105 protein-coding genes (2 of these 105 cut by a window edge) are annotated in these 112,647 nt (G+C 69.8%); 46 read left to right on the top strand and 59 right to left on the bottom strand.

Annotated elements, in window-relative coordinates; translation table 11 throughout:
- A protein-coding gene (gene uvrB, locus ASF53_RS15320; protein WP_056199943.1) for an excinuclease ABC subunit UvrB crosses the window boundary here: on the bottom strand, positions 1-586 show its beginning. It extends 2,177 nt beyond the left edge of the window; only the first 586 of its 2,763 coding nucleotides appear in the window; the start codon lies at positions 584-586; the stop codon falls past the left edge of the window.
- A gap of 122 nt (positions 587-708) precedes the next feature.
- Here uvrB and ASF53_RS15315 point away from each other — a divergent pair, with 122 nt between their 5' ends.
- The 9 genes from ASF53_RS15315 to ASF53_RS15275 all read left to right on the top strand — a co-directional run bounded on the left by ASF53_RS15315 (position 709) and on the right by ASF53_RS15275 (position 9,862).
- Positions 709-957 carry a type II toxin-antitoxin system Phd/YefM family antitoxin gene (locus tag ASF53_RS15315; RefSeq protein ID WP_056200206.1) on the top strand — a complete coding sequence of 83 codons (249 nt, stop codon included), beginning with the start codon at positions 709-711 and terminating at the stop codon, positions 955-957.
- A gap of 178 nt (positions 958-1,135) precedes the next feature.
- Positions 1,136-1,801, top strand: a complete 666-nt coding sequence (locus tag ASF53_RS15310) for a hypothetical protein (RefSeq protein ID WP_056199940.1) — start codon at positions 1,136-1,138, stop codon at positions 1,799-1,801.
- Positions 1,788-2,207, top strand: coding sequence for a transcriptional regulator (locus ASF53_RS15305; protein ID WP_056199937.1), 420 nt, complete (start codon positions 1,788-1,790; stop codon positions 2,205-2,207). The genes ASF53_RS15310 and ASF53_RS15305 overlap by 14 nt, the downstream gene beginning before the upstream one ends.
- Positions 2,208-2,288: 81 nt before the next feature.
- On the top strand, positions 2,289-2,999 hold the full coding sequence (locus ASF53_RS15300; protein WP_056199934.1) for a di-trans,poly-cis-decaprenylcistransferase: 711 nt from the start codon (positions 2,289-2,291) through the stop codon (positions 2,997-2,999).
- Positions 3,000-3,087: 88 nt separating this feature from the next.
- Positions 3,088-4,614: a magnesium-protoporphyrin IX monomethyl ester anaerobic oxidative cyclase gene (bchE, locus tag ASF53_RS15295; protein ID WP_056200203.1), complete on the top strand. Its 1,527-nt coding sequence runs from the start codon at positions 3,088-3,090 to the stop codon at positions 4,612-4,614.
- Between the two features lie 71 nt (positions 4,615-4,685).
- Positions 4,686-5,216, top strand: a complete 531-nt coding sequence (locus ASF53_RS15290; RefSeq protein WP_200943244.1) for an ankyrin repeat domain-containing protein — start codon at positions 4,686-4,688, stop codon at positions 5,214-5,216.
- Between the two features lie 86 nt (positions 5,217-5,302).
- Entirely contained in the window at positions 5,303-6,808 is a 1,506-nt protein-coding gene (gene glpK / locus ASF53_RS15285) for a glycerol kinase GlpK (protein ID WP_056199929.1), read from the top strand.
- Positions 6,808-7,971 (top strand): alpha/beta fold hydrolase, encoded by a 1,164-nt coding sequence (locus tag ASF53_RS15280; protein WP_056199926.1) that lies wholly within the window; start codon positions 6,808-6,810, stop codon positions 7,969-7,971. The genes glpK and ASF53_RS15280 overlap by 1 nt, the downstream gene beginning before the upstream one ends.
- A 205-nt stretch (positions 7,972-8,176) precedes the next feature.
- On the top strand, positions 8,177-9,862 hold the full coding sequence (locus ASF53_RS15275) for a methyl-accepting chemotaxis protein (RefSeq protein WP_056200200.1): 1,686 nt from the start codon (positions 8,177-8,179) through the stop codon (positions 9,860-9,862).
- Positions 9,863-9,929: 67 nt separating this feature from the next.
- Here ASF53_RS15275 and ASF53_RS15270 read toward each other — a convergent pair whose 3' ends face one another.
- From ASF53_RS15270 to ASF53_RS15255, 4 genes are all read right to left on the bottom strand, one after another.
- Positions 9,930-10,691 carry a glycerophosphodiester phosphodiesterase family protein gene (locus tag ASF53_RS15270; protein WP_056199923.1) on the bottom strand — a complete coding sequence of 254 codons (762 nt, stop codon included), beginning with the start codon at positions 10,689-10,691 and terminating at the stop codon, positions 9,930-9,932.
- Complete coding sequence (locus ASF53_RS15265; protein WP_056199920.1) at positions 10,688-11,161, bottom strand: RidA family protein; 474 nt, start codon at positions 11,159-11,161, stop codon at positions 10,688-10,690. The genes ASF53_RS15270 and ASF53_RS15265 overlap by 4 nt, the downstream gene beginning before the upstream one ends.
- 352 nt (positions 11,162-11,513) lie before the next feature.
- Positions 11,514-13,670, bottom strand: a complete 2,157-nt coding sequence (locus ASF53_RS15260) for a peptidase domain-containing ABC transporter (protein ID WP_056199918.1) — start codon at positions 13,668-13,670, stop codon at positions 11,514-11,516.
- On the bottom strand, positions 13,667-14,956 hold the full coding sequence (locus ASF53_RS15255; protein ID WP_056199915.1) for an HlyD family secretion protein: 1,290 nt from the start codon (positions 14,954-14,956) through the stop codon (positions 13,667-13,669). Before ASF53_RS15255 ends, ASF53_RS15260 begins: the two co-directional genes overlap by 4 nt.
- A gap of 477 nt (positions 14,957-15,433) precedes the next feature.
- Between ASF53_RS15255 and ASF53_RS15250 the strand changes: the two genes are divergently transcribed.
- The 4 genes from ASF53_RS15250 (at position 15,434) to argF (ending at position 19,244) form a co-directional block, all read left to right on the top strand.
- Entirely contained in the window at positions 15,434-15,646 is a 213-nt protein-coding gene (locus ASF53_RS15250; protein ID WP_056199912.1) for a hypothetical protein, read from the top strand.
- Positions 15,647-15,955: 309 nt separating this feature from the next.
- Positions 15,956-16,861 (top strand): helix-turn-helix domain-containing protein, encoded by a 906-nt coding sequence (locus ASF53_RS15245; RefSeq protein ID WP_056199909.1) that lies wholly within the window; start codon positions 15,956-15,958, stop codon positions 16,859-16,861.
- Positions 16,862-17,074: 213 nt separating this feature from the next.
- Positions 17,075-18,265, top strand: coding sequence for an aspartate aminotransferase family protein (locus ASF53_RS15240; RefSeq protein WP_056199906.1), 1,191 nt, complete (start codon positions 17,075-17,077; stop codon positions 18,263-18,265).
- Between the two features lie 28 nt (positions 18,266-18,293).
- The gene (argF, locus tag ASF53_RS15235; protein ID WP_056199904.1) at positions 18,294-19,244 is read left to right on the top strand and encodes an ornithine carbamoyltransferase; all 951 of its coding nucleotides are present in this window, start codon (positions 18,294-18,296) and stop codon (positions 19,242-19,244) included.
- Positions 19,245-19,298: 54 nt separating this feature from the next.
- Here the strand turns inward: argF and ASF53_RS15230 are convergent, their stop codons facing one another.
- The 3 genes from ASF53_RS15230 to ASF53_RS15220 form a co-directional block, all read right to left on the bottom strand.
- Positions 19,299-19,532: a hypothetical protein gene (locus ASF53_RS15230; RefSeq protein WP_056199902.1), complete on the bottom strand. Its 234-nt coding sequence runs from the start codon at positions 19,530-19,532 to the stop codon at positions 19,299-19,301.
- Positions 19,533-19,678: 146 nt separating this feature from the next.
- Positions 19,679-20,146, bottom strand: coding sequence for an SRPBCC family protein (locus ASF53_RS15225; protein WP_056199900.1), 468 nt, complete (start codon positions 20,144-20,146; stop codon positions 19,679-19,681).
- An 18-nt stretch (positions 20,147-20,164) separates the two neighbouring features.
- Entirely contained in the window at positions 20,165-20,587 is a 423-nt protein-coding gene (locus ASF53_RS15220; RefSeq protein WP_056199898.1) for a VOC family protein, read from the bottom strand.
- Between the two features lie 285 nt (positions 20,588-20,872).
- Between ASF53_RS15220 and ASF53_RS15215 the strand changes: the two genes are divergently transcribed.
- The 4 genes from ASF53_RS15215 (at position 20,873) to ASF53_RS15200 (ending at position 26,472) form a co-directional block, all read left to right on the top strand.
- Positions 20,873-21,679, top strand: coding sequence for an SDR family NAD(P)-dependent oxidoreductase (locus ASF53_RS15215; protein WP_056199896.1), 807 nt, complete (start codon positions 20,873-20,875; stop codon positions 21,677-21,679).
- Positions 21,680-21,682: 3 nt separating this feature from the next.
- Entirely contained in the window at positions 21,683-23,065 is a 1,383-nt protein-coding gene (locus ASF53_RS15210; RefSeq protein ID WP_056199894.1) for a dihydrolipoyl dehydrogenase, read from the top strand.
- Positions 23,066-23,288: 223 nt separating this feature from the next.
- Positions 23,289-25,916 carry a histidine kinase dimerization/phosphoacceptor domain -containing protein gene (locus ASF53_RS15205; RefSeq protein WP_056199890.1) on the top strand — a complete coding sequence of 876 codons (2,628 nt, stop codon included), beginning with the start codon at positions 23,289-23,291 and terminating at the stop codon, positions 25,914-25,916.
- Between the two features lie 7 nt (positions 25,917-25,923).
- A complete protein-coding gene (locus tag ASF53_RS15200; protein WP_056199887.1) occupies positions 25,924-26,472 on the top strand; it encodes a biliverdin-producing heme oxygenase in 549 nt (182 codons plus the stop codon).
- Between the two features lie 67 nt (positions 26,473-26,539).
- Here ASF53_RS15200 and ASF53_RS15195 read toward each other — a convergent pair whose 3' ends face one another.
- Both ASF53_RS15195 and ASF53_RS15190 read right to left on the bottom strand, forming a co-directional pair.
- The gene (locus ASF53_RS15195) at positions 26,540-27,703 is read right to left on the bottom strand and encodes a lysylphosphatidylglycerol synthase domain-containing protein (RefSeq protein WP_056199884.1); all 1,164 of its coding nucleotides are present in this window, start codon (positions 27,701-27,703) and stop codon (positions 26,540-26,542) included.
- Positions 27,696-28,142, bottom strand: a complete 447-nt coding sequence (locus ASF53_RS15190) for a (2Fe-2S) ferredoxin domain-containing protein (RefSeq protein ID WP_056200197.1) — start codon at positions 28,140-28,142, stop codon at positions 27,696-27,698. Before ASF53_RS15190 ends, ASF53_RS15195 begins: the two co-directional genes overlap by 8 nt.
- Positions 28,143-28,396: 254 nt before the next feature.
- Here ASF53_RS15190 and ASF53_RS15185 point away from each other — a divergent pair, with 254 nt between their 5' ends.
- From ASF53_RS15185 to ASF53_RS26760, 5 genes are all read left to right on the top strand, one after another.
- On the top strand, positions 28,397-29,743 hold the full coding sequence (locus tag ASF53_RS15185; protein ID WP_056199880.1) for a KpsE/RkpR family capsule polysaccharide export protein: 1,347 nt from the start codon (positions 28,397-28,399) through the stop codon (positions 29,741-29,743).
- Between the two features lie 97 nt (positions 29,744-29,840).
- Positions 29,841-30,125 carry a hypothetical protein gene (locus tag ASF53_RS15180; RefSeq protein ID WP_056199878.1) on the top strand — a complete coding sequence of 95 codons (285 nt, stop codon included), beginning with the start codon at positions 29,841-29,843 and terminating at the stop codon, positions 30,123-30,125.
- Between the two features lie 406 nt (positions 30,126-30,531).
- Entirely contained in the window at positions 30,532-31,440 is a 909-nt protein-coding gene (locus tag ASF53_RS15175; protein ID WP_056200194.1) for a helix-turn-helix domain-containing protein, read from the top strand.
- Positions 31,441-31,750: 310 nt separating this feature from the next.
- Complete coding sequence (locus ASF53_RS26765) at positions 31,751-32,140, top strand: hypothetical protein (protein ID WP_286134459.1); 390 nt, start codon at positions 31,751-31,753, stop codon at positions 32,138-32,140.
- Between the two features lie 9 nt (positions 32,141-32,149).
- Complete coding sequence (locus ASF53_RS26760; protein WP_286134471.1) at positions 32,150-32,731, top strand: phosphatase PAP2 family protein; 582 nt, start codon at positions 32,150-32,152, stop codon at positions 32,729-32,731.
- 32 nt (positions 32,732-32,763) lie between these two features.
- Here ASF53_RS26760 and flbD read toward each other — a convergent pair whose 3' ends face one another.
- The 8 genes from flbD to ASF53_RS15130 form a co-directional block, all read right to left on the bottom strand.
- Complete coding sequence (gene flbD, locus ASF53_RS15165) at positions 32,764-34,137, bottom strand: sigma-54-dependent transcriptional regulator FlbD (RefSeq protein WP_056199875.1); 1,374 nt, start codon at positions 34,135-34,137, stop codon at positions 32,764-32,766.
- 153 nt (positions 34,138-34,290) lie between these two features.
- Entirely contained in the window at positions 34,291-34,638 is a 348-nt protein-coding gene (gene fliN / locus ASF53_RS15160; RefSeq protein WP_056199872.1) for a flagellar motor switch protein FliN, read from the bottom strand.
- Between the two features lie 5 nt (positions 34,639-34,643).
- Positions 34,644-35,270, bottom strand: coding sequence for a FliH/SctL family protein (locus ASF53_RS15155; protein WP_056199869.1), 627 nt, complete (start codon positions 35,268-35,270; stop codon positions 34,644-34,646).
- Complete coding sequence (gene fliG / locus ASF53_RS15150) at positions 35,267-36,322, bottom strand: flagellar motor switch protein FliG (RefSeq protein WP_012255236.1); 1,056 nt, start codon at positions 36,320-36,322, stop codon at positions 35,267-35,269. The genes ASF53_RS15155 and fliG overlap by 4 nt, the downstream gene beginning before the upstream one ends.
- Positions 36,323-36,365: 43 nt before the next feature.
- Positions 36,366-37,988, bottom strand: coding sequence for a flagellar basal-body MS-ring/collar protein FliF (gene fliF / locus ASF53_RS15145; RefSeq protein WP_056199866.1), 1,623 nt, complete (start codon positions 37,986-37,988; stop codon positions 36,366-36,368).
- Positions 37,989-38,248: 260 nt separating this feature from the next.
- Positions 38,249-38,524 carry a CtrA inhibitor SciP gene (gene sciP, locus ASF53_RS15140; RefSeq protein ID WP_009865968.1) on the bottom strand — a complete coding sequence of 92 codons (276 nt, stop codon included), beginning with the start codon at positions 38,522-38,524 and terminating at the stop codon, positions 38,249-38,251.
- Between the two features lie 141 nt (positions 38,525-38,665).
- Positions 38,666-39,346 (bottom strand): flagellar hook assembly protein FlgD, encoded by a 681-nt coding sequence (locus ASF53_RS15135; RefSeq protein ID WP_056199864.1) that lies wholly within the window; start codon positions 39,344-39,346, stop codon positions 38,666-38,668.
- A 9-nt stretch (positions 39,347-39,355) separates the two neighbouring features.
- Entirely contained in the window at positions 39,356-40,729 is a 1,374-nt protein-coding gene (locus tag ASF53_RS15130) for a flagellar hook-length control protein FliK (RefSeq protein WP_056200191.1), read from the bottom strand.
- 334 nt (positions 40,730-41,063) lie between these two features.
- Here ASF53_RS15130 and mnmA point away from each other — a divergent pair, with 334 nt between their 5' ends.
- The 4 genes from mnmA (at position 41,064) to ASF53_RS15110 (ending at position 45,624) form a co-directional block, all read left to right on the top strand.
- Positions 41,064-42,221, top strand: coding sequence for a tRNA 2-thiouridine(34) synthase MnmA (gene mnmA / locus ASF53_RS15125; protein WP_056199859.1), 1,158 nt, complete (start codon positions 41,064-41,066; stop codon positions 42,219-42,221).
- Between the two features lie 201 nt (positions 42,222-42,422).
- Positions 42,423-43,079, top strand: coding sequence for a class I SAM-dependent methyltransferase (locus tag ASF53_RS15120; protein WP_056199856.1), 657 nt, complete (start codon positions 42,423-42,425; stop codon positions 43,077-43,079).
- Between the two features lie 38 nt (positions 43,080-43,117).
- Positions 43,118-43,966, top strand: coding sequence for a TVP38/TMEM64 family protein (locus ASF53_RS15115; RefSeq protein WP_056199853.1), 849 nt, complete (start codon positions 43,118-43,120; stop codon positions 43,964-43,966).
- 173 nt (positions 43,967-44,139) lie between these two features.
- On the top strand, positions 44,140-45,624 hold the full coding sequence (locus ASF53_RS15110) for a sensor histidine kinase (protein ID WP_056199850.1): 1,485 nt from the start codon (positions 44,140-44,142) through the stop codon (positions 45,622-45,624).
- A 39-nt stretch (positions 45,625-45,663) separates the two neighbouring features.
- Here the strand turns inward: ASF53_RS15110 and ASF53_RS15105 are convergent, their stop codons facing one another.
- A complete protein-coding gene (locus ASF53_RS15105) occupies positions 45,664-47,241 on the bottom strand; it encodes a DHA2 family efflux MFS transporter permease subunit (protein ID WP_056199847.1) in 1,578 nt (525 codons plus the stop codon).
- 123 nt (positions 47,242-47,364) lie between these two features.
- The gene (locus tag ASF53_RS15100; protein WP_056199844.1) at positions 47,365-48,570 is read right to left on the bottom strand and encodes an HlyD family secretion protein; all 1,206 of its coding nucleotides are present in this window, start codon (positions 48,568-48,570) and stop codon (positions 47,365-47,367) included.
- A 140-nt stretch (positions 48,571-48,710) separates the two neighbouring features.
- Between ASF53_RS15100 and ASF53_RS15095 the strand changes: the two genes are divergently transcribed.
- Positions 48,711-49,373: a TetR/AcrR family transcriptional regulator gene (locus ASF53_RS15095; protein WP_056199842.1), complete on the top strand. Its 663-nt coding sequence runs from the start codon at positions 48,711-48,713 to the stop codon at positions 49,371-49,373.
- Positions 49,374-49,377: 4 nt separating this feature from the next.
- On the opposite strand, the gene ASF53_RS15090 is transcribed toward ASF53_RS15095, so the two are convergent.
- A complete protein-coding gene (locus ASF53_RS15090; RefSeq protein WP_056199838.1) occupies positions 49,378-51,141 on the bottom strand; it encodes an acyl-CoA dehydrogenase in 1,764 nt (587 codons plus the stop codon).
- Between the two features lie 109 nt (positions 51,142-51,250).
- On the opposite strand from ASF53_RS15090, the gene ASF53_RS15085 reads away from it, so the two are divergent.
- Positions 51,251-52,246 (top strand): L-threonylcarbamoyladenylate synthase, encoded by a 996-nt coding sequence (locus tag ASF53_RS15085; RefSeq protein ID WP_056199835.1) that lies wholly within the window; start codon positions 51,251-51,253, stop codon positions 52,244-52,246.
- 159 nt (positions 52,247-52,405) lie between these two features.
- Here the strand turns inward: ASF53_RS15085 and ASF53_RS15080 are convergent, their stop codons facing one another.
- From ASF53_RS15080 to kaiC, 4 genes are read right to left on the bottom strand one after another with little or no spacing between them, the layout of a single operon-like run.
- Positions 52,406-54,169 carry an ATP-binding protein gene (locus tag ASF53_RS15080; protein WP_056199832.1) on the bottom strand — a complete coding sequence of 588 codons (1,764 nt, stop codon included), beginning with the start codon at positions 54,167-54,169 and terminating at the stop codon, positions 52,406-52,408.
- Positions 54,159-54,494: a circadian clock KaiB family protein gene (locus tag ASF53_RS15075; RefSeq protein ID WP_056199828.1), complete on the bottom strand. Its 336-nt coding sequence runs from the start codon at positions 54,492-54,494 to the stop codon at positions 54,159-54,161. Before ASF53_RS15075 ends, ASF53_RS15080 begins: the two co-directional genes overlap by 11 nt.
- Positions 54,491-54,868 (bottom strand): circadian clock KaiB family protein, encoded by a 378-nt coding sequence (locus tag ASF53_RS15070; RefSeq protein WP_056199825.1) that lies wholly within the window; start codon positions 54,866-54,868, stop codon positions 54,491-54,493. The genes ASF53_RS15075 and ASF53_RS15070 overlap by 4 nt, the downstream gene beginning before the upstream one ends.
- Positions 54,865-56,592 carry a circadian clock protein KaiC gene (gene kaiC / locus ASF53_RS15065; protein WP_056199823.1) on the bottom strand — a complete coding sequence of 576 codons (1,728 nt, stop codon included), beginning with the start codon at positions 56,590-56,592 and terminating at the stop codon, positions 54,865-54,867. The genes ASF53_RS15070 and kaiC overlap by 4 nt, the downstream gene beginning before the upstream one ends.
- A 416-nt stretch (positions 56,593-57,008) precedes the next feature.
- Here kaiC and ASF53_RS15055 point away from each other — a divergent pair, with 416 nt between their 5' ends.
- On the top strand, positions 57,009-57,395 hold the full coding sequence (locus ASF53_RS15055; protein ID WP_056199817.1) for a response regulator: 387 nt from the start codon (positions 57,009-57,011) through the stop codon (positions 57,393-57,395).
- A 22-nt stretch (positions 57,396-57,417) separates the two neighbouring features.
- On the opposite strand, the gene ASF53_RS15050 is transcribed toward ASF53_RS15055, so the two are convergent.
- Genes ASF53_RS15050 through ASF53_RS15040 form a run of 3 tightly spaced genes read right to left on the bottom strand, consistent with a single transcriptional unit; the run spans position 57,418 to position 59,795 of the window.
- The gene (locus tag ASF53_RS15050) at positions 57,418-58,764 is read right to left on the bottom strand and encodes a sensor histidine kinase (RefSeq protein WP_056199813.1); all 1,347 of its coding nucleotides are present in this window, start codon (positions 58,762-58,764) and stop codon (positions 57,418-57,420) included.
- Positions 58,761-59,426, bottom strand: a complete 666-nt coding sequence (locus ASF53_RS15045; protein WP_056199809.1) for a response regulator transcription factor — start codon at positions 59,424-59,426, stop codon at positions 58,761-58,763. The genes ASF53_RS15050 and ASF53_RS15045 overlap by 4 nt, the downstream gene beginning before the upstream one ends.
- A 36-nt stretch (positions 59,427-59,462) precedes the next feature.
- Positions 59,463-59,795, bottom strand: coding sequence for a PepSY domain-containing protein (locus tag ASF53_RS15040; protein ID WP_056199807.1), 333 nt, complete (start codon positions 59,793-59,795; stop codon positions 59,463-59,465).
- Positions 59,796-59,952: 157 nt separating this feature from the next.
- On the opposite strand from ASF53_RS15040, the gene ASF53_RS15035 reads away from it, so the two are divergent.
- Positions 59,953-60,573, top strand: coding sequence for a thermonuclease family protein (locus ASF53_RS15035; RefSeq protein ID WP_056199804.1), 621 nt, complete (start codon positions 59,953-59,955; stop codon positions 60,571-60,573).
- Between the two features lie 15 nt (positions 60,574-60,588).
- On the opposite strand, the gene ASF53_RS15030 is transcribed toward ASF53_RS15035, so the two are convergent.
- The 6 genes from ASF53_RS15030 to ASF53_RS15005 all read right to left on the bottom strand — a co-directional run bounded on the left by ASF53_RS15030 (position 60,589) and on the right by ASF53_RS15005 (position 66,008).
- Complete coding sequence (locus ASF53_RS15030; protein WP_056199801.1) at positions 60,589-60,882, bottom strand: hypothetical protein; 294 nt, start codon at positions 60,880-60,882, stop codon at positions 60,589-60,591.
- Between the two features lie 4 nt (positions 60,883-60,886).
- Positions 60,887-61,234: a DUF3325 domain-containing protein gene (locus ASF53_RS15025; RefSeq protein WP_056199799.1), complete on the bottom strand. Its 348-nt coding sequence runs from the start codon at positions 61,232-61,234 to the stop codon at positions 60,887-60,889.
- Positions 61,231-62,823, bottom strand: coding sequence for a PepSY-associated TM helix domain-containing protein (locus ASF53_RS15020; protein WP_056199795.1), 1,593 nt, complete (start codon positions 62,821-62,823; stop codon positions 61,231-61,233). The genes ASF53_RS15025 and ASF53_RS15020 overlap by 4 nt, the downstream gene beginning before the upstream one ends.
- On the bottom strand, positions 62,820-63,122 hold the full coding sequence (locus ASF53_RS15015) for a hypothetical protein (RefSeq protein ID WP_056199792.1): 303 nt from the start codon (positions 63,120-63,122) through the stop codon (positions 62,820-62,822). The genes ASF53_RS15020 and ASF53_RS15015 overlap by 4 nt, the downstream gene beginning before the upstream one ends.
- Positions 63,123-63,132: 10 nt before the next feature.
- The gene (locus tag ASF53_RS15010; protein ID WP_056199789.1) at positions 63,133-65,487 is read right to left on the bottom strand and encodes a TonB-dependent siderophore receptor; all 2,355 of its coding nucleotides are present in this window, start codon (positions 65,485-65,487) and stop codon (positions 63,133-63,135) included.
- Positions 65,488-65,729: 242 nt separating this feature from the next.
- Entirely contained in the window at positions 65,730-66,008 is a 279-nt protein-coding gene (locus ASF53_RS15005; RefSeq protein WP_056199786.1) for a hypothetical protein, read from the bottom strand.
- Positions 66,009-66,655: 647 nt separating this feature from the next.
- On the opposite strand from ASF53_RS15005, the gene ASF53_RS15000 reads away from it, so the two are divergent.
- The 5 genes from ASF53_RS15000 to ASF53_RS14980 all read left to right on the top strand — a co-directional run bounded on the left by ASF53_RS15000 (position 66,656) and on the right by ASF53_RS14980 (position 77,323).
- A complete protein-coding gene (locus ASF53_RS15000; protein WP_056199783.1) occupies positions 66,656-66,847 on the top strand; it encodes a hypothetical protein in 192 nt (63 codons plus the stop codon).
- 457 nt (positions 66,848-67,304) lie between these two features.
- Positions 67,305-72,029, top strand: coding sequence for a malectin domain-containing carbohydrate-binding protein (locus tag ASF53_RS14995; RefSeq protein WP_056200188.1), 4,725 nt, complete (start codon positions 67,305-67,307; stop codon positions 72,027-72,029).
- 76 nt (positions 72,030-72,105) lie between these two features.
- Positions 72,106-73,629: a phosphomannomutase/phosphoglucomutase gene (locus ASF53_RS14990; protein ID WP_056199781.1), complete on the top strand. Its 1,524-nt coding sequence runs from the start codon at positions 72,106-72,108 to the stop codon at positions 73,627-73,629.
- Positions 73,630-74,053: 424 nt separating this feature from the next.
- Positions 74,054-75,520 carry a calcium-binding protein gene (locus ASF53_RS14985; RefSeq protein ID WP_056199778.1) on the top strand — a complete coding sequence of 489 codons (1,467 nt, stop codon included), beginning with the start codon at positions 74,054-74,056 and terminating at the stop codon, positions 75,518-75,520.
- A 375-nt stretch (positions 75,521-75,895) separates the two neighbouring features.
- Positions 75,896-77,323 (top strand): calcium-binding protein, encoded by a 1,428-nt coding sequence (locus ASF53_RS14980; protein WP_056199774.1) that lies wholly within the window; start codon positions 75,896-75,898, stop codon positions 77,321-77,323.
- A 269-nt stretch (positions 77,324-77,592) separates the two neighbouring features.
- Here the strand turns inward: ASF53_RS14980 and ASF53_RS14975 are convergent, their stop codons facing one another.
- The 5 genes from ASF53_RS14975 to ASF53_RS14955 all read right to left on the bottom strand — a co-directional run bounded on the left by ASF53_RS14975 (position 77,593) and on the right by ASF53_RS14955 (position 84,642).
- Entirely contained in the window at positions 77,593-79,797 is a 2,205-nt protein-coding gene (locus ASF53_RS14975; RefSeq protein WP_056199771.1) for a GumC family protein, read from the bottom strand.
- Between the two features lie 70 nt (positions 79,798-79,867).
- On the bottom strand, positions 79,868-81,403 hold the full coding sequence (locus ASF53_RS14970; RefSeq protein ID WP_056199768.1) for an exopolysaccharide biosynthesis polyprenyl glycosylphosphotransferase: 1,536 nt from the start codon (positions 81,401-81,403) through the stop codon (positions 79,868-79,870).
- A 63-nt stretch (positions 81,404-81,466) separates the two neighbouring features.
- The gene (locus ASF53_RS14965; RefSeq protein ID WP_056199764.1) at positions 81,467-82,468 is read right to left on the bottom strand and encodes an NAD-dependent epimerase/dehydratase family protein; all 1,002 of its coding nucleotides are present in this window, start codon (positions 82,466-82,468) and stop codon (positions 81,467-81,469) included.
- Between the two features lie 381 nt (positions 82,469-82,849).
- Positions 82,850-83,629 carry a WecB/TagA/CpsF family glycosyltransferase gene (locus ASF53_RS14960; protein ID WP_056199762.1) on the bottom strand — a complete coding sequence of 260 codons (780 nt, stop codon included), beginning with the start codon at positions 83,627-83,629 and terminating at the stop codon, positions 82,850-82,852.
- Positions 83,626-84,642: a UDP-glucuronic acid decarboxylase family protein gene (locus ASF53_RS14955; protein WP_056199758.1), complete on the bottom strand. Its 1,017-nt coding sequence runs from the start codon at positions 84,640-84,642 to the stop codon at positions 83,626-83,628. Before ASF53_RS14955 ends, ASF53_RS14960 begins: the two co-directional genes overlap by 4 nt.
- A 458-nt stretch (positions 84,643-85,100) precedes the next feature.
- Here ASF53_RS14955 and ASF53_RS14950 point away from each other — a divergent pair, with 458 nt between their 5' ends.
- From ASF53_RS14950 to ASF53_RS14940, 3 genes are all read left to right on the top strand, one after another.
- Positions 85,101-86,459 (top strand): polysaccharide biosynthesis/export family protein, encoded by a 1,359-nt coding sequence (locus ASF53_RS14950; protein WP_056199754.1) that lies wholly within the window; start codon positions 85,101-85,103, stop codon positions 86,457-86,459.
- Positions 86,460-86,526: 67 nt separating this feature from the next.
- Entirely contained in the window at positions 86,527-87,936 is a 1,410-nt protein-coding gene (locus ASF53_RS14945; RefSeq protein ID WP_056199751.1) for a mannose-1-phosphate guanylyltransferase/mannose-6-phosphate isomerase, read from the top strand.
- A gap of 9 nt (positions 87,937-87,945) precedes the next feature.
- Positions 87,946-88,329 (top strand): hypothetical protein, encoded by a 384-nt coding sequence (locus tag ASF53_RS14940; RefSeq protein WP_056199748.1) that lies wholly within the window; start codon positions 87,946-87,948, stop codon positions 88,327-88,329.
- A 186-nt stretch (positions 88,330-88,515) separates the two neighbouring features.
- Here the strand turns inward: ASF53_RS14940 and ASF53_RS14935 are convergent, their stop codons facing one another.
- From ASF53_RS14935 to ASF53_RS14870, 14 genes are all read right to left on the bottom strand, one after another.
- Positions 88,516-89,193 (bottom strand): response regulator transcription factor, encoded by a 678-nt coding sequence (locus ASF53_RS14935; RefSeq protein WP_056199746.1) that lies wholly within the window; start codon positions 89,191-89,193, stop codon positions 88,516-88,518.
- A complete protein-coding gene (locus ASF53_RS14930; protein WP_056199743.1) occupies positions 89,190-89,792 on the bottom strand; it encodes a hypothetical protein in 603 nt (200 codons plus the stop codon). The genes ASF53_RS14935 and ASF53_RS14930 overlap by 4 nt, the downstream gene beginning before the upstream one ends.
- A complete protein-coding gene (locus ASF53_RS14925) occupies positions 89,789-90,733 on the bottom strand; it encodes a YncE family protein (RefSeq protein ID WP_056199740.1) in 945 nt (314 codons plus the stop codon). Before ASF53_RS14925 ends, ASF53_RS14930 begins: the two co-directional genes overlap by 4 nt.
- A 24-nt stretch (positions 90,734-90,757) precedes the next feature.
- Positions 90,758-91,288: an SRPBCC family protein gene (locus ASF53_RS14920; RefSeq protein ID WP_056199736.1), complete on the bottom strand. Its 531-nt coding sequence runs from the start codon at positions 91,286-91,288 to the stop codon at positions 90,758-90,760.
- Complete coding sequence (locus ASF53_RS14915; RefSeq protein ID WP_056199733.1) at positions 91,288-92,283, bottom strand: vWA domain-containing protein; 996 nt, start codon at positions 92,281-92,283, stop codon at positions 91,288-91,290. Before ASF53_RS14915 ends, ASF53_RS14920 begins: the two co-directional genes overlap by 1 nt.
- Positions 92,280-92,906 carry a hypothetical protein gene (locus ASF53_RS14910; protein WP_056200185.1) on the bottom strand — a complete coding sequence of 209 codons (627 nt, stop codon included), beginning with the start codon at positions 92,904-92,906 and terminating at the stop codon, positions 92,280-92,282. The genes ASF53_RS14915 and ASF53_RS14910 overlap by 4 nt, the downstream gene beginning before the upstream one ends.
- Complete coding sequence (locus ASF53_RS14905; RefSeq protein WP_056200183.1) at positions 92,906-93,970, bottom strand: vWA domain-containing protein; 1,065 nt, start codon at positions 93,968-93,970, stop codon at positions 92,906-92,908. Before ASF53_RS14905 ends, ASF53_RS14910 begins: the two co-directional genes overlap by 1 nt.
- Before the next feature lie 5 nt (positions 93,971-93,975).
- Positions 93,976-94,899 carry a hypothetical protein gene (locus ASF53_RS14900; RefSeq protein WP_056199731.1) on the bottom strand — a complete coding sequence of 308 codons (924 nt, stop codon included), beginning with the start codon at positions 94,897-94,899 and terminating at the stop codon, positions 93,976-93,978.
- Positions 94,900-94,904: 5 nt separating this feature from the next.
- Positions 94,905-95,774 (bottom strand): DUF58 domain-containing protein, encoded by an 870-nt coding sequence (locus ASF53_RS14895; protein WP_056199729.1) that lies wholly within the window; start codon positions 95,772-95,774, stop codon positions 94,905-94,907.
- Complete coding sequence (locus ASF53_RS14890) at positions 95,771-96,802, bottom strand: AAA family ATPase (RefSeq protein WP_056199727.1); 1,032 nt, start codon at positions 96,800-96,802, stop codon at positions 95,771-95,773. Before ASF53_RS14890 ends, ASF53_RS14895 begins: the two co-directional genes overlap by 4 nt.
- A 204-nt stretch (positions 96,803-97,006) precedes the next feature.
- The gene (locus tag ASF53_RS14885) at positions 97,007-97,297 is read right to left on the bottom strand and encodes a methanol dehydrogenase [cytochrome c] subunit (RefSeq protein ID WP_056199724.1); all 291 of its coding nucleotides are present in this window, start codon (positions 97,295-97,297) and stop codon (positions 97,007-97,009) included.
- A 132-nt stretch (positions 97,298-97,429) separates the two neighbouring features.
- On the bottom strand, positions 97,430-98,023 hold the full coding sequence (moxG, locus tag ASF53_RS14880) for a cytochrome c(L), periplasmic (protein WP_056199721.1): 594 nt from the start codon (positions 98,021-98,023) through the stop codon (positions 97,430-97,432).
- Between the two features lie 44 nt (positions 98,024-98,067).
- Positions 98,068-98,970: a methanol oxidation system protein MoxJ gene (moxJ, locus tag ASF53_RS14875; RefSeq protein WP_056199718.1), complete on the bottom strand. Its 903-nt coding sequence runs from the start codon at positions 98,968-98,970 to the stop codon at positions 98,068-98,070.
- A 220-nt stretch (positions 98,971-99,190) separates the two neighbouring features.
- Entirely contained in the window at positions 99,191-101,071 is a 1,881-nt protein-coding gene (locus ASF53_RS14870; RefSeq protein WP_056199715.1) for a methanol/ethanol family PQQ-dependent dehydrogenase, read from the bottom strand.
- A gap of 369 nt (positions 101,072-101,440) precedes the next feature.
- Between ASF53_RS14870 and ASF53_RS14865 the strand changes: the two genes are divergently transcribed.
- Together ASF53_RS14865 and ASF53_RS14860 are read left to right on the top strand one after the other, a co-directional pair.
- Positions 101,441-102,346 carry a S1 family peptidase gene (locus tag ASF53_RS14865; protein WP_056199712.1) on the top strand — a complete coding sequence of 302 codons (906 nt, stop codon included), beginning with the start codon at positions 101,441-101,443 and terminating at the stop codon, positions 102,344-102,346.
- A 150-nt stretch (positions 102,347-102,496) separates the two neighbouring features.
- Entirely contained in the window at positions 102,497-102,694 is a 198-nt protein-coding gene (locus ASF53_RS14860) for a hypothetical protein (protein WP_056199709.1), read from the top strand.
- A gap of 29 nt (positions 102,695-102,723) precedes the next feature.
- On the opposite strand, the gene ASF53_RS14855 is transcribed toward ASF53_RS14860, so the two are convergent.
- Positions 102,724-103,458 carry a DUF4336 domain-containing protein gene (locus tag ASF53_RS14855; RefSeq protein ID WP_056199707.1) on the bottom strand — a complete coding sequence of 245 codons (735 nt, stop codon included), beginning with the start codon at positions 103,456-103,458 and terminating at the stop codon, positions 102,724-102,726.
- Positions 103,459-103,774: 316 nt separating this feature from the next.
- On the opposite strand from ASF53_RS14855, the gene ASF53_RS14850 reads away from it, so the two are divergent.
- Genes ASF53_RS14850 through ASF53_RS26315 form a run of 3 tightly spaced genes read left to right on the top strand, consistent with a single transcriptional unit; the run spans position 103,775 to position 105,368 of the window.
- Positions 103,775-104,674, top strand: a complete 900-nt coding sequence (locus tag ASF53_RS14850; RefSeq protein ID WP_056199706.1) for an MBL fold metallo-hydrolase — start codon at positions 103,775-103,777, stop codon at positions 104,672-104,674.
- A gap of 11 nt (positions 104,675-104,685) precedes the next feature.
- Positions 104,686-105,213: a DUF2243 domain-containing protein gene (locus ASF53_RS14845; protein WP_056199704.1), complete on the top strand. Its 528-nt coding sequence runs from the start codon at positions 104,686-104,688 to the stop codon at positions 105,211-105,213.
- Entirely contained in the window at positions 105,210-105,368 is a 159-nt protein-coding gene (locus ASF53_RS26315) for a hypothetical protein (protein WP_200943242.1), read from the top strand. Before ASF53_RS14845 ends, ASF53_RS26315 begins: the two co-directional genes overlap by 4 nt.
- Before the next feature lie 45 nt (positions 105,369-105,413).
- Here ASF53_RS26315 and ASF53_RS25065 read toward each other — a convergent pair whose 3' ends face one another.
- Complete coding sequence (locus ASF53_RS25065) at positions 105,414-106,220, bottom strand: glycosyltransferase family 2 protein (RefSeq protein WP_082482736.1); 807 nt, start codon at positions 106,218-106,220, stop codon at positions 105,414-105,416.
- Between the two features lie 543 nt (positions 106,221-106,763).
- Between ASF53_RS25065 and glmU the strand changes: the two genes are divergently transcribed.
- On the top strand, positions 106,764-108,149 hold the full coding sequence (glmU, locus tag ASF53_RS14840) for a bifunctional UDP-N-acetylglucosamine diphosphorylase/glucosamine-1-phosphate N-acetyltransferase GlmU (RefSeq protein WP_056199701.1): 1,386 nt from the start codon (positions 106,764-106,766) through the stop codon (positions 108,147-108,149).
- A gap of 172 nt (positions 108,150-108,321) precedes the next feature.
- Positions 108,322-110,148: a glutamine--fructose-6-phosphate transaminase (isomerizing) gene (gene glmS / locus ASF53_RS14835; RefSeq protein ID WP_056199698.1), complete on the top strand. Its 1,827-nt coding sequence runs from the start codon at positions 108,322-108,324 to the stop codon at positions 110,146-110,148.
- 49 nt (positions 110,149-110,197) lie between these two features.
- On the opposite strand, the gene ASF53_RS14830 is transcribed toward glmS, so the two are convergent.
- Positions 110,198-110,632, bottom strand: a complete 435-nt coding sequence (locus tag ASF53_RS14830; RefSeq protein WP_056199695.1) for a GlcG/HbpS family heme-binding protein — start codon at positions 110,630-110,632, stop codon at positions 110,198-110,200.
- Between the two features lie 181 nt (positions 110,633-110,813).
- Between ASF53_RS14830 and ASF53_RS14825 the strand changes: the two genes are divergently transcribed.
- A complete protein-coding gene (locus ASF53_RS14825) occupies positions 110,814-111,659 on the top strand; it encodes a DUF502 domain-containing protein (RefSeq protein ID WP_056199692.1) in 846 nt (281 codons plus the stop codon).
- Between the two features lie 22 nt (positions 111,660-111,681).
- On the opposite strand, the gene ASF53_RS14820 is transcribed toward ASF53_RS14825, so the two are convergent.
- The 3 genes from ASF53_RS14820 to recG all read right to left on the bottom strand — a co-directional run.
- Positions 111,682-112,008: a hypothetical protein gene (locus ASF53_RS14820; protein WP_056199689.1), complete on the bottom strand. Its 327-nt coding sequence runs from the start codon at positions 112,006-112,008 to the stop codon at positions 111,682-111,684.
- Positions 112,009-112,063: 55 nt separating this feature from the next.
- Positions 112,064-112,294, bottom strand: coding sequence for a hypothetical protein (locus ASF53_RS25780; protein WP_156635557.1), 231 nt, complete (start codon positions 112,292-112,294; stop codon positions 112,064-112,066).
- Between the two features lie 69 nt (positions 112,295-112,363).
- On the bottom strand, positions 112,364-112,647 hold the 3' end of the coding sequence (gene recG, locus ASF53_RS14815) for an ATP-dependent DNA helicase RecG (protein ID WP_056199686.1). It continues 1,900 nt past the right edge of the window; only the last 284 of its 2,184 coding nucleotides appear in the window; its start codon lies beyond the right edge, outside the window; its stop codon occupies positions 112,364-112,366.

Raw genomic sequence — 112,647 nt, 5'->3', positions numbered from 1 at the left:
CGGCCGGCGTGAACTCGGATTTCAGCGTGAACTTGACGCCACCCTCCGACTTGGCCGGGCGCTCGGGCCGGTGCGGCACCCAGGCCTCGCCGTTCTTGAACAGCGGGTTGCCCTCGACGAGCAGCCGCTCCAGCGCCTCGACCGTGGCCGAGACGCCCTCGGTGGCAAGCGAGGGTGCCTCCGCTTCGGGCGCAGTTTCCGGTGCCGGGCCGTCATCGGGCGGGACGAGGCCGAGCGCCTGGGCCAGCCGCGGATCGACATCGGCCGCGTCGCCGATGGCGAAGCCCGCCTGCGGCGCCTCGGCGAAGCCGTCCTGCGCGATCTTCTTGTAGGCCTTCGCCTCACCCTTCTGCCCGCGTCCCTTCCGGGGCGGCTCCGGCACGGGCTCAGGCGCCTTCAGACGGTTGCGGTTGAGGGCCGGGTTGAGCAGCGCGGCGAGATGCTCGTCGAGAGGCATCAGCTCGGGCCGGTCGGCCTTCGCCGTCGTCTTCGAGGTCGCCTTGGCCGATGCTTTGGCCGAAGACTTGGCAGTCCCCTTGGCGGGTGCTTGGGCCGGGCTCACGCGCGGGTTCTTGGGTGCGGGCATGGCGACAATATGGGCCTGTCGGGCGGTCTCCGGAAGAGTCCGAACGGCCCGAGATTGTCCCGGCTTGCCGCCGTTTCGGGCCCGGACTCGCTTTGGTGCGTTCTCATCATGGGGAGACCGTCCTGAAAACGGTCAGCCTCCGCGAGGCCGAGGCGGATCTGCCGCGGCTGATCGCGGCGGCGTCTCGCGGTGAGCCGTTCGTCATTGCCGAAAATGGCCGGCCCCTGGTGCGGGTCGTGCCCGCGGACGCCAAGCCGCCGCGAACCCGGCGCCTCGGTTGTCTCGTCGGACAGATCTCGGTGCCGGACGATTTCGGTACGATGTTTCAGGACGAGATCATCCGCTTGTTCGAGGGTGACGCGGGCGCGTGAGGCTTCTCCTCGACACCCGTCTCCTGTTCTGACCGCCGCCGCCGCCGCGGTTTCGGTTCATCGCCCCGCGGGCCGTCCCCTTCCTCGTCTTGCGCAGCCGACCGAATGCCGCTTGACGGCTCTGCGCCTGCGTGTACTTTGCAATGCAAAGCACGCTTCGACGCGGGAAACGGACCCCATGCGTGAGACCCACGGCGACCTCGACAGGGCGCTCGCCGACATCGTCGCGATCCGGATGCAGATCGCGCGGGACACGGCGTTCCGCGGCCTCGGCTCCGCCACGCTCGCCGCCACCGGCGCGCTCGCCCTCGTCGTCGCGGGGGCCCAAGCCCTGCTGCTGGACGACCCGACCGCGCGGCCGGTCGTCTTCTTCGGCCTCTGGGTCGCCGCCGCCGTCACCGCCTGCCTCCTGATCGGCTTCGAGGCGGTGCGCCGCTCGCGCCGGGTCCATTCGGGGCTGGCCGACGCCATGGTGTTCAGCGCCATCGAAGGGTTTTTGCCCGCGGGTGGGGCGGGCCTCTGCCTCGGGCTCGTCTTCGCCCGCTTCGCGCCGGACCAGCTCTGGATGCTGCCGGGCCTGTGGCAGGTTCTGGTCGGGCTCGGCCTGTTCGCCTCCGCCCGCATCCTGCCCCGCACCGTGCCGCTGGCGGGCGCGTGGTACCTGCTGGCCGGGCTCACCGTGCTGGCCCTCGCCAGCGAGACGCGCCACCTCTCGCCCTGGCTGATGGGCGTGCCCTTCGCGGTGGGGCAGGGGCTCGTCGCCATCATCATTCACCGCCATTCGGGCCAAGGTGACGGATCGATTGACGGATCTGCCGACGGAGACGCCGATGCCGACCTCTGATCGCAGCGACGCCCGCTTCTCCTATGAGGGGCTCGACCGGATCATCCACGAGCGGGCGCGGCTCTCGGTGCTGACCTCCCTGGTCTCGCATCCCCGCGGCCTCGCCTTCCCCGACCTCAAGCGCCTGTGCGGGCTCACGGACGGCAATCTCAGCCGCCACCTCGCCGTGCTGCAGGAGGCCGACCTCGTCAGCCTGGAGAAGGGCTACGACCAGAACCGGCCGCAGACCCTCTGCCGCCTGACGCCCTCCGGGCGCACCCGCTTCCTCGATTATCTCGGGGTGCTGGAGCAGGTGGTGCGCGACGCCGCGCAAGCTGCCGGCCGGTCGCAAAGCTCCGCCAGCCGATCCCAGGCCGACGACCGGCCCGCCGGCCACGACCGTTCCGGCCTCGCCGAACCGGTCTGACGACCGGCCCCGAAGTTCCCTCAAAAAACCGCCGAACGCCGCATCCCCCACGTGTCTCGCACTTCGCCCGGAGACTTTACGATGCAAAGCCCTCTCGATCGCAGATTAGGTCTTCACGCGGCGATCATCATGGATGGCAACGGCCGCTGGGCCAGTGCCCGCGGCCTGCCCCGGGGGGCGGGCCACCGGGCGGGCGTCAAGACGATCCAGCGGGTGGCGGAGGCCGCCCCCGCTCTCGGCATCGGCACGCTGACGCTCTACGCCTTCTCCAGCGACAACTGGCGCCGCCCGGCCGAGGAGGTCGGCGGGCTGATGCGCCTGTTGCGGGCCTATCTGCGCGGCGAGACCGATCGGCTCGCCCGCAGCGGCACCCGCCTCACGGTGATCGGCCGCCGCGACCGCCTGCCGCCCGGCATCCCGGAGGCGATCGACCGGGCCGAGGCGGCGACCGCGTCGGGCGACCGGCTGCACCTGCGCATCGCCGTCGATTACTCCTCGCGCGACGCGATCCTCGCCGCCGCCGCCCGGCTCGGGCCGGAGGGCCTCAGCCGCGACGGCCTGAGCGAGGCCCTGGGGGCGGACGGGGATGTCGATCTCCTGATCCGCACGGGGGGCGAGAAGCGGCTCTCCGACTTCCTCCTCTGGGAGGCGGCCTACGCGGAGCTGCACTTCACCGACCGGATGTGGCCCGATTTCGGCGCCCCCGACCTCGCCGCGGCAGTGGCCGATTTCACCGCCCGCGATCGGCGGTTCGGCGGGTTGAACCCGCCCGCGGTGCCGCAAGCCGCCTGACCCACCCCACCACGGCCCGGCCGCCCAGGCGGTCTTGACGCAGGATTCGTCCGGTTCTGCGAATCCTCGCTCATGTCCGGGGCACATGATGAAGATCCTGCTCGTCAACGTGCCCCATCCGGCGATTGGCAGCCGAATCCCCGACGACCATCTGCCGCCGCTGGGGCTTCTCGCCATCGGCGGCCCGTTGATCGATGACGGGCATGCCGTCTCCCTCATCGACGCCGAGTTCGGACCCGTGCCGCTGCCGGACCTCGTCCGGGAGATCGTCGCGCAGGCGCCCGAGGCGGTCCTGTTCGGTCATTCCGGCTCGACTTCGGGGCACCCGGTCATCGCGGAGGTGTCGTCGAGGGTGGCCGCGGCTATGCTTGGCGTGACGATCATCTATGGCGGTGTCTTCCCGACCTATCACGGGCGCGAGATTCTCGAGGCCGAGTCCCACGTCGCCGCGATCGTGCGCGGGGAGGGCGAGGAGACCGCCCGGCGGCTCATGGCGGCGCTCGCGGCGGGCCGTCCGCTCGGCGACGTGCCCGGCCTGACCTACCGCGACGGCGACGCGATCTGGGAAACGCCGCCGGCCCCGCTGATCCGCGATCTCGACGCCTACCGGATCGGCTGGGAGCTGATCGACCATGCCCGCTACAGCTACTGGGGCGGCCTGCGCGCGGTCGTCGTCCAGTTCTCCCGCGGCTGCCCGCATCCCTGCACCTATTGCGGCCAGCGCGGCTTCTGGACCCGCTGGCGCCACCGCGATCCCGTCCGCTTCGCCGCCGAACTCGCCCGGCTCCACCGGGAACACGGCGTGCGCGTCGTCAACTTCGCCGACGAGAATCCCACCGTCTCGAAGAAGGTCTGGCGCACCTTCCTGGAGGCGCTGATTGCCGAGAACGTCGATCTCATCCTGGTCGGCTCGACGCGGGCGGACGACATCGTGCGCGATGCCGACATCCTGCCGCTCTACAAGCGGGCGGGGTGGGAGCGCTTCCTGCTCGGCCTCGAGAGCACCGATACGGCCACCCTCGACCTGATCCGCAAGGGCGCCACCACCACGACCGACCGCGAGGCGATCCGCCTCCTGCGGGCGAACGGCATCCTCTCCATGGCGACCTGGGTGGTGGGCTTCGAGGAGGAGCGCGACCGCGACTATTGGCGCGGCCTGCGGCAGCTCCTCGCCTACGATCCCGACCAGATCCAGATGCTCTACGTGACGCCGCATCGCTGGACGCCCTATTTCCGGCTTGCGGAGGAGCGCCGGGTGATCCAGCTCGACCGGCGGCGGTGGGACTACAAGCATCAGGTGCTCGCCACCCGCCACATGCCGCCCTGGCGGGTGCTGCTCTGGTTCAAGCTGATCGAGGTGATCCTTCAGGCCCGCCCGAAGGCGCTGGCGCGCATCTACCTGAACCGCGATCCTCGCCTGCGCCACGCCATGCGCTGGTACACGCGGATGGGCCGGCGAGTCTGGCCCCACGAGATCCTGGCTTGGCTGCGCGATCCGCTGACACGGACGGGCCCGACTGTCGCGGCGTTCTGGGGCAGGGGGCAAGAGCGGGAGGAGGCGATGGCCGTGCGCGCCGCGGCCCGATCCCGTCCGGCTGGTCGCGAGGCCGCCTGACTGGACGAAGCCCCCGCAAACGCCACATGCACGGGACCAATCCCGTCCCGAAGCTTCTAAAAAAGATTCCGATGCAGGCCGATCCGAACGCTGCGCCCCCCGCCCTCGACGACGAGACCCTCGCCTTTGCGGCGCGTCTCTTCCAGTACGCCCGGATGGGCCATGCGGAGGAACTGGCCGAGCTGTTCGGCCAGGGCCTGCCGGCGAACCTGCGCAACGACAAGGGTGACAGCCTGCTGATGCTCGCCGCCTATAACGGCCAGGCGGCGACGACCCGGGTCATCCTCAAGGCCGGGGGGGATCCCGAACTCGCCAACGACCGCGGCCAGACCCCGCTGGCCGGCGCCGCCTTCAAGGGCGATGCGGACATCGTCCGGCTGCTCTTGGAGCACGGCGCGCAGGTCGACGGGGTCGGTGACGGCAGCCGCACCGCGCTGATGGTGGCGGCGATGTTCGACCGCACCGAGATCGTCGATCTGCTGCTCGCCCAGGGCGCCGACCCGTCCCGGCGCGACGCGTCGGGGATGAGTGCGGCCGACATGGCCCGCCAGATGGGGGCGCAGAACACGCCGGCCCAGTTGGAACGCGCTCAAGCGGGCTGACCGGTTCCGGCGCGCCCCGCCTCGTGTAGGATCGGGCCTGAGCCGGGCCAAGAATCCCGGACGCGAGAAACGCCGGGAGGGACGCCATGCCGGATGCGGTCGGGGCGATCGACCAGGGCACCACGAGCACGCGCTTCATCGTGTTCGACCGCCGGGGCACGATCCTGGCGCAGGCTCAGCGCGAGCACGAGCAGATCTTTCCCCGGCCCGGCTGGGTCGAGCACGACCCGCGGGAGATCTGGCGCAACACCCATGCGGTGATGCGCGAGGGGCTGGCCCGCGCCGGGCTGGCGCCGGGGGATCTCGCCGCCATCGGCATCACCAACCAGCGCGAGACCGCCGTTCTCTGGGACCGGCGGACCGGCGAGCCGCTGCACGATGCCATCGTCTGGCAGGACACCCGCACCGACCGGTCCGTCGCCGCGCTCGCCCGCGATGGCGGGCGCGACCGCTTCCGCGCCGTCACCGGCCTGCCGCTGGCGAGCTACTTCTCCGCCTCCAAGCTCGCATGGCTGCTCGACCACGTGGACGGGGCGCGGGCGAAGGCCGAGGACGGCAGCGCCCTGTTCGGCACGATCGATTCCTGGCTCGTCTGGAACCTCACCGGCGGCCCGGAGGGCGGGCTTCACGTCACCGACGTGACCAATGCCAGCCGCACCCAGCTCATGTCGCTCGCGACCCTCGATTGGGACGAGGCGATGCTCGGCGTGTTCCGCATCCCGCGGGCGGTGCTGCCGCGCATCGTCTCCTCCAGCGCCGTGCTGGGCGAGGTCCGCGACCCGTGTCCCGGCGTGCCGCTCGGCGGCATTCTGGGCGACCAGCAGGCGGCGCTGTTCGGGCAGACCTGCTTTGCGGCGGGCGAGGCCAAGAACACCTACGGCACCGGCTGCTTCGCGCTGATGAACACCGGCCCCGAGCCCGTCGCGTCGAGCGCCGGGCTCATCACCACCGTCGCCTACCGGCTCGACGGGCGCCCGCCGGCCTACGCGCTCGAAGGCTCCATCGCCATCACCGGCGCCCTGGTGCAGTGGCTGCGCGACAATCTCGGGCTGATCGGCGCGTCGAGCGAGATCGAGGGGCTGGCCCGCAGCGTCGAGGACAATGGCGGCGTCTACGTGGTGCCGGCGTTTTCCGGCCTCTACGCCCCGCATTGGCGCGACGATGCCCGCGGCCTCATCATCGGCCTGACCCGCTACGCCAACCGCGGCCACATCGCCCGCGCCTGCCTGGAGGCCACCGCCTACCAGACCCGCGAGGTGCTGGAGGCGATGGAGCGCGATTCCGGGTGTCCGATCGCCGAACTGCGCTGCGACGGCGGCATGACCGTCAACGACCTGCTGATGCAGTTCCAGGCCGACATCCTGGACCGGCCGACCCTGCGCCCGAAGGTTTCGGAGACGACGGCTTTGGGCGCAGCTTATGCCGCGGGGCTCGCAACAGGGTTTTGGAAGACCCTCGAAGATCTTCGTGACAACTGGGCCGTGGACAAGCGCTGGCATCCGCATATCCAGGCAGAAGAACGTCGGGCACTGTTCGCCGGTTGGAGCCGGGCCGTGGAACGCTCGTTCGGATGGGTCGAGGAGAACGCTTGATGGTTGCTCGGATACGCTCGCTTCGCGCGGCTCTCCTGGTTTCGGCCCTGGCGCTGACCCCGCTCGCCGCCGGCCTCGCGCCGAGGGCGGCCCTCGCCGCGCCGGCCGCCGCCTATCCGGGCCAGCAGGAGGGCGACCACGTCGTCGAGAACTTCACATTCGCGAGCGGCGAGAGCCTGGACCGGGTCAAGCTGCACTACACCACCCTCGGCACGCCGCATCGCGGCGCGGATGGCGAGATCGACAACGCCGTGCTCGTCCTGCACGGCACCACCGGGACCGGGAAGAGCTTCCTGATCCCGACGCTCGGGCCGGAGCTGTTCGGCGAGGGGGCGCCGCTCGATGCGCGGCGCTGGTACGTGATCCTGCCCGACGGGCTCGGGCGCGGCGGCTCCTCGAAACCGTCCGACGGCCTCAAGGCGCATTTCCCCCGCTACGGCTATGGCGATGTCGTGGAGGGCCAGCACCGGGTCGTCACCGAGGCGCTCGGCGTCAAGCATCTGCGCCTCGTGCTCGGCACTTCCATGGGCGGGATGCAGGCCTGGATGTGGGGCGAGCGCTATCCCGGCAGCATGGACCTGCTGATGGCGGTGGCAAGCCAGCCGATCCCGGTGAGCGGACGCAACGCCCTGTGGCGGCGCCTGCTGATCGAGGGCATCCGCACCGATCCCGACTGGAAGGGCGGCGATTACACTGCGCAGCCCCGCAGCTTCGGCCGCATCCTGCCGATCTTCAACATCATGACCGAGAGCGTGCTCGGCCTCCAGAAGCAGGCCCCGACCCGCGCGGCCGCCGACACGGCCTACGACAAGATGATCGCCGGCTACGAGAACAAGGCCGACGCCAACGACTGGCTGTACTGGTTCGATTCCTCCTTCGATTACGACCCCTCGCCGGACCTCGAGAAGATCACCGCGAAGGTGCTCGCGGTAAACTTCGCCGACGACGAGCTGAACCCGCCCCAGCTCGACGTGATGAACGCCGCGTTCAAACGGGTGAAGGACGGCCGCTTCGTGCTGGTCCCGACCTCGTCCGAGACGCACGGCCACCAATCCCTGCGCTTCGCCAGCCTGTGGAAGGGCTACCTCGCCGAATTCGTGAGACAGCCCGAGGCGGCGACGGAGAAGACGAATTCGTCGGAGCAGCCGGAGGGCAGCCGGTAGAGGGGTCGGACGTCCTGCCGAACGCGGAGAGTGTCAAAAGTTACACGTCGAAGCTTATCATATGTCGTCGTGATCCGGCCGGCTGCCTATTCGAGCCAAAGGCGCAGGCCGAATCATGCACTTTCTCGCGGAAATCGAGAGAGCATTAAGTATTGCGGGGCAGGGTGAGGCGTCCGAATAGACCGACCCCACTCCCGGATTCATGATGCGCGTTTCCCTCAAGGCTGCCCTGGCGGGCTCGTTCAGCCTTCTGGCTGTGGTTGCTGCGGCCCAAGGCGGGATAAGCGTCGTCAGACTCTCGAACATCGATCACGAAGTCCGTGATATCGCCGACAATTGGCTGCCCTCGGTGGGGCTGCTCGGCGACATCAGCACCGCGACGCGGGACGAGCGGGTGAAGACCTATCGCTACGTCGCCGCCTCGCCGACCGCCGCCCTGCTCGCCGAGAACGAGAAGAGCGTGCGGGCAAGCCAAGCGGCTCTCGAAGCCCTGCGGCGCGCCTACGAGCCGATGATCGCCTCCCCCGAGGAGCGGGCCTTGTACGAGCGCTTCGTCTCGACTTGGACGACCTATACGGGCCGGGTCGAGGCGCTCATCGCCCTGATGCGGGAGGGACGCCAGGCCGAGGCGCTGGCCCTCCTCACCGGCCCCGAGGCTCTGGGCCTCGCGCAATCCGCGACCAAGGCGCTTCAGGAGAACCTCGCCCTCAACAAGCAGGGCGCCAAGCAGAGCGTCGAGGGCGCCGTCGGCAGCGCGGCCTCCGCCACGGTCTCCGCCTGGATCGCCATGGCCGTGACCCTGCTCTCGGCGCTCGCCGCCGCCCTGTTCGGCTGGTTCGGGATTTCGCGACCGATCGCGCGGATGACCGGCGCGATGGGCTCGCTCGCGGCGGGTGACGCGGCAGTCGCCGTACCGGGGCAGGGGCGCGGCGACGAGATCGGCGCCATGGCCGCGGCGGTGCAGGTGTTCAAGGACAACCTGATCCGCACCCGCGTCCTGGAAGAGGAGACGCGGGCCGCCCGCGCCGGCGCCGAGGCGCAGCGCCGGGCCGCCGCGCGCGCCCTGGCCGACGATTTCCAGCGCGCCGTCGGCGGCATCGTTGCGGGGGTGACCGCCGCCGCGACCGAGCTTCAGGCCACCGCCGGGGCGATGACCGCCAACGCCACCCGGACCGCCGACCAGTCCGGCACGGTGGCCGCGGCAGCGGGGGAGGCGGCGGCCAATGTCGGCACGGTGGCTGCCGCAGCCGAGGAGCTCGGCGCCTCGGTGCAGGAGATCGGCCGGCAGGTCGATGGCTCGGCGACGCTGGCGCAGGCCGCCGTAGCCGAGGCCGGCGAGACCGCGGCCCTGGTGCGCGACCTCTCGGATGCCGCCGCGCGGATCGGCGACGTGGTCGCGATGATCGCCACCATCGCCGGGCAGACCAACCTGCTGGCGCTCAACGCCACCATCGAGGCGGCGCGCGCAGGGGACGCGGGCCGCGGCTTCGCGGTGGTCGCCGCCGAGGTCAAGGAACTCGCCAACCAGACCGCGCGGGCGACGGAAGACATCACCGGCCAGATCGGGCGCATCCAGGGCGCGACGGGGCAGGCGGTCCGCGCCATCGGCGGCATTTCGGGCCGGATCAGCGAGATCAGCGGCGTCGCCACCAGCATCGCCGCTGCGGTCGAGGAGCAGGGTGCGGCGACGCAGGAGATCGTGCGCAACGTCGCCCAGGCCGCGGGCGGGACGGAATCGGTCACCCGCACCATCGCGGAGGTGGCGGGCACGGCGGAGGAGACCGGGGCGGCGGCGGCCCAGGTGCTGGCCTCGGCGACCGAGCTGTCGCGCCAGTCCGAGTATCTCGGCGCGGAGGTCTCCCGGTTCCTCGATACGGTGCGCGCGGCCTGAAGCCGGGATCGGTTCTCCAGGGCTCTGCCCTGGACCCGCCGAAGGGCTTGCCCTTCGGGAAAACCCGTTACGGGCGAAAACCCTCGAAGATCATCTGGTCCGCGTGCTCGTGGGCCAGGGCCCGCTGCGCCTCGGTGCGCACGGTCCAGGTCATCACCGGCATGTTCCCGAGCCGGCGGCAGAGATAGGGCACCGGGCCCGGCAGGTCGCCGACGCGCCAGGACAGGAAGTGCGGCCGGCTCACATGGATGTGGAGCAGGCCCGACAATTCGGCCCGCAAGGACGGCGCCAGCCGGGCGTAGTGCGGATCGTCCTGGTTGGCCTCCGCGACGATGCCGCGGGGCAGGCCCGGTGCGATCTCGGCCAGCGTCGCGACGATGCCCGGATCGAAGGATTTCAGGGCCACCGGAGCATCGAGCCCGGTCACGATCTCGGCGGCGCGGCGGGTGAGCCGGCGGTCGCCGTCGAAGCGCGACTTGATCTCGACGATGACGGGGACACGGCCCGCGACCCGCGCCAGGAAGTCCGCAAGCGTCGGGATGCGCTCCTCGGTGCCGGCCAGGGTCAGGGTGCCGAGTTCGGCGGCCGTGCGCGATTCCACCGGCTCGGACGTCTCGGTGAGGCGCCCGAGCGCCTCGTCGTGGAACACCATCGCCTCGCCGTCGGCGCTGAGCTGCACGTCGCACTCGATGGCGTAGCCGCCCGCCACCGCCGCCTCGGCCGCGGCCAGGGTGTTCTCCGGGAGGCCGGCGGCGCGGTCGTGCAGGCCGCGATGGGCGATCGGACGGGCGATGAGCCAGTCCGGCGCCCGATCCAGGGTCGCGCTCACGCGACCTCGAACATCGCCTCGACCTCGACCGCCGCGTCGAGGGGCAGTTCGGCCACACCCACCGTCGAGCGGGCATGGCGGCCGCGATCGCCGAGGATCTCGACCATCAGGTCCGAGGCGCCGTTCATGATCGGGGCGAGACCGGCAAAGCTCGGCACCGCGTTGATGAAGCCGCCGAGCCGCACGCATTGTACGACGCCGCGGTCGAGGTCGCCCACCGCCGCCTGGACCTGGGCCAGCACGTTGAGCGCGCAGAGCCGGGCCGCCGCGATGCCCTGCTCGGCCGAGACCTCGGCGCCGAGCTTGCCCTTATGGGCCGGGTCGAGGGTGCCGTCCGGGCCGAAGCAGATCTGGCCGGAAATGACGACGAGGTTGCCGGTGCGGATATAGGGCACGTAGTTCGCGACCGGAGCCGCCGCCTTCGGCAGCTTCAGGCCGAGCGCTTCCAGACGTTCCTTGACCGAGTTCATCGCCGTCTCCCGTTGAGAGTGCCTGACGAAACGCCCGGTCACGGACCCCTTCGCCTTCGGGGGTGACGGTGCCGCGGGCGTTTCGTGAGAGTCACGAATGCTGCGGCGTTCTGAGCACGGGCGTGGGGCGACTCGCAAGGGGGAAGGGCGAAGCATCACGGCAATCGTTCGAAGCCGCCAGAGCGGCTTCGCGGCGCGAAGAGCGCCGCGCGCAGCGGGCCTTTCAGGATCTCAGTCCTGAAAGGCGTCGAGCGGAGCGAAAGCCTGAGCCCGCGGAGGCGGGCGCCGGCGACTGAGGCAAGCAAAGAACCAGGGCGATCGCCTTTGAGCGATCACCCTGGCAAAGCCTGCTTCAACCGGCGGTCTCCGTCGCCTGCGGCGCGACCCGCGGTGCCTCTGCAGAGAAATCGTAGCGCAGGTCGGCATGGGCCACGGTGGCCGGGCGGTGGGCGACGATGACCCGCGTCATCTTCAGGTCGCGGAGCGCGGCGGCGATCACCGCCTCGGTCGGCTCGTCGAGGGCGCTCGTCGCCTCGTCCAGAAACAGGATCTCCGGGCGGCGGTAGAGGGCGCGGGCGAGGATCACCCGCTGGCGCTGGCCGCCCGAGAGCGTCGAGCCCATATCGCCGACCAGGGTCTCGAAGCCCATCGGCGTGCGGGCGATGTCGTCGAGGATCGCGGCGCGGGCGGCGCATTCGCGGATCCAGCCGAGATCGGGCCGCTCGTCGAAACAGGCGATGTTCTCGGCGATCGAGCCGGCGAACAGCCCGTCATCCTGCATCACCCCGGCGATGCGGGCGCGGTAGGCCGCCAACCCGCCGGAGCGGATGTCGCGCCCATCGACCAACACCGCGCCCTCGGAGGGCGGCAGCAGGCCCATCAGGATCTTCATGACGCTGCTCTTGCCGCAGCCCGAAGGGCCGGTGATGGCGAGGCTTTCGCCCGGCGGCACCTCCAGCCCGAGAGTGCGGAACACCCAGGGCTCGTCGTCGCCGTAGCGGAGGGACAGGCCGACGGCGCGCAAGCCCGCGCCGCGCACCGGCGGACGCTCCCCGGCGAGGAGGGCGGGGCTCGCCACCGGCGCCACCGCGGCGGCGGCCTCCTCCGGCTCGGTCATGACGATGTCCGAGAGCCGGTCGGTCTGCACGTTGAGCATCCGGAGCTGGAAGCCCGACTGGATCAGGTTGCCGATGCGGGTCGAGAACTGGTCGCGATAGGCCAGAAACGCCACCAGCATGCCGAGCGTTATCGACTGATCGATCACGGCGCGGGCGCCGAGCACCAGCAGGATCAGCCGGTCGGCGCCGAACAGGAACTCGTTGCCGCGGCCGAACACGAGGTCGAGCCGCTGCAACCGCAGCCGCGCGTTCAGCGCCTGGACGAACTGGTTCATCCACGTGCCGCGGCGGCGCTCGCGCAGGTTCAGGAGCTTGACGCTGGCCATGCCGCGCACGGTCTCGATGAAGTGGCTTTGCTGGCGCGCCTCCGCGACGATCGCCTCCTCGGTGCCCTCGCGGTAGGCCTTGTAGGCGGCGATCCGTAGCCCCGCATTGAGCGCGGTGGCGGCGATTGCCACCAAGGCGAGCCAGCCGCCGTAGAGGAACAGCATGATCAGCATGCCGACCGACATCAGCCCGTCGAGCAGCGCCTGGACGAGATCGGTGGTGATGCCCTTCTGGATCGTCGCGAGCGTGCCGAAGCGGGAGATCACGTCGCCGACATGCCGCTTCTGGAAATAGTCGAGCGGCAGCCGCGAGAGGTGATCGAACAGCGAGCCGGACCATTGATAGTTCAGCTTCGTGCCCGTGAGCATGATCGCCCAGCTTCGGGCGACGCCGAGGCCGAGTTGCAGCACCAGCAGCAGGGCGAGGCCGAGCGCCACGACGAGCAGCAGGTCGAGATCGCCGTTCACGATGACCTCGTCGATGACGATCTGCGAGGCGATCGGCATCAGGATCGCGACGAGTTCGATCCCGAGCGACAGGGCCAGGATCTGAACCATCGCCGAGCGGATCCCGGCCATGCCCCGGAACAGGTCGGAGAGCGCGAGGCCGCGGGCCGCCCGCTCGCGCACGAAGCTCTGGTTCGGCGCCACCTCCAGGGCGACGCCGGTGAATTCGCGCGAGGCCTCCGCGAGGCTCAAGGTCCGGCGCCCGCGGGCGGGATCGTGGATCACGATCTCCCGGCGCCCGACCCGTGCCAGCACGACGAAATGGTTGAGCCCCCAATGCAGGATGCAGGGCAGGCGCAGGCGGCCGAGATCGGGCAGTTCCACCCGCAGCGCCCGCGTCGTGAGCCCCATCGTGCCCGACAGGTCCATGAGGTTGCGCAGCGTCATGCCCTTGAGCGAGAGGGCGTGGCGGGCGCGCAAGCTTCCGAGATCGACCCGGCGGCCATGATAGCCCAGCACCATGGCGAGGCAGGCCATGCCGCACTCGGCGGCCTCCGCCTGGAGCACGACCGGCAGGCGCCGCCGGAAACCGAACTGAAGATCCGACAGCAGGCTCAATGCGTCCCTCCTTCGGTGACGAGATCGACGCTGCGCTTGACGTGGTAGAGGGGGTCGAGGAGCCAGCGGTAGAGCGGGCGCTTCTCGAGCGCGATGTCGGCCTCGACCCGCATTCCGGCCTCCAGCCGGCGCTTCTCGCCATAGGCCGTCACGCTGTCGGCATCCGGCCGCACGATGATGCGGTAGACGCCCCCATTCCCCGCATTCTTGGCCGTGTCCCGCGCTGCCTCGGGCCGGGCGTCGCCTTCGAGCGGCGCGCGGGTCACCTCCGTCACCGTGCCCCGGTGCAGGCCGAAGCGCTGGAACGGGAAGGCGGCGTAGCGCAGCATCACGCTGGCGCCGGGCTCGATGAAGCCGATCGCCGAGGAATCCACGAACAGGTTGGCCTGCAGCCGGCCCTCGCTCGGCAGCAGGGTAAGCAGGTTGGCCCCCGCCGCCACGGTCTGCCCGGCTTGCGCCCGGATCGAGGTGAGGATGCCGCGCTCCGGCGCGCGCACCTCGATGGCGCGGCGCGCCTCGCTCTCGGCCCGCTGCTGTTCGAGCTGCGCGGCGGTGCGGTCGAGTTCGGCGAGATCGCGCGCCAGGGTCTCGTCGAAGGTCGCGAGCTTGGCGCGCAGATCGCCGAGCTTGCCCTCGACCTGAAGCCCGCCCTGGCGGAACTGCGCGAGCTGCGAGCTGGCCTGGAGATAGAGGTAGTTCTGGCTCTGGAAGTCGGCCGCGCGGGCAAAGCCCCGGGTCACGAGGTCGGCGAGTTCGTCGGCGCGGGCTTTGAGCGGCGGCACCAGCTTTTCCTGGAGCGCGAGCTGCTCCTCGATCCTGGCGCGCTGCGCCTCCAGATTGGCGACCTGCTCCCGCAAGCCCTCCTTCTCGGCTGTGGCCATGGCGGCGCGGGCGGCGCGCTGGCGCTCCACGCTCTCGCGTTGGCGGCCGAGCTGGGCGATCACCCGCTCCTGGGTCGGGCCGCTCGCCGAGACCGCGTCGAGATCGATGGTGAAGAGGAGCTGGCCGCGCTCGACCCGGTCGCCCTCCTTGACGCCTGATGCGCTGACCCGCCCCGCGAGCGGGCTCGCCACGGTGATGAGGCCGATATCGGGCGCGAGCAGGCCGTCGGCATGGACCCGGCGGGTGTAGCTGCCGAGCCAGGCATAGACGCCGACGAGGACGGCGAAGGCGAGACACAGGCCGACCACGACGCGGATCGCCAGGGGCTGGATCACCTGGGCCTCGCCGAGCCAGGCGCTTCGCCGTGCCTCCACGACCTCGCGACGGAACAGGGGCGCGTTCACCGGGAAGCCTCCTCCGGGGTAGCGATCGAACGATCGGGTGCGTTGTTCTGACGCATGCAGGCCATAATCCGCAACAGAGTCAAATTCTTAGCCGTGTGGGCCGTGCGGGCGGCTTGCTCCCCGGCCGGCACGTCAATTTTTGTCCCCCGTTTGGGGGCCGCCCCGCCCCGCCACACCCGTCCCGCGAGGGCCGATCGCGCGGGTCCGCCGAAGGGAGGAGGTGCGGCGGATGCGCGTGGCCGGGGAGGGCACGGGGAGGGGGGATACGACCGCTGGTCGTGCTGTGAGAGAGCAAGATCTGTCCATCGTAGGGGGCCTGAGCCGATCGCCCCGGACCGTATACCGCAGCCCGGGTTGCCTGCCGGAATAATATCCGTACCTTATCCAGCAGAGCGACGCATGGCCGGCGCTCTTATTCCACAGGAAGACATAAATACAGAAAGTTCTTCCAATATCATTCGGACAAAGGAGAAAACCATGCAGCAGAACATTGATACCCTCCGCGAGCTGAACGCTGCGGAGCTGGATCAGGTCGGCGGCGGTCTGTCTCTCGGCCTCAACCTCGATCTCAGCAGCGAACTCGGGGCCGTGTCCGGTGTGGTCGATCAAGTGGGCGGCCTCGTCGGCGGCACGCTCGACACCGTGCTCGGCGCGGTGGGCGGCCTGCTCGGCGGCCTGCTCGGGAAGTAGCCCGATCGCCTGACACGTCCTCCCACGGAAGCGGCCGCCCCCACCGCTTCCGTGGGCCTCGCGCGGGGCGCGAAGACCGGCTGTGCCCTCGACGGGCGCCTCCGCCGTCGGCACGATCGACCCCGCGCAGAGGGGACGGGCCAAGGGAACGACCGCGAAGGCAGGTCGTTCTCATGCGTTCGGATCGAAGCGTCGCCGTCCCCTCGGTTCCGGGCGCAGGGTGGCCAAGGCGGCAAGAAACAAGGCAGCAGGGATATTCCGAAGCGCGCCCCGGCAGGCGCGCCAGCGAGAGGGAGAACGACGCGGCCGATGAGCGTTCCGTTCGTCAACGCCTCGGTGCAGGGCGATCTCAGCGCCCCGCCCGACCAGATTTTCGGCCAGATCCCCGCCAGCGGCATCGACGGCATCGCCTTCCTCGATTTCGCCTACGAGACGGCGGGTTCCAGCACGCACCGGGTCGGTGGCCTCCTCGTCGGCACGTGGCACGGCGGCTGGTACGGCCTGAGCCGGACCACGCTCACCTTCAGCGGCGACAGTCCGACCGGCAGCGAGCCCTGCGACGTGCGCACCGGCGACGCCTTCGTTCTGCGCGGGCCCGGCTATGCCGGCCGCACGCTCTGGAGCGGGCAATGCCGCGGGCGCTATCTCGCCTTCATGCCCGCCGCCGTGGAGCGGATGATCGAGGCGCCGCTCTCGCATCTGCGGATCGATTCGGTCACCTGCGATCTCGCCGAGCGGATGACCGTCTCCCATCTCCTGGCCGCCCTGGGGCAGGAGGCCAGCGGCCATGACAGCGCCGCGGACGCGCTTCTGGTCGACAGCGTCGCGCTCGCGGTGCTGCGCGCCTCCGGTGCCCTTTCGAGCCCACCCTCCCGCAAGAGCGCGGCCCTCACCGCCCGGCAGGCGCGGCGGGTGCGCGAACTCGTCGCCGAGCGGATCGATGCGCCCCTGTCCCTCGGAGAAATGGCGGCGGCGGCGGGCCTCAGCGAGGGCTACTTCGTGCGTGCCTTCAAGGGTACTTTCGGCGTGACGCCCTATCAATATGTCTTGCGCGAGCGCGTGACCCTGGCCCAGTCGCTGATCCGCTCCGGCACCGTCTCCTTGAGCGAGGCGGCCCTGCGCGCGGGCTTTCCCGATGCACGGCGGATGGGGCGGACCTTCCGCAAGATGATCGGGCGCTCACCGACGGAATCGACTCGGCTGCAGCGGGCCTGAGCCTTGAGGGCGGGTGCCGGACGGCACCGCGGCGCGACGATTTCGGGCGGATCGCGGGGGCGCGGGCCGCCCCGGCGCCCTCCTGCGATTGACACAGGCGCCTCGTTTCTTAGTAATCGCGCGCGTGCCGCCCGTCCCCCGAGGCGGCACTTTCTTTTGGCGACTTCGGGAGCCATCGCGTTCCCTGGATCGAGCCCGAGGAGACGGACCCGCGTGACTTCCGCCCTGCTCCCGACCTATGCCCGCGCCCCGGTCGCTTTCGAGCGAGGTGAGGGCGCATGGCTGGTGGCCGAGGACGGCGACCGCTACCTCGATTTCGGGGCCGGCGTCGCCGTCAACGCGCTCGGCCACGCCCATCCGCACCTCGTCGAGGCGTTGACCACGCAGGCGCAGAAGCTCTGGCACACCTCGAACCTGTTCCAGATCCCGGGAGGGGAGCGGCTGAGCCGGCGGCTCGTGGACGCGACCTTCGCCGACGTGGCCTTCTTCACCAATTCCGGCGCCGAGGCCAACGAGGCCGCCATCAAGATGGCGCGCAAGTACCATGCGGCGGGCGGCCATCCCGAGCGCTACCGTATCATCACCTTCGAGGGCGCCTTCCACGGCCGCACGCTCGCGACCATCGCGGCCGGCGGCCAGCAGAAGTACATCGAGGGCTTCGGCCCGAAGGTCGAGGGCTTCGATCAGGTGCCGGTCGGCGACTTCGCCGCGCTGGACGCTGCGATCGGCCCGGAGACCGCCGCCCTGATGATCGAGCCGATCCAGGGCGAGGGCGGCGTGCGGGTCATCCCCGGCGAGACCCTGCGGCACCTGCGCGCGCTCTGCGAAGAGCACGGCCTGCTCCTCATCATGGACGAGGTGCAGACCGGCGTCGGCCGCACCGGCAGGTTCTTCGCGCATGAGTGGTCGGGCGTCACGCCGGACATCATGAGCGCAGCCAAGGGCATCGGCGGCGGCTTCCCGCTCGGCGTCTGCCTTGCCACGGCCGAAGCCGCCCGCGGCATGACGGCCGGCACCCATGGCAGCACCTTCGGCGGCAACCCGCTCGCCATGGCGGTCGGCAACGCCGTGCTCGACGTGGTGCTCGGGGACGGCTTCCTCGAGCATGTCGAGCGCATGGACCTGTTGCTCACGCAGAAGCTCGCGGGCCTGATCGACCGGCATCCCTCTATCTTCGCCGAGTTGCGCGGGCAGGGGCTGATGCGGGGCCTGAAGCTCAACCTGCCGAACACCGAGTTCACGGCGGCCGCCCGCGCGCGGCATCTGCTGGTGATCCCGGCCGGCGACAACGTGGTCCGCCTCCTGCCGCCGCTGATCGTCGGCGAGACGGAGGTGGACGAGGCCGTGGCCTGTCTGGAGGCCGCGGCGACCGATCTGGAGGCGCAGATGCGTGGGGCTGCCTGAGGGCGGCACCGCGCGCGTAGATATTGAGATGACCACGACCCTGAACGGCAGCGGCCCGCATGTCCGCCACTTCCTCGACCTGAAGGACTTCTCGGCCGAGACCCTGCGCGGTGTCCTCGACACCTCCGCCGCGATGAAGCGCGCGCGGGTGAAGGGCCAGCGCGCGGCGGAGCGACCGCTCACCGGCAAGATGCTGGCGATGGTGTTCGACCGGCCCTCGACCCGCACCCGCGTCTCCTTCGACGTGGCGATGCGCGAACTCGGCGGCGACACCCTGATGCTGACGGGCAAGGAGATGCAGCTCGGCCGCGGCGAGACGGTGTCCGACACCGCCCGCGTGCTGTCGCGCTTCGTCGATGCGATCGTGATCCGCACCCTCGACCACGGCCTGGTGATGGAGTTGGCCGAGCATGCCGAGGTGCCGGTCATCAACGCGCTGACCAAGGCCTCGCATCCCTGTCAGATCATGGCCGACGTGCTGACCTTCGAGGAGCATCGCGGGCCGATCCAGGGCCGCACGGTCGCGTGGTCGGGCGACGCCAACAACGTGCTGGCGAGCTGGGTCCACGCCGCCGCCCGCTTCGACTTCACCCTCAACGTCGCCGCGCCGCGGGAACTGGCGATGCCGCCGGCCCTCGTCGATTGGGCCAAGCGCGAGGGCGCCCGCGTCAACGCCACCACCGACGCCTACGCGGCGGTCGAGGGGGCGGATCTGGTCGTCACCGATTGCTGGGTCTCCATGGGCGACGACGATGAGCATTTCCGCCATAACCTGCTCTCGCCCTACCGGGTGGACGCGGCGCTGATGAAGGCCGCGGCCAAGGACGCGCTGTTTATGCACTGCCTGCCGGCGCATCGCGGCGAGGAGGTCACCGCCGAGGTGATCGACGGTCCGCAATCGGTGGTGTTCGACGAGGCCGAGAACCGCCTGCACGCCCAGAAGGGCATCCTGGCGTGGTGCCTCGGCGAAGCCGCCTGAGGCGCATCCATCAATGGTAGCCGCCGCCCGGCCGTACCGGGCGGCGGCGGTGCGTCAACGCCGGTTGGTCCGCCGCGCGCGGCTGCGCTTTCTGTGCTCACCGTGCACATGCCCATGGTCCCGCATGTGCGAGTGATCGTGGTAGTGGCGGTGCCGCGCCGGGTGATGGGCGTGGAAATGATGATCGTGGTGGCGCGTGCTCGGATGCCAATCCACGGCGCCGACCGGACTGCCGGCCAGGACACCGCCGAACATCACGCCGGCTGCAAGCATCAGGACAAAACGCATCGGTCGCTTCCCGCTGTCGCACGGAGGTCGTGCACAGGCTCAAACGCGCGCCCGGATGTCATATTCCGCGCCGATTTCGGTTCGCGGCGCGTGCCCCCTTCAACCCTGGGTTCGGGAGCGGCCGGCGATCACCGTCCGCCGCGTCCTCAGAGGCCGTGGACCAGCTTGGTCAACTGGTCGGCGCAGATCCCCCAGCCCTGTTCGAACCCCATCGCCTCGTGCGCTTGGCGGTCCTCCAGCGTCCAGTGGCGGGCGCGTGCCGTGTAGCGGGTGCCGCCGGCCTCGTCGGCGAAGGTGAGGATCACCGTCAGGAACGGTTTCTCGGACGGAACCCAGGCCGAGCGGTAGGCGTCGGTGACGACGAGGCGCGTATCCGGCACCACCTCCAGATAGACGCCCCGGTTGGGCAGATCCTGCCCCTCGGGACTGCGCATCACGATGAGACTCGACCCGCCCGGCCGCAGGTCGAGTTCGACGACCGGCGTCGTGTAGGGTTTCGGGGCGAACCAGCGCTTCACCAGCTCCGGCTCGGTCCAGGCGCGCCAAAGCGCCCGGCGGGGCGCCGGGATCAGACGGGTGAGGACGAGGTCGCGGGGATCGTCGGCGTCGCTCATGCTGTGTCTCTCCGATCCTCAGGCCGGGCGCTTGCCCTGGTTCATCGCCCAGATCACGCCGAACGGGTCGCGGAGCTGCCCGTAGACGTCGCCCCAGAACATCTCCTGGTAGGGCGTCACCACCTCGGCGCCGGCCGCGACCGCCCGGTTCCACCACGTGGCGATGTCCTCGACCGGCAGGAGCAGGCTGAACGCTTGCGGCGTCTGAAGCGGGTGGCCGTATTCGGGAAAGGCATCGGAGAGCATCACCGAAGTCCCGTTGACGACGAGGTGGACATGCATGGTCCGCCCCTTCTCGTCCGCGGGCACGGAGGCGACGATCTCGGCGCCGAAGGCGTTCCGGTAGAACTCGGCCGCCCGCACGGCACCGTCGAGCGTGAGATAGGCGACCACGCCGCCCTTCGGAGGCACGGCTGCGGACGCCGCGTCGGTCTCGCTCATCGTCGCTCTCCCTGTTCGCGTCTCGGACGTCGGGGCCCGGAAGGTGCCGTGCGTCGCCGGTTCGCGCAAAGACTTTTTGGCGCGCCGCTTCCGAGGGTGGGCCCGTCGTCAGGGGCGGCCCCAGCCTCGTTTTCCTCCCCGTCGCGCGAGCGGTCGGATCGCCGCAGTCCAGGGTTGGGCTGGAACGATCCCCCACGCCCTCCGTTGGCCCGCGGTTTTCGCAAATGGTCACCGCGCCGCCCTCGCACGGTCGAACCGGACGCCGTTAGGGAAGAGGATCGATTCATGGATCTCGGCATCAGCGGTCGCGTCGCGGTCATCACCGGCGGCGATTCCGGCATGGGCTACGCGAGCGCGGAATATCTGCTGCGCGAAGGGGTCAAAGTCGTCCTCTCCGACCTGAAGGAGAAGGAGCTGGGGGAGGCGGCCGCGCGGCTCGCGGCGCTCGGCCCGGTCAAGTCCTGCCAGGCCGATCTCGCCTCCGAAGCCGGCGCGCGCAAGCTGCGCGACTTTGCCGACCAAGCCTTCGGCGAGCGGCCCACCATCCTCGTCAACGCCGCCGGCATCACCGGGGCCACGGGCGACTTCCTGGAGATCGACGACGAGGCGTGGCTCTCGACGATCCAGGCCGACCTGATGGCGGCGGTGCGGGTCGCCCGCGCCTTCATCCCCGGCATGCGCGAGGCGCGGTGGGGGCGGATCGTGTTCTTCACCTCCGAGGACGCGGTGCAGCCCTATGTCGAGGAACTGCCCTACTGCGCCGCCAAGGCCGGCCTGATGAACCTGACCAAGGGCCTCTCCAAGGCCTACGGGCCGGACGGGGTGCTGGTGAACTCGGTGGCGCCCGCCTTCGTGGCCACGCCCATGACCGACGCGATGATGGAGAAGCGCGCCGGGGAACTCGGCGTCTCCTTCGACGAGGCGGTCGAGAGCTTCCTCGAAGAGAAGCGCCCCGGCATCGTCGTCAAGCGCCGCGGCCGGGTCGAGGAGGTCGCGTCGGCGGTGGCCTTCCTGTGCTCGGAACAGGCGAGCTTCATCACCGGTGAGAACCTGCGCGTCGATGGCGGTGCCGTCCTCACCATGGCGTCCTGAGCGATGCGGGAACTCTCCTGCGACGTCGCGGTGATCGGGGCCGGCACCGCCGGCATCGCCGCCCACCGCGCCGCCCTCGATGCGGGCGTCCGCGCCGTGCTGATCGAGCAGGGCCCCGGCGGCACCACCTGCGCCCGCGTCGGCTGCATGCCCTCGAAGCTGCTGATCACCGCGGCCGAGGCGGCGCAGGAGGCCCGCGAGGCGCATCGGCTCGGCATCCACGTCGACGCGGTGCGGGTCGATGGCCCGGCCGTGCTCGCCCGGTTGCGGCACTTGCGCGACCGCTTCGTGGAATCCGTCTTCGCGGGGCTCGACACGTTCCCCGACGAGACGCGCCTCACGGGGCGGGCCGTGTTCGAGGGGCCGGATGCCCTGCGCATCGACGACCACACCCGCCTGCGCTTCAAGGCGGCGGTGCTGGCGACCGGGTCCAGCCCGAGCGTGCCCGAGCCGCTGAAGGGGCTGGGCTACCGGCTTCTCACCACCGACACCCTGTTCGAGATCGAGGATCTGCCGGCCTCCCTCGCCGTGCTCGGCGCCGGCCCGGTCGGGCTGGAACTCGCCCAGGCCATGGCCCGGCTCGGTGTGGCGACCAGCGTGTTCGATCCCGGCGACAGCCTCGGGGGCCTGCGCGATCCCGACCTGAAGCGGGCCGCCCGCGAGATCTTTTCGGACGCCTTCGACCTGCATCTCGGCGCCAAGGTTGAAAGCGGCAAGGCCGAGGGCGAGGGGGCGCGCCTCGGCTGGAACGGCGCGGGAGACACGGGGAGCAAGACGTTCGATCGGGTGCTCGCCGCCGCCGGCCGTCCGCCGAACGTGTCGGGCCTCGGCCTGGAGCACACCGGTGCGAGCCTCAACGACAAGGGCGGCCCGGTTCACGATCCCCGCTCGCTGCTCTGCGAGGGCGCCCCGATCCTGATCGCGGGCGACGCCAATGCCGACCGCCCGGTGCTGCACGAGGCGAGCCGTCAGGGCCGCATCGCCGGGCGCAACGCCGCGCGGCTCGCCCGCAGCGAGGGGGCCGAGCGGCCGGCGCGCTGGGTCGCGCTCACCATGGTGTTCAGCGATCCGCAGATCGCGGTGATCGGTGGCGGCTTCGATCCGGACGCGGACCGCCGCGTCGGCCGCGCCGATTTCTGCGACCAGGGCCGAGCGCGGGTGATGGACCGGGCGCAGGGCGGCGTCCGCCTCTACGCGGAGGCTGACGGGCGCCTCGCCGCCGCCGAGCTGATCGGCCCGGAGGCGGAGCATCTCGGTCATCTCCTGGCCTATGCGGTGCAGGACGGGCTGGACGTGCGGCGCTTGCGCGATCGCCCATTCTACCATCCGACCCTGGAAGAGGGCCTCGACACGGCGCTCTCGGATCTCGCCGACCACCTGAAGTAACCCTCGCGCGCCAAGGCTGTCGTCTTGCCTCGGTGGGGACGCGGACTCGTCGCTTTGCCACCGCCGGTTCCGGCTACGCACTGTGTCGCGGAGGAGTGTATGTTATCAGACAAAGCTGGGTCTTCTCAGATACTTGGTCCGACTTTCGGGGGCGCCGAAATGCGCGCCGAAGGCAGAGCCGGCATTGCCTAACCGTGGCGCGGCAGGCATACCGGCTGCCGTAATGGTCGATCCGTCGCAGATGCACGCCGTGGGGCCGAACGGTGGTCCGGTCGACCTTCCGGTCGATCTCGATGCCTTGTCCGCTGAGCAGCGGGATGAATTCGGCGTGGGCATTCTTGCCCTCGACGCCGTGGGAATCGTGCTCGCCTGCAATCGGGCCGCGGGCGCGATGTGCGGCCTGCCGCCCGACACGATGATTGGGCGCAACTTCTTCCGCGAACTCGTGCCCAGTACCAACGTGCCGAGCTTCTACGGCCGCTTTCTCAGCGGCCAGCGCCGGAGCGCGACCGATCAGGCCTTCGAATTCGTGTTCGGCCGTATCCCGGCCCCGCTGCGGGCCCGAATCGGCCTGCGGTCCGGGTCGAGCGGACGCATCTGGCTGACGATCACCCCGCTGGAGCAGATCGCCGCCGGCCCCTCGCGCGAGGCCGTCCTCGCGGCGATCGCCCAGCGCAGCCGGGCCGAGCCAGTCGATCCGAGCCTGTGCGAGCGTGAGCCGATCCACATTCCCGGCTCGATCCAGCCGAACGCGGTGATGCTCGCCGCCGATGCCGCGAGTCTCGAGATACTGGCCTTCAGCGCCAACGCCGCCGACGTGCTGGCCCCTGAACTCTTCCCGCCCAACGGCCTCAACCTGGAAGCGGTGCTGCCGGGCGCGATCGTCTCCGCGATCCGCGACGGGCTCGCCGCCCACACCCTGACCGACGGGCGGCTCCTGCGCCGCTCACTGACGCTTCCGCCGCGGGGCGAGCGCTTCCACCTCGTGGCCCATGCCCATCTCGGCCGGGTCATCGTCGAGCTGGAACTGGCGCCGGAGCGCCCCGAGGACTTCCTCGCCGCGAGCCCGCTCGACGCCGAACTCGCCATGATGCGGCTGCGCGCCGCCGAGACCCTCACCGAGGCGGCGCAGATCGCCGCCCTCGAAATCCGCGCCATGACCGGTTTCGAATCGGTGCTGGTCTACCGCTTCGACACGGATTGGAACGGCGAGGCCATCGCCGAGGACATGGTGCCGGACTGGCAGCGCCCGCTGATCGGCCTGCGCTTTCCCGCCTCCGATATCCCGGCCCAGGCCCGTGCCCTCTACACCAAGGCCAAGAGCCGCTTCGTGATCGACCGCGACTGCGTGCCGGTGCCGCTGGTGGCCGACCGCGCCGCGGGTAACGCGCCGATCGACCTTACCTTTGCGCAGAACCGCACGCTCTCGCCGATCCACCTCGAATATCAGCGCAATCTCGGCGTCGATGGTTCGATGTCGATCTCGATCATGGTCGAGAACCGGCTCTGGGGCCTGATGATCGGCCATCACCGCCGGCCGCATTACGTCGCGCCGGAGACCCGCGCCGCAGCCACCGTGCTCACCGACGCCTTCGCCATGCGGGTGCAGGAGATCGAGGGCAAGGCACTGTGGGGCGAGCGGCAGCGCCATCTCGACGTGCAGGGCCGGCTGGTGCGCGGGCTCACCCGTTCCGACGATTTCGTCACCTCCCTGACCCAGGGCGATCCGACCCTGCTCGACCTGTTCGGCGCCACGGGGGCGGGCATCGTCTCGGACGAGGCCGTCTGCCTCGTCGGCGTCACGCCGGAGGCGGCGAAGGTGCGTGCGCTCGCCGATTGGCTGCGGCAGAGCGTGCCGCCCGACGAGACCACCTTCGTCACCGACACGCTGGTGCTGCATCACGCGCCGGCCTCGGACTACACGGAGATCGCCAGCGGCCTGCTCGCCGCCTTCGTCGGCACCTCGCGCCAGCATCTGCTGTTCTGGGTCAAGCCGGAAGTGCCGAGCACGGTGACCTGGGGCGGCGACCCGCGCAAACCCGTCCTGCCCGGCAGCGGCCCGGTGGCGGTGCTGCCGCGGCGCTCGTTCGAGCGCTGGATCGAGGAGCGCCGCGGCCATTCCACCCCTTGGGCGACGTGGAAGGTGGCGCTTGCAGCCCAACTCGCCGACGCCGTGGACGGCGTGGTGCTGCGCCAGCGCCGCAAGATCGACGAGCTGACGGGGCTGCTCGCCGACAAGGAGCGCCTGCTGGAGCAGAAGGATCTGCTCACCCGCGAGATCGACCACCGGGTGAAGAACTCGCTGCAGATCGTGACGGCCTTCCTGCACATGCAGCGGCGGCAGATCGCCGACCCGGAGGCGCGCCAGGCCTTCTCCGAGACCTCGGCCCGCGTCATGAGCGTCGCGCGGGTGCATGACAGCCTGTACCAGGGCGAGAGCATGGAGCAGGTCGATCTCGGCCAGACCATCCAGACCCTGTGCAGCGACCTCGCCGGCATGGCCGGCGACGAGCACAGCGTCGAGCTGACCGCCGAGCCCGGCCTGATGGTGCCCTACCGGCACGCGGTGGCGCTCTCCCTGATCACGACCGAACTCGTGACCAACGCGTTCAAATATGCCGGCAAGCCCGAGAAGGGCGCGCGGATCAGCGTCTCCGTGGCAGGGGGCGAGGGGGCGGCCGTCCGCCTCAGGATCTGCGATGACGGCGAGGGCATGCCGTCGGGCTGGGAGAACGCCAAGGCGCGGGGCACCGGGCTCGGCATGAAGCTGATCCGCGCCATGCTCGACCAGATCGGGGCCCGCCTCGACGTCGAGAACGCCGACGGCGCCTGCTTCACCGTTCACGCCTGAGCCCCGCTTGAGCGACAGCCTGCACGCCCGCTTGCGGGACGCCACGCACGCGGCGCACGAGGCGCTGGAGCGCGACCTCGATTGGGAGGCGCGCGTGGCGACGCTGCCCGGCTACCGGGCTCTGCTGGTCCGCCTGCGCGGCTTCCACGCCGCCTATGAGCCGGCGATCGGGGCCGCGCTCGCGGATGCAGCCTTCTTCGATCCGCGCCGACGGCTCCTGGCTCTCGATGCGGATCTGCACGCCCTCGACGCGGCGACCGGTCAGATGCCCGCCGCACCCTGCCTCGATGGGGCGGGTGCGGCGCTGGGCGCGCTCTACGTGCTGGAGGGCTCGACGCTGGGCGGCGCCGTCATCGGCCGCCACGTCGCCCGCCTGCACGGGGAGGACGTGCCTCTGGCCTATTATGCCGGCCGCGGCCGCGCGACCGGGCCGCTCTGGCGGGCCTTCCGCGAACGCCTGGACGGGTTGCCGGAGGCGGAAGCCGCCGCCGCCTTCGCCGCGGGCATCGCGACGTTCGAGGCCATGCGCGGGTGGCTGACGATGAGCGAGGGCTGATCGGCGAGGCTTCTCCAGGGCTTTGCCCTGGACCCGCGAAAGGGCTTGCCCTTTCGAAACCCGAAACTCAGCGCGGCGGCAGCACCTGCGCTTGCTTGGCTTCGAGGGTCTGCCAGACGATCAGCGAGGGCAGGCCGAGAACGACGTCGGGGACGCGCTTGGCGAGCGACAGGGCGATCGCGGTGCCCGCGTCGAGCCCGAACAGGGCGCCCACCACGACGAAGCCGCCCTCCTGCACACCGAGCCCGCTCGGGACGGCGAAGGCCGCCGACTTGATCGCCTGCGAGAGTGATTCCAGCACCAGCACCTCGGTCAGGCTCACCTCGACCCCGATACAGGCGAGCACGATCCAGATCTCGGCCGCGCCGAGCCCCCAGGCCACGGCGTGCAGGGCGACCGATTGAGCGATGTGCCTGCGGCGGCCGCGGGCCCAGACCGCGTCGAGGGCCCCCTGCACGGAAAGGATACCCGCCGCGCCCGCCTCCGGTTTCGCCCCCTCCGGGGCCGCCGAGCGCAGGAAGCGGCGCCCCAGCGCGGCGAGGCGCCGCTCCAGCCCCCGCGCCGCGCCGAGCCTCTGCAGGGCGAAGAAGGCGGCGACCGCTGCCACCGCCACGGCGGCGGCCTGGGTCGTCCACCACGCGAGCACGGCGGCGGCCTCCCCCGGCAGCCGCCAGAGCAGGCCGGCGCCGAGCCCGGTGAAGGCCACCTGCGTCGCGACCTGGATCAGCATGTCGGCCAGCAGCGAGGCCGCCGCGAGGCTGCCCGCGACGCCCCAGAAGGTCAGCAGGCGCCCGCCCACCACCTCGCCGCCCACCGAGGCGACCGGCAGGAGCACGTTCACGCCCTCCCGCACGAAGCGCAGGATCACGAAGGCGCCGGTCTCGACCGGAGGCTCGGCGGCGGCTTTCGCAGGAGAGGCGTGACGTCCCGAGGGCGGGATGCCGCGCAGCACGCGTGCCCAGGCGAGCCCGCACAGCAACACGATGACGGCCCGCACGCCGACGATGGCGGCCAGCCCCGCCGGGCCGATCCGCCAGAAGGCCGCACCGATCGCCGCGAGATCGTTGGTGGCGACGAGCCAGACGCCCAGCCCCAGCCCGACCAGCGTGCCGACGAGCGGCAGCCGGCGCAGCAGCCCGCGCAGGAGACGCCCTGGGAGCGGCCGTTCGACGGGCCGGTCCGCATAGGGATCTTCGCGCCCGTCTACATGGCGAGTGGGGGCCTCAGCCATGGTCGGCTCCAACGGGCGAGCCGTCCAAGCTCGCCTCGGACGCTTCGAACACCGGGACGGGTGGGGCCGGTGACGGCACTGCGGCGGTGAGAGTGAGTGCCGCGGGGCCGAGGGCATCGAGCGCCGGATCGACGAGGATCACGCGGCGACGCGCCAGGGATTCCGGTGTGGCCAGCGTCAGCATCCGCTTGGGGCAGGGCCCGAGACAGCCCGTCTCCAGCACCCGGACCTTGCCGGCGCCCCCGCCCTGCTTGAACGCCCGCTTGACGGCACGGCCGAGCTGCTTGCGGTCCACGCCCTGGCGCTTGGCGCATTTGCGGCAGACCAGCACGAGGTCCGAGAAGCCCGCTTTGGCCGTCCTCACCTTGGTCGTCCCGGTCCGGGCCGATTCAACCCGGTCCGCTCGGGCCGCCCCGCCCGGATCCTGCCGCCGTCCCACATGGCCCTCCGTCCGGCCCTTCGATTCGGGCCGCACTCCGTTTCGGGGGCGGTATCGCAGCCCCCCGGCCCGAGGCGCAATCCCGGCGGATCGCCGCGCCTTAAAAAGGGCCGAAAAGAACGTGACCTGAACCACCAGACAGGATGCCCCCCGAGCTTGCCGAAGCCTCTGGTCCGAGCGTATCGCGAGTGGCTGGGCGCGAGGCCCTTCGCGCGGGTGTGCTCCGGCCGCGGATCCGTGAGGACCCCCATTCGATGAGTTCCGACGACGAGGTCAAGCAGGCGACGCGGGTTCGGCCGAGCCCGAGCGTCCAGTCGCTCATGGATCTTGCCCGGCGCTCCGTGCCGGATCTGCGGCGCAACGCCGAGACGATCGAACCGGTCTCTCCCGGTAAGGGCGGGTTCCCCGGTCGGGCGCTGGTCGAGCGGGCGCGACGCGGCCTCGAATGGACCCGGCTGCCTGGCCTGCGGCCGCGGCAGGCGCGTCCGCCCGAGCGGATGGCCAAGCGGCTGTTCCGCAGCTACTGCCTGTTCGCGCTGGCGCCGACCGCTTTGGTCGGCCTCTACGTCTTCGCGATCGCCAGCCCGCAATACATCGTCGTGTCGCAGTTCGCCGTGCGCGGCAATGTCGAGCCGATGGCCAGCGCCGAACTCGGCCTGCACAGCGACCTGATCCAGAAGCACAACAGCCAGGACAGCTTCATCCTGCGCGACTACATCGGCAGCCGGCCGATGGTGGAGGCCGTCGATGCCAAGCTCGGCCTCGAACGGATGTTCTCCCAGGACGGGATCGATTTCTGGGCCGGCTACGGCGCGGGTCAGCCGATCGAGAAGCTGGTGCGCTACTGGCGCCGGCAGGTGATCCCGCACATCGATGCGATTTCCGGCGTGATCCACCTGAAGGTGCGTGCCTTCAAGCCCGAAGACGCGGTCGCGATCTCGCAGGAGGTGATCGCCCGCTCCGAGACCTTGATCAACAGCATCTCGCGCCGCGCCCAGAGCGACATGATCGCCAATGCGATCAAGGAGGTGGAGCAGTCGGCCGTGCGGCTCAAGCAGGCGCGGATCGCGATGCAGGAGTTCCGCAACCGCTGGGGCATCATCGATCCGGTGAAGTCGGCCGAAGCGGCCGTGACCACGATCGAGCTTCTGCGCAAGGACAAGATCAAGGCGGAGAACGACCTGCGCGTGCTGCGCGACTCCAAGCTCGACGAGAAGAGCCGCGGCATCCAGGTGCTCGTGGCCACCCTCGGCGCGCTGGACGGGCAGATCAAGGATCTGCAGAGCCGCCTCACCACCGACGGCATCGTCTCGAACTCCGAGCACAACCTCACCCAGGCCCTGCTCGAATACGAGGGCCTGATGGTCGAGCAGACGGTGGCGGAGAAGCTCAACGCCTCGATGCAGATGATCCTCGACCGCGCCCGGATCGCGGCGGCCAAGCAGCAGATCTATCTGGCGACTTTCGTGCCGCCCCTGCTGCCGACCTATTCGGAATATCCGGCCCCCTTCTACGCCCTGTTCGCGGCCCTGTTCTGCTTCACCGTCCTGTGGAGTTCGGTCTCGCTCGTGACCGCAGCGATCAACGACAACCGGCTCTAGAGCCTTGTTGTGACACGCATTCCGACGAACCGGCTTTCGCTTCGTCGGAATGCGCTCTAAGCGGCGGCGGGCAAACGGCTTTCATCGAACGGCTTCCATGGCGGATTTCACCGATCTCATCGCGCGCGCCGTCAGTCCGTCCATGAGTCGGGAGGAGCGCGATCAGGTCTACACCGTGGTCCGGCAAGCGGTGCAGCGGCTCCAGGACCGCGAGGGTCTCGCCGGCGACGATCCCCGCATTCTGCTCCAGCGCCACCTGATCGAGGAGACGATCCGCGACGTCGAGTTCGACATCGTCCGCTTCCTCACCCTGCGCAAGATCGAGCAGGCGCGGGCAGCCCAGAACGCCGAGTACGAGGCGCAGTTCACCAAGAAGCGGTGAGGGGGGGCCGGTTGCAGCATCACCATTTTGGGATGCTGTCGGAGCCGAAAGCCAATCGCTTCGGCGGTGTGAGGCGGCCGGTGAGGGTGGCCTGCAGATCGTGGCCTCTTGGCCTTAAACAGACCTTCCACCGACGCCTCGATCCCGCTTGCGATGTTACCGAGAGCGGTCATTCGCCCTGCTTGCGACGCGTTTGCGGTTCTCGGACCGGACACGGGCATTTGGGTTGCTCCACCATGGGTCTTATGCCCTACGTCCCTCCCCCGAAGGGGTCGGATGGCAAAGGATCTGGGCTTTGTGCGCAGACGGGACGGCGGCTGAGGCAGGCCTGCCGCACTTCTTCCTGACGACCTCAGGCTTGCCGCCTGGGGAGGCCTTCGAGCGGTGGCGCACCCTCCTGGCGCCGATGTACGACGTTCGTCCGACAACGTCCTCCGCCCCGCTGCCGTTCGGCACCAACATCACCTACCCAATCGACGACCTCGTCGCCCAGCGCTCGCTGCTCTCGACCCAGCGGCTCCAGCGTGACCGCCGACGCGTGGACGCCGGTCCCGACCACTATATGGTCCAACTCTACCGGTCCGGCCGCTTCCAGGGCACTGTCGCTGGCAAACCGGTCTCAGCCTCGCCTGGCACCGTGACCTTTATCGGCCGCCGTCACCTGCTCGACGGCACGCTTGACCGAACCGATGTGGTTGGCATCGCCGTACCCTGCACCCGCCTCCATGGGCTGACACTTGAGAAGCACGGCCTCCTCTTCGATGTGGACCGCAACCGGCTGCTGGCCGCGCGCATTCAAGAAATCTACCACCATTTGCCGACCACGCGCGCCGACGAGGCCCCAGGTCTTGCCGATGCGTTCGTTGTCTTCCTGCACCGCCTACTCGATGCCTCACAGGCCGCTGACGTGCTGGAGGGCCAGGAACTCGATGGTGGCCTAATGGCGCTGGCTAAGACGATCGTACGAGCGAACCTATCGCGGCCTGACTTATCGCCGGAGTTTTTAGCCCAGGAGATGCGGGTCTCGCGTGCCACCCTCTACCGGCTGTTCGAGCCCGGGGAAGGCGTGATGAACTTCGTTCAAGGCGAGCGCCTGAAAGCGGTGCGCGACGCCCTTTCCGATCCCCTGGAGACGCGCACCATAAGCCGATTGGCCGAGGTGTTTGCCTTCCGCAGCATCGCGCATTTCAGCCGTAGCTTCCGCAGCCGTTACGGCGTCCCGCCTCAGGCTTGGCGTCGTGAGCGCCGGGTGGCCCAGCACATCGGCGGCCAAGGGACGGAGCAACACGTCTGGAAGTGGCTGCGGGAAACGTGATGACCTCGTCCGGGTGTATTCTGTAACTCTACGGCGTAAGGGATCGCCAGCGGTCGCGCGAGGCGGCACGCTACATCTTCCGCGTGTCGCACACGGACCCGGTGAGGCGGTCCAACCGGATGCAGCGAGCCGGATGCTCAAGCCCGTGCCGTCATCGCCCCCGTGTTTGGCCGCCGTCATCGAACGGACATGGGGAACCGGCTACCTCAATGAGGGGGTACCTTCAGAAATTTCGTAAAATCAGAAGTTGCTTTCATTTGATGGAAACAGCTAATGCGCGAAGCTTCGGCGTCCCGCGAGCGAGCGTTCCATGCCTTTCCTGCGCACCTTCCCGACCAGGGCGGCGGATGCTACCGGCCCGTCGCCGTCAACCTACGGCCTGCTGCTCCTGTCGGTTGCAGCGGCCATGTGTGTTCAGAGTCTGACGGACGTCTGGCTCCACACCTCTCTTGTCCAATGGCTTGCTCCGCTCTCGATGCTGGCCGGAGCGGTCTATTTCAATACTCGTTCGATCTGCCGCCGTCGCTTCGGCGCGGGACTCGCCCTGCTGGCGGTCTTGATCATACAGCTCCCCACGGCCGGCGCTCTTGCCTACGGCGTTCAAGCCTTCAGCCTGCCGCTGCGCGATGACTGGTTCATCGGGATCGATCGCGCATTCGGCTTCGACTGGCTGATTTTCCAGACCTTCATGGTCGAGTGACGGGGTTTGATGGAGATCCTGGGTCAAGCCTACGAGACATTCTTCCCGCAACTCGGCCTTACCCCCGTCCTTCTCGCAGCTCTGGGCGAGGTGCGTCGCTCCGATCGTTTCGTGTCGTCCTTCATCCTCTGCGTGACGATGACGACGATCATCAGCGCCGTGTTGCCGGCAGAGGGCGCGGCCGGCCTCCTCGGGCCGGACGAGGCGCATCTGCTCTTCCAGGGCGCGACGCCGCTCGTGGATCTGCACGCGTTGCGTGACGGCACGATGCGCGGCTTGCCTCTGAACGAAGTCGGGCCGCTGATCTCCTTTCCGTCACTTCACTGCGCTGTCGCCTACCTTGTGACGGCGGCGATCTGGCCGTTGAAGCGCTTGCGCTGGGTCGTGCTTCTCCTGAATGCCGTGATGACGGTTTCGGCCGTGACACATGGTGCTCACTATGCCTGCGACTGCGTCGCGGGCCTGCTCGTCGCTGCGATTTCGTTCCACGCTGCCGGGCAGCTGGGGCCTTGGAGCGAGAGATGGCTCGCGCGGATGCGCGGTGTGGCGGTGCTGCCTGCCGCCCCCGCTCCGACCGTGCTTACGCCTTAGAATCCGTTCGGCGTCCTTCGACGCCATCAGGCTCAACCATAGGCCGCCATGGCCCGCACGCCGCCGGGCTCGGCCACCTTCACGCCGGCCTCGACATACTCGTTGAGCTTGTTGCGTAGCGTCCTGATCGAGATGCCGAGGATGCGCGCCGCATGCGTGCGGTTGCCGAGGCAATGGTCGAGGGTGTCGAGGATCAGGTCGCGCTCGACATCCGCTACGGTGCGCCCGACGAGCCCACGGGTGGCAGCCTCCGCCGCGCTCGCCGCCCGCTCGACCGGGCCGGAGGCCGCCATCGGCGCCGCGAGCGATTCGCCCTCCGGGCTCAGGATCGCCTCCGGACCGATCTCGGCCCCCTGCGCCAGGAGCACCGCGCGGTGGATCGTGTTCTCCAACTCGCGCACGTTGCCGGGCCAGGGGTTGCGGGCGACCAGGGCCTGCGCCTCGCGGGCGAGGGGGCGCAGCGGCAGCCCGTTCAGCTCCGCGTATTTGCGGGCGAAGTGGGCGGTGAGTTCGAGGATGTCGGCCAGCCGCTCGCGCAAGGCGGGCAGGCGCAGATGCACGACGTTGAGGCGGTAGTACAGATCCTCGCGGAACGTGCCCTTCTTTACCTCGTCGGCGAGGTTGCGGTTGGAGGTGGCGAGCACGCGGATATCGACCTTGACGGGGGCGGCGCCGCCGACCCGGTCGATCACCCGCTCCTGCAGCGCGCGCAGCAGCTTGGATTGCAGCCGCACGTCCATCTCGGAAATCTCGTCGAGGAGCAGGGTGCCGCCATTCGCTTCCTCGAACCGGCCGATGCGCCGGGCGACCGCGCCGGTGAAGGCGCCCTTCTCGTGGCCGAACAGCTCGGATTCGAGGAGCGCCTCGGGGATCGCCGCGCAATTGACCGAGACGAACGGGCGGCCGGCCCGGTTCGACTTGGCGTGGACATGGCGGGCCAGCACTTCCTTGCCGGTGCCGCTCTCGCCGGTGATGAGCACGGAGGCTTCCGAGCGGGCGACCTGCTCGGCGAGCCGCACCACGCGCTCCATGGACGGATCGCGCCAGATGAAACTGCGGGCATCCGCCGCCACGGCCTCCAGAACCGCCGCGATCAGTTCGGGGTCGGGGGGGAGGGGGATGTACTCCTTGGCGCCCGCCTGGATCGCCGCCACCGCCGCGCGGGCGTCGGAGGCGATGCCGCAGGCCACCACCGGCGTGCGGATGCGCTCGTCGGACAAGGCCTGCACCAGCCGGCGGATGTCGAGGCCGACATCGACCATGACGAGGTCGCCGCCCTTGGCGCGCAGGGTCGCGAGCCCCTGGTCGATCCCGTCGGCATGGGTGACCGAGGCGCCCCGGTTCATGGCGATCTTCGAGGCGGTGACGAGCTCGCTCGAGAGCCGTCCGACGATGAGCAGCCGCATGGCGTGGTGTCTCCGACAAATTCTTCCGGTTCAGATGGCCCGCCCGGCCTGCGATGATCCCTCATCGCAGGCCGCCCCCGCGAAAGGCGGGGCGGCGGCCATCCGCCGGACGTGCCGATCCCGGCCGCAGGCCGGGATCGGCACACCAAAGGATCAGTGATCGTTCTTGATGATCTCGGTCATGGTGACGCCGAGGCGCTCCTCGACCAGCACGACCTCGCCGCGAGCGACGAGGCGGTTGTTGACGAAGATGTCGATGGCCTCGCCGACCTTGCGGTCGAGTTCGAGCACGGCGCCGGGGCCGAGCCGCAGGAGGTCGCCGATCGGCATGCGCGAGGAGCCCAGCACCGCCGAGACCACCACCGGCACGTCGAAGACCTGTTCGAGGTCCGCCGCATTCTTCGGGCTCGTCGGCGCGTCGCGGACGGAACCGGGGCCGCCCTCGTCGTAGGGCATGTCGCCCTCGTTGAGCTGGGGCAGGCTGAAATCGTCGCTCGACATCGGGCTCAGGCCTCTGCGCTGGCGAAATTAGGGGAAAGGGCGGCCTCGACCGCGGCCTCGATACGGGCGCGCTCGCGCACGACACCGCCATCGGCCCATTCGAGCCGGGCATCGCCCGGCGCCATGTCGGGTTCGCCGAGCACCACGAGGCGGCCCTCGAAGCCGTTCTCGCGCGACAGGCGCTTCATCAGTGTCTCCGCGTCATCGACGAGGCCCTCGTTCACCCGAAGCACGAGGTGGGGCACGCCGCGCAGGTGCCGGAGCGCGGAGCGGGCCGCCTCCTCCACCGTCGCCAGGGGCCGCGCATCGAGGGCCTCGCCCGCGATCCGGCGGGCGAGGGCGGCCGCGAAGGTCAGCGCCTGGGCCTCGCGCTCGCCGTCGCGGGCATCGGACTGGTTGAGGAGGCCGGCCGCGGCGAGCCCGACCCGGGTCAGCGCGTCGGCAAGCCGGGCCTGTTCCTGGAGGGCGGCCTCCGCCCGGCCGTCCTGAAGGCCGCGGGCATAGGCGGCCGCCTCGATGGCGGCCCGTTCGGCCTCCGCCCGGGCCGAGGCCTCCGCGTCGGCGGCGGAGGGCCCGCGCGGGCGGCCGAAATCGGTGTCGAACAGGAAGGGGCGGGAGGCGCGCGTGCTCAATAGACCAACTCCTCCTCGCCGCCGTTCTTGGCGATCATGATCTCGCCCTTCTCGGCCAGTTCCTTGGCCAGTTCCGTCATCTTGGCCTGCGCCTCATCGACCTCCTTGAGGCGGATCGGACCCATCGAGCCCATCTCGTCGGTGAGGTTCTTGGCCGCGCGGGTCGACATCTGGCGCATGAAGAAAGCGCGCACCCGCTCGTCGGCGCCCTTGAGCGCGCGGCACAGGGTGTCGTTGTCGACCTTGCGCATCAGGGTCTGGACCGAGCCCGGATCGAGCTTCAGGAGATCCTCGAAGGTGAACATGAGCTGGCGGATCTTCTTGGCCGAGCCGCGATTGGCCTGGTCGATCGCCGCGAGGAAGCGGGTCTCGGTCTGACGGTCGAAGGCGTTGAACACCTCGGCCATGAGTTCGTGCGCGTCGCGCCGCGTGGTCTGGGCGATGGTCGAGACGAACTCGGTGCGCAGGGTCTCCTCGATATGGCGCAGGGCCTCCTTCTGGACGGTCTCCATGCGCAGCATCCGGTTGAGTACGTCGATGGCGAACTCCTCCGGGAGAATCGTGAGCACCTTGGCGGCGTAGTCGGCCCGCACCTTCGAGAGAACGACGGCCACGGTCTGCGGGTATTCGTTGCGCAGGAAGTTCGCGAGAATCTCGGGGTCGATCTGGGTCAGGCTCGCCCAGACGCGCTTGCCCGACGCGCCCTTGATCTCCGCCATGATCGACGAGACCTGCTCGGGCGGGAAGATCTTGAGCAGCAGCGACTCGGTGCGCTCGAAGTTCGAGGTGATGCCGCCGCCCGAGGACAGCCGCGAGACGAAATCGACGATCAGCCGCTCGACGGTGGCCGCTTCCAGCGAGCCGAGCTGCACCATGGCGTGGCTGACGAGCTTGATCTCGTCCTCGTCGAGGCGCTGCCAGATCGGCGCACCTTCCTCCTCGCCGAGCAGCAGCAGGAGGGCGGCGGCGCGCTGCGGGCCCGGCATCTCGGCGAAGGCCTTCGACGCATCGAGGCTCTCCATGGCAGCGTTGAAGTTTACGCCCGCGGACACGAATGTCCTCCTCTCTTCCGGTTCTGCCTGGTGTCAGCGGCCATCAGGAATCGTGGATCCAGTTGCGCAGCACCTCGACCGTCTCGGTCGGGCTCGCCCGCACCATGTCGACGACGCGCTCGACCGTCTCGGCCTGGATCTGGCCGTTGATCTTGGCCGACTCGAGGAACCTGTTGGTGGTGTTCTCGCGCACCGCGATCTCGACCGTCCCCTCGCCGCCCGCCGCCCCGGCCAGCGCGAGCGCGCCGGCCGGTCCGGCGAGCGCCACCGGCGCATCGGATTCGAGCACCCGGCGCAGGAGCGGACGCACCACCGCCATCAGCACGACCAGGGTGAGCAGGCTCAGCACCGTGAGCTCGACGAGGCGCATCACCTCTTCCTTGGTCGGGCTCAGGAACGACTGGATCAGGCCGGGCTCGGAGAATTCGGGGGCGTTGGGGGTCTCGGCAAAGCGCAGGTTGACCACCTCGACCTGGTCGCCGCGGACCTTGTCGTAGCCGACCGCCGTGCGCACCAGCGCGGTGATGCGCGCGATCTCGGCGTCCGAGCGCGGCTGGTAGGCGGGCTTGCCGTCGGCGCCGGGGGCGTAGACGCCATCGACCAGCACCGCCACCGACAGACGCTTGAGGCGGCCGCCCTCCAGGGTCTCGACCTTGGTGACGCGGGAGATCTCGTAATTCGTGGTCTCCTCGTTCTTCTGCGAGGAATCCTTCTGCTGCGGCTGAGCCTGGGTCTGGCTGGCGCCCGGCAATTCGTTGCCGACGCTGACCTGCCCCTCCGCCCCGCCGGTCAGGGAATTCTCGGAGCGCGTCTGGGTGGAGCGGACCACCCGGCTCTCGGGATCGAAGCTCTCCGAGCGGCTCTCGACCCGGTTGAGGTCGAGTTCGGCGGTCACCTGCACCCGGGCGCGGCCCTGGCCGACGATGCCGGCCACGATCTCCTCGATCTGCGAGCGCATCCGCCGCTCGATGCCGGCCTGCCGCTCCTCAAGAGCCCCCGCCCCGTCGGATTCCGCACCGCGGGCGCCGTCGGCCAGCAGCCGGCCGCGCTCGTCGACGATCGAGACCCGCTCGGGCTTCAGGCCCTCGACTGCGGAGGCGGCCAGATGCCGGATCGCCCGCACCTGGCTCGAATCGAGATCGCCCATCAGCTTGACGACGATGGCGGCCGAGGGCGCCTCGCGGTCGCGCTCGAACAGGCGGCGCTCGGGGATGACGAGGTGGACGCGGGCCGCCTGGACCCGGCCGATGGCGCGGATCGAGCGGGCGAGCTCGCCCTCCATCGCCCGCAGGTGGTTCACGTTTTGGACGAAGCTCGTGGAGGAGAAGGCGTCGCCCTTGTCGAAGATCTCGTAGCCGATGCCGCCTTGGGACGGCAGGCCCTTGCCGGCGAAGTCCATGCGCAGCTTGGCGAGGTCGCCGCGGGGGGCGAGCACGGTCTGGCCCATCTCGCCCTTGGTCTCGTAGGTGATGCCGCGCGCGTCGAGCTCCCGGATCACGGCCGAGGAATCCTGCATCGACAGGTCGGAGAACAGCACGCCCATATCGGGCCGCGAGACCCGCAGGATCACGAAGGCGAAGAAGCCGACCAGCGTCAGCGTCACGGCCGCCATCGCGGCGATGCGCGCGGGCCCGAGCTTCGTCACCAGATCGAGGATGGGTTTCACGGACGGGCACGCCTGCGCACAGCGGTGCGGCCGCGAGGGATGCGCGGTCGCCCGGCAAGAATTGCCCGGTGCGTGGTTAGCGAGGCGTTAACGCGGAGCCTGTCACCGTCACGAACGCGGATCCGGATGGCGCCGGGGCGAGGGGATCGGACAGGCCGAGGGGGCCGAAAACGACGAGAGCCGCCCCGGTGCTCCGGAGGCGGCTCCTCATGCGTTGCGCGAACAGGTCATGCGCAACGTACGGGTCGAACTGGCTGATTTCAGTGACGGTAGTGCTGGATGCGCGTGGTGCGCAGGCCGGCGAGTCCGTGCTGGTCGATGGAGTACTGCCAGCTCAAAAATTCTTCCGTGGTCAGGGTGTAGCGTTGGCAAGCCTCCTCCAGGCTGAGCAGGCCGCCGCGGACGGCGGCAACGACCTCGGCCTTTCGGCGGATGACCCAGCGACGGGTGGTGACGGGGGGAAGATCGGCGATCGTCAGGGGGCTGCCGTCGGGCCCAATCACATACTTCACGCGGGGCCGGGGTGTTTCGGTCATGATACGCTCTACACTCGACTGACCTGTCGAGAGGGAAGGTACTTGCACCCGCTTAAAAGTTCTTGAAGTCGGCCGCTCGAATGCGATTCGATTGTTGTGAGCAGTTGTGGACAATTCCGGTTCCATCGATGCTGCAGGGCATCAAGAGCTTGGTGCAGAAAGCGTTTTCACGCTCGACGCCGGCACGCGGGCCGTGCCGATCGTCAACACGGGTTCGGAGCCGCTGAGGTCGACGCCGTCCACGACGCCCGAAACCTTGGTGTCGACGGCGACTCTCGTGCCCGTCGTATCGAGGGCATCCACGGTGATCGTGTAGCGCCCGTCCTTGGCCGAGAGGCCCGAGGTTCCGGTGCCGTCCCACTCGAAGGGTTGCGCGCCGGCCTTGAGCGTCGTGGTCTTGGTGGCCACCACGGTGCCGTCGCTGGCCTTGAGGGTGATGACGGCCCTGGCGGCGGCCCGGTCCGGGGTCAGCGTCCAGGTCGCCTTGCCGTTCGTCAGATCGGTGGCGGCACCGTCCGCGGTGATCGTCCTGCCGATCAGGCCGGAGGCGGACGAGGCCGAGGCCGCCTTCGAGTTGGTCAGGATCGTGTCGAGCGAGGAATTGGTCTTGAGCTGCTGCTCGACGCCCGCGAACTGCACGAGCTGCTGAGTGAACTGGTTGGTGTCGAGCGGATCGAGCGGGTTCTGGTTCTTGAGCTGCGTGGTGAGCAGCGTCAGGAACTGCGTGAAGTTGCCCGCGATCGACTTCGTGTCGGTGGTCGAGGCGGCACTCGCGCCGGTGATGCTGGTGCTGCTCGTATTGCTCGTGATGCCGGCGGCCATGGCGTCGTCCTAAATCCGGATGTCGAGATTGCCGACGGCACGGAGCTGCCGCAGGGGAATGGCGTCGAGCGGGGAGGGGCGGGCGTCCCGTCCGCCCGGCCCGCCGTCGGAGCGGTCGCGGGAGGCCGATTCGCCGTCCCGGCCGCCCTGCGATCCGGTCTCGCCGCGCAGCGACAGGTCGATCCCGCCCCCGCCCGCCTCGGCGCCGACCTCGAAGCCGGCCTGCGCCAGCGCCTGTTGCAGGGAGCCTGCATCGCGCTGGAGCAGGGCCAGGGTCTCGGGACGGTCCACGACGAGATGCGCCCGCGCCTTGCCCCCCGCCTTGTCGAGGTCGAGCGACACGTCGATGCGGCCGAGTTCGACCGGGTCGAGGCGGATCGCGAAGCGGTTCATGCCCGAGAGCGAGCGCAGCCCGATCGTCATCGGCACGGCGCCGAGCGGAATCGGCGGCGTCGCCGGCTGGGGTGCCGCGGCGGCGGCGTCCGCGGCCTGAGCGGCCTGCGGGCCCTGCGCGGCGCCGACGCTGCCGGGCGGGGTCAGAGCGGTTCCGGGGCCGGCGGGAGTCGGAACGGGTGAGGCGGTGGGCGCCTGCGCCTCGGTCAGCGCCGCCTCGAAGCCGGCCGTGCCCACGCCGACGGCGGGGGCATCCCCCGTCCCGGCCTTCGCGGCGTGACCGGTGGCCGTCGCCTCGCCGGACAGGCCCGTGACGGCTTGATCCGCGTCGAGCCCGCCATCGTCTGCCGAGGCACTCGTCGGCGCCGGCGTCGGAGCGGGGGGCGGGGAGAGGAGGGCCGTGGGATCGGCGGCGTCCGGTGATGCGGGATCGGTCTCGTCCCGCTCCCGTGCCTCGTCCTCGGACACCACCACGGCACCGGCTTCTTTGGCGGCAGCCTCTTCCGCAGCCGCTTCCTGGGCCGGTTCCGCAGCGTCGGCCGCCGGGCGTTCCGGCCGCTGCGAGGCGGATTGCGCGGCGGCACCCGGACCTCGGGCCGAGGCGGCCTCCGCACCGTCCCGCGCCGTCCTTGCCGCGAGCGGCTTGTTGCGGGCCGTGGCGGCCTGGGCGCGGCTCTCCTGCAAAGCGCCGGACAGCCCGCTTTCGGTCCTGTCGGTCTTGGTCCTGTCGCTCTTGGCCGTTCCCGCTCCGGCAGCCCCGGTCCTGGTGTTCTCGGCTTTGCCCGCCTCCATCCTGTCCGCCCGAATGGCATCGCTGCGGGCGGAGGCGGTTTCGTCGCGGCGGGAGGCCGGACGGGCCGGGGCCGCCGGCTTCCGCTCCGCGGGTTCCAGGCTGAACCGCGCCCTGCCCTCAGCCCCCCGCGTCCCGGAGGAGGAGGGCCGCAAGGTCTGCCTGAAAAACGCCTCCGCCAGATCTGTGCGCGAAACCACGATGCCGTCCTTATCCTTCGTCGCCGAAGCCGGAGGAGGCCAGAGCAATCCGCGCACCATCTGCCGTTGAAGTCTAAGCTACTGATAAAAAGCGAGAAAGTTTTTCAGAGTGCGGGCCGCCGCTCGCCGGCTCGGCCAGATCTGCCGGCCTCCCGGCAGGATTTGCCGGCCGCTCGGGGCCACGATCCGGGCTTTGAGCCCGCTCTCCTCGTCCCCATCCCTGGAAAGTCGGGGCCGGGATCGCTATAGACACCCGACATGCGCCCGGACCCCACAGGTCCGGCGCGCGCCCGAAGGCTCCGCCAACGGCCGGCACCCGGCCCCATCACCGGCCATGAACTCGCTGGATCTCCCGAAGCCCCCGCACGAGACGCGCGTCGTCGTTGCCATGTCGGGCGGCGTCGATTCGTCGGTCGTGGCCGGCCTGCTGAAGCGCGAGGGCTACGACGTCGTCGGCGTCACGCTCCAGCTCTACGATCACGGCGCGGCGACCCATCGCAAGGGCGCCTGCTGCGCCGGCCGCGACATCCACGATGCGCGGGCGGTGGCCGAGACGCTCGGCATTCCGCACTACGTCCTCGACTACGAGGACCGCTTCCGGGAATCGGTGATCGACCGCTTCGCCGACAGCTACCTCTCGGGCGAGACGCCGATCCCCTGCGTCGAGTGTAACCGCTCGGTGAAGTTCCGCGACCTGCTCGGCCTTGCCCGCGACCTCGGGGCCGAGGCTCTGGCGACCGGCCATTACGTGGCGAGCCGGGCGCGGCCGGAGGGCGGGCGCGCGCTCTACCGCGCCCTCGATCCGGCCCGCGACCAGAGCTACTTCCTCTACGCCACGACGCCGGAGCAGCTCGCCTATCTGCGCTTTCCCCTGGGCGAGCGGCCCAAGGACGAGACCCGCGCGCTGGCTCGGGAGCTGGGCCTCGCGGTCGCCGACAAGGCCGACAGCCAGGACATCTGCTTCGTGCCCCAGGGCGGTTATGCCGACGTGATCGCCAAGCTCCGGCCGCAGGCGACCCGCCCCGGCGAGATCGTGGATCTCGACGGCCGGCGCCTCGGCGACCACGAGGGCATCATCCATTACACGGTGGGCCAGCGCCGCGGCCTCAAGCTCTCGGCCGGCGAGCCGCTCTACGTGGTGCGGCTGGAGCCGGAGACCGCCCGCGTCGTGGTCGGCCCCCGCGCGGCGCTCGCCACCCGGCGCATTCGGCTCACCGACCTCAACTGGCTCGGCGACGGCGCGCCGGAGGACATCGCGGAGAGGTCCGTGGCCGTGCGCGTGCGCTCGACCCGCGAGCCACGGCCTGCGCGCCTCTCGTGGAACGCGGCCGAGGCCTGCGCCGAGGTCGAACTGCTCGTTCCCGAGGACGGTGTCTCGCCGGGCCAGGCCTGCGTGATCTACGCCGATGACGGCCCGCGCGCGCAGGTGCTCGGCGGCGGCACCATCCGGCGCATCGGTGCGTTGCAGGCAGGCGCCGCCGAGGCCGCCTGATGGGGTTGCTTCGCGCCGGGCTGATTTCCGGTTTTCCCAGTCCCCGCGATCGCTCTTCGGGCGATCGCACCGCTCGGCAGGCGCGAACAGCGCCCGCGAAGCGGCCTCGGCCACGCCGGGGCGTCTAGCGGAGCGAGAGCCAAAGCCGCGGAGGCGGCTGCCGGCGCTTGAGGCCGGAAGTAATGAGAGGGTGACAGTGAGATGCTGAGCGAGCGGGCGCCCGAGGCCGGGCCCACCACCGAGCTGATGCGCAAGGCCTATGCCCGCTGGGCGCCGGTCTACGATGTCGTCTACGACAAGCTCACCGAGCCGGCCGCCCGCGCCGCCGTCGAGGCGGCCGTGGCCCACGGGCCGCGGGTGCTGGAGGCCGGCGTCGGCACCGGCCTGTCCCTCGGCTACTATCCCCGCGACAGCTTCGTCTGCGGCGTCGATCTCTCCGAGGACATGCTCAAGCGCGCCCGCGGCAAGGTGCTCCGCAAGGGGCTGACCCACGTGAAGGGCCTTCAGGTCATGGATGTGTGCCGCCTCGGCTATGCCGATGCGAGCTTCGACGCGGTGGTGGCGCAGTTCCTCATCACCCTGGTGCCGAACCCGGAAGCCGCGCTCTCCGAGTTCCTGCGCGTGGTGCGCCCCGGCGGCGGCATCGTGCTCGCCAACCATTTCGGCCAGTCGAACGGGCCGGTGGCGCGGGTCGAGGAGATCGTCGCGCCGCTCTGCACCAAGATCGGCTGGTCCTCGGATTTCAAGGCGACCCGGATCGAGGCCTGGGCCCAGCGCAACGGCGTCGAGGTCGTCGGCCTCGCGCCGACCTTCCCCGGCGGCTTCTTCAAGATCCTGCGCATGCGCAAGCGGGGCTGAGGACGGGCACGCGCAATCCGCCCCGAGGGAGGCAGGCGATGACGCCAGGGGGCGGGGAGGGCCTTGGGCCGAAGGACCGACGCGACGATGCGGCGGGCGAGCCGCAACGCGCGCCCGAGGCGCCGGGGTCGCGCCGGCCCTGGCTGCGCTGGCTCCCGCTCGTGGCTTTGGCCGCGATCTCCATCGGCATCATCGCGTCGGGCGGCGCCCACTTCCTCGATCTCGACCGGCTCTCCGAGTCGCGGGTCTGGCTTCAGGGGCTCATCGCCGAGGACCGGGTGCGGGCGATCGCCCTGGCCTGCCTCGCCTATGTCGGCTCGGTGGTGGTGTCGCTCCCGGCGACGTTGGTGCTCACGGTGCTGGCCGGGCTGCTGTTCGGCCCGGTGACGGGGGCCCTGATCGCCATCGCCTCGTCCACGACCGGGGCGGCGATCGTGTTCTCGGTCGGGCGCTACGCCGCCGGCGACCTGATCCGGCGCAAGGCCGGCCCGCGGGTCGGCCGCTTCGCCGACGGGTTTCGCCGCGACGGCTTCGGCTACATCCTGATTCTGCGGCTCCTGCCGATCTTCCCCTACTGGCTCACCAACCTCGCTCCGGCGGCCTTCGGCGTGCCGCTGCGCACCTTCGCGCTCGCCACCCTGCTCGGCCTGACCCCAGGGGCCTTCATCTATGCCGGTCTCGGTGCCGGCCTCGAAGACCTGCTGGCCACCCGCGACGAAGTGAAGGCGGCCTGTCTCGCGGCCGGGGGAACGGAGTGCGCGGCGGGCATCGATCTGCGCGCGCTGGTGACGCCCGGCATGGTCGCGGCGCTGGCGGCCTTGGCCGGATTTGCTCTTTTGACAGTTTATCTCCGCCGACGGCTTGAGCGGCGGACGCTTCGCGCATAAGACTTGTGCACAAGCGAATGGCGCGTCGCCGGGCCGTCGCACAACTTGTGCGACAGAGGAGGAGCCGGTGGCCGATACGCGCCCTTCGAACCGCAATTGGATCATACAACGACGGGTGACGATTGAGACGGCCCCGCCTTCCGTTTCCCCGCCGGCAGCCCGAGTCGGCGGACATGGCGCAGACTGATCTGGCGGCACTCGCCGCCCTGCCATGGCACAGCAAGGCAACGGCCGCGACCGGGCGGTCGTTCGGCCGCCTCGGCCTGTCCGGCCGCCTGTTCCTGCTGACGGTCGCCTTCGTCGTTCTGGCCGAGATCCTGATCTACGTCCCGGCGGTGGCGACTTACCGGATGTCTCGGCTCTCCGACCGCGTGACGGCGGCGCGGGTCGCCGCCCTCGTGCTGAACGCCGCCCCCGAGGGGCAGGTCCCCGCCGAGACCGCCCGGCGCCTGCTCATGGGGGTCGGCGCCCGCGCCATCGCCGTGCGGGTCGGCCAGACGTGGCGCTACCTCACCGATGGGCCGGTGCCGTCGGTCGTCGCCGAGACGGTGGATCTGCGCGAGCGACGCCTGACGGGCTCGGTCGGCGGTGCCTTCCGGACGCTGTTCCTTCCCACCGACGCGCCGATCCGGGCGATCGGACCGGGTCAGGACGGTTTCGATGCCGTCGAGGTTCTGCTCGACGAGGGCCCGCTGCGGGCGGCCCTGGCCGATTTCTCGCTCCGGCTGCTCGTCGCCTGTCTCATCATCGCGGCTCTGGCGGCCGGACTCGTGTTCTTCGTGCTCCAGCGGGCGATCGTGCGGCCGGTGGTCCAGCTCGCCCGCGACATCGCCGCCTTCGCCGACGACCCCGAGCGGACCGACCGGGTCGCCCAGCGCTCGGCGCGCACCGACGAGATCGGGGAGGCGGAGAACGCGCTCGCCCGGATGCAGGTGGCGCTGGGCGGCGAGCTGCGCCAGCGGCGGCGGCTGGCCGAGCTCGGGCTCTCTGTGAGCAAGATCAACCACGAACTGCGCAACCTGCTCACCACCGCCCAGCTTCTCGGCGACCGCCTGGAAAGCGTCTCCGATCCCCTGGTGCAGCGCGTCGCGCCGCGCCTCGTCGAGACCCTCGACCGGGCGATCCGCTTCTGCGAAGCGACGCTCGCCTATGGCCGCGCCACGGAGCCGAACCCGCAGCGGCGCATGGTGGCGCTCGGCCCTCTCCTCGAGGAGTTGACCGACCTCGCCGACCTGATGCCGGCGGCCCGCATCCGCGTGGAGGTGCGCGCGGCGCAGGATCTCGAGATCGACGTCGATCCCGAACAGCTCCTGCGGGCGCTCGCCAACCTCGTGCGCAACGCGGTCCAGGCCCATGCCGCGGCCAAGTCCACGGAGGGCAGCGTGTTGATCGAGGGCATCCGGAGCGGGGCGCCCGGCGCCGGCTCGGTGACGATCCTCGTGACCGATAACGGCCCTGGCGTGCCCGAGCGGGCCAAGGCCAACCTGTTCGCAGCCTTCCAGAGCTCGACCCGGGCCGGCGGCACCGGGCTCGGCCTCGCCATCGCCTCGGAGCTGGTGCGCCTCAACGGCGGCACCCTCTGCCTCGACGAGACGCCGAGCGGGGCCCGCTTCCGCATCGTCATCCCCGACCGCGCCGCGAGCGTGAAGGCGGCGTGAGGCGGCTCATCCAGGTGAAGCCGGACAGCCCGCTCGCCCTCAATGCCCCGCGCCCGCTGGCGCGGCCCCGCGCGGGCGCCGGATCAGCGGCGTGCCGCAGGCCATGGCCAGGAACAGCACGGTGAGGACGAGGAACACGTCCTCGAAGCTCATCACCAAGCCTTGAATCCGAACGGTGTTGTTGAGCGCCTTCAGCGCCATGCCGTTGGCGTCACCCCCGAACACCTCGAACTGGCGCCGCATCGCGTCGAGGCGCTCCAGCGCGGCGCTGTTGGCCCAGGTGAAGCGCTCGTGCAGGCGCGTGAGATGCAGGTCCCAGCGGGCGTTGAGCACGGTGTTGATCAGCGCCAGGCCGACTGCGCCGCCAAGGTTGCGCGTGAGGTTGAACAGGCCCGAGGCGTTCTTCATCCGCTCCGGCGGCAGGGTGCCGAGCGCGATGTTGTTGATCGGGATCATGCACAGCATCAGGGAGCAGCCGCGCAGCACCTGCGGCCAGAGCAGCTCGTAGAAGTCCCAATCCTTGGTCAGCCCGGTGACGATCCAGGTGCCGGCGGCAAAGCCGGAGAATCCCATCGCCATCATGATGCGCGGGTCGAGCTTCGCCGAGAGTTTTCCGGCAATCGGGGCGGTGGCGAACATGCACAGGCCTGAGACGAACATCGTCTCGCCGATCTGCAGGGCCGAGTAGCCGCGCACGCGGGCGAGATAGACGGGGTAGAGGTAGGTCAGGCCGTAGAGGCCGATGCCCATCACGAAGCTGAAGACGCAGCCGGCGGCGAAGTTGCGATCGGAGAAGGCCCGTAGATCGACGATCGGCTGGCGCGCGGTGAAGACGCGGGCGAAGAACAGCACCGCCGACACGGCGCAGACGATGGCGCAGACGAGCACCGCCTCGTCCTGCAGCCAGTCGTGGTTCGGGCCCTCCTCCAGCACGTATTCAAGGCAGCCGAGGAAACCGGCCATGAAGGCGAGCCCGGCCCAGTCGAAGGACTTGAGCAGGTCGAGGTTCGGCCGGTCGAAATCGATCAGGAGGAAGGTCGAGATCGCGACGAAGATGCCCGGCACGATGTTGATGAGGAACAGCCAGTGCCAGGAGAACAGGTCGGTGAGGTAGCCGCCGATGGTCGGGCCGATGGTCGGCGCCAGCGTCGCCACGAGGCCGATCATCGGCGAGACGATGGAGCGCTTCGAGGGCGGAAAGATCGTGAAGGCCGCAGCGAACACCGTCGGGATCATGCCGCCGCCGATGAAGCCCTGGAGCGCGCGCCAGAGGATCATCTCGCCGATCGACGAGGAGGTGGCGCACATCAGGCTCATCAGCGTGAAGCCGGCGGCCGAGACCGAGAACATCCAGCGCGTCGAGAGCACCCGCGACAGGGTGCCCGAGAGCGGGATCGAGATCACCTCGGCGATGAGGTAGCTCGTCTGCACCCAGGGGATCTCGTCGCCAGAGGCGGAGAGGCCGGCCTGGATCTCGTTGAGCGAGGCCGAGACGATCTGGATGTCGAGGATCGCCATGAACATCCCGAACACCATGCATAGGAACGCCACCATGCGGCGGCGGTCGATGGGCGGGTCGGCGGCAGGGCTGGCGGCGAGGGTCGCGGTGGCGGCCATGGGGCGCCTCGATCCGTATCTTGGTGGGGTCATCCCCGTCTCACCCTCATCCTTCGAGGCCCGCTACGCGGGCACCTCAGGATGAGGGGGTGGGGAGGGACGGTTCGAGGCGGCCGGAGGCGATCAGGGCCGGGCGGCGAGCCGCTGCACCGGCGCGTCGGCGCCCTCGCGGGTTTCGACTCGCACCACCACCGAGAGGCCGGGGCGCAGCAGGCCTTCGCGGGCGATATCCTCGGGGACGTGGACGCGCACGGGCAGGCGCTGGACGATCTTGGTGAAGTTGCCGGTGGCGTTGTCCGGCGGCAGCAGGCTGAAGACCGAGCCGGAGGCGGGCGAGAGCGCCTCCACCGTGCCGACGATGTCGCGGTCGGGATAGGCATCCACGTGGATATGGACCTCCTGGCCGGGCCGGACGCGGGCGAGCTGCGTCTCCTTGAAGTTCGCATCGACCCGCACGCTCTGGAGCGGCACCAGGGCGGCGATGCGCGAGCCCGGCGAGACGTAGGCGCCGGCCTCCACCGCCTTGTTGCCGACGACGCCATCGAATGGGGCGCGGATCACCGCGAAATCGAGGTCGCGCCGCGCGCGGTCGGCGGCGGTGCGCAGCTCCGCGGCGAGGTTCTCGGCCTCGCGCGTCTGCGCCCGCAGCACTTCGACATTGGCCCGCGCGGCCACGAGGGCGGCCTCGGCCGACTTCACCGCCGCCTCGGTGCGGTCGCGGTCGGCCTTGACCCCATCGAGGCGGGACCGGGCGACGTAGTCCGCCTGCATCCCCGTGGCCCGGGCGTAGTCGGCGCCGGCCCGCACGGCGTCGGCCTTCGCGGCATCGATCTGTGCCGCGCTCTGCAACACCTGCGCCTGCGCCGCCTCGGCCTGCCGGCCGACACGGGCGATGGTGCTCTTCTGGGTGGCGAGCTTGTCCTCCGCGGCCTTCAGGGCGAGGCGGTAATCGCCGTCGTCGAGCCGGGCGATCACGTCGCCCCGCTTCACCGCCTGTCCGTTCACCACCGGCACCGCCGCCAGATAGCCCGATACCTTGGCGGCGAGCACCGAGATGTCCGCCTGCACGTAGGCGTCGTCGGTGCTGACGAAGAAGCGCCCGACCGTCCACCAATCCCAGCCGGCATAGGCGCCGCCGCCGAGAGCTGCGCAGAGCACGAGGCCCAAAACCGCACGCCGCAGCGGCCGGCTCGGCTTGGCGGGGGAGGGCGGCACCGGCTCGGCGGCAGGGGCGGGGCGCAGGGCCGGCGCCCGGCCGGCCTCGGCCCGCTCCTCCTCGGCGGTCTCAAGGGCGGCCTCGGACCGGCCGGAATCCTCACGCAGCGACATGACTGACATCCCAGACATGCATTGACCGAACCGTTCGGTCATTCGACGGGTCGAGTTGACGCCGCCCTCATTCGAAGGCTAGCTAGCACTGACTGAACGGTTCGGTCAATGTAGACGAGTTGGGGTAAGTGGGTCAGGCGATGGCGGGCGCAGCGATACAGGAGCGGGGGCAGGCGGCCCCGCAAGCAACCTCATCGGGCGAGAGCGACAAGCGCCGGCAAATCTTGGAGGGCGCGCGCCAGGTGTTCATGGCCTCCGGCTTCGACGGGGCCAGCATGGGCGAGATCGCCAAGACCGCGAACGTCTCGAAGGGCACGCTCTACGTCTATTTCGATAGCAAGGAGGCGCTGTTCGAGACTCTGACCACCGAGGCGAAGTCGGAATTGGCCGAGAACCTGTTCCGGCTCGACGAGGACGACCCGGATGTGCGCGCCGTGCTGACGCGGCTCGGGATCAGTTACCTCATGACGATGGCGCGGCCCGAGCACGTCTCGATCATCCGCATGGTGATGGGCGCCTGCGAGAAATTTCCCCGGTTCGGGCAGGCCTTCTACGAGGCCGGCCCGGCCTGCGGGGTCGCGCGGCTGAAAGCCTATATCGACGCCCAGGTCGCCGCCGGGCGCCTGCGCGCCGACGACACCGATCTCGCCGCCAAGCACTTTCTCCAGCTCTGCCAAGCGGGAATGCTGACGCGGCTGCTGTTCAACGCAGGCACGGCGCCGGAGGAGGCCGAGATCCGGCACCGGGTCTCGGAAGCCGTGCGGGTCTTCTATGCGGGCTACGGGCCGGACGCGGCGGTGTAACCGCTCACCCCGCGAGCGCGAAGGCGGGATCGTCGGCGAAGTCGCCCCCCGAGAGAATCGACTGCTCCAGGCCGCCCGCCGCCGGCAGCAGGTTCTCGGCGAAGAAGCGGGCGAGCGCGATCCGTGCCGCGTGGGCCGGATCGGTCTCGCCGGCCTTCACGGCCGTGCTCGCAGCCAGCCCCGCCGTCGCGAGGCAGGCCGCCCCCTGAACCAGGCCGAACAGGCGCAGATACGGCGTCGCGCCGGGAAGCGCCTCCTGCGGGCGGTTCGAGGCGAGCGCCTTGAGCAGGAAGCTCGTCGTCCGGTCGAGGCTGCCGATGCCCTCGCGCAGGCGTGCCGCCGCATGGCCGAAGCCGGGCGCGCCGTCCTTCAGCAGCCCCTCCGTCACCCGCCGCATCGAAGCGATCTGGGCGCCGACCGTGGCGCCGCCGTTCAGCGGCAGCTTGCGGGTGACGAGGTCGATCGCCTGGATGCCGTTGGTGCCCTCGTAGATGCCGAGGATGCGGGCATCGCGCATGAGCTGGGCCGCCCCCGTCTCCTCGACGAAGCCCATGCCGCCATGGACCTGGACGCCGAGCGAGGTCACCTCGTTGGCGATGTCGGTGGAGAAGGCTTTGGCCACCGGCGTCAGCAGCGAGGCACGGTCATGCGCCGCCTTGCCCTCGGGTCCATCAGCGGCGTCGAGCGCTTGCGCGGTGAGGTAGCAGATGCCGCGGGAGGCCGCCGTGTAGGCCTTCATCGTCAGCAGCGTGCGCTGGATGTCGGCATGGGCCACGATGGCGCTGACCGGCTCCGACGCGCCCGGCGCCCGGCCCTGGCGGCGCTCGCGGGCATAATTGAGCGCCTTCTGATAGGCGGCTTCCGCCACGCCCACGCCCTGCAGCCCGACATTGAGCCGGGCCGAGTTCATCATCGTGAACATGCAGGCCAGGCCCCGGTTCTCCTCGCCGATCAGCCAGCCGGTCGCGCCGCCCGCGTCACCGAAGGCCATGGAGCAGGTCGGCGAGGCGTGGATGCCGAGCTTGTGCTCGATACCCGAACACCGCAGGTCGTTGCGGCTCCCGTCCGGCAGCACCTTCGGCACGAGGAACAGCGAGATGCCGCGGGTGCCGGCCGGCGCGTCCTTGAGGCGGGCGAGCACGAGGTGGCAGATGTTGTCGGCAAGGTCGTGCTCGCCATAGGTGATGTAGATCTTGGCGCCGGTGATCCGGTAGCTGCCGTCGCCGTTCGGCTCGGCGCGGGTGCGCAGGGCCGAGAGGTCCGAGCCCGCCTGCGGCTCGGTCAGGTTCATGGTCGCGGTCCACTCGCCGGAAACGAGCTTTTCGAGGTAGCGGCTCTTCAGGTCATCGGAGCCGTGGGCGGCTAGCGCCTCGACGCCGCCGGCGGTCAGTAGCGGGCACAGGCCGAAGGCGAGGTTGGCCCCGTTCCACATCTCGGTGCAGGCGGCGGCGATCAGGTGCGGCAGGCCCTGCCCCCCGTAATCGGGTGCGGCGAGCACGCCGTTCCAGCCGCCCTCGACGAAGGCGCGGTAGGCTGACGCCCAGCCCGGCGCGGTGGTGACGCGGCCGTCCGAGAACGGCGTGCCGTGGCGGTCCCCGACCCGGTTGAGCGGGGCGATGACGTTGCCGGCGAGCCGGCCCGCCTCTTCGAGGATGGCGACCGCATCGTCCGGGCCGATCTCGGCTCCGCTCTGCGCCAGCACGGCGTCGAGCCCCGCGACGTGGCGGAGGGTGAAGGCCATCTCCTCTACGGGCGCGCGATAGCTCATGACCGGTACACCGCTCCTCCCGCCGCGCGTTCCGGGGGCGGCGATCCCGTTTGACGGCTTGCGGCCGAAGGGTCTACGGCCGGCCGTTCTTCCTCGCATCCACTCCGCCATGGACGCCCCACCGTCAACCATCCCCACGCTACGCTTGACCGCCGACGTCAGCGGCCTCGCGCGGGCGGCCGACCTGATCCGGACGGGGCGCCTCGTCGCCCTGCCGACGGAGACGGTCTACGGGCTCGGGGCCGACGCCACCGACCCGGAGGCGGTGGCCGCGATCTATGCGGCCAAGGGCCGCCCGCGCTTCAACCCGCTGATCGCCCATGTTGCGACGCCCGAGGCTGCGTTGGCCGAGGGCGTGTTCGACGAAGCCGCCCTCCGCCTCGCGAAAAAATTCTGGCCGGGGCCGCTGACCCTGGTGGTGCCGGCGGCACCCGGCGGCTCGGTCTGCGATCTCGCTCGGGCCGGGCTCGACTCCGTGGCGCTCCGCGTGCCGGCCCACGCCATCGCCCGTGCGCTGCTGGAACGGGTCGGGCGGCCGGTGGCGGCGCCCTCGGCCAACCGCTCCGGACGGGTGAGCCCCACCAGCGCCGATCATGTGCTGACCGATCTCGACGGGCGCATCGCGGCGGTGCTCGACGGGGGGGGATGTCCGGTCGGGGTCGAGTCCACCGTGGTCGCCTGCCTCGGCGGGCCGCCCCGGCTGCTCCGCCCCGGCGGGGTGACGCGGGAGGCCCTCGCCGCCGTGCTGGGCTTTGCCCCCGAGGCCGCCGGTGATCCGGGCTCGCGGCCGGTGGGGCCCGGCCTGCTCGCCTCGCACTACGCGCCGCGGGCCGGGGTGCGGCTCGACGCGATCCGCATCGAACCCGGTGAGGCGGCCTTGCTGTTCGGCGCCTTCCGCCCGGCCGGGCTGGAAGAGGCGGCGGCGGTCGAATCCCTGAGCGCGCGCGGCGATCCGGCGGAGGCTGCCGCGCGGCTGTTCGGGGCCCTGCGCCGGCTCGACGCCTCGGGCGCGCCGACCATCGCCGTCGTCCCGGTGCCGGAGGAGGGGCTGGGCGAGGCGATCAACGACCGCCTGCGCCGGGCGGCCGCGCCGCAACCGGCATGATTTTTCGTTGAACTTTTTTGCGGAACCAGACGGCCTCCGGCGCATTATCCGATCACGAAGGCCAGTTCAGCCCCCAATGGCCTTTTCCCTTCAAGGCTCGGAGCAATCCGAGCCTTTTTTCTTGCCCGCAGCGTAAGCCGCTGTGGGCTCAGGGACACCTCACCGGGCCCGCGCGCTGCGCCGCTGGATCGCCCGGCGCAGGATGCGCGAGAGATCTTCCACCGAATAGGGCTTGTGCAGCAGCGGGAAGCCGTGGCGCCCGTCCTCGGCCAGCACGTGGCTGTAGCCGGAGGAGAGCACGATCGGCATGCTCGGTGTCCGCCCCAGGATCGTGCGGGCAAGTTCGACGCCGTTCATACCGGGCATCACCACATCGGTGAACACCACGTCGAAGCGCTCCGGCGTCCGGTCGAGTTCGGCCAGCGCCTGCTCCCCATCCATCGCCCAGACGGTGCCGTAGCCGAGTTCGGCGAGCGCTTGCGTCGCGAAGGCGCCGACCTCGCGGTTGTCCTCCACCAGCAGCACGCAGGTGCCGTGGCCGGGGGCCAGCGGCTCGGGCTCGTCGGCGGACTCGACCAGGGTCGGGGCGACCTTGGCCCGCGGCAGGAACAGTGTGAAGGTCGTGCCCTGTCCCAGCACGCTCTCCACCGCGATGTCGCCGCCCGATTGCTTGGCGAAGCCGAACACCTGGGAGAGGCCGAGCCCGGTGCCCTGGCCGACGCCCTTCGTGGTGAAGAACGGCTCGAAGATCCGCGACAGGTCGGCCGGCGCGATGCCCGTGCCCGTGTCGGAGATCGCCACCGCCACGAAGTCGCCGGGCACCGCCGGATGGGTGCGCAGAGCCGGGATCTGCCCGGCATGGCCGACCCGGATAGTGAGCGTGCCCTCGCCGTCCATGGCATCGCGGGCGTTGACGACCATGTTGACGAGCGCCGTGTCGAACTGGCTCGGATCGGCTTCCACGAGGCAGGCGAAGGGCTCGCCCGCCGCGTCGAAACACGGCTCGATCAGCGTCTTCACCTGGATGCGCGCCCCGGTGAGCGTGCCGACCATGTCGGCCACCGACGCGACGCCGCGGCCCGCATCGAACACTTCGGGCTTCAAGGCTTGGCGCCGGGCGAAGGCGAGGAGTTGGCCGGTCAGCTTGGCCGCGCGGGCCACCGTGTCGGAGATGGCATCGACGTAGCGGCGGCGGCGCTCCTCGGCGAGATCGGGGCGCTTGAGCAGGTCGGTGGAGGATTTGATGACGGTGAGCAGGTTGTTGAAGTCGTGCGCGACGCCGCCGGTGAGCTGGCCCACCGCCTCCATCTTCTGGCTCTGGCGCAACGCCTCCTCGATCCGCTCGCGCTCGGCCACCTCGGCGCGCAGGCGCTCGTTCGCCTCGGCGAGTTCGTGCAGGCGCAGGCGCTCCGCCGTGAGGTCGGTGATCACACCGCACAGGAGCAGGGTGTCGCCGTCGCCGTCGAGCCGGCTCAGCGACAGGTAGGCCGGGCGCTCGACCCCCGCCTCGTCGCACAGGGCGATCTCGCCGCGGGCCGGCATCCGCGCCGCCTGCGCGATCAGGGCGGCGAGCGCCGCGTCCTGACCCCCGGCGGCGAAACGCGCGAAGGGCTGGCCGATCAGGCGCTCCTGCGGGGTGCCCAGGGTCTCGGCGAGCCGGCGGTTGCAGTAGAGCAGCGTCCCGTCCGGCCCGAGGGTGAAGGCGCCCTCCTGGATCTGCTCGATCAGCACCCGGTAGGGCCGGTCGGCATTCTCCAGGGTGTAGACCAGCCGCTCGCCGCCCGGACCCTCGACCACGATCGCATCGAAATCGCCCCGGCGGATCGCTGCGAGGGTGTCCTCGACCTCCTCCAGCCGCGATTCCAGCGCGCGGATGCGCGCCTGCGCCTCGTCCAAAGCCGTGGCGTCGGGCTCAGTGCTCATCGGCGGCCCCGCCGAGTCCAAGCGCGCCGAGTCCAAGCCCGTCGAGGACATGCCGCTCGTCGCTCAGATCGCCGGTGATGCGTCGGGCGGGGAGGGGGGAGAGCCGCACCAGGGTCGGCGCCGCGACCACGCCGTCTTCGCCCGCGAGCGCCGCTTGCTGGTAGATGTCGACCACTTCGAGGTCGCACGCACCCCCGAGCCGATGCTCGCACAGGCGGCGTACGCTCTCGATGCTGCGGGTCGAGCGCGGCGAGGTGCCGGCGACGTAGAGGCGCAGCCGGGTGCGCCCCGCCTCCCCGTGGTCCGTGATGTCCCCGCTGCTCAAACGCCGTCCGCCTTCGCTGCGGGATTCTTTTCTGGGAGGTTCTGGGGCCGGATATCGAGGCCGACCAGCACCTTCTCGGTGTTGGACAGGTCGCCGATGATGCGCTTGAGCGGCGCGGGCAGGCGGCGCACCAGGGTCGGGATCGCCAGGATCTGGTCGCCGGCCGCGAGCTGCGGGTTCTTCATCAGGTCGATGACCTCGATGTCGTAATGGCCGGCCAAGTGCTCCTCGCAGAAACGCTTGAGGTTGGCCATCGCGGTCAGCGACTTGGAGGTCTGGCCGGCGACGTAGAGGCGCAGGTGGTAACGGTCCTCCTCCGCCATGCCGGCGGCGTCGGTGTCGAGCCCGTCCTCGGTGGGTTCGGAACCGTTCATTGGGTGCCTCCCCGGCGGGTCGAGAGGATGCGCCGCTCGCTCGTCAGCATCGCTTCGCGCATCTCGTCCTCGCTCAACAGCACCGCCTCTTCCTCCGCCGCGGCTTCCAGGGTGGCGCGCAATTCGTCGATCTGGCGCTCCAGCGAGTGGCGCCGCCGCTCCGCCTCGCGTCGGCGGCGGCGGCTCTCCTGCTCGCGGCGCAGAACGGCGGCGGCTTCCTCCGCCTCCTGCACGATGCGGGCGGTGCCAGTCAGCACGCCCGCCGGGCCGATATAGGCCTCGACGAGGGCGATGCCGTCGCCCGACATGCTGAACTCGCGCACTTGGTTCGAGTGGCGCATGCCGCGGGCCTTGATGACGTAGAGCGTGCGCGAGCGCTCCCCGTTGGCCTCGACGTTGAGGAGCTTGATCCAGGCATCCATCAGCGAGGAGACGCCGAAGTTGCTGTCGTGGTCGAGGCTGCCGTCCTCGCGCAGGCTGGTGAAGATGGCGGTGATGCCGCGGCTCTTCAGCATGTCGACCATGCGCAGCATCGTCGCCTGAAGCTCGGCCGGCGGGCCGCGCAGCGCCGAGAGCGGATCGACCACCACCACGGAGGGCGCGAAGCGGTCGATGTCCCGGTGCATGCGCGCCAGATGCATCTCCAGGCCGTAGAGGCTCGGGCGCGCCGCCTCGAACCGCAGCAGGCCCGCCTCGACATGGCGGGCGAGGTCGAGGCCGATCGAGCGGGCGTTGCGGATGATCTGGTCGCCGCTCTCCTCGAACACGAAGGACATGCAGCGCTCGCCGCGCGCGCAGGCCGCGCCGATCATGCTCGACGTGATCATGGTCTTGCCGGTGCCGGACTCGCCCGAGACGAGGATGCTCGTGCCGCGGTGGAAGCCGCCGGGTTCGAGCATCGCGTCGAGGCCGGGGATGCCGGTGGAGGCCACGCCCTCGGCGATGGTGTAGTCGAGGTCGGCCGCGGTGACCGGCAGGACGCTGATGCCCTCGGCATCGATCAGGAACGGGTACTCGTTGGTGCCGTGGGCCGAGCCGCGATACTTCACCACGCGCAGGCGCCGGGTGGTGATCTGGTCCTCGACGCGGTTGTCGAGCAGCACCACGCAGTCGGAGACGTATTCCTCCATCCCCTGGCGGGTGAGCTGGCCGTCGCCGCGCTCGCCGGTGATGATCGCCGTCAGGCCCCGGTCCTTGATCCAGCCGAACAGCCGGCGCAGCTCGGCCCGCAGCACCGTCTCGTCGGAGAAGCCCGCGAACAGGGTCTCGATCGTGTCGAGCACGATGCGCTTGGCGCCGATCGAATCCACCGCGAAGCCGAGCCGGATGAACAGCCCTTCGAGGTCGTACTCGCCGGTCTCCTCGATCTCGCTGCGCTCGACGCGGACGTGGTCGATGGCGAGCTTGCCCTGCGCCACCAGCCCGTCGAGGTCGTAGCCGAGGGAGGCGACGTTGGCGACGAGATCCTCGGCGCGCTCCTCGAAGCTCATGAACACGCCGGGCTCGCCGAAGCGGGTCGCGCCGTTGACGAGGAAGGTGGTGGCGAACAGCGTCTTGCCGCAGCCGGCCGCACCGCAGACCAGCGAGGGCCGCCCCTTCGGCAGGCCGCCGAAGGTGATGGTATCGAAGCCGTCGATGCCGGTGGCGACCTTCGCGACTGCGGGAGCGCCCGTGGAAGGGCTCTTGGGAGTGCCTTCGGGCGGGCTCGCGGGTTCAGACGCCAAGGCAGGTCTCCAAGACGGTTTCTTCTCTGGCCGTCATCGGGGGCAACCCGTCCGGTCCGTGGTCCAGGCGCAGGATCGTCATGGGGGAACGCCGCAGCCGGGACACGAGGAAGGGAATGGGCGCCGGCAGCGGCGCCGGGCGCAGGCGCCGACGGGAGGGGACGGAGGCGTCGTGAGGCAAGGGCGTCGTCATCAAGGCGTCATGGCGGGCCTCGAACACCCGATTCCCGGCTCCCGTAATGCAAAGGCCAGGGGGTGGCAATACACGGCCCAGCGAGCGCCCGGCCGGCGCGTCGAGCCATGATTCAGGCTTGATATTTCTTCGAATCTTCTGCGGCTCCGCTGAAACCAATCGCCGCGCGGACACTTTGACGAAGGCCGCTTCCCCTCAACCCTCAGCAGCCCGTCCCCCGCCGATGACCTGTCTGTTCGAGCCGACCGATCCGTCCTCCGCGCCCCGCATCCTCGTCGTCGAGGATGAGTGTTTCGTGCGCATGGTGGCCGTGGACATGCTGGAGGATGCCGGCCTGCCGGTGGCCGAGGCGCCGGACGCCGACGCGGCTCTGCAACTCCTCGAGGGGAGGGCGCAGGCCTTCGGCGCCCTGTTCACCGACATCGACATGCCGGGCTCGATGGACGGGCTGACGCTGGCGGCGCGGGTGCGGGCACGCTGGCCGCATATCCGCCTCGTCGTCACCTCGGGCCGGGTCCGGCCGCGGGCCGACGACCTGCCGGATGCCGGCTTCCTGCCGAAGCCCTATTGCCGCTCCGACCTGCTCGGCGCCCTCGGCCAGGCCGCCTGACGGCATCGACCCGGCGCCGGTCTCAGGCCGCCGGAACCGGCCAGCGCAGCTCCACCCGCAGGCCGCCGAGTTCGGAGCGGCTGAGATGCATCCGCGCGCCGACGCCCTCCGCGAGGTCACGGGCGATGGCGATGCCGAACCCGGTGCCCGGCCGGGTCTCGTCCCAGCGCCGGCCGCGGGCGATGCCGGCGATCGCCGCCGCGCTCATACCGGGGCCGTCATCCTCCAGCACCAGACCATGTTCGCCGCCCGCCGCGCGCCCCGAGACGCGGATGCGGCGGTGGGCCCATTTGCGGGCATTGTCGAGGAGGTTGCCGAGGATCTCGGTGAGGTCGCCCTCGTCGCCGGGAAAGGCCAGGTTTTCCGGGATTGCGATCTCCCAGCGCAGGGCTTCCCCCTCGGGCAGCCGCTTCAGGGCCCCGACGATCCGCGCCGTGGCCGGGGCGACCGGGCAGGCACGCCGCCGCAGGCCCCCCGAGGCAGCCCGCGCCCGGGCCAGCGTGCGCTCGACCTGCCGGCCCATGGCCTGCGCCTGCTCGGCGATCTCCGCCGCGAGCGCAGGGTCGACGGTCTCCGTGCGGCGGGCCAGGGCATCGAGCACCGCGAGCGGGGTCTTGAGGCCGTGGGCCATGTCGCCCGCACCCGTGCGGGCCCGCTCCAGGTCGCGCTCCTGCGCGTCGAGCAGGCGGTTGAGGTCGGCCACCAGCGGGCGCACCTCCTCGGGGAATGTCTCGGGCAGTCGCGCCTGTCTCCCGGCATGGATCGCGGCGAGATCCGCCCGCAGGGTTCGGAACGGCGCCAGCGCCCGGCGCACGAACAGCGACATGGCCAGCGTCAGCGCCGCGAACAGCGCGCCGAGCGAAGGCACCAGCAGGCGAAGGAAGGTGGCGCGGCTCTGTGCGAGGTCGCGGCGATCCTCCGCCACCGTGACGGCGAGCGCCACCGGAGCGCCGTTGCCCGGAATCGTGACGCGCCGGGTCACGGCGATAAGCCGGCCGCCATCCGGCCCGGCGAGGTCGCCGACCGCCGGCTCCTCGGAGGTGTCGGGAAGCGTGCCGAGGCTGCGGTCCCAGAGCGAGCGCGAGCGCAGTGCGGTGCCGCCGGCACGCTCAACCTGCCAGTAAAGGCCGCCATAGGGCGTCGAGAAGCGCGAATCCGGCGGCTCGCGCGGCAGGGTCGGAGCTCCGTCCGGCGCCAGGGCGACCTGCCCGGCGATGAGCTTGGCGGTCCGGTCGAGGCCGTCGGCGGTGCGGGCGTCGAGCACCTGGTCGAAGATCAGCGTCAGCCCGATCCCGGCCAGCACCAGCGCCAGGGCGATCAGCCCGGCGGCGGCGAGCCCGAGCCGCAGGCGCAGCGAGCCGCTGTTCACGGCGGATCGGACGGCACGAGGTAGCCGTGGCCGCGGCGGGTCTCGATGATGCCGGGGCCGAGCTTGCGCCGCAGCCGGGTCAGCAGGGCCTCCAACGCGTTGGCCTCGCGGTCGCGGTCGCTGCCGTGGAGATGGTCGAGCAGCTCGCCCGCCGCCACGACCTGCCCCTGGCGGTGGAGCAGGAAGGCGAGCAGGCGGTATTCCAGCGCGGTGAGGTCGGTCTCGCGGCCCGCCACCGAGACGGCGCGGGTGCGGGTGTCGAGTTCGACCGCGCCCGCCCGCAGGACGGGGGAGGCGTGGCCGGCGGTGCGGCGCAGGATGGCGCGAAGCCGCGCCACCAGCTCCTCCATCCGGAACGGCTTGACGAGGTAGTCGTCGGCGCCCGCATCGATCCCCTCGACCCGCTCGCGCCAGCCGTCGCGGGCGGTGAGGATCAGCACCGGCAGGGCGACGTCGGCCCCGCGCAGGCGGCGCAGCACGCCGAGGCCGTCGAGGCGCGGCAGGCCGAGGTCGAGCACCATGGCGTCGTAGGTCTCGGTCTCGGCCCGGAACCACGCCGCCTCGCCGTCGCCGACGATCTCGGCGACGTAGCCGGCCCGCTCCAGGCCCTCTCTGATATCGGCCGCGATGCGCGGCCCGTCCTCTACGACGAGGATGCGCATGGCATGTCCCTTGGCGCCCCCGGACGCGCGCAGGCCTCAATCATCGTCGTCCACGTCGAGGAGCTTGAGGGAGCTGGCATCGATCTTCACGTCGCGGCGGCGCCCGTCGGTGCCGAGGATGCGCAGCTTGTAGAGCCAGCGCCCGTCGTCGCGCTTCAGGTCGAGCGCCACCACGTCCCCCGGCACGGCGGCGCGGGCGGCGGCGAGCACGGCGTCGAGGGGGCGGATCTCGCCCCGCTCCAAGGCCCGCCGCGCCCGCTCGCCGTCGTCGTCGGCCCGCGCAGGGGTGGCGCCAAGATTCACGGCACCGAGCGTCGGGATCAGCGCGACGAGCGCGAGGAGGAGCGGGCGGAGCAGGAGAGGCGGCATGGGACGGAGCCGGGATGCGGTGCGACGCGGATATGCCCAAGCCCGGCTGACGCGAGGCTGACAGGCGGCGTCAGGCTCGCGCGAAGCGGGGTTTGCGAGAAGGCGGCATCGACGGCGCAGCGGCGCCGACCACCCTCTTCCCGAAAGACCCCTCTCGATGTCGCTCACCGCCACCATCCTGCTGATCTACGCCGCCTGCCTCGCCGGCACCATCGCCAGCCCGGCCCGATCCCACGACGATCGCCCCCCGGACGGGCCGGGCACCCGGCGCCTGCTGGTGGCACTCCTCGTTCCCGCTCTGGCGCTGCTCGCCGGTCTCCAGGCCCCGCCGGCCCACGCGGGCGAGCCGGCGCCCCGGACCGTGAGCGGCCCCGCCACGGTGATCGACGGCGCGACCCTCGACCTCGGCGGCCGGCGCCTGCGGCTCTACGGCATGGATGCGCCCGACCTCGACCAGACCTGTTCCGACGGGCACGAGCGCGACTATGCCTGCGGCCGCGCCGCCGCCGCGGCGCTGACGGCGCGGATTGGCGGGGAGAGCGTCACCTGCGAGCTGCGCGAGGCGGATGGCAGCGCGACCGCCCTTTGCCGTCGGGACGGCGAGGACCTCGCCGCCTGGATGGTCGCCAACGGCTACGCCATCGCCGACCGCAGCGCGCCGGCCGCCTACGAGGCTCAGGACCGGCGCGCCTGGGGGCGCCGTGTCGGGCTGTGGTCGGGCGTGTTCGAGATCCCCGCCGACCGGCGCCGGATGCGCCGCGCCAGCGTCTCGCTCTGAGGCGTGATCGCGGCATCACCCGCGCCGGGCGAGCCCGCCGGCGAAGTCGCGCAGGGCGGCTTCCACCAGGGCGGCGACCTGCGCTTCCGTCTTCGGCGCGCGGATCACGAGGCTCGCCATCACCTCCGGATGGACCCGCCGCTGCTTCGGGGTGCGGGCGTGGTTCGACAGGCGCAGCCGCTCCGGCCCCTCGCTGCGGGCGAGATAGAGGCTGTCGCCGCGCTCGTTGCGGGCGGTTTCGCGAAAGCCGTGTGCGGTGAGCAGGCGGCTTGCGAGGGCGAGCGCCTCACGGGGCGGGAGCGGGGCCATCGGCTCAGGCGACGGCGAGAACCGCGAGCGGCAGGGCCGCCGCGACGAGCGCGGCGAGCGCGGCGGGGGCGACGTAGCGCGGCCGGTAGGACAGGAGCAGCACCAGCCCGAGCGCCGCGCCGGTGAGCGCGCCGATCCACTGCACGGGGCCGAACGCCCAGCCCTCCCACAATCCGGCAACGAGGAGGGACAGCGCGATGGCGCCCCAGCCGAACAGGCGCAGGCGCAAGACCGCCGCCCGTTCCGCCTTGCGGTCGAAGACCTCCGCATGGTGCCGGTTGAGACTCAGGCAGAGGGCGGCGAGCGCGGCAAAGCTCAGGGACAGATTCACGGCCAGGACGAGAGGCGTCATGCGTGGGTCGGCTCGGGGCGCCGCGCGGGCCGGCGGGCGGGGGAGGCGGGAACCGTGGCTGGCTTCGCAGCGCGTTTGGGCGCCTCGTAGCGCAGGATCTTGCGGGCGGCGACGGCGAACAGGGCTGCCAGCAGCAGCATCGCCCCGTCGAACCATACGAAGATCGGGTCACCGCCGCCCAGCCGCAGGGGGTGGTCGGGGATCGTCAGGATGTCGGCCGCGACCACGGCAAGGCAAAGCACCGACACGGCGGCCAGACCCTCGCACCACGCCCGGCGCTGCGGACGGACGAGCGGCACCAGGGCCGCGACGATCCAGGTGCCGAAGAAGACGCGGATCTCCCAATCCTCGCGCCCGGCGAGACCGAGGGGCAGGAGCCGGTTGGCGATGAAGAAGCAGGCGATGGCCGCCGGCAGGCCGGCGATGCTGCCGACATTCAGCGCCTGGACCAGCCGCAGGCCGAAGAAGGGCCGCTCCCCCGCCTTCGGCAGGCGGGCCAGCGACCAGAGCACGACGCCGGTCGCGACCATGGCGCAGCCCATGATTCCGCACAGGAAGAACACCAGCCGCAGCAGGGTGCCGGCAAAATGCGCCTCGTGCAGGCCGGTCATCACCGTGAAGGTCTTGGCCGCGGGCTTGAGGCCGCCGTCGCGGACTTCGAGGATCGCGCCGCTCACCCCGTCGAAGGCGATCTGCGGATGCTCGTGCGAGAGGCCGTGCGGCTCCTCGAACACCGCGACCACGGTGGCGTTGGCGTCGCCCGGATTGACGATCATGAGCCGCTCCAGCGGCTCCGGCCGGGCCGCGACCGCCTGCTCCACGATCGGCCCGAGCGGCGCGAGCGGGGCGGCCTGCTTTGCCGGCGGGCGCGGCGTCGTGATCCAGTTGGCCTCGGTGAAGAAGGTCTGGGTGTTGCCCTTGTAGGCGGTGTTCACGCCCCAGGGCATGTAGAACGTCGCGAGGGTGACGATCCCGGTATAGGTGATCATCACGTGGAACGGCAGCGCCAGCACGCCGGTGACGTTGTGCGCGTCGAGCCAACTGCGCCGGGGTGCCTTGTCCCGGCGGAAGGTGAAGAAGTCGGCAAAGATCCGCTTATGGGTGACGATGCCGGAGATCAGCGCCACCAGCATGATCATCGCGCAGAGGCCGACGACCCAGCGCCCCCAGAGCGGCGGCATGTGCAGCTCGAAATGGAAGCGGTAGAGGAAGTCGCCGCCCTGCGTGTCCCGCACGCTGGCTTCCGTTCCGGTGCGCGGATCGAGCAGGACATGGCCCGGACGCTCACCGGGACGGGCGCGCCAGAACAGGTCGAGCACCGGCCTGTCCGGCTGCGGCAGGCCGACGAACCACGTCCGCGCCTTGGTCGCGTGCTGGCCGAGATAGGCCACCGCATGCTCGGCCGCGGCCCCGAGGGCGGCCGCCTCCACCGGCTCGGCCTGCGTGAATTCGGGTCGCATCCAGCGGGAGATGTCCGGCCGGTAATAGCTCGCGGTGCCGGTGACGAAGATCGCGAACAGCACCCAGCCGACGATCAGGCCGGACCATGTGTGCAGCCACGCCATCGATTGGCGGAAGCTTCCCTTCATGGCGTGGATCCTCCCATCGCCAACCAGAGGAGGGCGCCGAGCACGAGGGCCGTGCCGGCCACGGTGAGGAGCGCCCGCAGCAGCGTGCGCGACGCGAAGACGATGACGACGATGCCCGCCATCACGGCGAAGCTGAGCAGGGTCGCCGTCGCCACCGCCTCGGAGCGCGCCATCGGCAGGGTCAGCGACAGGAGCGCGGTGGCGAGCGCGGCGATCCCGTAGCCGCCGCCCGCCGCCAGCACGACCCTTCCGGCCACGGAGGCCCGCTCAAGCGCCGTCGTTCTACCCTGTGCCGCCATGCGCCGCCTCCTACCAGCGGTAGCGCAGGGTTGCATAGACGGTCTGCGGCAGGCCGTAATAGCAACTCGTATAGCCGTTGCAGCCGCTGACATATTGTTCGTCGAGGAGGTTGGTGGCGTTGACCTGCATCGAGAAGCCCTGGAGCGTCGCGTCGAGGTACTTCAGCTCATAGTTGAGCGTGGCGTCGACGAGCACGCTGGCTGGCACTTTGAAGGTGTTGGCGGCATCGCCCCAGGACGGCCCGAGGTAGCGCACGCCGCCGCCGACCTCCAGGCCGAGGAGCGGCCCCTCGCTGAAGCGGTAGGTCGCCAGAAGCGAGGCGGTGGAATCCGGCACCAGAACCGGGCTGCGGCCCTGGAGCGGCACCGTCTGGCCGGGGGTCAGGTCGTTGGCGGTTCGGCCGTCGTCCCGCACGTTGCGGATGTCGAGGAGCGAGAAGCCGCCGACCAGGGTGACGCCCTCGGTCAGGTTCACCCGCGCCTCGAACTCCATGCCCTGCACGCCGACCTGACCGGTCTGCACGACGAAGCCCTGGCGCGTCGGGTCCGCAGTCGTGCGGTTCGACTGGCGGATGTCGAAGAAGGCGGCGGTGAGCAGGATGTCGGTGCCGGGCGGCTGGTACTTGATGCCGGCCTCGTACTGGTCGCTCAATTGCGGATCGGGCACGCGGCCGACCGTGCCGAAGGCCGGGTCGAACACGCGGCCCGCGACGATCGGCTCGAAGGCCTGACTATAGGACACGTACGGCGCCACGCCCGAATCGAACAGGTAGAGCAGGCTCGCCCGGCCGGTGAAGGCATCGGCTGGCGCGTTCTGGAGTGTCAGGGTGCTGGTGCCGTTCGCGGCGAAGGAGCGGGTCGGCCCGGTCTGGCGGGCGACGTCGTAGCGTCCGCCCAGCGTCAGCACGAGGCGGTCGAACTTCATTTGATCTTGGAAGTACACGCCGGTCTGCTGCGCATCGACCCGCGAGACGGTGTTGAAGGCCGGGAACGCGATGTTCATGTTGTAGTTCGGCGTCAGCACGTTCAGGTCCGGCGCGTCCGGGAACGGGGAGCCGCTCGTCCGGGTGCTGAAGGTCCGGTGATCGACGCCGAGCAGCGCGGTGTGGGCGATGAAGCCGGTGTCGAAGTTGGCGACGAAGTTGCTGTCCATCGTGTAGGCTTCCGCCGCCACGTTGGTGCCGATCACGGCGCGGGGGAGCAGCGGACCGAAGGCGAACGGCCCGTTGCGGGGATTGAAGGCGCTGTAGACGCTGCGGTAATCGCCCTGGGTGCGCAGGTAGCGCCCGGCCGAGTGGAAGCGCAGGTTCTCGCTGAAGCGGTGGTCGAACAGGTACTCGATCGAGGCCTGGGTCCGGTCCGAGCGCTCGATGCCGCGGTCGCCGTCGTAGAAGTTCACCGGCAGGCGGCCGATGACGCCGTTGCCGAAATTGCGCGGGAACACCGTGCCCACCGCCGGGAAGCCGCCGTAGAAGCCCGAGAACGGATCGCGCTGGTAATTGCCGATGATCGTGAGCTGGGTGTCGGCGGAGGGGCGCCATGACAGGCTCGGGTTGATCAGCGCGCGCTCGACCCGCGTCGTGTCCACGGGGCCGTCGCCGTTCCAGCCGAAGCCGACGATGCGGTAGGCGAACTGGTCGGCGAGCCAGGGCACGTCGGACGGGATCGGGCCGCCGACATCGACGCCGCCGCGCACCTCGCTGAAGCCGCCGCCCTGGACGAAGACCTCGCCGTGCCGGACAAATTGCGGCACCTTCGACACGAGGTTGACGATGCCGCCCGGGCCCGACTGTCCGTAGAGGACCGAGGCCGGGCCCTTGATGACGTCGATGCGCTCCAGCCGATAGGGATCGATCGTGGCGTTGGCGTCGCGCCCTGCGACCAGCGCCATGCCGTCGAGGAAGACCGGTGCGTTGAAGCCGCGGATCAGGAACTGCTCCAGGCGGGTCGAGCCGGCGCCGCCGCGCTGCTCCGTGGTGACGCTCGGGGTGTAGCGCAGCGCCTGGTTGATGCTGAGCGCGTTCTGATCCTCGATCTGCTTGCGGCCGATGACGGAGATCGACTGGGCCGTCTCCAGGATCGGCGTGTCGGTCTTGGTCGCGACGGTGCTGCGGCTGGCGACATAGCCCGGCACCGCGCCCGAGGCGCCGCCGGGGCCGTACAGCGCGCCGCCGAGCGTGGCGCCGCGGCCCTCGCCGGTGACGCTCAGCTCGGACAGTTCGACGGCGCCCGCCGCCTCCTGGGCGAGGCCCGGCCCGGCGAGGCCGAACAGGGCCGTTCCCGACAGGAAGGTCGAGGCAAGCAGGCGCGAGATCCAGCCCGCACGCGGAGCCGGCCAAGCGTAAACGGCGCGATCTTCGAACATCTTTTCCGGTACGCTTTTAACTCAGGTTATAAAAACCCAAGGAGGCACAACGAGTTGTGCCCCGCGTATGACAAACACCGAATGATGCATGCAAGATCTATGTTTTATAACTGTTATAAATACAAATACTTGAACGCTCGATTCTGTTTGTGCGCAACCGTTTTTACTATCTGATATTTTCCAGTCCTGTTGCGGTTCGGCATCGGTTGCGCTGGCTCGGACAACAGGCTCGGGACGCGGCGCTACAGGCCGGTTCGGTCCCCTTCGCCCAGGAGTTGCCGGCGATGGACCGGATCCCAGATGCCTTCGAAGACCGGCGCCGGGCCTTTCAGCGCCTCGGGGGCGGGCGTCACCGCGTCCGGAGCGATCGGCTGTTCCAGGGCGGGAGCGAGGGACAGCACGGCCGCAAGGGTGCCGATCACGCACAAAGCCGTGATCGCCCAGCGCGGCGCATCCCAGCTATGAAGAAGCACGGACCCGGCCGCGAGGAGCGCGGCGGCTCCGACGAGTTTGGGAAACATCGACGGCTCATTCGATACGACTCCGCCCTCCGGTGCGAGCGGGATGCCAACGTGTTCTGTGCCAAATTGGGGCGGGGGCCGAGTTTCGCACCCTGTCCCGGCTGACGGCCGTCCGGCCCGACGAGGCCGCATCCGACCTGATGGCATCAGGATGGTGTCTCTAGCCCTTTGTTTCAACACGCTTTCTTTCGCCGGTCCGGCGTCGATTTCGTCGCAAGGCGCTTTCGGCGGTTTGAGCGCAATCGATGCGGGATGCCGTGACGGAGCGACGGGTCTGGCCCGCTCTGTGTCACACAGCCTTGCGCAATAGTGATCGAATGCGCCAAAGACCTGAACCATATTTCATGCTAGGGGCGGGCAACGGTTCCACGATCTCGACGGATCGGGAGGCGAACCAATTCGGCGAGGGAGGCCGACCCTATGACAAGCCTGTTGACCGTGATGGCTCTTCTGATGGCTCCCGTGGGGGCTCTTGCGTTCGGCGCCTGGATGTTCGGGCGTCTTCGTCCCGCGTCCTGACGCACGGCATCGCCGCCCGCTCGATCGGGCGGCGGCGCTCCGATGCGACGTCCTGCCGATTTCCGACACAAAGCGGCATCACCGATGGGGCATCGTGGCCCGCGTGCCGGCGAAGGGAGATCCTGCGCATGACGATTCTGCTTCGGTTCACGGGCCGCCTGGCCTCCGCAGCGCGCGCGATCGTGCGCCTCTCGCCGAAGGTGATTCCGCTCGCGCTCGTTTCGGTGATCGGCCTCTCGGCCGGCCGGCCAGCGGATGCCGACCGCGACGGCGATAGCGACGAGACGACCCGCTCCATCGTCTACCGCCACTACATCTGAGCCCATGCCGGCCGCGCGAAGAGGCGGCCCGTCCGCCTCGGGTGCGAGATCGGCCCGCGCTCGGTGGTTCCAGCTCGCGCATTCCTCCGCCGGTGACGGCTCGATCCCCGAGGCGAATGCCGACATCGAAGAGGCGGACACCGCGGCAAACGCTTCGAATCCGGGGCCGCCCCCGAAAAGCCCGGACGCATCGTCCAGCGCACGTTCGGCGAGGCGATACCCAAATGCTCCGCGCCGGGCAGGATGCGATCGAAAGCGCCTCTTACTCCTTGTTCCGAGTTCTGCTCTTTCGCTGAACTGGCATCCACTTCGGTGGAGTGCGCCCTAGCCCGGAAGAGCGCCGTGGAATACCGCTGCGCGCATGAAGCCCGGATCGGGCGCGGATACGGTCTGCCCCAAGTCAAATGTTGAATCCGATGCTGAGTCGGATCTCAAGTCTGGCGCACGGGGGATGACCATGGCCGACGTCACGTTTTCTCAGTCAACACTTGCCGGTTACTCGGGGCTGGCCTCGGCTCTGCAATGGGGGCCGGATGGGCGCCTCTACGTCGCCGAGCGGTTCGGCAGCATCAAGGCCCTGACGGTCGCGCAGGAGGGCAACGGCTACGTCGTCACCAACACGGAATCGATCGACCTCATCCTCAACCTGCCGAACCACAACGACGACGGCGCGCTCAATGCGGCCCTGAAGGAGCGGCAAGTCACCGGCATCGTCGTCACCGGCACCGCCGACAACCCCGTCCTCTACGTCACGTCGAGCGACCCGCGCATCGGCGCCGGCAATGGCGGCGAGGACACCAATCTCGACACCAATTCCTCGATCCTTTCGCGCCTCACCTTCGATTCCGCGACCGATACGTGGAAGAAGGTCGATCTCGTGCGCGGCCTGCCCCGCTCGGAGGAGAACCACTCCGCCAACGGCATGGCGATCTCATCCGACGGCAAGACGCTCTACCTGGCGGTGGGCGGCAACACCAATGCCGGCGCGCCCTCCAACAACTTCGCCGGCCTGCCGGAATTCGCCTACGCGGCCGCCGTGCTCAAGGTCGATCTCACGGCGCTCGACGCCATGACGCTGAAGAACGCAAGCGGCCTCAACCCCTATCTCTACGACCTGCCGACCCTCGACGACCCCTACCGCCCCAATAACGGGACGGCCGGCAACGAGAATCCGGACGGCTCGGATGTCAGCGGCCCGTTCGGCGGACGCGACGGGTTCAACATGGCCAAGATCACCGCCGACAGCCCGGTGCAGATCTACTCGCCCGGCTACCGCAACGCCTACGACGTGCTGCTGACCTCCGACGGCAAGATGTTCACCTACGACAACGGTGCCAACAACGGTTGGGGCGGGCGCCCGTCGGATGCCAGCGGCAACGTCGTGACCAACCAGAACCAGATCCCGGTCAACACGCCCGATCTCGACGGCGGCACCAAGCGGCTCAACTACGACCAGCTCCACGAGATCACGGGGGAGGGCTATTACGGCGGCCACCCCAATCTCGTGCGGGCCGTGGGGGGCCAAGCCGGCTGGCTGCTGACGCCGGGGGCGGGCGTGACCGGGGCGACCTTCCTGCCCCACGGCAGCGCCGGCCTGCCCGCCGATTTCGACTCGGTGATCCCGGCCGGCACCGCCGACCCGCGCGAGAGCGTGTTCTTCGAGGGCGGCATCAGCGACGGGGCGCTCGATACCGGCCAGGGCTCGCTCAACGGGCTGGCCGAATACACCGCCTCGACCACCTGGGCGACGGCCGATGGCGGCACCACGAGCATCAAGGGCGCGATCCTCGTCACCGATCTCGCAGGCTATCTCCACATCATCCCGCGCAACGCCTCGGGCGGGGTCGACACCGCCCTCGGCGCCGCGGGCCAGATCGTGGCGGCGGACAAGCAGGTCGTGCCGATGGGCGGTGGCGCCCCGCTCGGCATCGACGCGGTCGGCGACGGCAAGCCGTTCGCGGGCACCGTCTGGGTCACGACGCTGGCCGACGGCAACATCAAGGTGCTGACCCCGGGCCCCACCAACCCGCAGAACCTCGATCTCGACGGCGACGGGATCAACAACACGCTCGACCCCTTCGCCCTCGACCCCGACAACGGCACCGCGGGCACCGACGTGATCTCGGGCGGCGAAACGATCGTGTTCAACTTCGAATCCGGCTCGATCCCCGGCACCTTCGGCGGCAGCGGGCTCACCGGCGCGATGATCAACGGGCTCGACCCGTTCCTCGATGGCGGCCTCTACACCTCGGCCAACATCATCGCGGGCGGCGCGGGCGGCGTCATCCAGTTGAAGAACGTGCAGGAGGGCGACTTCACCGAGGGCAACAACACCCTCAAGGACGCGCTCCAGGCCGGCGTCACCTTCGATGACAGCGTGGCGAGCGCCAACGTCACCATGACGATGGCGAACTGGATTCCGAACGCCACCAGCAATGGCGGCTTCCCCTCGGCCGGCCTGCAGATCGGCACGGGCGACCAGGATAACTTCATCAAGCTGGTGCTCGGCGGGCGCGGCGAGAGCGCGGGGGGCAAGTATACCAGCGCGATCTTCGAGACCTCGATGGAGAATCTCGGCGTCGCCCAGACCAGTGCTGTCACCAACAACGCGCTCCTGAGCGCGACGAGCGCGAGCTGGGTGCAGCTGCGCCTCGCGGTCAATCTCGAGGCCAACACGGTCACGCCCTACTGGCGCTTCGGCACCGGGGCGGTCTCTTCCGCCACCGACGCGAACACCGCGTTTACCGCCGGCACCAGCCTGAGCGTGGCGAGCGGCAGCGCGCTGCTGAAGGCGATCCAGGGCGATTACACCGTCGGCGGCAAGGCCAGCGGGATGGCGGTGGGCCTGCTCGCCACCTCCAACGACGGCGAGGCTTTCACCGCCGATTTCGACGGGATTACCATCACCACCACCGCCAAATCGGGCACGACGAACCCGGTCGTCGCCGCGATCAATGCCGGCGGCGCGGCGCTGACGCAGGACGGGATCGGCTTCTCGGCCGACCAGTACTTCACCGGCGGCGCCACCTTCATCGACGGCGCGGGCGGCAACGGCCTGCAAGCGGCCTTCACCAACACCGTCTACCAGACCGAGCGCTACGGCAATTTCAGCTACGCCATCCCCGTGGCCAGCACGAGCCAGGCCTATACGGTCGAGCTGCGCTTCGGCGAACTCTGGTGGAGCAATCCGGGCCAGCGCGTGTTCGACGTCACGCTCGAAGGCCAGACCATCCTCAACGACCTCGACATCCTGGCCCAGACCGGTAGCTTCAACACGCCCTACACCTACGTCTCGGGCCCGATCACGGCGGGCGCCAACGGCACGCTCGACCTGCAATTCGCCAACGGCATCGACAACGCCAAGCTCAGCGGCATCGTCGTGCGCCAAGCGAGCGGGGGCGGCGGCGCCGATATGACCAAGCCGACGGTGGGGCCGTTCACGGTCCAGGCACCCGTGGCGGGTGACGCGAGCGCGAGCGTCACGGTGGTCTATAACGACGCGTCGGGCATCAACCTCGCCAGCATCACTGCCGCCGACATCGCGGTGACGGGGCCCGGCGCGGTCGGGGCGATCACGCTGCAATCCAAGACGAGCACCAGCGCGACCTCGGCCACCGCCACCTACATCGTCGCCGCCCCCACCGGGGGCTGGACCAACGGCCAGTACACCGCCACCGTCAAGACCGGTGAGGTGTCTGACGCCAGCCCGGCGGCCAACACCAACCTCGCGGCCTCGCAGCTCTTCTCGGTCCAGACCAGCAGCGCGGGCGGGATCGTCGCGGCGATCAATGCGGGCGGCGGGGCGCTAATCCAGGACGGGATCAGCTTCTCGGCCGACCAATACTTCACCGGCGGCGCCACCTTCATCGACGGCACCGGCGGCAATGGCCTGCAATCGGTCTTCACCAACACCGTCTACCAGACCGAGCGCTACGGCAATTTCAGCTACGCCATCCCCGTGGCCAGCGCGAGCCAGGCCTATACGGTCGAGCTGCGCTTCGGCGAGCTGTGGTGGAGCAACCCGGGCCAGCGGGTCTTTGATGTGTCGCTGGAGGGCCAGACCGTCCTCAACGACCTCGATATCCTGGCCCGGACCGGCAGCTTCAACACGCCCTACGCCTACGTCTCAGGCCCGATCACGGCGGGTGCCAACGGCACGCTCGACCTGCAATTTGCCAACGGCATCGACAACGCCAAGCTCAGCGGCATCATCGTACGGCAGGCCACGGGGAGCACCGACACGACCGGACCGAGCATCGGCGCCTTCACCGTCGACGGTCCTGCCTCCGGCACGGGTGGGGCCAGCGTGACGGTGGTCTACAACGACGCCTCGGGCATCAACCTCGCCAGCATCACCGCCGCCGACCTCGCGGTGACGGGAGCCGGTGCGGCCGGGGCGATCAGCTTGCAATCGAAGGTGGCGACCAGCGCGACCTCGGCCACCGCCACCTACCTCGTCGCTGCCCCGGCGAGCGGCTGGGCCGACGGCTCATACACCGCGACCGTCAAGGCCGGCGAGATCGCCGACGCAAGCCCGTCGGCCAACACCAACGCCGCCACCTCGCACCCTTTCACCATCGACGTGACGCCCGGTGGCGACACCCTCGTCATGGCCATCAATTCCGGCGGGGCGGCGCATACCCGTGCAGACGGAACGGTGTTCGAGGCCGACACGGCGGCCGCCCCCCACCGCTTCTACGTCGCCGGCCAGGACGGGAACGCGACCTATTCCGACGTCGATCCGATCGCCGGCACCACCGACGACGCACTCTACCAGAACCAGCGCTTCGGCTGGGCCAGCGCCTCGACCACGGATGCCGACGACGGCCGCTTCGGCTACGCCATCAAGAACGCGAACGGCAGCGCGCTGGCCTCCGGCTCCTACGAGGTGATCCTGCACTTTGCCGAGATCTACAACCAGCCCGACGATCCGAGCGGCCTCAGCGGGGCGGGCCAGCGCCAGTTCCATATCGGCATCGAGGGCACCACGATCACCAATTACGACATCTGGGCGGCGGCTGCGGCGGGGGCGACCGCGACGACCCTGACGCGGACGGTCTCGGTCACCGACGGGACGCTCGACCTCGCCTTCTGGCAGGGGGCGGCCGAGAATCCGACCGTGGCGGCGATCGAGGTGTGGAAGGTCAATCCCGCCTCGGTTCAGGACGGCCTGTTGGCCTAGAAATTGATCCCGTCTCGGTTTCTCTTCCGGCGGCGTGCGACCTCTCGCCCGCCGCCGCCCTCGCGAAAGGTCTGACATGTCCTCCGATCGCTCCAAGGCCTTTCCCACGCCCGTTCCGAAGCTCGAGCCCAACACCTTCGCCTTCGAGCAGTTGCCGATGGTCAAGCCGACGGGCTTTCGCGAGTACGACGCCCGCTGGCTGTTCCCGCAGGAGATCAACCTGATGGGCGTCCAGGCGCTCGGGCTCGGCCTCGGCACGCTCATCTTCGAGCGCGGCGTGCGCCCCGATATCGTCACCGGCCACGACTTTCGCGCCTACTCTTCCTCGATCAAGCTCGCGCTGATCGCCGGGATGCAGGCGGCGGGGCTGCGGGTGAAGGATATCGGCCTCGCGCTCTCGCCGATGGCCTATTTCGGCCAGTTCGCCCTCGATTGCCCCTGCGTGGCCATGGTCACCGCCTCGCACAACGACAATGGCTGGACCGGCGTGAAGATGGGCGCCGAGCGGCCCATGACCTTCGGCCCCGACGAGATGGGCCGCCTCAAGGAGATCGTCACCACGGGCGCGTTCCAGTACCGCGACGGCGGCGCCTACGAATTCGTCTCCGACTTCGCTCAGGTCTATCTCGACGACCTCGTGGCGCGCGCCAAGCCCGTCAGCCGCAAGCTCAAGGTCGTGGCCGCCTGTGGCAACGGCACGGCCGGCGCCTTCGCGCCTGCGCTCTTGGAGCGGCTCGGCGTCGAGGTGATCCCGCTCGATGTCGAGCCGGATCACAGCTTCCCGCGCTACAACCCGAACCCCGAGGACATGGCGATGCTGCACGCCATCGCCGACAAGGTGCGCGAGACCGGCGCCGATGTCGGCCTCGGCTTCGACGGCGACGGCGACCGCTGCGGCGTGGTCGATGACGAGGGCGAGGAGATCTTCGCCGACAAGATCGGCGTCATGCTCGCCCGCGACCTGTCGAAGATTCACCCGAACGCGACCTTCGTGGTCGATGTGAAATCGACCGGCCTCTACGCCGCCGACCCCGAATTGCAGGCTCGCGGCGTGCGCACCGATTACTGGAAGACGGGCCATTCCTACATCAAGCGGCGGGTCAACGAACTCTCGGCCCTGGCCGGCTTCGAGAAGTCGGGCCATTTCTTCTTCAACGCCCCGGTCGGACGCGGCTACGACGACGGCCTGCTGACCGCGATCGCGGTAATCGAGATGCTCGACCGCAACCCGGGACAGACCATGGCCGACCTCTACCGGGCGCTGCCGAAGACCTGGGGCTCGCCGACCATGTCGCCGCATTGCGCCGACGAGGTGAAGTACGGCGTGGTCGATGCGGTGACCGAGCGGTTCCAGGCGCTCCAGGCCTCGGGCGAGCCGGTGGGCGGCCATCCGATCACCAGCCTCGTCACGGTCAACGGCGTACGCGTGACCACCGCCGACGGCACCTGGGGGCTGGTGCGGGCCTCCTCCAACAAGCCGGAACTCGTGGTGGTGGTGGAAAGCCCGGTCTCCGAAGCGCGGCTGCGCGAGATGTTCGCGGCGGTGGATGGCGTACTGCGCCAGCATCCGGAGGTCGGCGCCTACAACCAGACGATCTGAACACACCTTCTGCCGGAGGCGCGTGAGAACGGCTCCGGCGGATCACCTCGGTTTTGGCCGCGTCTCCCCTCGCCCCGCCTGCGGGGAGAGGGCCGCGTCTCCCCCTTGTCGGGGAGCGCGGCGAGGCGGCAGCCGAGGGTGAGGGGGCGGTGCCGGAGGAGCCTCATCTGGCACCTCACCCTCGCTCCGACTTCGCCCGGCCGGGCCGTCAAGCGTGGCCGTTCCGCAACAGATCGTTCGTCTGTCAGAAAATTTCCGACAAAGTCACGCGAGAAAACAGTATTAAGCTGAACCGTTTTCGCGCGTCCATACCTCGGTGGGAGTAGTCCTCACGGGGTACGTTGCAGATTTACGCAATCGATTGACCCGACAGCATTCGTTAGGCCCCGGCTCCGTTGCGATCATCGCATCTCAAGGAGCCATCATGCCTGCGGGCCAAACCTACAGCACCACCCCCATCCGCACGACTTACGACGGACAGGTTATCGAAAATCTGGATCTCTGGGTCTCTGACGGCGACGCCATCCGCGTCGATCACGACAACGTCGTCATCCGCAACGTCACCATCCACCACGCCGACGGCAACGGCATCGTCGTCGAGGATGTCAGCGGCGTCACCGTCCAGAACAGCCTCATCGTCAATTCCGACCCGCCCACGGGCAACGGCGGCGAGACCGATGCGGAGACCACCGGCATCCGGGTCGTCAACGCGTCCGGTTTCACCGCTTCGCACGTGACCCTGCAGGACAGCGGAACGGGCATCTATCTCGGCCAATCCCCGAACGCGAAGCTCTCCTATATCGAGGGCCACAACTTCCACGGGCCGTTCCCCGGCGGTCAGCTCGTTCAGTTCTACCAGTCGCCGAACGGCAGCCTCTCGGACTTCGCCGTCAGCAACGATCCGGGCCACTCGCATGTCGAGGACAACGTCTCGATCATCGACAGCCAGAACGTCTCGATCGCCAACGGCGTGATCGACGGCAACAACTCGCCGAGCGGTGCCGGCGTAATGTTCGAGGGTAATTCGCAGGGGGGGCACGTCCAGAACGTCGACGTGATCCACATGAGCAATGGCGGCTTCTCGTCCTATTCGGACGACGTGTCCTTCGTCGACACCCGCTCCTTCGACAACGATGCCGGCGACCAGGGCCGCGGCGTGTCGCTGTCGAACGGGCTGATCTGGAACACGAGCGGGCACAACGTCACGATCGAGGATTCGACCTACACGGATCCGGGCGTTCCCAACAACATCGTCTGGGGAACCTCCTCGGCTGGCGCCGACGTGTCGGCGGCCCCCTCGGCCACGCCGATGACGCCGATCCACAACGTGTTCGACGGGACGGCGACGGGCAGCGCGCCGGTTGCGACGCCGGCCCTGGCCCCCGCGCCGACCCCGGCCCCGACCCCAGCCCCGACCCCGACGGTCACGGCCCCGGTCGCCAGCCCGGCGCCGGCCGGCACGGGCCTTGATCGGGACGGCACGGCGGCCGCCGACACGATGACCGGCTCGCGCTTTTCCGACGATCTCGACGGGCGGGGCGGCAACGACACGCTCAACGGGATGGCCGGCGACGACCGCCTCTATGGCGGGGCCGGCAACGACCGGCTCGACGGCGGCAGCGGCACCGACCACCTCTGGGGCGGCGCCGGCGCGGACCACTTCGTGTTCAAGGCCGGCAACGGCACCGACTGGGTCGAGGACTTCCAGCTCAGCGGCACTGCGCAGGACGTCGTCGAAGTGAGCAAGGCGATGTTCGGTTCGTTCAACGCCCTGCTCTCCGCGGCCCATGATGTCGGCTCCGATGTCGCCATCACCTCGGGCGCCGACACGCTGTGGCTCGCCGACGTTCACAAGGCGCAGCTCTCGGCCGGCGACTTCCTGTTCGTCTGAGCATTTCCCGCGAAGCGTCCGGTGCACCGTCACGTCCGAAGGGACGCGGGCCGGTCGCCGGATGCTGCGCGGGGCAGGCTTGAAGCGCCTTTCGGTCGTGGCCGCGGGATCCTCCGCGGCCCCGGCCGGCGGCGGCGCGCCACCGAATCGCGCTCTACCCGATCAAGCGTGGCCACACGGCCACATCGGTTGTGCGCTGCGAAAAATATCGGGCCGCGGTGCCTTGGCTAAAAGCTTTACGGCTAATGACTTCCCAGGCTGAATAGGGCGAATGGCCTAGCGCAGATTAATTACGTTGCAGATTTGCTAGGTCGATCCACTGATTCTATTCATATAGTTATTGATTTTGTTGTAATATTAACAAATGGAGCAAATATGCCCACGGGTTTGACCACAAGCACCACGCCCATCCGTACGACGCAGGCCGGACAGGTCATCGAAAATCTGGATCTCTGGGTCTCCGACGGCGACGCCATCCGCGTCGAGCACGACGATGTCGTCATCCGCAACGTCACCATTCATCACGCCGACGGCAACGGGATCGTCGTCGAGGATTCCAGCGGCGTCACCGTCGAGAACAGCCTGATCGTCCATTCCGATCCGCCCAACGGCAACCAGGGCCAGGCCGGCGAGGCCACGGGCATCCGGGTCGTCAATGCGCCGGATTTCACCGCCTCGCACGTGACCCTGCAGGACAACGGCACCGGCATCTATCTCGGCCAGTCGCCCGGCGCGACGCTCTCCCACATCGAGGGCCACGACTTCCACGGGCTCTATCCGTCGGGCCAGTTCGTCCAGTTCTACCAGTCGCCGAACGGCAGCCTCTCGGATTTCGCTGTCACCAACGATCCGAACGGATCGCATGTCGAGGACAACGTCTCGATCATCGACAGCCCCAACGTCTCGATCAGCAACGGCGTGATCGACGGCAACAACTCGCCGAGCGGCGTCGGAGTGATGTTCGAGGGCAACTCGCAGGGTGGCCAAGTCCAGAACGTCGACGTGATCCATATGGGCAATGGCGGCTTCTCGTCCTACTCGGACGACGTGACCTTCATCGACACCCGCTCCTTCGACAACATCGTCGATGACCAGGGCCGGGGTGATCCCCTGTCCAACGCCGTCATCTGGAACGCGACCGGCGACGGCGTGTCGATCCTCGACTCGACCTACACGGACCCGGCGGTGGCCAACAACATCGCCTGGGGCCCGTCCTCGGCCGGCGCGGACGTGTCGGCGGCCCCCTCGGCCACGCCGATGACGCCGATCCACAACGTGTTCGATTGGGTGGCGGGTACGGTCGGCGCCGTCGCCGGGGCCGTCACGGGCAACAGCCCGGCATCGCCCGCGGTCGCCGCCTCACCCTCCGGCACCAGCCTCAACCGCGACGGCACCGCCGGGGCCGAGACGATGACCGGATCGAGCGCCGCCGACGACCTCGACGGGCTGGGCGGCAACGACACGCTCAACGGGCAGGCCGGCGACGATGCGCTCTATGGCGGGGCCGGCAACGACCGGCTCGACGGCGGCAGCGGCACCGATCATCTCTGGGGCGGGGCCGGGGCAGACCGGTTCGCGTTCAAGGCCGGCAACGGCGCCGATTGGGTCGAGGATTTCGAGACCGGCGGCTCCGCGCCCGACGCGATCGAGATCAGCCGGTCGATGTTCGGCTCGTTCGATGCCGTCATGGCCGCGGCGCAGGATGTCGGCACCGATGTCGCGATCCGCTCAGGATCGGACACGCTCTGGCTCGCCGACACCCAGAAGGCCGAGTTGAACGCCGGCCATATCCTGTTCGTCTGATCCCCCAGGGGATTGCGGCCGGGGCTGCGGGAGATCCTGCGGCCCCGATCCGCATTGGCGGGGATTGCGGGCGGCCAGGACCCGCTCGATCCCGGCCCGGAACGCGGCGAGCGTGCCCAGCGGCCGGGCGCAGCCGCCGCAGGCGATGGCCGCCTCGGCGGTCGGGTCCGCCGGCCAGGTGACGGCGGGGGAGCCGCAAGCCGCGCAGGCGAAGGTCCATTCGCTCACGAGGATTGCCGCCCCCAGGCCTGCTGCGGATTGCGCGCCCATCACGCGCTGTTCCGGTAGTAATGCGAGAAGTCGCGGTAGAGCGTGCCGCGATCGGCGGCGCGGCCCTGGTGGCGCTTCAGATCGACCTTGTTCAGGACGAGCCCGGCGACCGTCAGGCCGAGCCGGTGCATATAGGCGAGGCTCGCGGTGACGGCGGCCTTCTGCGTGCCGTGCCACGCCACGACGTGGACCACGGCATCGGCGTGCTGGCGCAGGAGCGCGACGTCGCCCAGCAACAGTACGGGGGGCACCTCCACGAGGATGATGTCGTAGCGCTCGCGCGCCTCCCGCACGAGCATGCCGAAGGTCGGCTCGGCGTAGATGTCGTGTCCGTCCTTGAGGCCGGAAACGCGGCGGATGGTCGAGATGCGGCCCTCCGCCTCCTCGTCGTCGGCGGGCGTCTCATGCCCGAGATTGCCGTGGCGGCCGTCCTCGATCGCCGCGCGGCGCGGCGAGCCATCGAGGATCAGCACCCGGCGCCCCATCGCGGCGAGCGAGCGCGCCACCGAGCGGGCGACGACGGACTTGCCCTCGCCGGGCATCGCCGAGGTGACGAGGACGACCTTGAGCGGCTCGCGCACCGCGACGAGTTCGGCCACCGCCGCCCGCACCGCCTCGCGGAAGACGAGATCCTGCTCCAGGCGCTCGCCCGATTGCGCGCCCGCCGGCCGGTTCGGCAGCAGCGCGAGGCAGGGCAGGCCGGTCTCGGCCTCCATCTCGCCCTGGCTGCGATAGCCCCGGTCGCGGCGGTCGAGCCCGAGCGCCAGCACCGAGCCGGCGCCGGCCCCGGCGAACAGCCCGAGCCCGAGCACGAGGCCGAGGCCGGGCCCGGTCGGCAGGGTCGGCACCTTGGCCGGCGCCAGCATCTGCGCCATCACCGGCTTGAGTTCGCTCAGCGCGTTGGCGGTCTGGTAGCCCTCGTCGAGGACGCGCAGGCGGTCGCGGGCGGCGGTCGCGTCGGCCTGGAGTGCGCGGAGCTTCGATTCGAGCGCCTTGCTCTCGATGAGCGAGCGGCGCACGGTCGCGACCCGCGCCTCGGCCGAGGCTTCGAGCCCGCGGGCGGCGCCGAGATCGACCTCGACCAGTTTCAGCACCTCGGCCATGCGCAGTTGCAGCCGCTGCTGGAGCGCGGCGATCGAGGCCTTGAGGCGCAGCACGCTGGGGTGGTTGTCGCCGGAGACGGCGGTGAACTGCTCCAGTTCCTGGCGCAATTTGCTGTCATCGGCCAGCATCTGCTGGATCACCGGCGAGATCGTCGTGTCGGAGGCGTTCGGCACGCCGCCGAAGCGCATCACGTCCCCGGCGCGCTGGAGCCGGGCCTCCTCCGCCAGCCGCTTGGCCGAGGCGCTGGAGAGTTCGGTCAGGGCGTCGCGCAATTGCTGCTCGCGCAGGTCCACGCCCTCGCGCACCGACTCGACGAACCCGGTGCGCTTGCGGAAGGCGTCGATCTCGCCTTCCAGCCGAGCGAGTTCGCCGCGCGAGACCTGGATCTGCTCGGCGTACCAGCGGCTCGCCCGCTCGGTGGCGAGCGAGGCCGCCTGCATCTTACGGGCGAGATACTCGGTGGCGAAGGTGTTGGCGGTCTCCGCCGCCCGCTTCGGATCGCGGTCGCGGTAGCCGATGGTGATCAGGTAGGCCTTGGCGTCGTTGCCGACGGTGAGCCCGCGCAGGAGCCGCTGGGCCTGGGAGTCCCGCTCGGTCTCCTGCTGCGCGGTGTCCTCCGGACGGCTGCCGGGGAGGGCGGGCAGCGCGGCCTGAACCCGATTTTCGAGGGCCTGCCTCAGGGAGCCGACCCATCCCGCGGATGCTTCCTTGCCGGCCTGCCCCGCCTGGGCCGCCTGCTTGGCTTGCCCGGCTTCCTCGAGCCGGCCCGCCACGGATTGCGCGATGGCAAAGGAGCGGATGATGCGCGCCTCGCTCTCGACGACCGAGGCCGGTTCGAGGGCGATCTGCGGGCCGGACTTGCCGGTTCCGCGCACGTCCTGGGTCTGGCCGAAATCGAACTGGAGCAGCACCTCGGCGACGTAGCTCGGCGGCAAGGCGAGCGAGGCCGCCCCGGCCGCCAGGGCCGACAATCCGGCGATCGAGGCGATCATCAGGCGCCGCCGCCACAGCACCGCGAGGGCATGCCCGGTGACGGCCTCGTAATGGGAGGTCAGCGATCGCCCGCCGCCGGGCGGGTCGGCTTCGTGGAACGGATCCATGGGTCACGCCTGCGTCGGGATCGAAAAAGGAGAGCGCATCGAGGGGGGGAGGGGCCGAAGGGGCCCCTCGTCAGCGGGCGCCTTTGGCGGTGAGCACCGCCGGCACCGTCTCGAGGAGGATGTACAGGTCGGTCCAGATCGACCAGTTGCGGATGTAGAAGCTGTCCTGCTGCTCCTGGACCGTGAGGTCGCCGTCGCTGCGGGCCGAGATCTGCCACAGGCCGGTCAGACCCGGCGGTACGCTCGTCCGCAGCGCCTGGAAGGCCGGGCCGAACCGCTCGGTGTGGTAGGCGGGGAAGGGGCGGGGCCCGACCACGCTCATGTCGCCGCGCAGCACGTTGAGGAGTTGGGGCAGCTCGTCGAGGCTGGTGCGGCGGATGAAGCCGCCGATGCCGGGCAGGACGCGCGGATCGTTGCGCAGCTTGCAGAACCGGTCCCATTCGCGCCGGGCGGCCTCGTCGGCGGCCAGATGCTCGGCGAGCCGTTCCTCCGCATCGCGGAACATGCTGCGCAGCTTGTACACGCGGATGGTGCGGCCATCCCGCCCGACGCGGGGCTGGACGTAGAAGGCCGGGCCCGGATCGGCGATCTTCACCGCCAGCGCCAGCACGCCGATCAGCGGCCCGAACACGAGAAGGGCCGGCACCGTCACGGCAAGGTCGAGGGCGCGCTTGAGGCGCAGGTTGTGCGGCAGGAAGATCGCCCGGCGCACCACGAGCCCGACCACGGGACCGAGGCAGCGGGTCTGGAGGCGCACGGTCTCCACCTCCGGCGCGTGGTGGGCTACGAGCACCTGCCGGAACGGGTGGCGGGTGAGCCAGGCGAAGCGGGCGGGCTCGCGCTCGCCGGGCGTGCAGATGGCGACTTCGGCCGCGTCGAGCAGGCTCGCCATGCGCTCGGCCGCCCGCTCGGCGTCCTCCGCCGGCCCCGGCGGGACGACGGTGCGGAAGGGCTCGACGGCTTGATCGGCGCTCCGGACGATGCCGATCGGTCTGAGCCCGAGTTCCGGCCGCGCGGCGAGGCTGCGGGCGAGTTCGGCGGCGCCCTCGCCGTAGACGATGGTCGCCGCCCCCCACATGCCCCGCCGGACGAGACGCGCACGCACGAACCCCTCCGCGTAGTGCCCGAGCGGGATGGCGAGGAGGGCGGCGATTCCGGTGGCGGCCCAGGACCACGGCCAGGACCAGGGTCCGCCGCCGACCAGGACGGCGGCGGCGAAGGCGAGGGCGGCGGCCAGCCCGCGGCGGCGCAGCCGCTCGATCGGCTCCGCCTCGATCGGCTCGTAGAGGCCGCACAGGGCCAGGGTGCCGATCTGCAGGGCGCACCAGCCGATCAGCAGGGCCGGTGCGAGGCCGGAGGCCGCTCCGGCCGCCGCCATGACGATCAGGCTGCCCCCGCAGGCGGCCAGCACGGCGACGACGTCGCCGCCGAGCAGGGCGCCGGTGACGATCCGGCGCCGCGCTTCGGCGATCGTCTCGGCGCGTCCGGACCGGGCGGGTCCGAGACGCTCCTTGAGACGCTCTTTGAGGCGGACTTGCAGGCGCCCCTGCCAGCCGGCTCCGCCGGACGGCACGAGGCCGGTATTTGCGACATCGACGTCCGGCATGGGCTCGCTCGTGCTGCGTGACGGGCGGGAGGGGCGGGCGGAAGGCGCGGGATCGGCCCGCGCTTACTCGGCGGCCTGCCGGGGGGCGGTGTCCGCCTGCGCCGCCTGGGCCTGCCGGATCTGCTCGTCGATCCAGCGGTAGGTCGGCTGCAGGCCCTCGCGCAGGTGGATGCCGGGCTCCCAGCCCAGAACCTCGCGCAGGCGGGTGTTGTCGCTGTTGCGCCCGCGCACGCCCTGCGGCTTGGTCAGGTCGAACGATTTGTGGATCGTCTTGCCGGAGACTTCGGCCACGAGATCGACGAGGCCGCTGATGCTGACGAGTTCGTCCGTGCCGAGGTTGAGCGGCCCGTGATGCTCCGACTGCATGATGCGGTAGATGCCCTCGACGCAGTCATCGACATACATGAACGAGCGGGTCTGCTGGCCGTCGCCCCAGATGTCGATCGTGCCGCCATCGGGCGTGCGGGCGATCTTGCGGCAGAGCGCGGCGGGCGCCTTCTCCTTGCCGCCGTCATAGGTGCCGAGCGGCCCGTAGACGTTGTGGAAGCGGACCGAGCGGGTCGGGAAGCCGTAATCCTCGGTGAAGTACTGGCAGAGCTTCTCCGTGTAGAGCTTCTCCAGGCCGTAGCCTTCCTCCGGCGCGGCCGGGAAGGCATCCTCCTCCTTCAGCGGGATCACGCTCGGCACGTCCTGCAGGTGCTGCGGGTAGACGCAGGCCGAGGAGGAGAACAGGAACCGCTCGACCCGTGCGTCGAAGGCGGCCTTCAGCATCTGCGCGCTGATCATCGTGTTGTTGAACGTGATCGAGGCGTGCGCGCCGGAGATGTAGCCGATCCCGCCCATGTCGGCGGCGAGATTGTAGACTTCGTCGACGCCCTTCACCGCCTCGCGGCATTCCTCGAAGGACCGCAGATCGGCGAGCATGAACTCGTCGGCGTCGCTGTGCCCGAAATCGGGATATTTAATATCGACGCCGCGGACGTGATAGCCGTGGCGACGCAGGTACGTCACCAGATGTCCACCAATGAAACCGCCGGCCCCGGTAACAACTGCGCTCTTCGACATGGGTGTGACGCCTTTTCTGCTTTGGCGCTTCCATTCTTATTTCGAGGGCGGTCTGAGCATATCTTCTCGATGGGCGATCATACTTTCGCGCTACGGTAATCCTTTGGGGCGCTGCGCGACCAAGTGGGGCCGGGCCCGTCGAAAGAGAGCCCGACGAAGCGCGTGCCGGGTGCCCCGCAAGAGCCCCGCCGCTCGCGATATCGGCATGAGAACGGCTCTTGAATGAACACGACCGGAGACCCGATCGTGTCGGATCGGGCCACGTCTCCGGATCAGGGTCTGAGGCACCTGTCGCCAGCGGGTTTCCTCGCCCGCGACAGGTAACGAGCTATTGACGCAAAGAATTTTTCCGAGACGCTGAAATCATCTCGGGGACGGACTCTAGAAAGATCGACGCGTCCGCGACGGCGTGTTCAGGAGCTGGACCGCGGCGCGCAGCATGAATTCGGGCACGATCCGTCCGTAGCGGCGCGCCAGCCGGCGCGGCTCGGTGCCGAGGCGGAAGGCCCATTCGAGCCCGCGCCGCTGCATCCAGGCCGGTGCCTGCCGCTTGGTCCCGGCGAGGAAGTCGAAGGCCGCGCCGACGCCGACCATGACCGGCACGTCCAGCCGGTCGCGGTGGCGCGCCATCCAGTATTCCTGTTTCGGGGTGCTGAGGCCCACCCACAGGATGTCGGGCGCCGCCGCGTTGATGCGTGCGACGATCGCCTCGTCCTCCTCCGGCGTGGTCGGGCGGAAGGGGGGCGAGAAGGTGCCGGCCACGGGCAGGTCGGGGAACTGCTCCGTCAGCCGCGCGGCCAGCCGCTCGGGCAGGCCGGCGCCGCCTCCGAAGTAGTATTGCCGGTAGCCCTTGCGGGCCGACAGGGCCGTCAGCGCGCGCATGAGGTCGGGTCCGTAGACCCGCTGCGTGCGCGGAAAGCCGAGCCGGCGCGCCATGAAGACCAGCGGCATCCCGTCCGGCGTGACGAGGCCGGCGCGCTCGTGGATCGCGCGCAGGGCGCGATCCGTCTGGCACTCGATGACGCCGTGGGCGCCGGTGATGCAGACGTAGTGGCGCTGGCGGGCGAGGATCCAATCCTCGACCGCCATCACTGCCTCGTCCAGGGTGATCGCGCTGACCGGCACCCCCAGGATCGGAACGCGGGGGAGGGGCGCGCTCATGAGCCGGTCTTCGCGAGTTCCACCTTGGCGAGTTCGGGCAGCGCCGGCTCGAAGGGTGTCACGCTCGAGCCGGAGGCCGAGAGCAGCGTCTCGAAATAGGCGATCGTCCGCGTCAGCCCCTCGTCGAGCCCGATCTTCGGGGTCCAGTGCAGCATCGCCTTGGCCCGGGTGATGTCGGGGCAGCGCTGGCGCGGGTCGTCCTGCGGCAGCGGGCGGTAGACGATCTCCGAGCGCGAGCCGGTGAGCGCGATGATCCGCTGGGCGATCTCGGCGATGGTCACCTCGGTCGGGTTGCCGAGATTGACCGCGCCGTCGAGCGTGCCCTCGACGTTCATCAGGCGCATCAGCCCCTCGACGAGGTCGTCGACGAAGCAGAAGGCGCGGGTCTGGCGGCCGTCGCCGTAGAGGGTGATCGGCTCGTTCCGCAGCGCCTGCACGACGAAGTTCGAGACGACCCGGCCGTCGTCGCGGTTCATCCGCGGCCCGTAGGTGTTGAAGATGCGCGCCACGCGGATCGAGACGTGGTGCCGGCGCTGGTAGTCGAAGAACAGGGTCTCGGCGCAGCGCTTGCCCTCGTCGTAGCAGGCGCGCGGGCCGCTGACGCTGACGAGGCCGCGATAATCCTCCGGCTGCGGGTGCACGTCCGGATCGCCGTAGATCTCGCTGGTGGAGGCCTGGAGGATCGGGATGCCGAGCCGCTTGGCGAGCCCGAGCATGTTGATCGCCCCGATCACGCTCGTCTTCGTGGTCTGCACCGGGTCGCGCTGATAGTGAATCGGCGAAGCGGGGCAGGCGAGATTGTAAATCTCGTCCACCTCGACATGGAGCGGGAAGGTCACGTCGTGGCGCATGACCTCGAAGCGCGGATTGCTCAGGTGCTGGGCGAGGTTCGACCGGTCGCCCGTGTAGAAATTATCGACCGCGAGCACGTCGTGTCCCTGCGCCACCAGTCGATCGCACAGGTGGCTGCCGACAAATCCGGCGCCACCCGTCACGAGAATACGCTTCTTCATCGCTCGACGTCTCCCATTGTCGGTCAATCCCAGCTTAGGAGACCTTGATCGGGTGCGGCATTGCTGTTTCGAGGAAGACGCGGCGTCCTGCGTGCGAAGGCGGTTTACCACGATCGGGAGGCGCGAGCCCCTTTCTTGCCGTGGGCCAAGCGGCCCGCGCGGAATCGGTTCCCAACCGCGCCGCGGCGCCGCAACCGGCCCCGTCGGACTAACCCGGTCGCGAACCCCGAGGTGACCGAATAGCCAGAGCCAACGGGAAGGGGCTCTGGCATTCAAACAGGGCGTCACGACAGCCCGGCCGCCTCCCGGTTCTCCCCCGGTTGCTCCCTCGAGCACGGAGGGCTTCGGGCCGGCACCGCCGGGGTACCGGCCGAGCGGGCACGTCTCCCGAATGGGTAGATCTCCCGAACGGTCGCGTCGCCGGCCGGCGCCCGGCAAGCGGCCTGAGAGGCGAAGGCATGCTCGATTTCAGGACATTTCGGGTTTGGGACGGCGAGAGGCGCCGCGCGGCGCTCGGCGCGATGCTCGGCTCAAGCCTCGTGCTCCTTCTCGCGAGCACGCCCCTGGCGGCCGAGGCGCAGGCTCCGGCGGCGCTGCCGGAGCCGTCGGCCGAGACCGCGCTGCTGCTGTCGAGCGGCGACAAGGTGACGATGGTCGTCTTCGGCCAGACGGACCTGACCGGCGAGTACGTGGTCGATGCGGTGGGTGACCTGAACCTGCCGATGGTCGGGCGCGTCCGAGTCGCCGGGCTGTCGCCCGAGCAGGCGGAGACCCTGGTGCGCACCCGCCTCAATGACGGATTCCTGCGCTCGGCCACCGTCAGCCTGCGGCTGTCCGAGATGAAGCCGGTCTACGTGCTCGGCGAGGTGCGCTCGCCCGGCAGCTACACCTACCGCTACGGCCTCACCGTGCTCGGCGCGGTGGCGCTGGCCGGGGGCGGACGGGTCGGCGACCGCTCGATCACCGAACTCAAGGGCGAGGTGCTGACCGCGCGCGAGCGTCTGCGGAGCCTGGAACTCGCCCGGCTCGCCCAGCGCGCCCGGCAGCTCCGGCTGGAGGCCCAGCGCGACGGACGGACGAGCTTCGTCTCGGACGAACTGATCGGCCCGGAGGCGACGGCGCTGATGCGCGGCGAGCAGGAGATCTTCTCGCTCCAGCGCGAGACGGAGCGGAGCGAGGTCGGCCTGCTGCGCCAGCAGGTCGAGCGGCTGGAGACCGAGCGGACGTCGCTGACCCAGCAGCGGTCCCTGATCGAGGAACAGGTGAAGCTGACCGAGGCCCAGGTCCGCAACTACGCGCGGCTGACCGATAACGGCCACGGCCTGCAGACGATCATGGTGGACCGGCAACGGGAGAACGCCCGGGTTCGGGCGGAGATGGCCCGGATCGACGCGGAACTCGCCCGCAACGGCACCGCCACCGGCGAACTGACCCTGCGCCAGCGCGACACCGAGAACGGCCATCGCCGCCGGGTCGTGGCCGACCTTCAGGCCACCCGCCAGCAATTGCTGGAGACGGAAGCGAGCCTGCCCATCGCCCGCGACCTCTTGGAGAGCCGCGCCCGGCGGCTCGCGGCTTCCGACGGCGGCACCGAGTCCACCGGCTGGAACGTCGAGGTGACGCGGACCCAGCGCGACCGGGCGGTGACGTTCCGGGCCACCCTGACCTCCGTGCTGCTGCCGGGCGACGTCGTGCAGGTCTCACCCGCCAAGGCCGGCACCGGCGAGGCGCCGGCTCCCACCCGTAGCGGGGCGGCCGCTCCCGGCCCCGTCTCGCAGGCGGCACCCGCCCTGCGCAGCGCGGTCGAAACCCCCTGACCCTTTTTCCCAAGTTCCTTTTCCCAAACCCCTTTTCCCAAGTCCCAGCACAAAAGGACGCCCGTCGATGCCTGCACGGATCCAGCCCGTCATCCTCTGCGGCGGCTCGGGAACGCGGCTCTGGCCCACCTCCCGCACCTCGCTGCCGAAGCAGTTCGTGCCCCTGCTCGGGCCGCACTCGACCTTCCAGCAGACCCTGCTGCGGCTCCAGGGCCCGCTCTTCGCCCGGCCGATCGTGGTCGCCAACCGCGACCACCGCTGCCTCGTCGAGAAGCAGGCCGCCGCGATCGATGCGGGCGTCACCCTGCTGCTGGAGCCGGAGCGCCGCGATTCCGGCCCGGCGATCCTGGCCGCCTGCACCCTGGTGGCGCGGGAAGACCCCGAGGCGGTGGTGCTCGTGCTGCCCTCCGACCACATCGTCACCGAGCCGCGCACCTTCCGGCGGGCCGTCGCCGCCGCCCTGCCGGCGGCGCGGGCCGGGCGGCTCGTCACCTTCGGCATCGAGGCCGACCACGCCAGCACCGAATATGGCTGGATCCGGCCCGGCACCCGCGTCGAGGCCCGCTGCCACGCGGTGCACACCTTCGCCGAGAAGCCGGACGCGGCGCGGGCCGCGACCTACCTCTCGGACCGCTGGCTGTGGAACTCCGGCAACTTCCTGATGCGGGCGGACACCCTGTGCGCCGAATACGCCGCCTTCGATCCCGAGACGGCCGCCGCCGCCGCGCGGGCGGTCGAAGCCGCCGCCGACGAGGGCGGGGCGCTGGCCCTCGACGCCGAGGGGTTTGCCGGCACCCACAAGACCTCCCTCGACTTCGCGGTGATGGAGAAGACGAGCCGCGCCGCGGTCGCGCGGATGCGCTGCGGCTGGTCGGATGTCGGCAACTGGAACGCGCTCTGGGCGATCAGCGAGCGGGACGACCTCGGCAATGTCAGCCGCGGCGCGGCCGAGCTGTTCGACACCGAGGGCTGCTTCGTCTCCTCGGAGGGGATGGTGACCTCGCTCGTCGGCGTGCGGGATCTCGTGGTGGTGGCCGAGAAGGACGCGATCCTGGTGGCCGACCGCAGCCGCTGCGGCGACGTGCGCAAGATGGTCGAGATCCTGCGCAGCAAGGGCCGGCCCCAGGCCGAGTGGCACGCCTCCTCGCACCGCCCCTGGGGCAGCTACCGGGTGCTGGAGGCCTCCGACGGCTTCCAGGTCAAGCGGATCACCGTGGCGCCCGGCGGCCGGCTCTCGCTGCAGAAGCACCGCCACCGGGCCGAGCACTGGGTCGTGGTGCGCGGCTGCGCCCGGGTCACCGTGGACGACACCGTCGCCGATTACCGCGAGAGCGAGCACATCTTCATCCCGCTCGGCGCCATCCACCGCCTCGAAAATCCCGGCAACGACGATGTCGAACTGATCGAGGTGCAACTCGGCAGCTACCTCGGTGAGGACGACATCGTCCGCCTCGAGGACGCCTACCACCGCGCCTGACCGGCCGTCATGACAGCCCCCGAGGAGCCGATCACGGAAACCGGACCGGACGCTGCGGCGTCCGAGCCGGCGGAGCACGGCGCCCTGACCCGGCACTGGGACAGCCTGGACGGGGAGGCCGCCGCGCTGCTCGGCGCGGTCGAGCGCAACCTCGACCGGAGCCGGGATCGCGGGTCGGAGGAGGGCCGGCGTCCGACCCCGCTCGGCGGGGAACTGCATCGGCCCCGCCTCAACGGTCCGACGCGCCCCGCGAGCCTGCCCGACCGGCCGAAGCGCTGGATCACCGCCATGCTCGCGGCGGCGGCGCTGACGCTGCCCTTCGCCACGCCCGCGGGCGATGCCAGCCCGCGGGCCCCGTTCGACGGGCCCGCACCCGCGCGGGGCGCCGAGTGACGGGTGAGTGACCGTCATCCAACCTACCCCCCTCATCCTGAGGTGCCGGCGCGCAGCGTCGGCCTCGAAGGATCTTCCAGGGATCGCGCGCTTCCTGGACGATCCTTCGAGGCCCGCTGTCGCGGGCACCTCAGGATGAGGGTGAGGATGGGATGGGTTTAACCCAGCGGACGCCTTCGAACCGGCTCACAGCAGCGTGGTGCGCCGGTTGACCGCGATCTGGACCAGCCCGGCGCGCGACTCGACCCCGAGCTTCTTGCGCATGCTGGAACTGGCATTGATGATCGTGCGGTAGCTCACAGCCATGGCGCTGGCGATGGCGTCGTAGGATTTGCCCTGGCTGAGCAGCGACAGGATCTGCAATTCGCGCGCGCTCAAGGTCGCGAGCGGGGCAGGGCGGGCGCCGCGGTTCAGCATCGCCACGTCGGTGGCGAGCGCGTGCGGCAGGTAGCCCCGCCCGGCATGGACGGCGTCGAGGGCCTCCAGGAAAGCCTCCGATCCGGCATCCTTGAGCGCGAAGCCGAGGGCGCCGCTTTCCAGGGCGCGGGAGACCAGCACCGGGTCGGCATGCATGCTGAAGACGAGGATGCGCGCGGCCGGATCGAGCGCCCGGATGCGGCGGATCAGCGACAGGCCTGACAGGCCGTCCTCGCGAAAGCTCAGATCGGCCACGACGAGGGCCGGCCGGTGCCGGTAGAACAGGCGGTAGCCCGAGACGATGTCGGCGGCCTCGTAGACGCGTGCCACACCCGCGGCTTCCGCCAGCCGGCGCACCCCCTGCATCACGATCGGGTGGTCGTCGATGACGAGCATCGTCTCTGGCCGCACCGACAGGGGCCGGGCGGCGGCACGTCCGTCGCTCACGGCTGCCCTCCCGTCGCCTGGGGCGGATCGGGCTGCCGCTCCGGCGCGGCGATGTCCGGCCGCTCATGGGCTTCGAGGCGGGTGAGCGCGGTGGCGTGGTCGGCGCCCTGGGCGCGGGTGTTGTAGTAGTGCTGGCACATCTCGCCGTAGAGACTCTTGTGGCGGCCGCGCACCGACGCGATCGCGCCGAGGCCGTCGATCAGGCCACGATAGGATTCCGTCTTGCCGATCTCGGACAGCATCTGTCCGAGTTGCACCGTGCGGTTGGCGATCATGCGCTTGTCTTCCACGAAGGCGCTACGCGCCCGGTCGAGGGATTCGCGCAAGTCCCTGACCTCCGCCGCGTCGCCGGGCAAGGGGTGTCCCGCCTCGCGGCCCGCGAGCCAGCGGGCAGGATCCGTGCCGTCGGTGGGCGAGAGCCAATCGGGCAGGTGATCCTCCGCCGTCGAGGCGACGATCGCCCCGTCATCGCCCCGGTCGGACGCCGTGTTCGACGCCTCGCCGGAGGTTTCAGTGCCCCGGTCGCAGGCGGAGAGGATCAGCAGGGCGGCGAGCCCGGCCGCAAGACCCACGAAATGACCGGCGGCACGCGGTCTCATCGCAGGGTCTCCTTCGCCAGAGCGGCGATCGCGAGGCTGCGCGGGCCCTCGGCGACCGGCACTTGGGTGACCTCCTTCAGCGTGGCGAGATCGATGATGGACACGGTGTCCGAGAACCAGTTCGCCACGTAGGCCCTTCCGTCCTCGATCACGATGCCCTCCGGGTAGCGGCCGACGCCGATGGTGGCCACGTTTGCGAGCGTGCCCGCGTCGAGCACGGTGACCGTGCCGGCATGCTGGTTGGTGACGAAGACCCGCGCTCCGTTCGGGCTCACGGCGACGCCGTAGGGCATGGCGCCCGCCGGCACGGTGGCGAGGGCTTTGAGCGCCCCCGTGTCGATCACGGTGAGGTCGTTGCTGCGCACGTTGCCGACATAGAGGCGGCGCTCATCCGGGCTGAGCGCCAGGGCGAAGGGCGCGGTGCCGACGGGAATCGTCGCGAGCCGGGTCATCCGCGCGCCGTCGAACACGCTGACCTCATGGCTCTCCCGGTCGGCGACGTAGAGCCGCCCGGCGCGGTCGAGGGCGAGATGCGCCGGGTCGCGGCCGGTCTCGGCGGAGGCCTCGACCGTTCCGTCCGCGGCCGAGAGCCGGTCGACGCGGTTGCCCGACCAGTCGGCGACGAACAGGGCCCTTCCGTCGGCAGAGGCGGCGAGGCCGAAGCCCTGGCCCTTGTAGGGGAGGCGGCGCAGCACGGCACCCGTGGCGGCGTCCGCCACGGTGATCGCGTGTCCGTCCGGATGGCTGAGGAACACGGATCCGCCGCCCGTCGCGACCGTGGCGGGAGCGCCCGCCACGGTCGCGTGGCCCGCAACCGTTCCCGCCTCGAGGCGCGTGACCTGAGCCCCCTGCTGGCTCGCGACGTAGACCGTCGCGGCCCGTACGGGCAGGCCGGTGAGCACGGGGGCCAGCAACAAGGCGACGAGGGCGGGGCGGATCATGTCGGCTGCCTCATGTGGACCGGCTCATTTCGCCTTGCCGCCCTCCACGGCCGCCTTCAGACCCTTCAGCCCGTCCGAGAAATACGTGTTCATCGCCGCCTTGCCGGCCTCGTCGCTGAGGTTCTCCGGCGGCTCGTTGCCGGTGTCGCCGCGATAGAAGCGGCCCATCCACTCGACCTTGGAGCCGTCGCCCTCCGGGCTCACGGTGAAGGTCGCCGAGTAGGACGAGACCGGCAGCGCCTTCAGGTTCGGCTCGCCCATCCGGTAGGAATAGGTGCGGCCCTCCGGCTTGTACTCGTCGAGGCTCTCTTCGAGCGTGCCGCCGTTCTTGAAGGTCAGCGTGCGGGTGCCGCCCTCCTTGGTCCCGCTCCCCTCGGCCTTCTCGATCGCCGGGTGCCACTTTCCGATGCCGGCAAAGTCGCCCGCCACCGTCCACACCGCGTCCGGGCTCGCCTTGATCGTGATCGACTGGGAGACTTTTTGCGGCGTCGGGCCGTGGGCGAGGGCAGCGGTCGCGGCGAGCGCGAGCGGAAGAACGAGAAGGGACAGACGCATTATGACATCCTGCTGGGGGTGAAGGGTGTGGCGCGGGCGCGGAGCGCACCCGCGAGGAAGACGGCGAGCACGAGGGCGAGCGCCGCCGCCCCGAGGAAGGGGCGGGGGTCGAGCCGGCTCGGAAGGGGGCGCGGCGTGGCGGCCGCGAGAAGGGGCGCGCGCAGATCCGGCCCGTCGAGATGGGCGTAGGCGAGGCCGGTCTGGGCGGCCAAGGCCTTCAGATGCGGCTCGCGCACGGAGGAGAGATGCTCCTCGCCGCGCGCCGCCGCGCCGCCGAAGGGGGCGTTGCGGGGGTTGTAGCCCTCGCGCGATTCCGCGTCGGCCGGCGGCGGGCCGAAGCGGTTCTCCTGCTGCACGTCGGACTCGGCGTAGAAGCCGGTCTCGCGGCCGCGATCGTTGAATTTCGGGATCGGCGCGAGCGCGTGGCCGCCCGCGCCGACGATCAGGCCGCGCACCGCACCCGGTTTGCCCTCGAAGGGCGGGATGCCGTTGGCGGGAAGCGGCGGGGTCTCCTGGCCGTCGGTGATGAACAGGATGTCGGCGTCGAGTTCGCCGGCCATGGCGACGGCCCGGTGCAGGCCCGAACTGATCCGGCTGTCGCCCTCCCAGGCCATGCGCCAGTCGAGCGCCGCGATCGCTCCGTCGAGCGGCGCGAAATCGGCGCAGACCTCGATCGGCGTGAACAAGAGGAACGGGCGCCGCTCGGTGAACAGGGCCAGCGCGAGGCGCGAGCCGCAGGGCAGTTCGGGGATCAGCTCGCGCAGCGCCGCCTTGGCGGTGTCGAGCCGGCTCACCGGGCGGCCGTCGCGTGTATAGTCGCGCACATTCATGCTGCCGGTGATGTCGACCACCGCCAGCACCGAGACGCCCGAGCGGGTGAGCGGCAGCGGGGGCACGACGATCGCGAGCACCGCGAGCAGAAGCGCGGCGGCGAGCGCCTGGAAGCGGCGGTCGCGCAGGTTTCTGGTGAAGGGAAGCGCGGCCCACACCCTCATGGCCCGCCTCGCGGCTGGCCGGGAATGTCGGTCCAGATCTGCTTGGGCTCGGCCTTCAGCTCGTCGCCGAACTTGCGGTCGAATTCCGGAAAGTCGCGGATCAGGCGCGAGGCGACATCGAAGTTGAACTTCGCGTCCCAGAAATCGGGCCGGGCCTGGAGCGCCCGGCGGTAATCCTGGCGCGCGAGCGTGACCTGCGGGCCCGCCTTGTCGAGTTCGCTGCGCTCGATCAGCCGGAAGGCTTCGCGGATGCGGGCATTGGCGACGATGTAGCGGGCGCGGGCCGCGGCATCGGCGGAGCGCCGATGGTCGAGGGTCTCCAGCAGCGGCTCGGCCTCACTGAAGCGGTCGCGAAACGCCAGGAATTTCGTCCGCGCGACGAGGAGCGCGTCGGGGGCGTCGGGCGGAACGGCGCGGTCGCGGCCCGCTTCCAGTTCGGCGATGGCCGCGTTGGTGCGCGCATCCCGCCACGCCGAGAGCGCGAAGGCGGCGGCGGCTCCGAGCAGCAGGATCGGCAGCAGCACCAGCCCGTAGGGGCGGAGGGTGCGCCAGACCTGGCCTAAACCCGCGCCGATCCGGGTGCGCAGGGACGGGGCGGATGCGTGGGGGAGGGCGGAGGGCATCATGCGGCGGCCCTTCTCGGCGCGGCGGGCGCGGGGTCGGCCGCAGCGGCACTCCGCTCACGGACGGGCGCACGCAAAAAGTCGGTCTCGGCCAGCTTGGCGAGCACGAGGAGGAGAAGGCCGAGGGCGGCGAGGGAGTAGGCCCAGCCGGTGAGGTCGCGGCGCGGGCGCTCCTCGGTATAGGGGATGGGATCGCGCTCCAGCGCCTCGATCTGGCGCACGGCGTTGGCCACCGCGTCGGCGCCCTCGGCCTCGAAGGCGCGGTAGGGCACGCCGAGGCTCTTGAAGAAGAGGTCGAGATGGCGCTCCGGCGCGGCCTGGGGCGTGTCCTCGCCCGCGGGCTTGTCGGTGATCGAGGGGGAGCCCTTGGTGCGCAGGAACAGCCAGTAGAGGTTCGGCTGCACCTTCGTGAACTCGGCGCGCAACTGCGCCTGGATGCGCGGGTCGATCACCGCCGCCCCGTCCGAGACCAGCAGCAGGGCGCGCGACACCCCCGGCGCGCCCGCGCCGAACTGCGACAGCGCCATGCCGAGGCCGCGGGCGACGTTGGTGTAGTCGAGCCCCGGCCGGTCGATGGCGGCGATGGCCGCGCGCACGGCGTCGTGCCGGTCGGTCATCGGCACGACGAGCATCGGCGCCGTGGAGAAGGCGGTCACCGCGAATTGGTCGTGGGCGCGCTCGCCGACGAAGTCGCGCAGGATGCGCCGGGAGGCGGCGGCCTTCGATTCCTCCGCCCCCGAAGGCTGCCGGCCGGCGAAGGTCTCGTTCATGCTCCCCGAACGGTCGATCAGCATCGAGATCTGGGCGCCGATGCCGGTGCGGGTCACGCGTTCGCCCGCGCGGTACGGCCCGGCCAGCGCCAGGACGAGGCCGCCGATCGCCAGCATGCCGGCGGCGGTCAGGGCGATCCGCAGGCCGGAGGAGAGGGGATCTTCGGGGGCCGCCGCGACCGAGGAGACCGCGCTGCGCCGGGTGACGGACAGGAGCAGCGGCAGAAGCGCCAGCGGCAGGAGCCACAGAAGCCAGGGCGTGGCCAGGCCGAGGGAGGGGAGGAGCGCGCTCACCCGCGTCACGCGCTCCGCTCGACCGCGCCGAGCCGGCGCAGCAGGGCTTCGACCTCGGGCAGGGGCAGCGTCGTCCCGGCCCCGGCGGTGTCGCGGCCGAAGAAGGCCAGCCGCGAGGCCGAGAAGAATTTTTCGAGGGCCCCCGCCTGCCCCTGGAAGGCGGGATGGCGGCCGAGGAAATCGGGCAGGTCGTCGGCGAGCACCCGGCGTCCGTCGGTCGCGTCGAGGCCGCGATGCAGGGCGATCAGCGCCTCGCGGTACAAGGCTTCGCCCTGCGACTGCCGCTTCGCCCGGCTGAGCGCCTTCAGCGCCTGCGCGAAGGGCCGTCCCCGGCGGCGCCCGAAGAGCCACCACGCCCGGTCGTAGGCGAGCAGCCCCAGCGCCAGAACGGTGAGCGCAAGGAAACCGGCGGCCGAGGCCAGCGCCGGCTGCGGATCGAGGCGTGGGGCGCGCCCGTCGGGCCGCAGGTAATCGGCCGGGTCGTCGCGCCGCTCGGGCTGCACCTCGCGCAAGGGCGAGACGCCGACCTTCCAGGCGGGCACCTGCGCCACCGCCGTGGTCGATCCGTTCGGGCCGGCGCTCTCCACGGTGACGGGAAAGCCCGGCACGTCGAGGGTGCGGGCATCGAGCGCGACGTAGAACTCCTGATAGGTCAGGCGCAGCCGGATCACAGGCGCGCCGTCCGCCCCGCGGCTCTCCTCCACCCGCACGTCGCGCAGGTCGAGCCAGTAGGTGACCGGGCCGGGCTTCGGCAGGGAGGGCCGCTGCAGGGTGAAGCCGGGATCGGTGCGGATCTCGGCCTGGACCTGCACGAGGTCGCCCTGGAAATAGCCGAAGGCGCGGGGCGTGCGCAGTTCGACGCCGCGCACCTGGGCGGCGGCCGGCAGCGACACCAGCGCGAGGAGGAGGGCGAGGCCAAGCGCGCGCATCGCTCTCACGTCGTCATCAGGTGGCGGCTCAGCGCCTCGGCATCGAAGCGGTCGGCGAGCCGGAAGGGCGGACGGGCGAAGGGGGCGCAGATCCGGCGCAAGCGTTCGACGCGCTCGGCCTCGCGGGCGATCCATCGGCGGCGCAAGGACGGGCGCAGGAAGACGAGGCGGCGCCCCGCGCCCTCCAGATCGTCGAGTTCCACGAGGCCCCAGGCCGGCAGGTCTTCGGCCTCGGCGGAATCGGCGAGCAGCACCGGGGTCACGTCGTGCAGCGCCAGGGCGGAGAACACCGCCTCGATCAAAGCGTCCGGCCAACGGAAATCGGAGACGAGGAAGATCAGCTTCGGGCGCCCGGCCAAGCGGCGCGCGGCCTCGAGCAGACCCTCGGCGCCGCGTCCGTCGCAGGTCGCCTCATTGAGGCGCGCGGCGGCGGCCTGGGCGGCGGCGCGGTGGCGGGTCGCGGGGAGGGAGAACTCGTCGCGCAGGGTGTTGTCGCAGGCGATCATGCCGAAGCCGTCGCCGATCCGGGTCGCCGAGCGGGCGAGCGTGGTGCAGAACCGGCCTGCCAGTTCGCGCCGGTCGGCCCGGCCGCGGAAGCGCATGGAGGCGGAAAGATCGACCAGGGCGTAGGTCTCGACCGGGCTGCGCGCCTCGAAGCGGCGCACGAACACACCTTCGAACGGGTCTCGCAAGGATGCGCGGACATCGATGCGCCGCGCATCCGGCAGGCGCAGGAAGCCGACCTGATCGCGAAACGTGCCGAGGCCGCCGGCATCGCGCCCGCGATGGGCGCCGACCCGGTGTCCGCCCGGCCGCCAGCGCGGGAGGTAGATGATGTCGGCTCCCTCATCGGCCCCGTCATCCGGCCCGCTCACGGGGCGGGCACCGTCTCGAACACCGCGCGGATGAGGTCGGGCACGATCTGCGCGCGCCGCATCTCGTAGACGGGTTCGAGGAAGACGCGGTGGGCCATCACCTCGGGGAAGACGGCGCGGATATCCTCCGGCACCAGCCAGTCCCGGCCTTCCAGCCAGGCGCGGACGCGGGCGGCGCGCACGAGGAAGGCGACGCCGCGGGGCGAGGCGCCGCCCTGGATCAGGCGGTCCATGTCGATGCCGGGGAGCCGGATGCCGGCGGGGCCGGGGCGCACCAGCGCCTCCCACAGGCCGACGACATAGGCCTCGATCGCCGGCTCGGCCGAGATCGCGTGCTGGATCGCGCTGGCGATGGTGCCGATCCGCTCGAAATCGAGCACGCCGGCCTCGACCGCTTCGGTGAGGCGGTCGGTGTCGTGGAAGCGGGGATCGAATACGAGGTCGCGGCGGGCCCGCGCGTCGCGCGGCGCCTCCATGCCGATCTCCATGAGGAAGCGGTCGCGGGCGGCGGCCGGCAGTTCGAAGGTCTCCTCACGCTCGACGCGGTTGCGGTCGGCGAAGACCTGGAGATTGGGGAAGCGGTATTCGCGGTTGAAGGCGGTGACGCTGCGCTCGGCCATGATGCGCAGGAGCAGCGCGTGGACCTGGGGCCGGGCGCGGTTGATCTCGTTGAAGAAGAACACCGACAGGTCTTCGGCCCGCCGCAGCACCGGGCCGGGTTCGACCCGTGGGCGGCCGTCCTCGCCGAGAAAGGTGTGATAGATCAGGTCGGTGGGCATCATGTCGACGGTGCCCTCGACGCGCTCATAGGCGCCGCCGAGGCCGCGGGCGACCGCGCGCAGAAGGGTGGTCTTGCCGACGCCGACATCGCCTTCGAGCATGACGTGGCCGCGGGCGAAGATCGCGATCGTCAGCAGGCGGATCGCCCGTTCCTGGCCGACGACGGCCTTGCCGATCTCGCGCTCGAAGCGCGCGGCGGCATCCCGCCAGTCGGTGAGCATGGCGTCGCCGGGGCGCAAGGTGTTCATTCGGCGGTTGGCCTTTTTTCTTTTATGGCGCTGCGCGCATCCCTCCCCCCCCTCCGCGGGGAGGGTGCCTGCGGAGCAGGCGGGAGAGGGGCAGCGCGACGGTGCCGCGCTCGGCTGGTGTAGGCTCAGCGGAAACGGCGCTCCCCTCTCCCGACCCCCTTCGGGGGCCACCCTCCCCCGCAAAGGGGGGAGGGTGCAGGGCGCTCAGTTCGCCGCGATCTTGCTGACGTCGTATTCGAACTTGCCGGTCTTCTTGAAGTTCTCGACGCGCTTCTTGTTGCGCTCTTCCATCTGCTTGATGGAATCGGCCTGCTTGTTCAGCTCCTTGGGATCGTGCTTGGGATCATACTTGGAGCCGGCGATCTTCTCGGGGAAGCCGGGCTTCGGCTCCCAGCAATTGCCCGCGGCCTTGCACTTGGTGCCGTCATAGGCGAGCGCCGGGGCGGCGAGGCCGGACAGGGCGACGATGGCGGCGGCGACGAGAGTGGTCTTCATGGTTTCCTCCACTTTTCGAGACGTGCTCTTCTTGAGGCTTGCTCTTCGGGGATCCGGCCGCGCCCGGCGACAGGATCCCACCGCCCGCCCCCTCGATCGTGCCGGTTGAATCCGGCCCGACACCCGAAAGGATCACTCGTCCAGCGGCTTGCACTGGCCCTTGGCGTCCTTCGGGATGACTTCGCCCTGCTTGTAGGGCTTGTAGGCCTTCTTCTGCTCGTCGTTCAGCCACGCGGCATCCTGGGCCGGCCCCGTATAGAGGTGGCGAATCCAGGCGATGGTCTGCAGCATCTCGTCGGGCGTCAGATTCTCGTTATGCGGGCCCATCATGCCGTTGGCGCCGCCGAAGATCGTGGCGAACAGGCCGACATCCGTCGTGTTGGACGGATAGGTCCAGTAATTGTCGTTCAGACCCGGCCCGAGTTTCCCCTCGCCGAGGTGGCCATGGCAACCCGAGCAGGAGGTCGCGAACAGGCTCTCGCCGTTCCGCAGGCAGGACTTGTCGTCGATGTAGGTGTTCTCGCCGGTCTCGAGGAACTTCTTCACCGCCGGCGTGTCGCGGCCGCCTTCCTTGCCCTGCGTGACGTCGAGCGCCTCGCCGGTCACGGTGTTGCGGAAGGTCACGCCCGTCTGCGGTCCGGCCTGGGGCTGGGCCAGGGCTGACAGAGGGCCGCCGCCGAGCGCGAGGCCGAGGAGGGCGGCACCGATCTTTGTCCGGTTCATCATTGTCTTGTTCTGGGTCCTCATCACATTCGAGATCGTTCGGCGGATCAGTTCGAGACGGGCAGCACGGGCACGCCCTCCTCTTTCAGGATCGCCTCGATCTTCGGCTTGGCCTTCTCCAGGGCGGCGTCGATCTCCGCCTTCAGGGCGGTGTCGTCCTTGCGCACGCCCATCGACTGGTCGAAGCTCTGTGGCATCTTCTGGCCGTCGCTGCGGGCGGTGTCGTCGGGAACGGGGGTCATGCGCAGCTTGGTCGAGGAGTCGCGCACGTAGCGGGCGACGTCGGGCCCGAAGGCCACGCCGACCTCGGCCTTGCCGGTGGCGACCTCGCTCACCATCCGGGCCGGATCGATCTGGGTGTATTGATTCCGAGGCGCGCGGAAGTTCACCAGCGAGTAGAGGTAGGCCATGTCCTCCTCGTAGCGGCCGATATCCTTGAGCATCGCCTCGCCGGGCGTGCCGAAGCCGACCACCATGTGGCTCACCTCCTTCAGCCGCGGATCGGACCAGGACTTGATGTCGAGATCCTTGTCGGCGCGGGTGAGGAAGACGTAGCCCGAGCGGTAATAGGGCTTGCTGGTGAGCACGCGGGGATCGTCGGCATCGAGCCCGATCACCACGTCGCAGGTCTTCTTTTCCAGCCCGTCGCGCACGAGGTAGATCGCGGGCTTTCCGAGCCATACGAACTGGGCCTTGCGGCCCATGGCCTCGGCCACCGTCGTCGCGATGCGGTTCTCCAGCCCCGAGCCGTCCTTCATCGAGAGCGGCGGCTGCTCGGCGGCGCAGACGCGCAAGGTCCCGGCATCGGGTTTCGCGGCCTCGGCGGCTTTCGCGCCGGCCTTCGCGTCTTGCGCCAATGCCGGGGCGCATAGACCGGCGAAGGTCGTCAGGGCGGCAGCAAGCGCGACGGCCGAGGCGGCGGCACGGCGGCGTCCGTTCACGAACGGCATCTCTTTCGTTTCCTCTGAGACTTTTTTGGATTTTTTTGGAATTTTGGCGCGGAGCGCGGTCGGGCCCGTCGCGCGTCCCTCGTGCCGGTGTCCGTCGTCGGCACGAGGGACGTCACGGGAGAGGTGGCGCGCCCGTCGCGGGCTGCGCGAGGGCGCGCCACCTCAAGCCTTGTCCCTCCCCCGGGCGACGGGGGAGGGGCGGTTCGTTTCAGGGATCGCCTTACTTGGCGGCCGACTTCCACTCGCCGACGTTCGGATCGTCGTAAGGACCCTTACCGTCGAGCGAGAACACCACCACGCCGCCGCCCATCTGGGTGTAGTTGGCGAGCTTCTTGAAGGCACCCACCGCGCCGAGACCGGCGGTCGGGTCGGCGAGGTCGAACACGAGGCCGACACCCGGCCAGCCGCCGACGCCGTAGTAAATGGCGACGTATTGCGTGCCCTTGTGGGTGTAGGTCATCGGGTAGCCGATGGCGCCGGACGGGATCTTGAACTTCCAGAGAAGGTCACCCGTGTCGGAATCGCGCGCCTTCAGGTAGCCGTCGAGCGTGCCGTAGAAGACGAGGTCGCCCGCGGTGGCCATGGTGCCGCCCCACACGGCGAAGCGTTCCATCTTCTCCCACTTATAGTCGCCGGTGATCGCGTTGTACGCCTTGATCTGGCCGAGACCTTCGTAGTTCTGACGGTCGCCCTTCGGGCCGGGATACATGTTCAGCGTCGCGCCGACGAAGAACTGACCCGCACGATAGGGAAGCATGAAGGGCTCCCAATCCATGCAGATGTGGTTGATGCCCATGAAGAACAGTTCACGCTTCGGATCGTACGAGTCGTGACCCTGGTTGTGGTAGCCCATCGCCGAGGGGCAGATGTCCTTGGCGAGGTGATCCATCCGGGTGCCGTATTCGGGATCGCGCACCGGCTGGCCGGTCTTGAGATCCACCGACTTGAACACGTTGACCGTGTCGTCGAGCTTGTTCGCCGAGACGAGCGCGCCGTCGGTGCGGTCGAGCGTGTAGACGATGCCGTTGCGGTCCGGGTGGGTCAGCAGCTTGCGGGCCTTGCCGTCCTTGTCCTTCTGCTCGGAGAGCATCATGACGTTGACGCCGGCATAGTCCCACTCGTCGTGCGGGGTCTTCTGGTAGCCGAACTTGGCTTCACCCGTATCGGCATCGCGGCCGAAGATCGTCATCGTCCACTTGTTGTCGCCCGGACGCATGGTCTCGTTCCACGGCGCCGGGTTGCCGGTGCCGAAGTAGATCAGGTTCGTGCCGGGATCGTAGGCGTACCAGCCCCAGTTGGTGCCGCCGCCGATCTTCCAGGCATCGCCCTCCCAGGTGCCGGTGCCGAGGCCCTTCTGGCCGTAATGGGGGTTCTTGATGTTGAAGTCGGAGGCCAGCAGCAGATCCTTGTCCGGACCCGTGGCGTAGGCGCGCCACACCTGCGCGCCGGTCTTCACGTCGTAGGCGGTGAGGTAGCCGCGCACGCCGAGCTCGGCGCCCGAGGAGCCGATGATGACCTTGTCCTTGACGACGTAGGGGGCGATCGTGAGCGTCGAGCCGACCTTGATGTCGGAGTTCTCGACCTTCCACACCATCTCGCCGGTCTCGGCGTTGAGGGCGGCCACGTTGCCGTCGAGCTGGGTCTTGAGGATCAGCGCGGGGGTCTTGCCGTCGCCGGGCCAGTAGGCGAGGCCGCGGTTGACGAGGTCACAGCAGGCGACGGCGCGGGCGGCCGGGTTCTGCTTCGGCTTGTCCTGCCACAGGATCGTGCCCGGATCGTCGAGGCCGAGAGCGAAGGTGTTGTTCGGGAACGAGGTGTGGATGTACATCTTGCCGTCGACGACGAGCGGCGCACCCTCGTGGCCGTTCAGCAGGCCGGTCGAGAACGTCCAAGCCGGCCGAAGCTGCTTCACGTTGCCCTTGTTGATCTGCTTCAGGTCGCTGAAGTTGTTCGAATCGTAGTTCTTGCCGGGCATCACCCAGTTGTCGTCGCTCTTCGACAGCTCGACCAGCTTATCGTTGGCGTAGGCCCCGCTCGACAGCGCGGCCGGCGCGAGCGCCAGCATCGCCAAGGCCGAGACTGATGTCACAAACCTGCTCATCCTGCGTCTCCTCGCTGAACCGCCTCGCCTTTCGGCCTCGCGGTATCTCTCAGACGTTTTTCTGAGGTTCCAGGCTCGCTCGGCAGTCCTTCGAAGTGCCGCATCGTAAGTCTAAGAATATTCTTAGATGGCCGCGGTCTTATGAAAGACTTATTAGCGTCCCTTCGCCTATATTTTCTAGGCTTTGATTGGACGCGATGTCTTTAGCTGGTCGGACATTTCTTATCAGGACGATAAGGCAATTCTAAAAGTGCCAAGGCGTAGTGTCGCAACTTGTTGGCATCGTCTTGACCGGGGCCTGGGCCCGTCGCACCGTTGTCGTCAAAGGGCCCTCGCGAAGCGGCCCGACCAACGGGAGGCTTGTCGGCCATGGCGCAGGGGCAGCGCGCGCGGGGCAGTCTGGCGGTGTGCGGATTCCTCGCCCTCGTGGCATGGGCCGGGGGCGGCCCCGCCCTCGGGGACGATGCGCCGCACCCGCCGCCCGATGCCGCCGCACCGGCCCGAGAGCGCGCACGGGACCTCACCGAGGACATCACCGAAACGGCCGCGCTCTATCCCCAGGACGGGCGCCGAGACCTGATGAGCGGCGACCGCGCCCGCTATCCGGGGGCGGGCGTCCTCTGGTGCCGCCGTTCGGACGGGGTGCCGCAGAAGGCAGCCGCCGCGTGGCTGATCGGCACGCCGTCGCTCGTGATGCTGAACGCGCACAACTTCCGCAACCGGCAGCTCGAAACGACGCGGCAGGTCGGCGACTGCTACTTCCAGATCGGCGGCCGCAACTATGACTTCATCGCCGAGAGCCTGCGCCTCGGCGTCGCCGCGGACGCGACGCGCCTGCACATCACCGACGACTGGGCGCTGCTGCGCCTCGTGCGGCCGGCCGAGGCGCTGCGCCAGTCGGTGCCCGATGCGCCCCCCGACCTCTCCACCGGCGACCTGTCGCTCGCCGTGACCCTGGTCGCCCCCGGCGGCCACCAGAACTACCGGGGCGACAGCAGCCTGGAGACCTGTACGGTGCGCCGGATCGATCCGCCGACGGAAGGCGGCATCCGGCGGGCCCGCCACGATTGCAACGACGGCTATGGCGGCTCCGGCTCGGGACTGTTCGACGAGGCGGGGCGGCTCGTCGCCATGCAGAGCGCCTCGCTCTCCATGAACTCCCGGCATGCCTTCGACATCGAGTTCCACTACGGCTCCGCCCTGCTCATCGAGGGCGCTCTGCTCGACGCCCTGCGCCGGGCGCAGCGGGAGGACACGACGCCGCAGGCGCCGTGAGCCGCGGCCCGCCCCGGCGCCGGAGCGCGAAGGATTCCCGCAAGGTGAGCCCGGCTTCGCTTGTGCCGGTGAGACAGGATGCGCCTGGAACACCCGCTGGGAACCCCGGTTGCCCGGACTCAAACCGAGACACCGGGAGACGACGTTCACATGTCGAAGCATCTGAAGACGGATACGCCGAGCGATGCCGACCTGAAGGGCAATCCGGGCATCGGGCAGTCGAAGGGGCTGACCGGAGCGGACCCGGAGGCGATCGAGGGGGATTCCACCTTCGAGGGCGATGTCGAGAACGAGACCACGCCGGAGGGTGGGGTCGATCCCGATCACCGCGGGCGCACGAACGCCTGAGCGGTCGGCGAAGAAGCGCCCAGCCCGCCTCAGTCCAGCAGCCAGCGGAGGGAGCGGCGCAGTTCGGCTGTGCCGTTCCGATCGAACCAAGCGCCGTGGCTGAACACCACCCGCTCCGGCGACAGAGAGACGAGTTGGGCGGCGGCACGGGCCGCGTCGCGCTTGCGCAGGCGCACCACCAGCCTGAGATAGATCGGCGCCCGCCCATCGGGCGCGGTCGCCCCGGCGATCCGCAGGAGCGGGCGCAGCAGGGGCAGGAGCTTTCCCGGTTCCAGGTTCAGCACGAGGTCGGTCAGGATCAGCGTGGCCGAGGCGGCGTGGAAGAAGGCCACTTCACGGAAGCCGAAGCCGCCGGGCACCACGACTTGCGACAGGTCGTCGGCCCATTCGGGCGGAGCCGCGTCGCCGAGATCCCGGTCGAGCCGCACGCCCGCCTGACGGACCTGCCGACGCTCGCGCAGGTTCGGGGCGGCCCAGGTCAGGGCCTGCGGGCAATGCCGCTGCCATTCCTTCAGATAGGTCCAGTGCCCGACATTGGGCGCAACGAGATGGCGGATCGGCCCGAGCGCCTCGATCTCGCGGTGCAGGCGCGCATCGTAGCGGGTCGGCGAGTGCAACCACAGGCCGCCATCGGCGAGCCGCACCACGGTCATGCGCACGGGCAGCGGCAAGCCAGCAGCGTGGATCGGGCCGCTATCCACGATCCAGAGGCCGAAGGCGACGGGCTTGAGCCTGTCGAGGGGCGGATAGGTGGGATCACTCACGGCAGCGGGTCCGGAATCGAGGGTTTTGCGGAAGGCCGATCATGAAGCCGCCGCTCGGCAGCCGCGTGACAGGCGCATCGAAGGCGGCTGGGGACGGCAAATGATCCTGAATGCGCAAAGGCCGGATCGCCCTGGCGATCGATAGACGTCCAACCGGGGCGCTCCCGCTCGGTTTCCGAATGAAGGCCGCCCGGCCGTCTTTTCTGACCTGTCGCGCTGCGGGAACAAAGCTTTCGCGCCGGCCTTCCCGTGACGATCCTTCCCGCACGGCCGGAGCGCTCGCCGGCTCTCGCCCTACCTCGCACAGGAGAAGGCTATGGCGCAGCAGATCCCGATCAGCCGCAAGGCCCGCGCCGACGATCCGCGGGCCGATGCCGAGCGCGACGATGGCACCCACGAGATCGCGCCCGATCTCGCCTATCGACGCCTCGTGCTGGCCAATGTCGTGTTCGTCGGCCGTCCCGGCGCGGGCGACCGCAACTGGGTCCTCGTCGATGCCGGCATTCCCGGCTCGAAGGCGGCGATCCGCAACGCGGCCGCCGCCCGCTTCGGCGAGGGCGCGCGCCCGGCGGCCATCGTGCTGACCCACGGCCATTTCGACCATGTCGGCGTGCTCGAAGATCTGGCGGAGGAATGGGACGCCCCGGTCTACGCCCATGCCCTCGAACGCCCCTATCTCGACGGCCGCGCCGCCTACCCGACGCCGGATCCGAGCGTCGGTGGCGGCCTCATGGCGCGCATTGCGCCGCTCTATCCCACCAAGCCCGTGGATGTGTCCGCGCGACTCCAATCGTTGCCCGCCGACGGCAGCGTGCCGCCGATGCCGGGCTGGCGCTGGCTCCATACGCCGGGCCACGCGCCGGGCCACGTTTCGTTCTGGCGCGAGGCGGACGGCAGCCTGATCGTGGGCGACGCCTTCGTCACCACCGCCCAGGAATCGGCCTATGCCGTAGCCACCCAGGCGCCGGAGGTGCACGGCCCGCCGATGTATCTGACCATCGACTGGCCGGCCGCGGGCGCCTCCGTGCGCTGCCTCGCCGCGCTCAAGCCCGAACGGGCGGTGACCGGCCACGGACGCGCCCTCCAAGGACCGGAGCTGCGCCGCGGCCTCGATGCGCTGGCGCAGGATTTCGAACGCGTCGCCGTGCCGGATCAGGGCCGCTACGTCGAGACGCCGGCGCGGGCCGAGGACGGGTCGGCCTATCGTTCACCGTGAGGTCCGCGGCGATGCGCGATCAACCGGGCGCTCCCGCGCCGAGGGAGGGGGCCGACTTCCCGGTCGCGGCGGGCGTGCTGTTCGGGCTCGGCCTCGGTGGCTTCTTCGACGGCATCGTGCTGCATCAGGTGCTGCAATGGCACCACATGCTCAGTTCCTGGTACCCGATCACCTCGATCGAGAACCTCGAACTCAACACGCTGTGGGACGGGATTTTTCACAGCGCCACCTACGTCTTCGTCGTGGTCGGGCTGTTCATCCTGTGGCACCGGGCGCGGGGACGGCATCTCAGCTGGTCGAACCGGGCACTGGCTGGTAGCCTGCTCGTCGGCTGGGGACTGTTCAACCTCGTCGAGGGCCTGATCGATCACCAGTGGCTCGGGGTGCACCACGTCAACGAGCAGGTGGACCGGGCCCACTGGCTGGCCTGGGATTTCGGCTTCCTCGCCTGGGGTCTCGCCATGCTGCTCGGCGGTGTTGGGCTACTGCGAACCGGACGCGGGCAGGCCGGAGCGGCTCCCACCGCGCTGCGGCGATGAGGCAGGCGGGAGAGGCCGGCCTGCGGCGCGTCTGGCCCTGGCTCGTCCTCGCCGCAGGCCTCGGCCTTGCGACGATGCCGGCGTGGCGGGCTCTGGCGTTCGGCATCCGGGTGAGCGCGGAGGATCTGCTTCAGATCCGCTGCCTGCCGTGGTGAGGAAGCCTTACAGGACTGCGCCCCCTCACGATATCTCATTGTATTTTACGACATATAGAATTTCATCAACGGCAGATATTGAAGGGCGCTGTCGTCATGGACGTCGTTTTTATCGTGTGCGCGCCACATTTCTTCAAAGCGTTCTTGGGATTTATTGATATTATCATCATTTATCCCGAAATATCCGCGTGTTGCCTTTCTTTTGTACTGCTCCAAGGAACGCACATGGTAGTGGTTGATCCTCAGTTTCTGATGTGATGGCGTCATGTCATCATAAAATCCATGCGGCGGGCGATTGTGAAGAGCCGCTTTGGTTTCGTCTACGAATGCGCCATCGAGTTTAAACGTATGCGTTCCGAATGGGTAAAACACTTTCGGCGGCTTGATGATCGACTTTACATGCCTGTTTTTAATGTAGCTGTCATCGGCCCTGTGAAGCATGGTCTCGATGACGGTTCCTTCCGGTTTTGTTTGATGCCCAGAGGATCCGTAGATGTGCCAGTAAACCCCGATGCCGGAGACATCTTCGTAGTCGCATAAAACATTTCTGATATCGCCGCCCTGGCTGGGGAATAGGAATTCGTCTGCATCGATGAAAGCAATCCAGCGAAATTGGTCGCCAAACATTTTAATCGCATCGATCTCGAAATCGATCGGGTCGCCCGATCGACGATGCAAATATGTGACCGAGGCGGCATCGCGAAATTGTTTGATGACGGAGCGGGAATTGTCCGAGCTTCCGTTGTCTATAATAATTAGATGTTCGAAGCCGACTGCCCTGTGGAATGCCATCCATTCATGAATAAGATCGTCTTCGTTTTTGATATGCACATATGCCGCGGCGTACTTCATGTCTGTTCCTTTTTTGGGTTGCTTGAGATGTAAATTGAGATTTTGATGTAGCGGTCAGAATTTTCATCAATATATGGCAATATTATTTTTCATCATTGTATATTTCGTGCTTTGTTTGATAATCCCACAAATAGCTCTTTCGGACGTAGCCATTCGCGCGAGGTGTCGCGATGAAAGACTCTAAGGTGATTTTCGTATAAAAATTAATTTTGAGTTGTTCAAGACTCAGGACACTCTCATTGTCGCTTTGGCATTCACGCGAACGAACTGCCCACCCGATAGGTGACTTTGGCGCGGCTCATGCCTGCTCCTCCGGCACTGGCGTGCGAGCGCCGGTTGCAAGGGCGATTTCGGCGGTCAGATGCATCTCCCGGCCTTTGAATTTCGCAGATCCCCGTCGCTCTTCGCGCCAGCATCCCAATCGGTTAAATGGGCCGTCTAATCGGTGCCTTTCACGGGTGCCCGCCGCGATGTTCCGCTGGAGGCGAGGGCGGCGGCTGGGTGTTTCGTGAAGCACTCTCAGACGGCAGGAAGCGGATTTCGATGACGGCAGGCGCGAACCACGGGGCGGAGAGCGGCTTCACGGCGATCGTGCTGGCGGCCGGCAAGGGTGTGCGGATGCGCTCCGACCGGCCCAAGGTTCTGCACGCGCTGGCCAACCGCTCGATGCTCGGCCACGTGCTCGCCGCGGTGCAGGAGGCGGGCGCCTCCCGCCTCGCCGTGGTGGTCGAGCCGGACCGTGAAGACATCGTCCGCGAGATCGAGCGGCTGGCGCCCGGCGCCAGTGTTCATCCGCAGGCCGAGCGCCTCGGCACGGCGCATGCCGTGCTCGCCGCCCGCACGGCGCTGGAGGGGGGGCAGGACGTGATCGTGGCCTTCGGCGACACGCCCCTCGTCACGGCCGAGACGTTTGCTCGCCTGCGCGCGCCCCTGCGTGAGGGCGCGGCGGTGGCGGTGCTGGCCTTCGAGGCCGCCGACCCCACCGGTTACGGGCGCGTGCTGACGGAGGGGGATCGCGTCCTAGCGATCCGCGAGGAGAAGGACGCCTCGCAGGACGAGCGGCGGGTGACCCTGTCGAATGCCGGGCTGATGGCGCTCTCCGGCGCCCACGCCCTCGGCCTCTTGGAGCGGATCGGCAACGACAACGCCAACCGTGAATACTACCTCACCGACGCGGTGGCGCTCGCCGCGGCCGACGGGCTCGCCGTCGCCGTGGTGCCCGTGGCCGAGGCGGAGGCACAGGGCGTCAACGACCGGGTGCAACTCAGCCAGGCGGAGGCCACGATCCAGGCGCGCCTGCGCCGGGCGGCCCAGCTCGGCGGGGCGACGCTGATCGCGCCCGAGACGGTGTTCCTCAGCGTCGACACGATCCTGGGCCGCGACGTCGTCGTCGAGCCACACTGCGTGTTCGGCCCCGGCGTCGTCGTCGGCGATGGCTGTACCATCCGCGCCTTCTCGCACCTGCACGATGCCCGGCTGATGGAGGGCGCCGATATCGGCCCGCATGTGCGCCTCCGCGGTGGTGCGGTTCTGGGGGCGGGCGTCCATCTCGGCAACTTCGTCGAGATCAAGAACGCGACCCTGCATGCGGGCGCCAAGGCCTCGCACCTGACCTATCTCGGCGACGCCGAGGTCGGGGCGGGCGCCAATATCGGCGCGGGCACCATCACCTGCAATTACGACGGCGTGTCGAAGCACCGCACCGTCATCGGCGAGGGCGCCTTCATCGGCTCGAACTCGGCGCTGGTCGCGCCGGTCAGCGTCGGCGCGGGCGCGCTGGTCGGGGCTGGCTCGGTGGTCACCCGCGACGTGCCGGCGGACGCGCTCGCCGTTGCGCGGGGGCGGCAGGTCACCCGCGAGGGGGCGGCCAAGACCTTGCGCCAGACTCTGAAGGCCGCCAAGGCCGCCCGCGAGGCGAAGAAGAGCTGAGTCGAAAGTCACAGGGCGGCGGGTGCTGGCCTTCTCGCGCTGCGATCCCTACAAGCCCCTCCATCCGCGCCACGCCTCAGGTCAGGCTCTTGCTTTGCAGGAAGCTGAGCTAGAGCGGATGTCCCACACGGGATGATGCGGCATTGTCAATCGGGCGGCTTCAGGATCGGCCATGTGCGGAATTGTCGGCATCGTCGGACGTGAATCGGTCGCGGACGCGTTGGTCGAGGCGCTGCGGCGGCTCGAATATCGCGGCTACGATTCGGCTGGCGTCGCCACCCTGGAGCACGGACGGCTCGACCGCCGCCGGGCCGAGGGCAAACTCTCGAACCTGCAGCGTAAGCTGGTCCAGGCGCCGCTTCCAGGCGCCATCGGCATCGGCCATACCCGCTGGGCCACACACGGACGCCCCAACGAGACCAATGCCCACCCGCACGCCACCGAGCGGCTGGCGGTGGTTCATAACGGTATCATCGAGAATTTCCGCGAGTTGAAGAGTGAACTCGAAGCGGCGGGGGCGCGCTTCGAAAGCGAGACCGACACCGAGGTCGTGGCGCAGCTCGTCAGCCACCTGATGGAGCAGGGGCTCGGGCCCGTGGCCGCGGTCGAGGCGGCGCTGCCGCGCCTGCACGGCGCCTTCGCTCTGGCCTTCCTGTTCGCGGGCGAGGACGGTTTCCTGATCGGCGCCCGCCACGGCGCGCCGCTCGCCATCGGCTTCGGACAGGGCGAGACCTATCTCGGATCTGACGCGCTCGCGCTCGCGCCCTTCACCGACGAGATCACCTATCTCGAAGAGGGTGATTGGGCGATCCTGACCCGCGACGGCGCCGAGATCCGCGACATCACCGGTGCCGTGATGCACCGGCCGCGCCAAAAAATCGCGACGCAGGCCTTCCTCGTCGACAAGGGCAACCATCGCCACTTCATGGCGAAGGAGATCCACGAGCAGCCCGAGGTCGTCGGCCGGACGCTGGCCCACTACATCGACATGTCGCGCGGTCAGGTCGTCCTACAGGAGGAGCTGCCCTTCGATTTCGCCCGGCTTTCGCGCCTGTCGATCACCGCCTGCGGCACCGCCTACTATGCCGGCCTCGTCGCCAAATACTGGTTCGAGACCCTGGCGCGTCTGCCGGTCGAGATCGATGTCGCCTCCGAGACCCGCTACCGCGAGCCGCCGCTGGAGCGGGACGGGTTGACGCTCGTGATCTCGCAATCGGGCGAGACCGCCGACACGCTCGCCTCGCTGCGCTACGCCAAGGCGCAGGGGCAGCACACGCTGGCGGTCGTCAACGTGCCGACCTCGACCATCGCCCGGGAATCCTCGGCGGTGATGCCGACCTTCGCCGGTCCCGAGATCGGGGTTGCCTCGACCAAGGCGTTCTCCTGCCAACTCACGGTGCTGCTCTGCCTCGCGCTGGCCGCCGGGCGCGCCCGCGGCACCCTGAGCGCGGAGCGCGAGCGCGCCGTCGTCGATGCGCTCATCACCGCCCCCGGCTTGATGGCCGAGGCGGTGACGATGGAAGCGGAGGTCGAGGTGCTCGCCCGCGAGATCGCGAAGGCCCGCGACGTGCTCTATCTCGGCCGTGGCACGAGCTACCCGATGGCGCTCGAAGGCGCCCTGAAGCTGAAGGAAATCAGCTACATCCACGCCGAGGGCTACGCGGCGGGCGAACTCAAGCACGGGCCGATCGCCTTGATCGACGAGAGCGTGCCGGTGATCGTGATCGCGCCCCACGACGCGATCTTCGAGAAGACCGTCTCGAACATGCAGGAGGTCGCCGCCCGCGGCGGCAAGATCATCCTCGTCGGCGACGCGAAGGGCGCGGCGGCGGCCGGGCTCGACACGCTGGCGACGCTGACCATGCCGGATGTGGACCCGGTGATCGCGCCGATCGTCTACGCGGTGCCGATCCAGCTCATCGCCTACCATACCGCCGTCTTCATGGGCAAAGACGTCGATCAGCCGCGCAATCTAGCAAAATCCGTCACGGTGGAGTGACAGGACGGCGCATCGATCCGGCCTTCGGATCGATGCGCCTGCCCAAGAATCAGGTGCGCCAGGGGTGGTCGGGCAGCTCGGTGTCGCCGATCGCGCTGGCGCCGGCGAGCGCCACCGCGTCATCGTTCTCCACCGACGAGCCGCTGACACCGATCGCGCCCGACATCTCGCCATCCGCATCGACGATCGGGATGCCGCCGGGGAAGGTGATCAGGCCCTGGTTCGAATGCTCGATGCCGTAGAGCGAGCCGCCGGGCTGCGACAGGGCGCCGATCTGGCCCGTCTTCATCCCGAAGAAGACGGAAGTCTTGGCCTTCTTCTGCGCGATGTCGATCGAGCCGACCCAGGCGCCGTCCATACGGTGGAAGGCCTTGAGGTTGCCGCCGGAATCGACGATCGCGATGCACATCTGAGTGCCGAGTTCGACCGCCTTGGCGCGGGCGGCTTCAATCGCCTTTTCCGCCTGTTCGATGGTGACGTGCATCGGGTCTTCTCCCTGAAACTTATCGCTGAACCTTGGCCACAACGGGCTGTTCCGAGGTAAGATTTCTCGGGCCCCGATCAAGTTGCCTCGCGCACCACTCAATATGCCCTCCGGCACCGGTCGCTCTTGAGCCGCCCGTGCGCAGCCGCTACGTCTCTGCCCCGGAGAGCCGGAGGCCGGGATGGATCCGTCCGTCCGCTCGTCCGTCGCTCGAGGTGCATGCGTGGCGCCGACCCTCTCGCCGATTCCGGATGCCCCGGAACCCGCCTCGTCCAAGACGCGCGTCAGCGCCCGGGGCCGGCTGCGGACCTACTTCCTCACCGGCGTGATCGTCGCGGGCCCGCTCGCGATCACGATCTACATCACGTGGTGGTTCATCGCCCTCATCGACGGATGGGTGAAGCCGCTGGTGCCGGTCAGCTACCTGCCGGACCACTACCTGCCCTTCTCGATCCCCGGAATCGGCCTCGTCATCGCCTTCGTCGCGGTGACGCTGCTGGGTTTTCTCACCGCCAACCTCGTCGGGCGCTCGGTGGTCGAGTTCGGCGAGGTGCTGCTCGCCCGCACGCCCGTCATCTCCGGGCTCTACCGCGGCCTGCGCCAGATCTTCGAGACGCTGTTCTCGGCCAACGGCACCTCGTTCCGCACCGTCGGACTCGTGGAGTTTCCGGTGAAGGGGACGTGGTCGGTGGTGTTCCTCTCCGCACCCGCCGCCAACGAGGTGCAGGGCGCGCTCCATGCCAAGGAGGGGGGCGAGGCCAAGGATTATGTCGGCGTCTTCCTGCCCTGCGCGCCGAACCCCACCACGGGGTTCTTCTTCTACCTGCCGCGCGCGGACATCGTCGAGGTCGGCATCAGCGTGGACGACGCGGCCAAGCTCGTGATGTCGGCGGGCGTGATCCAGCCGGAAGATCCGCGAGCGGGCCTGCAGGCCATGGCCGCGTCCTTGCGGCAGGCGCAGATGCAGGAAGGCGAGGCTGCAGAAACGGAAAAGGCGCGCCGTGAACCGGCGCGCCAGGATCTGTAGAGCGTTCCGAGGCCTGATCGCCTCAGTGCTGGAGCGACGCCTTCTCGACCGGCAGGGTCGGCGGTGTCGCGTCGGCGACCTGATGCGTGGCCGCAGGGCGGGCGACCGGCGCGGACCAATCGCTGGCGATCTGGACCGTCACCAACAGGGCGAGGCCCGCACACAGGGCATTGGCCGCGATCCAGAGTCGGCGCGAGGATTGCCGAACGGCATTGACCAGAGCGTCCGTCGTCGTCTCGTCGCGCGTCTCGCGGTCCGAGATCGGCATGAGCCAAGGTTCGACGGAAAGCGTGTCGGCTCCCCAATTCTCGGAGGAACCCGGCAGGCGTTGGAACGGTGCGATCGACATCGCGATCCTCCTTTTTTCCAGTGGCACCCCGGTCTACGAGGCCGTTTGTTCATCTTCAGTTAAGCGGCAATTGGGGCAGATACAAGGTAATTCCGCTTTTTCTGCCCTTCCGCACGCTCGCTCCGAGTGCGAGCGACGCTGTGCAAGGGGTTGATCGGAAAAGAAAAACGCCTTTTTCCCGCGCAGAGTTGCCGCAGCCGGGAATGCCCGGCGCGGCGGATTCAGCTTCCTGAACGGCCCGTTCAGAATCGTCCGTTTCTGAATGGTTTTCTGAACGGGCGATCATCTTCGGTGTCCGCAGGCTCCCTCCGGATGGAGAAAACGGGCTAGTCTCGACCGCCGCGCGGGCGCGGGGTCAGCCTGCGCCGATGAGTCGAATCGCCGCCTCGCGCTCGAACAGGTAGAGCAGCACCCTGAGCGCCCGGCCGCGCTCGCTCGAGAGGCGCGGGTCGCGCTCCACGATCAGCCGGGCGTCGTCGCGGGCGGCCTCCAACAGGTCGCCGTCGGTCTCGAGCCGGGCGAGGCGGAAGGCGGCGGCGCCGGATTGGCGGGTGCCGAGCACCTCGCCTTCGCCGCGCAGGCGCAGATCTTCCTCGGCGATGCGAAAACCGTCCTCGCTCGAGCGCATCATCTCCAGGC

It is taken from the genome of Methylobacterium sp. Leaf123, assembly GCF_001423405.1.
In the GTDB taxonomy this organism is placed as follows: Bacteria; Pseudomonadota; Alphaproteobacteria; order Rhizobiales; family Beijerinckiaceae; genus Methylobacterium.
Note: the sequence above shows the minus strand (reverse complement) of the source record. Positions and strands in the feature narration are given on the sequence as shown.

Bases quoted from the DNA above. Each gene is read 5' to 3' on its own strand.
- ASF53_RS15035 (WP_056199804.1), top strand. From the start codon at position 59,953: ATGTCGCTCACCGCCACCATCCTGCTGATCTACGCCGCCTGCCTCGCC.
- ASF53_RS14955 (WP_056199758.1), bottom strand. From the start codon at position 84,642: ATGAAGAAGCGTATTCTCGTGACGGGTGGCGCCGGATTTGTCGGCAGC.
- ASF53_RS15220 (WP_056199898.1), bottom strand. From the start codon at position 20,587: ATGAGCGAGACCGACGCGGCGTCCGCAGCCGTGCCTCCGAAGGGCGGC.
- ASF53_RS15030 (WP_056199801.1), bottom strand. From the start codon at position 60,882: ATGGCCCCGCTCCCGCCCCGTGAGGCGCTCGCCCTCGCAAGCCGCCTG.
- glmS (WP_056199698.1), top strand. From the start codon at position 108,322: ATGTGCGGAATTGTCGGCATCGTCGGACGTGAATCGGTCGCGGACGCG.
- moxJ (WP_056199718.1), bottom strand. From the start codon at position 98,970: ATGCCGTTCGTGAACGGACGCCGCCGTGCCGCCGCCTCGGCCGTCGCG.
- ASF53_RS14910 (WP_056200185.1), bottom strand. From the start codon at position 92,906: ATGCCCTCCGCCCTCCCCCACGCATCCGCCCCGTCCCTGCGCACCCGG.
- ASF53_RS15310 (WP_056199940.1), top strand. From the start codon at position 1,136: ATGCGTGAGACCCACGGCGACCTCGACAGGGCGCTCGCCGACATCGTC.
- moxG (WP_056199721.1), bottom strand. From the start codon at position 98,023: ATGATGAACCGGACAAAGATCGGTGCCGCCCTCCTCGGCCTCGCGCTC.
- ASF53_RS15225 (WP_056199900.1), bottom strand. From the start codon at position 20,146: ATGAGCGACGCCGACGATCCCCGCGACCTCGTCCTCACCCGTCTGATC.
- ASF53_RS14890 (WP_056199727.1), bottom strand. From the start codon at position 96,802: ATGAACACCTTGCGCCCCGGCGACGCCATGCTCACCGACTGGCGGGAT.
- ASF53_RS15040 (WP_056199807.1), bottom strand. From the start codon at position 59,795: ATGCCGCCTCTCCTGCTCCGCCCGCTCCTCCTCGCGCTCGTCGCGCTG.
- ASF53_RS15205 (WP_056199890.1), top strand. From the start codon at position 23,289: ATGGTCGATCCGTCGCAGATGCACGCCGTGGGGCCGAACGGTGGTCCG.
- flbD (WP_056199875.1), bottom strand. From the start codon at position 34,137: ATGCGGCTGCTCATCGTCGGACGGCTCTCGAGCGAGCTCGTCACCGCC.
- ASF53_RS15290 (WP_200943244.1), top strand. From the start codon at position 4,686: ATGCAGGCCGATCCGAACGCTGCGCCCCCCGCCCTCGACGACGAGACC.
- fliN (WP_056199872.1), bottom strand. From the start codon at position 34,638: ATGTCGAGCGACGATTTCAGCCTGCCCCAGCTCAACGAGGGCGACATG.
- ASF53_RS14820 (WP_056199689.1), bottom strand. From the start codon at position 112,008: ATGTCGATCGCACCGTTCCAACGCCTGCCGGGTTCCTCCGAGAATTGG.
- ASF53_RS15045 (WP_056199809.1), bottom strand. From the start codon at position 59,426: ATGCGCATCCTCGTCGTAGAGGACGGGCCGCGCATCGCGGCCGATATC.
- ASF53_RS26760 (WP_286134471.1), top strand. From the start codon at position 32,150: ATGGAGATCCTGGGTCAAGCCTACGAGACATTCTTCCCGCAACTCGGC.
- glpK (WP_056199929.1), top strand. From the start codon at position 5,303: ATGCCGGATGCGGTCGGGGCGATCGACCAGGGCACCACGAGCACGCGC.
- ASF53_RS14915 (WP_056199733.1), bottom strand. From the start codon at position 92,283: ATGAGGGTGTGGGCCGCGCTTCCCTTCACCAGAAACCTGCGCGACCGC.
- ASF53_RS15000 (WP_056199783.1), top strand. From the start codon at position 66,656: ATGACGATTCTGCTTCGGTTCACGGGCCGCCTGGCCTCCGCAGCGCGC.
- ASF53_RS15070 (WP_056199825.1), bottom strand. From the start codon at position 54,868: ATGAACGGTTCCGAACCCACCGAGGACGGGCTCGACACCGACGCCGCC.
- ASF53_RS15025 (WP_056199799.1), bottom strand. From the start codon at position 61,234: ATGACGCCTCTCGTCCTGGCCGTGAATCTGTCCCTGAGCTTTGCCGCG.
- ASF53_RS15055 (WP_056199817.1), top strand. From the start codon at position 57,009: ATGACCTGTCTGTTCGAGCCGACCGATCCGTCCTCCGCGCCCCGCATC.
- ASF53_RS15175 (WP_056200194.1), top strand. From the start codon at position 30,532: ATGTACGACGTTCGTCCGACAACGTCCTCCGCCCCGCTGCCGTTCGGC.
- ASF53_RS14950 (WP_056199754.1), top strand. From the start codon at position 85,101: ATGCTCGATTTCAGGACATTTCGGGTTTGGGACGGCGAGAGGCGCCGC.
- ASF53_RS14830 (WP_056199695.1), bottom strand. From the start codon at position 110,632: ATGCACGTCACCATCGAACAGGCGGAAAAGGCGATTGAAGCCGCCCGC.
- ASF53_RS14860 (WP_056199709.1), top strand. From the start codon at position 102,497: ATGTCGAAGCATCTGAAGACGGATACGCCGAGCGATGCCGACCTGAAG.
- ASF53_RS14985 (WP_056199778.1), top strand. From the start codon at position 74,054: ATGCCTGCGGGCCAAACCTACAGCACCACCCCCATCCGCACGACTTAC.
- ASF53_RS15005 (WP_056199786.1), bottom strand. From the start codon at position 66,008: ATGTTTCCCAAACTCGTCGGAGCCGCCGCGCTCCTCGCGGCCGGGTCC.
- argF (WP_056199904.1), top strand. From the start codon at position 18,294: ATGACCACGACCCTGAACGGCAGCGGCCCGCATGTCCGCCACTTCCTC.
- sciP (WP_009865968.1), bottom strand. From the start codon at position 38,524: ATGACCGAAACACCCCGGCCCCGCGTGAAGTATGTGATTGGGCCCGAC.
- ASF53_RS15180 (WP_056199878.1), top strand. From the start codon at position 29,841: ATGGCGGATTTCACCGATCTCATCGCGCGCGCCGTCAGTCCGTCCATG.
- ASF53_RS14970 (WP_056199768.1), bottom strand. From the start codon at position 81,403: ATGCCGGACGTCGATGTCGCAAATACCGGCCTCGTGCCGTCCGGCGGA.
- ASF53_RS14925 (WP_056199740.1), bottom strand. From the start codon at position 90,733: ATGATCCGCCCCGCCCTCGTCGCCTTGTTGCTGGCCCCCGTGCTCACC.
- ASF53_RS14920 (WP_056199736.1), bottom strand. From the start codon at position 91,288: ATGCGTCTGTCCCTTCTCGTTCTTCCGCTCGCGCTCGCCGCGACCGCT.
- ASF53_RS15265 (WP_056199920.1), bottom strand. From the start codon at position 11,161: ATGAACTCGGTCAAGGAACGTCTGGAAGCGCTCGGCCTGAAGCTGCCG.
- ASF53_RS26315 (WP_200943242.1), top strand. From the start codon at position 105,210: ATGAGGCAGGCGGGAGAGGCCGGCCTGCGGCGCGTCTGGCCCTGGCTC.
- ASF53_RS26765 (WP_286134459.1), top strand. From the start codon at position 31,751: ATGCCTTTCCTGCGCACCTTCCCGACCAGGGCGGCGGATGCTACCGGC.
- ASF53_RS15015 (WP_056199792.1), bottom strand. From the start codon at position 63,122: ATGGCGGCACAGGGTAGAACGACGGCGCTTGAGCGGGCCTCCGTGGCC.
- ASF53_RS14825 (WP_056199692.1), top strand. From the start codon at position 110,814: ATGGATCCGTCCGTCCGCTCGTCCGTCGCTCGAGGTGCATGCGTGGCG.
- ASF53_RS15115 (WP_056199853.1), top strand. From the start codon at position 43,118: ATGACGCCAGGGGGCGGGGAGGGCCTTGGGCCGAAGGACCGACGCGAC.
- mnmA (WP_056199859.1), top strand. From the start codon at position 41,064: ATGAACTCGCTGGATCTCCCGAAGCCCCCGCACGAGACGCGCGTCGTC.
- ASF53_RS15120 (WP_056199856.1), top strand. From the start codon at position 42,423: ATGCTGAGCGAGCGGGCGCCCGAGGCCGGGCCCACCACCGAGCTGATG.
- ASF53_RS15085 (WP_056199835.1), top strand. From the start codon at position 51,251: ATGGACGCCCCACCGTCAACCATCCCCACGCTACGCTTGACCGCCGAC.
- ASF53_RS15195 (WP_056199884.1), bottom strand. From the start codon at position 27,703: ATGGCTGAGGCCCCCACTCGCCATGTAGACGGGCGCGAAGATCCCTAT.
- ASF53_RS25780 (WP_156635557.1), bottom strand. From the start codon at position 112,294: ATGATCGCCCGTTCAGAAAACCATTCAGAAACGGACGATTCTGAACGG.
- ASF53_RS14930 (WP_056199743.1), bottom strand. From the start codon at position 89,792: ATGAGACCGCGTGCCGCCGGTCATTTCGTGGGTCTTGCGGCCGGGCTC.
- ASF53_RS14850 (WP_056199706.1), top strand. From the start codon at position 103,775: ATGGCGCAGCAGATCCCGATCAGCCGCAAGGCCCGCGCCGACGATCCG.
- ASF53_RS14885 (WP_056199724.1), bottom strand. From the start codon at position 97,297: ATGAAGACCACTCTCGTCGCCGCCGCCATCGTCGCCCTGTCCGGCCTC.
- ASF53_RS15020 (WP_056199795.1), bottom strand. From the start codon at position 62,823: ATGAAGGGAAGCTTCCGCCAATCGATGGCGTGGCTGCACACATGGTCC.
- ASF53_RS15095 (WP_056199842.1), top strand. From the start codon at position 48,711: ATGGCGGGCGCAGCGATACAGGAGCGGGGGCAGGCGGCCCCGCAAGCA.
- ASF53_RS15215 (WP_056199896.1), top strand. From the start codon at position 20,873: ATGGATCTCGGCATCAGCGGTCGCGTCGCGGTCATCACCGGCGGCGAT.
- ASF53_RS15210 (WP_056199894.1), top strand. From the start codon at position 21,683: ATGCGGGAACTCTCCTGCGACGTCGCGGTGATCGGGGCCGGCACCGCC.
- ASF53_RS15275 (WP_056200200.1), top strand. From the start codon at position 8,177: ATGCGCGTTTCCCTCAAGGCTGCCCTGGCGGGCTCGTTCAGCCTTCTG.
- ASF53_RS15230 (WP_056199902.1), bottom strand. From the start codon at position 19,532: ATGCGTTTTGTCCTGATGCTTGCAGCCGGCGTGATGTTCGGCGGTGTC.
- ASF53_RS14980 (WP_056199774.1), top strand. From the start codon at position 75,896: ATGCCCACGGGTTTGACCACAAGCACCACGCCCATCCGTACGACGCAG.
- ASF53_RS15185 (WP_056199880.1), top strand. From the start codon at position 28,397: ATGAGTTCCGACGACGAGGTCAAGCAGGCGACGCGGGTTCGGCCGAGC.
- glmU (WP_056199701.1), top strand. From the start codon at position 106,764: ATGACGGCAGGCGCGAACCACGGGGCGGAGAGCGGCTTCACGGCGATC.
- ASF53_RS14945 (WP_056199751.1), top strand. From the start codon at position 86,527: ATGCCTGCACGGATCCAGCCCGTCATCCTCTGCGGCGGCTCGGGAACG.
- ASF53_RS14990 (WP_056199781.1), top strand. From the start codon at position 72,106: ATGTCCTCCGATCGCTCCAAGGCCTTTCCCACGCCCGTTCCGAAGCTC.
- ASF53_RS15105 (WP_056199847.1), bottom strand. From the start codon at position 47,241: ATGGCCGCCACCGCGACCCTCGCCGCCAGCCCTGCCGCCGACCCGCCC.
- ASF53_RS14845 (WP_056199704.1), top strand. From the start codon at position 104,686: ATGCGCGATCAACCGGGCGCTCCCGCGCCGAGGGAGGGGGCCGACTTC.
- ASF53_RS15245 (WP_056199909.1), top strand. From the start codon at position 15,956: ATGAGCGTTCCGTTCGTCAACGCCTCGGTGCAGGGCGATCTCAGCGCC.
- ASF53_RS15300 (WP_056199934.1), top strand. From the start codon at position 2,289: ATGCAAAGCCCTCTCGATCGCAGATTAGGTCTTCACGCGGCGATCATC.
- ASF53_RS15280 (WP_056199926.1), top strand. From the start codon at position 6,808: ATGGTTGCTCGGATACGCTCGCTTCGCGCGGCTCTCCTGGTTTCGGCC.
- ASF53_RS14960 (WP_056199762.1), bottom strand. From the start codon at position 83,629: ATGAGCGCGCCCCTCCCCCGCGTTCCGATCCTGGGGGTGCCGGTCAGC.
- ASF53_RS15135 (WP_056199864.1), bottom strand. From the start codon at position 39,346: ATGGCCGCCGGCATCACGAGCAATACGAGCAGCACCAGCATCACCGGC.
- ASF53_RS15305 (WP_056199937.1), top strand. From the start codon at position 1,788: ATGCCGACCTCTGATCGCAGCGACGCCCGCTTCTCCTATGAGGGGCTC.
- ASF53_RS14900 (WP_056199731.1), bottom strand. From the start codon at position 94,899: ATGCGCGCGCTTGGCCTCGCCCTCCTCCTCGCGCTGGTGTCGCTGCCG.
- ASF53_RS15090 (WP_056199838.1), bottom strand. From the start codon at position 51,141: ATGAGCTATCGCGCGCCCGTAGAGGAGATGGCCTTCACCCTCCGCCAC.
- ASF53_RS14940 (WP_056199748.1), top strand. From the start codon at position 87,946: ATGACAGCCCCCGAGGAGCCGATCACGGAAACCGGACCGGACGCTGCG.
- ASF53_RS14865 (WP_056199712.1), top strand. From the start codon at position 101,441: ATGGCGCAGGGGCAGCGCGCGCGGGGCAGTCTGGCGGTGTGCGGATTC.
- bchE (WP_056200203.1), top strand. From the start codon at position 3,088: ATGAAGATCCTGCTCGTCAACGTGCCCCATCCGGCGATTGGCAGCCGA.
- ASF53_RS15010 (WP_056199789.1), bottom strand. From the start codon at position 65,487: ATGTTCGAAGATCGCGCCGTTTACGCTTGGCCGGCTCCGCGTGCGGGC.
- ASF53_RS15250 (WP_056199912.1), top strand. From the start codon at position 15,434: ATGCAGCAGAACATTGATACCCTCCGCGAGCTGAACGCTGCGGAGCTG.
- ASF53_RS15110 (WP_056199850.1), top strand. From the start codon at position 44,140: ATGGCGCAGACTGATCTGGCGGCACTCGCCGCCCTGCCATGGCACAGC.
- ASF53_RS15080 (WP_056199832.1), bottom strand. From the start codon at position 54,169: ATGAGCACTGAGCCCGACGCCACGGCTTTGGACGAGGCGCAGGCGCGC.
- ASF53_RS14995 (WP_056200188.1), top strand. From the start codon at position 67,305: ATGGCCGACGTCACGTTTTCTCAGTCAACACTTGCCGGTTACTCGGGG.
- ASF53_RS15100 (WP_056199844.1), bottom strand. From the start codon at position 48,570: ATGTCGCTGCGTGAGGATTCCGGCCGGTCCGAGGCCGCCCTTGAGACC.
- ASF53_RS14870 (WP_056199715.1), bottom strand. From the start codon at position 101,071: ATGAGCAGGTTTGTGACATCAGTCTCGGCCTTGGCGATGCTGGCGCTC.
- ASF53_RS25065 (WP_082482736.1), bottom strand. From the start codon at position 106,220: ATGAAGTACGCCGCGGCATATGTGCATATCAAAAACGAAGACGATCTT.
- ASF53_RS14975 (WP_056199771.1), bottom strand. From the start codon at position 79,797: ATGGATCCGTTCCACGAAGCCGACCCGCCCGGCGGCGGGCGATCGCTG.
- ASF53_RS14965 (WP_056199764.1), bottom strand. From the start codon at position 82,468: ATGTCGAAGAGCGCAGTTGTTACCGGGGCCGGCGGTTTCATTGGTGGA.